Source organism: Novipirellula aureliae (assembly GCF_007860185.1).
Lineage (GTDB): Bacteria > Planctomycetota > Planctomycetia > Pirellulales > Pirellulaceae > Novipirellula_A > Novipirellula_A aureliae.
On record NZ_SJPY01000001.1, the window covers coordinates 346030 to 461372 of the forward strand.

Annotated in this window: 77 protein-coding genes and 2 pseudogenes; 52 read left to right on the forward strand and 27 right to left on the reverse strand. The window is 52.9% G+C overall.

What is annotated here, in order from left to right; translation table 11 throughout:
- Positions 1-565: 565 nt before the first annotated feature.
- Positions 566-3835, reverse strand: a complete 3270-nt coding sequence (mfd, locus tag Q31b_RS01415) for a transcription-repair coupling factor (RefSeq protein WP_231617324.1) — start codon at positions 3833-3835, stop codon at positions 566-568.
- Positions 3836-4047: 212 nt separating this feature from the next.
- Between mfd and Q31b_RS01420 the strand changes: the two genes are divergently transcribed.
- Positions 4048-5088: a Gfo/Idh/MocA family protein gene (locus Q31b_RS01420; protein ID WP_146597891.1), complete on the forward strand. Its 1041-nt coding sequence runs from the start codon at positions 4048-4050 to the stop codon at positions 5086-5088.
- An 82-nt stretch (positions 5089-5170) separates the two neighbouring features.
- Here the strand turns inward: Q31b_RS01420 and Q31b_RS01425 are convergent, their stop codons facing one another.
- The 3 genes from Q31b_RS01425 to Q31b_RS01435 all read right to left on the reverse strand — a co-directional run bounded on the left by Q31b_RS01425 (position 5171) and on the right by Q31b_RS01435 (position 8532).
- Positions 5171-6118: a SelL-related redox protein gene (locus Q31b_RS01425; RefSeq protein ID WP_146597892.1), complete on the reverse strand. Its 948-nt coding sequence runs from the start codon at positions 6116-6118 to the stop codon at positions 5171-5173.
- Positions 6119-6187: 69 nt separating this feature from the next.
- Positions 6188-7579 (reverse strand): hypothetical protein, encoded by a 1392-nt coding sequence (locus Q31b_RS01430; RefSeq protein WP_197170747.1) that lies wholly within the window; start codon positions 7577-7579, stop codon positions 6188-6190.
- A 35-nt stretch (positions 7580-7614) separates the two neighbouring features.
- Complete coding sequence (locus Q31b_RS01435) at positions 7615-8532, reverse strand: LysR family transcriptional regulator (protein WP_146597893.1); 918 nt, start codon at positions 8530-8532, stop codon at positions 7615-7617.
- Between the two features lie 137 nt (positions 8533-8669).
- On the opposite strand from Q31b_RS01435, the gene Q31b_RS01440 reads away from it, so the two are divergent.
- The 4 genes from Q31b_RS01440 to otnC are packed head-to-tail and all read left to right on the forward strand — an operon-like array spanning position 8670 to position 13664.
- Complete coding sequence (locus tag Q31b_RS01440) at positions 8670-9986, forward strand: MFS transporter (RefSeq protein WP_146597894.1); 1317 nt, start codon at positions 8670-8672, stop codon at positions 9984-9986.
- Positions 9986-11806 (forward strand): cyclase family protein, encoded by a 1821-nt coding sequence (locus Q31b_RS28780; RefSeq protein WP_231617219.1) that lies wholly within the window; start codon positions 9986-9988, stop codon positions 11804-11806. Before Q31b_RS01440 ends, Q31b_RS28780 begins: the two co-directional genes overlap by 1 nt.
- Positions 11803-13053, forward strand: a complete 1251-nt coding sequence (gene otnK, locus Q31b_RS01455) for a 3-oxo-tetronate kinase (RefSeq protein WP_146597895.1) — start codon at positions 11803-11805, stop codon at positions 13051-13053. Before Q31b_RS28780 ends, otnK begins: the two co-directional genes overlap by 4 nt.
- Positions 13050-13664, forward strand: coding sequence for a 3-oxo-tetronate 4-phosphate decarboxylase (gene otnC / locus Q31b_RS01460; protein ID WP_146597896.1), 615 nt, complete (start codon positions 13050-13052; stop codon positions 13662-13664). Before otnK ends, otnC begins: the two co-directional genes overlap by 4 nt.
- A 152-nt stretch (positions 13665-13816) precedes the next feature.
- Here the strand turns inward: otnC and modA are convergent, their stop codons facing one another.
- A complete protein-coding gene (gene modA, locus Q31b_RS01465) occupies positions 13817-14593 on the reverse strand; it encodes a molybdate ABC transporter substrate-binding protein (protein WP_197170749.1) in 777 nt (258 codons plus the stop codon).
- 308 nt (positions 14594-14901) lie between these two features.
- Here modA and Q31b_RS01470 point away from each other — a divergent pair, with 308 nt between their 5' ends.
- The 14 genes from Q31b_RS01470 (at position 14902) to Q31b_RS01535 (ending at position 34454) form a co-directional block, all read left to right on the forward strand.
- The gene (locus tag Q31b_RS01470) at positions 14902-16515 is read left to right on the forward strand and encodes a sigma-54-dependent Fis family transcriptional regulator (RefSeq protein ID WP_146597898.1); all 1614 of its coding nucleotides are present in this window, start codon (positions 14902-14904) and stop codon (positions 16513-16515) included.
- Positions 16516-16998: 483 nt separating this feature from the next.
- Positions 16999-17832 (forward strand): nitrogenase iron protein, encoded by an 834-nt coding sequence (gene nifH / locus Q31b_RS01475; protein ID WP_146597899.1) that lies wholly within the window; start codon positions 16999-17001, stop codon positions 17830-17832.
- A gap of 253 nt (positions 17833-18085) precedes the next feature.
- Positions 18086-19738, forward strand: a complete 1653-nt coding sequence (locus Q31b_RS01480) for a nitrogenase component I subunit alpha (protein WP_197170751.1) — start codon at positions 18086-18088, stop codon at positions 19736-19738.
- Between the two features lie 160 nt (positions 19739-19898).
- Positions 19899-21290 carry a nitrogenase component 1 gene (locus Q31b_RS01485; RefSeq protein ID WP_146597900.1) on the forward strand — a complete coding sequence of 464 codons (1392 nt, stop codon included), beginning with the start codon at positions 19899-19901 and terminating at the stop codon, positions 21288-21290.
- Between the two features lie 37 nt (positions 21291-21327).
- Entirely contained in the window at positions 21328-22722 is a 1395-nt protein-coding gene (gene nifE, locus Q31b_RS01490; protein ID WP_146598696.1) for a nitrogenase iron-molybdenum cofactor biosynthesis protein NifE, read from the forward strand.
- The gene (locus Q31b_RS01495; protein WP_146597901.1) at positions 22719-24086 is read left to right on the forward strand and encodes a nitrogenase component 1; all 1368 of its coding nucleotides are present in this window, start codon (positions 22719-22721) and stop codon (positions 24084-24086) included. Before nifE ends, Q31b_RS01495 begins: the two co-directional genes overlap by 4 nt.
- Before the next feature lie 18 nt (positions 24087-24104).
- Positions 24105-25403 (forward strand): radical SAM protein, encoded by a 1299-nt coding sequence (locus Q31b_RS01500; RefSeq protein WP_146597902.1) that lies wholly within the window; start codon positions 24105-24107, stop codon positions 25401-25403.
- 86 nt (positions 25404-25489) lie between these two features.
- Entirely contained in the window at positions 25490-25792 is a 303-nt protein-coding gene (locus Q31b_RS01505; RefSeq protein ID WP_146597903.1) for a (2Fe-2S) ferredoxin domain-containing protein, read from the forward strand.
- An 81-nt stretch (positions 25793-25873) separates the two neighbouring features.
- Complete coding sequence (locus tag Q31b_RS01510) at positions 25874-26989, forward strand: homocitrate synthase/isopropylmalate synthase family protein (RefSeq protein WP_146597904.1); 1116 nt, start codon at positions 25874-25876, stop codon at positions 26987-26989.
- Between the two features lie 238 nt (positions 26990-27227).
- Positions 27228-28901, forward strand: a complete 1674-nt coding sequence (locus Q31b_RS01515; protein ID WP_146597905.1) for a glutamate synthase-related protein — start codon at positions 27228-27230, stop codon at positions 28899-28901.
- A gap of 401 nt (positions 28902-29302) precedes the next feature.
- Complete coding sequence (locus tag Q31b_RS01520; RefSeq protein WP_146597906.1) at positions 29303-29605, forward strand: putative quinol monooxygenase; 303 nt, start codon at positions 29303-29305, stop codon at positions 29603-29605.
- A gap of 4 nt (positions 29606-29609) precedes the next feature.
- Positions 29610-30719, forward strand: coding sequence for an isocitrate/isopropylmalate dehydrogenase family protein (locus tag Q31b_RS01525; RefSeq protein WP_146597907.1), 1110 nt, complete (start codon positions 29610-29612; stop codon positions 30717-30719).
- A gap of 27 nt (positions 30720-30746) precedes the next feature.
- Positions 30747-33596 (forward strand): Kelch repeat-containing protein, encoded by a 2850-nt coding sequence (locus tag Q31b_RS01530; RefSeq protein WP_231617220.1) that lies wholly within the window; start codon positions 30747-30749, stop codon positions 33594-33596.
- Positions 33597-33626: 30 nt separating this feature from the next.
- Positions 33627-34454: an MBL fold metallo-hydrolase gene (locus Q31b_RS01535; protein ID WP_146597908.1), complete on the forward strand. Its 828-nt coding sequence runs from the start codon at positions 33627-33629 to the stop codon at positions 34452-34454.
- Between the two features lie 119 nt (positions 34455-34573).
- Here Q31b_RS01535 and Q31b_RS01540 read toward each other — a convergent pair whose 3' ends face one another.
- Entirely contained in the window at positions 34574-35578 is a 1005-nt protein-coding gene (locus Q31b_RS01540; protein WP_315860375.1) for an acyl-CoA desaturase, read from the reverse strand.
- A 204-nt stretch (positions 35579-35782) separates the two neighbouring features.
- Positions 35783-35980, reverse strand: coding sequence for a small basic protein (locus Q31b_RS01545; RefSeq protein WP_231617221.1), 198 nt, complete (start codon positions 35978-35980; stop codon positions 35783-35785).
- Between the two features lie 381 nt (positions 35981-36361).
- On the opposite strand from Q31b_RS01545, the gene Q31b_RS01550 reads away from it, so the two are divergent.
- Positions 36362-37471 carry a calcium/sodium antiporter gene (locus Q31b_RS01550; RefSeq protein ID WP_146597911.1) on the forward strand — a complete coding sequence of 370 codons (1110 nt, stop codon included), beginning with the start codon at positions 36362-36364 and terminating at the stop codon, positions 37469-37471.
- A 14-nt stretch (positions 37472-37485) separates the two neighbouring features.
- Here the strand turns inward: Q31b_RS01550 and Q31b_RS01555 are convergent, their stop codons facing one another.
- Together Q31b_RS01555 and Q31b_RS01560 are read right to left on the reverse strand one after the other, a co-directional pair.
- Positions 37486-37992, reverse strand: coding sequence for a hypothetical protein (locus Q31b_RS01555; RefSeq protein ID WP_146597912.1), 507 nt, complete (start codon positions 37990-37992; stop codon positions 37486-37488).
- Between the two features lie 3 nt (positions 37993-37995).
- Positions 37996-38331, reverse strand: a complete 336-nt coding sequence (locus Q31b_RS01560; RefSeq protein ID WP_146597913.1) for a rod-binding protein — start codon at positions 38329-38331, stop codon at positions 37996-37998.
- Between Q31b_RS01560 and Q31b_RS01565 the strand changes: the two genes are divergently transcribed.
- The gene (locus tag Q31b_RS01565) at positions 38320-38715 is read left to right on the forward strand and encodes a hypothetical protein (RefSeq protein WP_146597914.1); all 396 of its coding nucleotides are present in this window, start codon (positions 38320-38322) and stop codon (positions 38713-38715) included. The genes Q31b_RS01560 and Q31b_RS01565 overlap by 12 nt on opposite strands.
- A 7-nt stretch (positions 38716-38722) precedes the next feature.
- Here Q31b_RS01565 and Q31b_RS01570 read toward each other — a convergent pair whose 3' ends face one another.
- The 5 genes from Q31b_RS01570 to Q31b_RS01590 form a co-directional block, all read right to left on the reverse strand.
- Positions 38723-39838 (reverse strand): flagellar basal body P-ring protein FlgI, encoded by a 1116-nt coding sequence (locus Q31b_RS01570; protein ID WP_146597915.1) that lies wholly within the window; start codon positions 39836-39838, stop codon positions 38723-38725.
- Positions 39839-39910: 72 nt separating this feature from the next.
- Positions 39911-40690 carry a flagellar basal body L-ring protein FlgH gene (locus Q31b_RS01575; protein ID WP_231617222.1) on the reverse strand — a complete coding sequence of 260 codons (780 nt, stop codon included), beginning with the start codon at positions 40688-40690 and terminating at the stop codon, positions 39911-39913.
- A 59-nt stretch (positions 40691-40749) separates the two neighbouring features.
- The gene (flgA, locus tag Q31b_RS01580) at positions 40750-41949 is read right to left on the reverse strand and encodes a flagellar basal body P-ring formation chaperone FlgA (RefSeq protein WP_146597917.1); all 1200 of its coding nucleotides are present in this window, start codon (positions 41947-41949) and stop codon (positions 40750-40752) included.
- 4 nt (positions 41950-41953) lie between these two features.
- Positions 41954-42760, reverse strand: coding sequence for a flagellar basal-body rod protein FlgG (gene flgG, locus Q31b_RS01585; RefSeq protein ID WP_146597918.1), 807 nt, complete (start codon positions 42758-42760; stop codon positions 41954-41956).
- Positions 42761-42797: 37 nt separating this feature from the next.
- Entirely contained in the window at positions 42798-43550 is a 753-nt protein-coding gene (locus Q31b_RS01590) for a flagellar hook-basal body protein (protein ID WP_146597919.1), read from the reverse strand.
- Between the two features lie 99 nt (positions 43551-43649).
- Here Q31b_RS01590 and Q31b_RS01595 point away from each other — a divergent pair, with 99 nt between their 5' ends.
- Positions 43650-44294 carry an esterase/lipase family protein gene (locus Q31b_RS01595; RefSeq protein WP_146597920.1) on the forward strand — a complete coding sequence of 215 codons (645 nt, stop codon included), beginning with the start codon at positions 43650-43652 and terminating at the stop codon, positions 44292-44294.
- Between the two features lie 69 nt (positions 44295-44363).
- Positions 44364-44576: a hypothetical protein gene (locus Q31b_RS01600; RefSeq protein WP_197170753.1), complete on the forward strand. Its 213-nt coding sequence runs from the start codon at positions 44364-44366 to the stop codon at positions 44574-44576.
- Here Q31b_RS01600 and Q31b_RS01605 read toward each other — a convergent pair.
- The 5 genes and pseudogenes from Q31b_RS01605 to Q31b_RS01620 form a co-directional block, all read right to left on the reverse strand.
- Complete coding sequence (locus Q31b_RS01605; protein WP_146597921.1) at positions 44573-45319, reverse strand: alpha/beta hydrolase; 747 nt, start codon at positions 45317-45319, stop codon at positions 44573-44575. The two genes, Q31b_RS01600 and Q31b_RS01605, sit on opposite strands and share 4 nt — an antisense overlap.
- A gap of 164 nt (positions 45320-45483) precedes the next feature.
- Positions 45484-45534, reverse strand: a pseudogene (locus Q31b_RS29525) (hypothetical protein); the annotation flags it as partial.
- A gap of 50 nt (positions 45535-45584) precedes the next feature.
- A pseudogene (locus Q31b_RS29530) lies at positions 45585-45794 on the reverse strand (helix-turn-helix domain-containing protein); the annotation flags it as partial.
- A gap of 541 nt (positions 45795-46335) precedes the next feature.
- Positions 46336-47826 carry a rhamnulokinase gene (locus Q31b_RS01615; RefSeq protein WP_146597922.1) on the reverse strand — a complete coding sequence of 497 codons (1491 nt, stop codon included), beginning with the start codon at positions 47824-47826 and terminating at the stop codon, positions 46336-46338.
- Positions 47827-48241: 415 nt separating this feature from the next.
- A complete protein-coding gene (locus tag Q31b_RS01620; protein WP_146597923.1) occupies positions 48242-54091 on the reverse strand; it encodes a hypothetical protein in 5850 nt (1949 codons plus the stop codon).
- 222 nt (positions 54092-54313) lie between these two features.
- Between Q31b_RS01620 and Q31b_RS01625 the strand changes: the two genes are divergently transcribed.
- Positions 54314-55177, forward strand: a complete 864-nt coding sequence (locus Q31b_RS01625) for a methyltransferase domain-containing protein (protein ID WP_146597924.1) — start codon at positions 54314-54316, stop codon at positions 55175-55177.
- A 62-nt stretch (positions 55178-55239) separates the two neighbouring features.
- On the opposite strand, the gene cbiE is transcribed toward Q31b_RS01625, so the two are convergent.
- Both cbiE and Q31b_RS01635 read right to left on the reverse strand, forming a co-directional pair.
- Positions 55240-56667: a precorrin-6y C5,15-methyltransferase (decarboxylating) subunit CbiE gene (cbiE, locus tag Q31b_RS01630; protein WP_231617224.1), complete on the reverse strand. Its 1428-nt coding sequence runs from the start codon at positions 56665-56667 to the stop codon at positions 55240-55242.
- 84 nt (positions 56668-56751) lie between these two features.
- Positions 56752-57627 (reverse strand): rhomboid family protein, encoded by an 876-nt coding sequence (locus Q31b_RS01635; protein WP_146597925.1) that lies wholly within the window; start codon positions 57625-57627, stop codon positions 56752-56754.
- Positions 57628-57804: 177 nt separating this feature from the next.
- On the opposite strand from Q31b_RS01635, the gene Q31b_RS01640 reads away from it, so the two are divergent.
- From Q31b_RS01640 to Q31b_RS01650, 3 genes are all read left to right on the forward strand, one after another.
- Positions 57805-59988 carry a M3 family metallopeptidase gene (locus Q31b_RS01640; protein WP_390622296.1) on the forward strand — a complete coding sequence of 728 codons (2184 nt, stop codon included), beginning with the start codon at positions 57805-57807 and terminating at the stop codon, positions 59986-59988.
- Between the two features lie 124 nt (positions 59989-60112).
- On the forward strand, positions 60113-63247 hold the full coding sequence (locus Q31b_RS28785) for an amidohydrolase family protein (RefSeq protein ID WP_146597926.1): 3135 nt from the start codon (positions 60113-60115) through the stop codon (positions 63245-63247).
- Positions 63244-64563, forward strand: a complete 1320-nt coding sequence (locus tag Q31b_RS01650; protein ID WP_146597927.1) for an amidohydrolase family protein — start codon at positions 63244-63246, stop codon at positions 64561-64563. Before Q31b_RS28785 ends, Q31b_RS01650 begins: the two co-directional genes overlap by 4 nt.
- A 147-nt stretch (positions 64564-64710) precedes the next feature.
- On the opposite strand, the gene Q31b_RS01655 is transcribed toward Q31b_RS01650, so the two are convergent.
- On the reverse strand, positions 64711-69429 hold the full coding sequence (locus Q31b_RS01655; protein ID WP_197170755.1) for a hypothetical protein: 4719 nt from the start codon (positions 69427-69429) through the stop codon (positions 64711-64713).
- A gap of 260 nt (positions 69430-69689) precedes the next feature.
- Between Q31b_RS01655 and tssK the strand changes: the two genes are divergently transcribed.
- From tssK to tssH, 14 genes are all read left to right on the forward strand, one after another.
- Positions 69690-71141 carry a type VI secretion system baseplate subunit TssK gene (gene tssK / locus Q31b_RS01660; RefSeq protein WP_146597929.1) on the forward strand — a complete coding sequence of 484 codons (1452 nt, stop codon included), beginning with the start codon at positions 69690-69692 and terminating at the stop codon, positions 71139-71141.
- A 53-nt stretch (positions 71142-71194) separates the two neighbouring features.
- A complete protein-coding gene (locus Q31b_RS01665; RefSeq protein WP_146597930.1) occupies positions 71195-71833 on the forward strand; it encodes a DotU family type IV/VI secretion system protein in 639 nt (212 codons plus the stop codon).
- Between the two features lie 9 nt (positions 71834-71842).
- The gene (locus Q31b_RS27780) at positions 71843-73702 is read left to right on the forward strand and encodes a type VI secretion protein IcmF/TssM N-terminal domain-containing protein (protein WP_197170756.1); all 1860 of its coding nucleotides are present in this window, start codon (positions 71843-71845) and stop codon (positions 73700-73702) included.
- Between the two features lie 3 nt (positions 73703-73705).
- A complete protein-coding gene (locus Q31b_RS01675) occupies positions 73706-74137 on the forward strand; it encodes a hypothetical protein (RefSeq protein WP_146597932.1) in 432 nt (143 codons plus the stop codon).
- Entirely contained in the window at positions 74134-74862 is a 729-nt protein-coding gene (locus Q31b_RS01680; protein WP_197170757.1) for a sigma-70 family RNA polymerase sigma factor, read from the forward strand. Before Q31b_RS01675 ends, Q31b_RS01680 begins: the two co-directional genes overlap by 4 nt.
- A gap of 182 nt (positions 74863-75044) precedes the next feature.
- Complete coding sequence (gene tssA, locus Q31b_RS01685; protein WP_146597934.1) at positions 75045-76217, forward strand: type VI secretion system protein TssA; 1173 nt, start codon at positions 75045-75047, stop codon at positions 76215-76217.
- Positions 76218-76343: 126 nt separating this feature from the next.
- Entirely contained in the window at positions 76344-76856 is a 513-nt protein-coding gene (gene tssB, locus Q31b_RS01690) for a type VI secretion system contractile sheath small subunit (protein ID WP_146597935.1), read from the forward strand.
- A 62-nt stretch (positions 76857-76918) separates the two neighbouring features.
- Entirely contained in the window at positions 76919-78418 is a 1500-nt protein-coding gene (gene tssC / locus Q31b_RS01695; RefSeq protein WP_146597936.1) for a type VI secretion system contractile sheath large subunit, read from the forward strand.
- 407 nt (positions 78419-78825) lie between these two features.
- A complete protein-coding gene (gene tssC / locus Q31b_RS01700) occupies positions 78826-80448 on the forward strand; it encodes a type VI secretion system contractile sheath large subunit (protein ID WP_197170758.1) in 1623 nt (540 codons plus the stop codon).
- Between the two features lie 69 nt (positions 80449-80517).
- Entirely contained in the window at positions 80518-81339 is an 822-nt protein-coding gene (locus Q31b_RS01705; RefSeq protein ID WP_197170759.1) for a type VI secretion system accessory protein TagJ, read from the forward strand.
- Positions 81340-81342: 3 nt separating this feature from the next.
- Positions 81343-81837, forward strand: a complete 495-nt coding sequence (gene tssE, locus Q31b_RS01710) for a type VI secretion system baseplate subunit TssE (protein WP_146597939.1) — start codon at positions 81343-81345, stop codon at positions 81835-81837.
- A complete protein-coding gene (tssF, locus tag Q31b_RS01715; RefSeq protein ID WP_146597940.1) occupies positions 81834-83684 on the forward strand; it encodes a type VI secretion system baseplate subunit TssF in 1851 nt (616 codons plus the stop codon). The genes tssE and tssF overlap by 4 nt, the downstream gene beginning before the upstream one ends.
- A complete protein-coding gene (gene tssG, locus Q31b_RS01720) occupies positions 83648-84856 on the forward strand; it encodes a type VI secretion system baseplate subunit TssG (RefSeq protein ID WP_146597941.1) in 1209 nt (402 codons plus the stop codon). The genes tssF and tssG overlap by 37 nt, the downstream gene beginning before the upstream one ends.
- A 14-nt stretch (positions 84857-84870) precedes the next feature.
- Positions 84871-87669 (forward strand): type VI secretion system ATPase TssH, encoded by a 2799-nt coding sequence (gene tssH, locus Q31b_RS01725; protein WP_146597942.1) that lies wholly within the window; start codon positions 84871-84873, stop codon positions 87667-87669.
- 4 nt (positions 87670-87673) lie between these two features.
- Here the strand turns inward: tssH and metX are convergent, their stop codons facing one another.
- Together metX and Q31b_RS01735 are read right to left on the reverse strand one after the other, a co-directional pair.
- Complete coding sequence (gene metX, locus Q31b_RS01730; RefSeq protein ID WP_146597943.1) at positions 87674-89449, reverse strand: homoserine O-acetyltransferase MetX; 1776 nt, start codon at positions 89447-89449, stop codon at positions 87674-87676.
- Positions 89450-89493: 44 nt separating this feature from the next.
- Positions 89494-90795 carry an O-acetylhomoserine aminocarboxypropyltransferase/cysteine synthase family protein gene (locus tag Q31b_RS01735; RefSeq protein WP_146597944.1) on the reverse strand — a complete coding sequence of 434 codons (1302 nt, stop codon included), beginning with the start codon at positions 90793-90795 and terminating at the stop codon, positions 89494-89496.
- A 577-nt stretch (positions 90796-91372) separates the two neighbouring features.
- On the opposite strand from Q31b_RS01735, the gene Q31b_RS01740 reads away from it, so the two are divergent.
- The 5 genes from Q31b_RS01740 to hemA all read left to right on the forward strand — a co-directional run bounded on the left by Q31b_RS01740 (position 91373) and on the right by hemA (position 97743).
- On the forward strand, positions 91373-91762 hold the full coding sequence (locus Q31b_RS01740; RefSeq protein ID WP_197170760.1) for an SseB family protein: 390 nt from the start codon (positions 91373-91375) through the stop codon (positions 91760-91762).
- 339 nt (positions 91763-92101) lie between these two features.
- Positions 92102-93085, forward strand: a complete 984-nt coding sequence (locus tag Q31b_RS01745; protein ID WP_146597946.1) for a GDSL-type esterase/lipase family protein — start codon at positions 92102-92104, stop codon at positions 93083-93085.
- A gap of 101 nt (positions 93086-93186) precedes the next feature.
- The gene (gene pheT, locus Q31b_RS01750) at positions 93187-95214 is read left to right on the forward strand and encodes a phenylalanine--tRNA ligase subunit beta (RefSeq protein WP_146597947.1); all 2028 of its coding nucleotides are present in this window, start codon (positions 93187-93189) and stop codon (positions 95212-95214) included.
- A 343-nt stretch (positions 95215-95557) separates the two neighbouring features.
- The gene (locus Q31b_RS01755; protein WP_146597948.1) at positions 95558-96463 is read left to right on the forward strand and encodes a cytochrome c biogenesis protein CcsA; all 906 of its coding nucleotides are present in this window, start codon (positions 95558-95560) and stop codon (positions 96461-96463) included.
- Positions 96460-97743 carry a glutamyl-tRNA reductase gene (hemA, locus tag Q31b_RS01760; protein ID WP_146597949.1) on the forward strand — a complete coding sequence of 428 codons (1284 nt, stop codon included), beginning with the start codon at positions 96460-96462 and terminating at the stop codon, positions 97741-97743. The genes Q31b_RS01755 and hemA overlap by 4 nt, the downstream gene beginning before the upstream one ends.
- Before the next feature lie 116 nt (positions 97744-97859).
- Here hemA and scpB read toward each other — a convergent pair whose 3' ends face one another.
- The gene (gene scpB, locus Q31b_RS27785; protein WP_231617225.1) at positions 97860-99203 is read right to left on the reverse strand and encodes an SMC-Scp complex subunit ScpB; all 1344 of its coding nucleotides are present in this window, start codon (positions 99201-99203) and stop codon (positions 97860-97862) included.
- A gap of 4 nt (positions 99204-99207) precedes the next feature.
- Between scpB and Q31b_RS01775 the strand changes: the two genes are divergently transcribed.
- The 6 genes from Q31b_RS01775 (at position 99208) to Q31b_RS01800 (ending at position 109069) form a co-directional block, all read left to right on the forward strand.
- A complete protein-coding gene (locus Q31b_RS01775; protein ID WP_146597950.1) occupies positions 99208-99912 on the forward strand; it encodes a hypothetical protein in 705 nt (234 codons plus the stop codon).
- A gap of 5 nt (positions 99913-99917) precedes the next feature.
- Positions 99918-101090, forward strand: a complete 1173-nt coding sequence (locus Q31b_RS01780; RefSeq protein ID WP_146597951.1) for a cysteine desulfurase family protein — start codon at positions 99918-99920, stop codon at positions 101088-101090.
- A gap of 138 nt (positions 101091-101228) precedes the next feature.
- Positions 101229-102368, forward strand: coding sequence for a DnaA/Hda family protein (locus tag Q31b_RS01785; RefSeq protein ID WP_146597952.1), 1140 nt, complete (start codon positions 101229-101231; stop codon positions 102366-102368).
- 430 nt (positions 102369-102798) lie between these two features.
- Positions 102799-103917 (forward strand): DNA polymerase III subunit beta, encoded by a 1119-nt coding sequence (gene dnaN, locus Q31b_RS01790; protein WP_146597953.1) that lies wholly within the window; start codon positions 102799-102801, stop codon positions 103915-103917.
- A 21-nt stretch (positions 103918-103938) separates the two neighbouring features.
- Positions 103939-105108: a M20 family metallopeptidase gene (locus tag Q31b_RS01795; protein WP_146597954.1), complete on the forward strand. Its 1170-nt coding sequence runs from the start codon at positions 103939-103941 to the stop codon at positions 105106-105108.
- Between the two features lie 571 nt (positions 105109-105679).
- Positions 105680-109069 (forward strand): type II secretion system protein GspD, encoded by a 3390-nt coding sequence (locus tag Q31b_RS01800; protein WP_231617226.1) that lies wholly within the window; start codon positions 105680-105682, stop codon positions 109067-109069.
- A 139-nt stretch (positions 109070-109208) separates the two neighbouring features.
- Here the strand turns inward: Q31b_RS01800 and Q31b_RS01805 are convergent, their stop codons facing one another.
- Both Q31b_RS01805 and Q31b_RS01810 read right to left on the reverse strand, forming a co-directional pair.
- Entirely contained in the window at positions 109209-109892 is a 684-nt protein-coding gene (locus tag Q31b_RS01805) for a DUF2293 domain-containing protein (RefSeq protein ID WP_146597955.1), read from the reverse strand.
- Positions 109893-109970: 78 nt separating this feature from the next.
- The gene (locus Q31b_RS01810; protein ID WP_231617227.1) at positions 109971-115067 is read right to left on the reverse strand and encodes a protein kinase domain-containing protein; all 5097 of its coding nucleotides are present in this window, start codon (positions 115065-115067) and stop codon (positions 109971-109973) included.
- Positions 115068-115343 lie beyond the last annotated feature (276 nt).

A 115343-nucleotide genomic window follows, 5' to 3' on the forward strand; every position in this document is an offset into this window, starting at 1 on the left:
CCCGGCCGAGCCCATACACCAAGAAGATGCATCCCATCACGCCCATCAGCATTGAAGATGCTTAACGGAAAACTCGAAATCCAGTCGATTCCTAAAAAATGAATTTCAAATCGCGGTGCAACCCAACCGCTTGTTCCCTTGCGATTTGTTCTTTTCCCAACCCATTTGTAGGCGTTCTTTAGCGAAGATTAGCGGTCCCCTTTCGAACCAACTCTCTCTGACCTTCGACGTGATACTTGTTGATTTCAGGAGAGTTGGTAGTGGCTATGTCCTTACGATCATCAAGAACGCGTAAGCGAACATGGAAACGATGACGCCGAGTGCAGCCCCGTATTTCGCAAATTCATGCAATGGGGATGGTTGCATGGAGAGGCATATTCGCAAAACGGGTAGGGCGAGTCTTTCCGTTGGTCGGCGATTTAAAAAAGCATTTCGTTTGCTTGTCTCGAATGTCGTGGACTTAAATGTTGGAGTCCAGGCTTTGGCCGATTCATGCCTCTCGAAACTCCCTCCACTCTCGGCGAATCCTGGTCATCCATACCTCGTGGAAAATCAGCCGGATTTTCTACCCCAAATGCAGTGCCGCTCGGGCCAATTGCAGCCAACTGGTTCCGGCTGTATCAACGTTCATATCGTAATCCTTGGTCGGAATGTACGCCTTCCGATTGTCGACGATCCGGATCGGGATCGTCGTGTGACGCACCAATTGATTGATGCGGTGGCGATCGGTGTAATGCAACACAATGAATCGGGCATCACTGGTGATCGCAGCAATCTGCCAGGCTGCCGCATCCAGTCTCAGCTCGGCAAACTCGAGAATCCGTTTGGCGGGGGCCGGCAACTTACCGAAGCGGTCCTTCAGTTCCATACGTACTGCTTTGATCTCGCTCGCTTCATTGATCTTGGCAATGCGGCGGTACAAGTCGATTTTGTGTCGTAAATCGGGAACATAGTCGTCTGGCAAATACGCTTCGACCGGCAAGTCGATATCGACATCGGCCGACAATTTCGGTGGCAATTTCTGCAGCTGTCTGACAGCGTCTTCGAGAAGTTGACAATACATTTCGTATCCGACGGCTGCGATATGACCGCTTTGTTGGCTGCCGAGCAAATTCCCCGCACCGCGGATTTCCAAGTCTCGCATTGAAATCGCAAAACCAGCCCCCATGTGGCTGAACTCTTCGATTGCCCGGAGCCGCTTCGACGCCTCGGGCGACAAATGCTTGTGCTGAGCAACCATCATGTAGCAATACGCTTGATGCTTGTAGCGACCAACACGCCCACGGAGTTGGTGTAAATCACTGAGCCCATATCGATCCGCATCGTCGATAAAGATCGTGTTGGCATTGGGGATGTCCAAGCCACTTTCGATGATCGTGGTCGCCAGTAACAAGTCGAACTTATGCTCGATAAAGTCAACCATCACCTGCTCCAATTCCCCTTCGCCCATCTGGCCATGCCCGATGCCAATGCGAACCTCGGGAACGATACGACGAATCTTGTCGGCGATGGTGTGCATATCACCGATTCGATTATGGACAAAATAGATTTGCCCGCCGCGATTCAACTCACGCACGATGGCGCTACGAATCGTTTGGTCATCCCAGCGAGTGACGTTGGTCTCCACTGCCATGCGTTCCGACGGCGGTGTTTCCAAGTTGCTGATGTCACGAACGCCGACCAACGCCATGTGAAGCGTCCGGGGAATCGGGGTCGCTGACAGCGTCATCACATCGACGGTACTGTGCAGCGTTTTCAGTCGTTCTTTGACGGCGACCCCAAACCGCTGTTCCTCGTCGACAACGACCAACCCCAGATTTGAAAACTTCACATCGTGACTAGCCAAACGATGGGTCCCAACGACGATGTCAACTTTGCCGCGGCCGATATCCTTGACGGTTTGCCGCTGCTGGGCCGCGGAGCAGAAGCGGCTTAGTTTGGCAATTTCAACAGGAAACTCGGCCATTCGGGTGCAAAAACTATGGTAGTGCTGTTCGGCCAGGACCGTGGTGGGCACGAGCACGGCGACTTGATGGCCACTCGTAACGGCCTTGAAAGCGGCACGCATCGCGACCTCGGTCTTGCCAAAACCGACATCACCGCAGATCAGTCGATCCATCGGTTTGGGCAATTCCATATCGATCTTGCTGGCCTCGATCGCCGTTAGTTGATCGGGCGTTTCGAGATAGGGAAAACTGGCGTCGAATTGCCGCTGCCAAGCATTGTCCGGATCGAATGCGATGCCTTGCCGGGATGTCCGTTCCGCCTGCATCTCGAGTAACTCCGACGCCATATCGGTAACAGCCGACTCGGCTGCTTTGCGTTGTTTCGCCCACGATTGACCACCGATCTTTGCCAATCGCGGCGTTGTTTTTGTGCCACCAACGTAGCGTTGAATCAAGCCGATTCGGGACGCGGGGACATAGATCTTTGTTCCTCCGTCGAACTCGATCGTCAAGTGTTCTAAATGCTGGCCGTTTTTTTCAATGCTTTGCAGCCCACGGTAGAGTCCGATGCCATGCGACAGGTGGACGACAAGGTCGCCAGCTTCAAGTTGCAGAAAACTGTCAATTGGTTTCCCGCGTGCCCGCGTGCGTCCACGACGAACGGGACTGCGATGAAACAGTTCTGCGCCCGTTAACACCAAGACCTTGGAAGAGCTCAGTCGGAAGCCACCGCTTAATTCTGCGACCGTTAAATGTAGCCGGCCTTGGCGAGCCGCTTTGGTGTCACGAAGTAGTTCTGACAACCGTTCACTGTCCGCCGCGGTATCGCCAACCAAAATGATTTGGTGGTTGTCGGCGACGGTATCGATTCGCGTGCAAGTCTCATCGAGATGAACGGCAAAGTTGTCGGCGGTGACCGCTTCGATTCGGATAACTTTGCGGCCAGTCGATTCGCTTAGCGAACTGGCGTGGACGATTGGGAAGGCGGAAAACGACTCGCCTAGCTCACGGTAGTTCATGAACCGCGGATCATCACCGCTGCGCCGATGGATCGCCGCGGCGGACGCTTCACAGTCTTGAGGATCGACGAAGACGACCAGCGTGTCGGCAGGCAAGTATTCACAGAGACTTCCGAACGCTTCGGTTTGGTTGCCAACGATGGCTTCGGCATCTTCACCGCCAATCGCCGTCAACTCGACTTCCGAGACCGATTCGACACTGCGTTGGCTCGCGAGATCGAAACGTCGAATCGATTCGATCTCATCACCAAACCATTCGATTCTCAGGGGGTTGGCTTGATCGGCGGAATAGATGTCCAAAATACCACCGCGCGAAGCAAACTCGCCCGGAAATTGGACGGCCGTCGTCGCGGCGAAACCCGCTTCGGCTAACCAACGGCGAATCGATTCAGGTTCGATCTGCTCGCCGACTTGAAAGATGCGAGTCGCTTGGTCGAGCCGGTTACGTGACGGCACTCGCTGCATCGCTCCGCCCACGAAGGCGGTGACCAAGAGTGGCCCATTGTCTAATCCACCATCGCCGATCTCGTTTGAGAGAGCATTCTCGCTACGAAGCTTGCGAGCTTCCAAACGCTGCAGTACTTGAAGTCGCTCGGCAAACTCGGCGTCACGGTGATGGTGACGTCCCGAGGAGGATCCCCCCGAAGAAAGCGGCAAGGAGATCGAGTTTTGCAGTCCGAACTCGATCGCGTCACCCGCGACGATATCCGCGTCGGCGGCCTGTGGGACAATCACCAGCAAATTTGAAACGTGCCGAGCAAGCGTTGCAGCAAGCAGTCCGCGCAGCGGTCCCCAAACATTATCGAATACCAACGGTTTGGTACGTTTCGTCCTTTTTTTCGTGAGATGCGGACTTATTTGCGCAGAAATCCCGCAGGTCTCGTCAAGTAAACGAGCCAGATCAGCGAGTCCGCCAGCGGCGGTACGAGTGGTCGTGACAGCATCAGCCAAAACGTTACCGATAACGTGGTCGGGGGTTGTCAAGTTAGAACACTTCCCAAAGGCATCTAAAAAAAGTATCGTAAAGAGTCAAACTTGGATACACCGGTTTGACAAATACGCAATGAGCGGAGAAAGAGAAAATGGCGATTGGAATTGGCGTGGTTGGTTGCGGAATGATTGCTGGATTTCACGCAAAGGCGATCGCCGACGCGAACGGGGCCGAATTGATCGGCGGTGTCGATCGTAGTCCTGATTTGGCAAAGAACTTTGCTGAAAAGAACGGGTGCAAAGCCTACAATACCCTGGCCGAGATGCTGGCCGATCCAGCGATTGATGCGGTTTCAATCTGCACCCCCAGCGGCGTTCATATGGACCCGGCCGTTGAGGCGGCACAAGCGGGTAAGCATGTCTTCGTCGAAAAACCGCTGGAAATCACCACCGAACGCTGCGACAAGATTATCCAGGCCTGCGAAAAATCGGACGTACGGCTAGCGGTCACCTTTCAAAGCCGTTTCCACAAATCGAGTCAAATCGTCAAAAAAGCGGTCGATGAAGGGCGCTTCGGAACGATCACCATGGGTGACGCCTACGTGAAATGGTTCCGCACCCAAGAGTATTATGACAGCGGGGCTTGGCGTGGCACTTGGGCTCTCGATGGCGGCGGGGCGCTGATGAACCAAGCGGTCCATAGCGTCGATCTTTTGCTATGGTTGATGGGCGATGTCAAGGAAATCAGCGCGATGACAACGACCGCGACGCACGAGCGAATCGAGGTTGAGGATATCGCCGTCGCAACGCTGCGGTTCGCCAACGGTGCGCTCGGGGTGATTGAAGCGACGACAACCGCTTTTCCAGGGACGCTCAAACGGATTGAAATCAGCGGTAGTCTCGGGACCGCGATCATCGAAGAAGAAGATATCAAAATGTGGCAATTCGCTCACGAGCACGAAAACGATCAACACATCCGAGACACAATGATCGGTAAAACGGAGACCGGTGGTGGTGCGGCGGATCCGTCGGCCATCGGGCACCACGGTCACACAATGTTGTTCGAAGAGTTTGTCGCCGCGATCGATGAAAAACGCGCTCCCGCAATCGATGGCCATGAGGGCCGACGCAGTATCGAAGTGATCGAAGCGATCTACCAGAGTGCAAAAAGCGGGCAAGTGATTGAACTTTAGTCGCCTGTCATGGATAAGAACCAGCGTTGTGTCGTGGATTTTGTTAGAGATCCACATGTGCCAGGATCTTTAACAAGATCCACTACCTGACCAATTCACAGTAATCGGGTCGCTCGGCAGCGGTTTGGTGCCGGAATGATTTGACGATCTTGTCTCCAAAAATCACGAACGCTCCAGGCATCTGGAAGCCATCACCACCGAGTTTGCCCACCCCATGACGGTTGACAATCGCAACCCAAAAACCTCGCCACCAGACCGAGGGCCCCAACAATTCTCGCACCGCGCCGCGGCGTAAGTGATAACTGCGATAGAGCTTGCGAGTCGGGTCACTGATGCGGTCGACATCACCAAGCGAGTAGCTGGTGAAATACTTATGCGTTTCTGCGTTTTCGGCGCCCATGTGGACGAGCACGATATTGGCAGATTGCTCAATCTTGTCTCGACGAACCTCAATGTCGGCCAACGCTTCGCGGCAAAACGTACACCCGCTGTGACGCAAAAATACCAATAGCGCTGGTCGGTCACGATTCAGTTCGCTTAGCGTCTTGCCATGCTGAGATAAAAACGCTTGGTTGGCTTCGGCAATCGTCATCGGCACGCTATCCTCCATCGGTGCACTGTCGTTACGCATTGCGGCCAGCAAGATGCCAGCAAATGGAATGATCCAGATCAAATCGTTGCTCAAGCTGAGCCACAACCATTCGCCCGGCAACCGGCCTGGGGTGGACGGATCGATCATCAGCACGTTCCAAAGCATCCCAATCGGGCCAAAAAGCTTGCCCAAAAAACCAACCAAAACGATGGGCCAATGCCTTAGTGGGTCGAACGCCGCAATCCCATAGCCGATTCCGTAAACACCAACGATCATCCCAACGCATTGCCAAATGCCTGGATACAAAGGTGTGGCGATGCCAGTTAATTCGAACAGCTGATCGGGAAACAATACCACCCAACCGCCCCAACACAAATTGTAGCTCGCTGCGGCAATCAGCACCCATTTCATCCAAGGTCGGTAGGATTCGGTTTGCATGGATGTGAAGCTCGATTAGGAAGTGTCTGGCCGAAGGCTTTCGTCCCTAGCCCGGATGAATCATCCGGGCTAGCGCATTCCGAACGCACCGTTATAAAGGCTTCGCTTGCTTGTTTTGGGAACAGCAATCGGCGATGGATTGATGTCGAACGGGATCATAGCTGCATGGTTTGCTGCAATCCCTTTTTGGCCCATCGGTCGAGCGTAACGCTCATTGAACGCACGATATTTTTCAATCGTTTGGCGCACATCGCGGGCGTATTCGAAACGCTTGTCGGGCAGTTCGCGTCCTAGCACGTCGAAACTACCTACGGTCACCAACGATCGCGTGCGATCATGAAATTGGTACGCTTCGACTCCGTCGCTTCGTAGTTTTTTCACCATTTTGTCTGCGTCGGCAGCGAACTTGTCCAAGCGTTTCCCGCTGGGCTCAAATTCTTTCTCTTTGTGACCATCGACAATCGTTCCCAAACCTTCAAAGGTAGCAACGACAACCGTGTATTTTCCTGGACAGGTCAACAAGTTGTATTCCTTGCCTTCATTCAGCTGACGAACAAATGAATCCACCTGAGGTGCATTGAAGTACTCTTCCGGCAGCATTGGGTTTCGCGTCACGAACGCATTAGCCATCGGTCCGAGCGTTTTGTCACGGCGAATGGACAATAGTTTGCGGCTCATCGCTTTCACACTGGTCACCGGATTGATACCACTGGTCTCCTTTGCTATTTCTTCTTTGTCTTGAAAGACCGGCAATTTTGCCGTTTTTAGAATTTGCAAATCATGATCAATACTCTCATTCTCGACACGATCGTATTCACCGACGAGTACCGCGTAGGCCTCGTACTGATAAGGGTTCGCATACCGTTGGTGGCGTGATCGGCGGTCCGTGTCGACCGTACCCGTAAAATCGAATTTTTCGCGGTAAATAAATGCGGGTAATCCCAGTTCACTGCGAATTTCTAAGGCCAATCGATGGGCGCGATCCCGAGCTCCCTCACCCACACAAGTCGAAGCCAAGATCAACCACGGCCCATCTTCTAGCGTCAGTTCGTAATCCGCGTCTACGTCCGCTTCAACACTCGGTGTCGACCGGAACATACGAAGCAGATCGGGTGGTCCCGCATCCACGGAGTCGCTGAAGCACGCTCCGCAAACCGCAACAGCGAGTAAGGAGGAGAAAACAAATTTTGGTAACCACGAAGGGTGACGTGACGTTGAGAGCATTTGTCTTTTCCAGTCTAGGAAAGAAGGATCTTCTTGTAAGAAGTCACTGATTAACAAAAATGACCTCGTGGTGAAAAGAGCGGTAACCAGGGATTTTTTCTGAAAAGGGCACACCAAAACGCTAGCGAGTTCAATTGAGGTCGTATCGGCTTGAATGCTGTATAGGCAGGGAGTCACAACTTGGTAGCCACCCGTCGTCTTCTCCGCCGAGACAAGCTCGACGGAAGGAAGTTTCATGCGACGACATCGGCGATAGCCTGGACTCCAACGGCTCAACCGCGAATCAGGTCCACGAGCGTTTGTAGGGCATTGGTTAATTGGCGTCCTTTGCGGAAAGCAGCGACCACGTTGACTTGACCCAATTGGTGCGCCAGTGAGCGGGTTTTGACCGCTCGAGTTAAATGCCCCGCCGCATGGCTGGCGATGATGCCGACCCCTAGACCCGCTCGGACGCAAGCGATCGTGATCGCACTGTTGTCGGTCTCCGCTACGATTCGCAGAGGATAGCTGAGCCCCAAACGAAAATGTGCCTGCTCGAACTGCTGACGCCCGATCGTTTGTGAGCTACCCACAATCAACGGCTCGCCTTGAAGGTCTTCAAGCGTCAACTGGGAATGACGAATCAAGCGGTGACGCGGCGGCAAAGCAGCCAAGTACTCAAGCGGGTACAAGGATTGATAATCGATCCCCTCCGCAATCAAATTCTTTGGGGGTTCAATTAGCAATGCCAAATCAGCGTGCCCGTCGAGTATGAGTCGCTGGGCCGTCGCATTGTCGGCGGTTCGTAAACGCATGGTCGCATTTGGGTACTCCTTCTGGAATCGAGCTAGGGGCGTACCGAGCTCTTCCATCATCATCCGCGATCCGGTTACCAAGCGGATGTGTGTCGCGGATTGGTCGGCTTGTTCTGCTAAACGGTCAAAGGTTGATGCGACATTGGCCAACAACGGGCGCAGCATTTCGTAAAGTGCGTCACCGCTAAGGGTGGAAACGATACTGCGACCCGAACGCGCAAACAATTTGGTTTGATAAATTTTCTCGAGCGTTTTTACCTGTTCCCAAATGGTCGGCGTGGCCAAACCAAGTTCCTCTGCGGCACCTGCATAGCTACCATGCTCATAGACACGACAAAACGTACTAATTTGCTGGATTGTCAACGAATCGGCTCGAAGGTGATTCAGCTCTGGCATCGTTCATTAGGTAGTTTCGAATGAAAGAACGATATTATACAATGGAACCGCTGACTTGTCGCTGTTACATTCTAGCCTGGATGATTTATTAGTCACGGTTGCAACAATGCACTTCCTTCCTTTGCAAGGCCTACCGGATGCGAATTCCCGCGCGAGCGATTTTGGTTGCGGCAACGTTCATGTTGTCCGTATTGCTGTACGTTGATCGCGTCTGCATCTCGGCAGCCAAACAGGACGTGACACGTGATTTGTCGCTCAGCGATCAACAGATGGGCTGGGTCTTTGCCGCCTTCTCGCTCGGCTATGCGTTGTTCCAAACCCCCGCCGGTTCCCTTGCGGATCGCTTTGGTCCACGGCGTGTTTTGGCAAGCATTGTGGCCATTTGGTCTGTCTTTACAGGACTGACGGCGGCAGCCGGTTCCTTGGCGTCAATGCTCGTCATCCGATTTTTATTCGGCGCGGGCGAGGCAGGTGCGTTTCCAGGCATGGCACGGGCGATGTACTCGTGGATTCCCATGCAGGAACGGGGACTGGTCCAGGGGATCAATTTCTCCGGATCAAGGATTGGTGCTGCCGTAACGTTGCCGCTCGTCGCCGGTTTGATTGCCCAATTTGGTTGGCGTCCAACGTTTGTAATCTTGATGATTGTCGGGTTCATTTGGTCCGTTGCTTGGTTGCTTTACTTTCGCGATGACCCCGCGGACGCAAAATGGCTTAGTGAGAGGGAGAGTGAATACATTTTGGCCAATCGGCAAAGCGACTCGCCAGTAACGAATCCGGCATCGGACCCGGCATCGAATCCGGCATCGGATTCATTGACGACGCCAGCGACCGATGCCGAGTCTTTGCTGAAAACGATCCTTCGCTCGGGCAATGTTCGTGCTTTGTGTTTGCAGTACTTCGCTTCTAACTTTATTTTCTTCTTCGGTTTGACGTGGTTTTTCCCACAATTGATGACGCGTTATGGATTGACTGGGATGCAGGCCAGTTTGTTTACCGCGGTGCCGATGATGTTTGGCGCGTTTGGCAATTGGGCGGCCGGTTGGTGGGTCGATCGTTTGTACTCTCAAGACAAATGGCGTTTGTCACGTCGATTGCCTGCAGCAACCGGCTTTGCGTTGGCGGGAATCGGGATCGTCGGCAGCGCCTATGCATCCACGCCACTATCGTCGTCGATGTGGTTTAGTTTGTGCATCTTTGGTGCCGACATGACGCTGTCCCCCTCCTGGAGCACGTGCGTGGATATTGGGAAATCGCGGGCGGGTGTGGTCTCGGGGATGATGAATATGGCCGGAAACGTTGGCGCCTTCGTCACGTCGCTTGCGTTTCCTTATCTGCTGGAGTGGACCGGTTCTCCACTTCCCTTTTTCTACATCGCGGCAGTATTAAACTTGCTCGCGATTGGCATGTGGTTTCGTATCGATCCGACCGTGCCGCTACAGGAGTCTGCTTGATGAATGCTTCGCTTGAATCACCTTCGCCGTCAATCGAAAACCAGCGAGAACCAGCGAACCGGCGCGGGTTGTTGATCGGGGCAGGCTACTTTAGCGATTTCCATTTGGATGCTTGGCAACGGTGTAAACGGGCGAACATCGTGGCGGTTTGCGATCTGGATGCAACCAAGGCAAACGCCGCTGCGAAAAAATACGGCATCGAGCGATCCGTGACCGACATCGCCGAAGCTCTCGCTTTGCCCGACATCGATTTCATTGATGTTGCGACGGGACCGACAAACCGATTCGAATTGATTCAGCAAGTCGTGCCACGCCGATTACCAATCATTTGCCAGAAACCTTTGGCAAACGACTTTGCCGAGGCAACCAAGATTTTGGATCGGGTGCGATCGGCCGATGCCCCATTCATGGTTCACGAAAACTTTCGTTTCCAGCCTTGGTATCGTGAAATCAAGCGATTGCTCGCTAAAGGGGTAATCGGTCACCGAGTACACACGATGACGATGCGAACACGGATGGGAGACGGTTGGGGGCCAGACGCCTATCTAGGTCGTCAACCTTATTTCCGTACGATGCCGCGATTGCTGATCCACGAAACGGGTGTGCATTTTATCGACACCTTTCGATTTTTGGCTGGCGAAGTGACCGAGTGTTCCGCAACAACCCGCCGCATCAATGACGTCATTGTCGGCGAGGATGCTTGCGTGTTGACGCTGCAAATGGAAAAGGGAGTGACGGCGATCTGGGATGCAAATCGCTACAACGAATTCAGTGGTAGCGATGCCGGTCACGATCCGAGATACACGTTTGGTCAGTTCCAAGTCGAGGCCGATGGAGGCACGATTTCGTTGGCAACCGATGGAACGATCACGATTGATCCACTCGGAAAGCCAGCGTACCAACACGCCTACACGCCTTCGCGGCATGGCTTTGCAGGCGATTGTGTGCTGGCATGCCAAGAGCATTTCTTAGACGTTCTCGATAACCGAGTCGCCTGCGAAACCTCGGCGGATGAATACCAAAAAACGCTGTTAGTGGTCGAAGCGGCCTACGAATCGGCACAACGTCATCGACCCGTTGTTAGCCGTTTTGGCATTAGCCATAGCGCCGATGATCTTGATGTGAAAACCGGAGCTAACGCCCAAACGACTCAGGAAAGCGGTGCTGCTCGGCTTGGCCGCGTGATTGACCTCACTCGCCCATTGACGAGCACCGTGCCTGGCGTTCAGGTGGAACCGTGCAAAACGATCGAGAAGGACGGTTGGAATGCGACGACGCTGTCCCTCTATTCGCACTGCGGCACGCACATCGATGCACCACGGCATTTTCTACCAAACGGTAAAACGCTCGATGCCCTCGATTTGTCGGTCTGCTCGGGTGCGGCCCGGTTGGTGAATCTGGCTGATACCCCCCCGCGCCACTTGATCTCCGTTGCCGATGTCATCGACTCGATCGGCGACGTTTTCCCAGACGATCGTTTGATTTTTCGAACGGATTGGCATCGTCGTTTCGGCACCTCTGCCTACCGTGACGAGCTACCACGAATCTCGATCGAGTTGGCACATTGGCTTGTTGAGAAACAAGTGGCGCTGATCGGAGTCGAGCCACCTTCCGTTGCGGATGTCAACAACAAGGTCGAATTGACCGACGTGCATCAAACACTGTTTCGTGGTGGAGTCACGATCGTAGAAGGCTTGGTCAATTTAGATCAACTACCACCATCCGAGTTTCAATTCATCGCGGTTCCTCTGAACATCGTTGGCGGTGATGGGTGTCCCGTACGCGCGATCGCAATCGTGAACGACGAGGTATCGGGATGACGTCGCAGAGACTCGGATGTATTGCAGACGATTACACCGGAGCGACCGATTTATGTTCGATGCTAGTTCGTAGCGGGCGTCGAGTGGTTCAGTGCTTCGGGGTTCCCGAATTGGCTAGCGGCCAGAACCTGAGTGATGCGGATGCCGTTGTGGTGGCGCTGAAGTCACGGTCGATTCCCGCGCCGGAAGCGGTTGACGAATCGTTGTCGGCACTACGGTTTCTTCAATCATGGGGTGGGGATCGATTTTTCTTCAAGTACTGCTCGACCTTTGATTCAACCAAGCAAGGCAATATCGGACCCGTTGCTGACGCATTGGGCACCGCACTTGACGTGGACCGGTTGATGTTCTGTCCGGCCTTTCCTGAGAATGGACGCACCGTTCACTGCGGTCATTTGTTTGTCGACGGCGTGCCACTCAGCGAAAGCGGGATGCGTAACCATCCGCTCAACCCGATGACTGACAGTAACCTCGTGCGAGTCTTGCAGGCTCAGACATCTCATTCGGTCGGTTGGCTCTCGACTCACGGCAAATCTGCCAATCCGAATGCATCGCGGATCATTGTTGATGCGATCACGGATGATGATCTGCGTGCCGTTGCTGATATCGCCAGCTCGGAGCGGTTGTTAACGGGTGGTTCTGCAATCGCTCGCTACTGGGCCGACGCCGCCCAAATCCGCTGCTCTGGCGGACCGACGGAGACACGATCGACGGATCACGACAAGGGTCCCTGCGTAATACTGGCGGGCAGTTGTTCCGATGCGACTCGCACACAGGTCGCCGAGTTTGAGCAAACGCATCCGGTTTTGCACCTCAACGTTGCCGATACCGCCAACATCGAATCAATCGCTGGCATGGCACTGAAATGGTGTTCAAATCATTGGAATCGCCAAGGCGATCAGCCGCCCGTGGTTTTGATCAGTTCGGCTGAGAATTCGCAAGCGGTCGATGCGGCTCGCCAGCAGTGGGGCGAGCGAGAGGCGGCCGAGAGAACCGAAGCGATTTTCGCATTGATCTCCGTTGGCCTCCGAGAGCAAGGGATCACGCGTCTCATCGTCGCTGGCGGTGAAACCTCTGGAACGGTCGTCGCTGCGCTGAAGATTCCCGCTGTACGGATTGGACGCGAGATCGCACCCGGCGTGCCATGGGTAACCTCGATCGGCGAGCCTACCATTTCGTTGGCTTTAAAATCTGGCAATTTTGGTGGCAAGAGTTTCTTCTTCGATGCACTGGAGACATCCCCATGAGTGAAACTGAACTTCGCGAACGGATGGCCGAACATGGCCGATCGCTATATGAGCGTGGCTTGACGGCCGGCAGTTCCGGCAACATCAGCGTCCGATTGCCCGATGGCATCTTGGTAACGCCAACCAATTGCTGTTTGGGTAGACTCGATCCCGATGAAATCTCGAGGTTGGACTCGGTCGGAAATCTGCTCTCGGGCAAACGACCCTCGAAAGAGTCGTTTTTGCATTTGGCGTATTACAACGCGCGTTCAAAGGAACAAGCCGTCGTCCATTTGCATTCGACATGGTCGGTTGCTGTCAGTTGTTTGGCAGACATCGATCCTGAGAACGTCATCCCTCCAATCACGGCTTACTTTGTAATGCGAGTGGGAAAACTACCACTCGTTCCATTCTTTCCACCTGGTGATGAGCAATTGGCTGAAGCCGTCGCATCGGTAGCCAAGTCATCGCGAGGTGCGTTGTTGGCTAACCACGGCCCCGTCATTGGGGCAACCGACTTGGATCAAGCCGTGTATGCAATCGAAGAACTAGAGGAAACAGCCAAGTTGTTCTTAATGCTTCGCGGTTTACCGACTCGATACCTTACCGACGAACAGGCTGGGAAACTGTAGAGTCTCTTGATTCTCACTCAGGCCGCCCAACGGATGGATCGAACCGATTACGAATCGGCGTCAACATCATCAACGCGTAAGAATCCGTTATTGATTGTCAAGACTCGCCCAGCAATCTGTGCGACGAGGACTTGATTGACCCTTGCCGTTTCCTATTTCGCCGAAACAAACCCGTACGCCTCGAATACTTTCGTGGCATCGTCCGATTCTAGATACTCGTAAAACTCTCTCGCCGATGGATTCATAGCCACACGTTTTAGCAGTAGCAAAGGATAGACGATGGCTTCGTGCGATTGAGGATCAAATTCGTAAACCACTTCGACGTCGGTAGCACCTATTACGTCGCTTGCATAGACAATCCCTGCTTCCGCTTCGCCTCGCTGCACATAAGTCAGTGTCACTCGTGCATCGCTGCCGCGTGCGAATTTGTTTTCGTGTGTTAGCTGTTCGTACATCCCAAGCTTTAGCAAAGCCTGTTCCGCGTACATTCCGACGGGCACATTTTCCCCGGCGATTGCAACTCGGTGAATGTTGTTCGCCATCAAATCGCTCGGTTGTTTGACGTTTGCTGGGTTTCCTTTGCGCACTATCAACACGATACGATTGGTCAGTAGATTGGTGCTCTCTTCGACAGGCTCGGATTGAACAATTGCATCGGCCCATTGCTGATTCGCTGAAACAAAAACATCCACCGGAGCCCCCGTGACAATTTGGCGAGCAAGATTATTGGACGGCCCGCTACTAATGACGACGCCGACTCCCGTTCGCAGTTCAAATTGGTACGCGATCTGTTTGATCGCCTCGTTCGTACTTGCGGCCACTAGCACCATGATCTCGTTGCCTTCGGACCGGTTCGTTTCCGCTAGGTCACACCCAAGAGCGAGTAGACAGAAAATCGCAACCATCGCACCCGCAAAACATCGTTTCACTGCTGTCATCGAATCAGATGCTCATCGCTAGGTTGTGTCAGAATGGGACGTCAGAATGGGACGGTGGCAACATGTCTATTTCACCGCTTCAAAGCAAATCAAGTGCCGACATCAGCCTCTCGGCACACGACTTGCCACGACAATGAGAGCCTACGCTTTATGAGTGATTTGTATCGCGGGTCAAGTAGATCTAGGCAACTGCGAATTCACTGCCGTCGATGCGATTTTGCTCGGTTTTGTTGGGTTTCTCAATTCGACGCGAATGACCGTCCGCGACACTCTGTCAATATTCCTCAGAAACTCTTGCTATGGAAGTGCTTACAAATTGCGCAGGTGAAGATTGTCCGATGCACGATGATTTGGCAAGTGCCGTATCATGCGCGGAACTTCGCTATCGACGCGAAGCCGAACGCAAAGCCTTGCTCCAAATCGCTCGTTTGCTCTCCGAGCGACCGGGACAAAACCAAACCCTTTTGGAAATCGTCGCTTGTATCGAAGAACATTTAGGGATGATACATGTCACGGTGATGATGGTTTCCGTCGATGGGCTGCGTCTCGAACTCGAAGCCACCAAGGAGCCAAGCACGAGAAACCACACAAAATTGGCGTATGAACGAGGTGAGGGCGTCATCGGCCGAGTCCAGCAATCCGGTCAAGCTGAAATTGTTAGTCCCATTGGGGACGACCCAAATTTTCGCAATCGGATTCACCAACGCACGCCACAACATCTCGACGCACACGCATTCATCTGCGTTCCCATTTCTGTCGAAGGTGAAGCGTTCGGTACGCTATCGGCGGACGTTCTGTCCCGAGATGAAGATGAGTTGCGAGGCGCAGCAGAGACACTCGGCATCGTCGCTAGCATGATCGCATACGATGTCAACGGCCGGCGAACCCGTCGGCTCGAGCGTGAAATGTTGGAACTGCAAAATCTAGAGCTGCGAGATTCCCTGGGTGAGCGGTTTCGCCCGGGCAACATGATTGGCAGCTCGAGTCCGATGCGACAGCTCTACACCCAAATTCAACAGGTTTCGTCAAGCGACACAACGGTATTAATTCGCGGCGAATCGGGAACGGGGAAAGAATTGGTTGCGACCGCGATTCACTGCACCAGCAGCCGAGCAAAGAAACCAATCATCAAAGTGAACTGCGCGGCGCTCAACGAAAACCTGCTTGAAAGTGAACTATTCGGACACGAAAAGGGATCCTTCACGGGAGCTGTCCAGAAGCGAAATGGTCGCATCGAAGAGGCCGAAGGCGGGACATTGTTCCTCGATGAGGTGGGTGAATTTTCGCCGATCATCCAAGTAAAGCTATTGCGAGTATTACAGGAACGCCAATATGAACGCGTGGGTAGTAGTGTCACGCGCGACGCCAACGTCAGGATTGTCGCGGCAACCAATCGGGACTTAGAGGAAGCGGTCCGCGCCGGACGGTTTCGCCAAGATTTGTACTATCGAATCAATGTTTTCCCCATTCATTTGCCGCCACTTCGCAAGCGTCCTGACGATATCCTGCTATTGGCCAATCACTTCGTCGCCAAATTTTCCAAGCAAATGGGTCGACCGATCAAACGAATCAGTACACCCGCGATCAATACTTTGATGATGTACCATTGGCCCGGCAATGTTCGCGAACTTGAAAACTGCATCGAACACGCCGTGCTACTAGCGCGAGAAGGAGTGATTCACAGTCACAATTTTCCACCCACGATCCGAATGCCGGACGATAAGACCACCAGCACAGCGGTATGTTTTTCGTTAAGCACGCGAGTCCGTGCGCTCGAACGCGACATGATCAGTGATGCCCTAAAGCGATCGGAGGGCAACATGGCCGCCGCGGCTCGAGAGCTAGGGATCAGCTCAAGAATGATTCGGTACAAGGTGCAAAATTTGGGGATCGATTGGAACTCAGAGGCATAACGTTGCGGCAAATCCTCCGCTCGATTGCTTAAGTGGCTTCAAAAACAATTTCTAGCAACCAAGCAACAATATTGTCGCTTCTCTGCTTTCGGCCGACAATTATGTCACTTTGCTTTGGTGGGCTGGTCTTGGGAGCCGTGTCTTCCGCAAACAAGATCAATCGCAAGTTTCTAGCCCTTAGCGTTTTCACACCACGCAGCAAGGCTACATTCCTGTCGCTTTCTCTCTCTGCTTGCCATCGTAGCATACGGAGCTGACGCCGAGAAAAGCCAAGAATTCCCAACTTCATTGGCATGGCACTGGCGCTCGACGTTTCCTTGAAAAAACACGTCTCTGATGCAATGACTTGCGTTTGCGTAACGATCGATTGGCGTATCCCCAAACACTTTTGGTACGACCTTCGCTTGACCAACACGATCATGCTCTGCAAGACGCGTTGCTCTTGCGACGCGAAATTTCCAGATACAAAAAGGGAACAAGACGATGCGTAAGATCGCAATTTATGGCAAAGGTGGAATCGGCAAATCAACGACGACTCAAAACACGGTCGCCGCTCTGGCTGAAATGGGAAAGAAGGTAATGGTCGTCGGGTGTGATCCAAAAGCGGACTCCACCCGACTACTACTTCACGGGCTATCTCAAAAGAGCGTCCTCGATACGCTTCGCGAAGAAGGCGAGGACGTTGAACTCGAAGACATCCGCCGTGAAGGTTTCGGAAAATGCTTGTGCGTCGAATCCGGTGGCCCAGAACCGGGTGTTGGTTGTGCCGGTCGTGGCATCATCACTTCGATCAATATGCTTGAACAACTTGGTGCGTACGAAGAAAGCGAAAACCTCGACTACTCGTTCTACGACGTCCTTGGCGACGTGGTTTGTGGTGGATTTGCGATGCCGATTCGTGAAGGCAAGGCGCAAGAAATCTACATCGTTTGCTCAGGGGAAATGATGGCAATGTACGCGGCTAACAACATCTGCAAAGGGATTATGAAGTTTGCGGAGTCGGGTGGCGTGCGTCTCGGTGGTTTGATTTGCAACAGCCGAAATGTTGACAACGAGAGGGAAATGATCGAAGAGTTCGCCAAGAAGCTCGGCACACAAATGATCCATTTTGTTCCTCGCGACAACGATGTCCAACGAGCGGAAATCCGCAAGATGACGGTGATCGATTGGAATTCGACTTGCCCCCAAGCGGACGAGTACCGAGCGCTCGCGGCCAATATTGATGCGAACAAGATGTTCGTCGTTCCAAAGCCATTGCAAGTCGAACAACTCGAAGAGTTGCTTATGGAATTCGGATTGTTAGAAGGCGTTGCCTAGCAAGGCAGTCTCACTCTCGTTAGCCGTTTAGGCGTTAGTCCCGGTTCTCACGACCAACAAACCAGAACCGTGGCTAGCGGGCTGTCGATTTAATCGTTTAACGATTAGCCGAAGGCGTCAGCTTTTTCATAAGCGGTCGCCTATGGCTTGGCGTTAAACAATCAGTCGAGTCAAACCGATTAAATCGACAGCCCGCTAGCGCCAAAACGGCTAACAAGACATTCATCACTTCAAACTCTAGGGAGCGACCATCGTGTCCAGCAAACCGATCCATACACCTGACCTTAGCACGCCGAGCGAACCGTTTGCGGTGGAAGCTCTGACGGCCGACCAAATCAAAGGCGAACTGACGCGGCAATACCCAGCCAAAGTCAAACGCAAACGCGACAAGCAAATCGTCTTGAACGAGAAAACGAAGAACCAAGATGGTAGTCTGACGCTGCCTGTCATCAACGCCAACACGCGAACGTCGCCCGGCATCATCACCCAGCGTGGGTGTACCTACGCCGGGTGCAAGGGTGTCATCATGGGGCCGACCCGTGACATCATCAATATCACGCACGGCCCGATCGGCTGTGGTTTCTACTCGTGGTTGACTCGACGGAATCAAACCAAGCCACCGACCGAAGAGCACGACAACTACATCCCGTATTCGTTCTCAACCGACATGCAGGATGAAAACATCATCTTCGGTGGCGAAAAGAAACTGAAGGCGGCGATTCAAGAAGCCTATGACATGTTTCACCCTAAAGCGATTGCTGTCTTCGCAACCTGTCCGGTCGGACTGATTGGTGACGACGTCCACCAGGCTTGCCGCGAAATGAAGCGAGAATTGGTGGATTGCAATGTCTTCGCCTTTTCATGTGAAGGTTACAAAGGGGTCAGCCAATCCGCGGGCCATCACATCGCCAACAACGGCGTTTTTCAACACATGGTTGGCAACCAAACCAAAGAGCCAAAGGGCAAGTTCAAAATCAACCTGTTGGGCGAGTACAACATTGGCGGCGACGCCTTCGTTCTCGAAGAGATGTTTGAAAAGTGTGGCATCACGCTCTTGTCTACCTTCAGCGGCAACTCGACGGTCGAACAATTCGAAAGATCGCACTGGGCCGAACTTAATTGTGTGATGTGTCACCGCTCGATTAACTATGTCGCGGATATGATCGAGAAGAAGTACGGAGCACCCTGGATCAAGGTAAACTTCATCGGGGCGAAAGCCACGGCGAAGAGTCTGCGCAAGATCGCTGAGTTCTTTAATGATGCTGATTTGACGGAGCGAGTCGAGAACTTTATCACCGCTGAGTACCCGGCTGTACTCAAAGCCCAAGCGGAGGTTCTGCCGCGAACCGAAGGCAAACGAGCGATGTTGTTTGTCGGCGGTAGTCGAGCCCATTCCTATCAAGAATTGTTTAAGGAAATCGGCATGAAGACGATTGCCGCGGGATACGAGTTCGCTCACCGCGACGACTACGAAGGCCGCAAGGTCTTGCCAGACATCAAGGTCGATGCGGATAGTCGTAACATCGAGGAGTTGACGGTCGAACGAGACGAAAAACTGTACCGTGAACCAAAGACCAACGCGGATCTGGAGTCACTCCAGAAACGAGATTTCTTCGAGAATTACCAAGGGATGATGGCCGACATGGGCGAGAAAGCGATGATCATCGACGACGTCAGCCACCACGAAGCGGAGAAGTTGATCGAGATGTGCCAGCCCGACATTTTCTGTGCTGGCATCAAAGAGAAGTACGCCGTTCAAAAACTCGGCGTGCCGTGCAAACAACTTCACAGCTACGACTACGGCGGACCCTATGCCGGGTTCCAAGGTGCAGTGCGGTTCTACCAGGACATTGATCGCATGGTGAACAGCAAGGTGAAGGACATGATCAAGGCTCCATGGGAGTGAACGCACCGAGTGTAGTGGATCTTGTTAAAGATCCTTTCACCGCACCGAGTGTCGTGGATCTTGTTAAAGATCCTTTCACGCGGAGGATCTTTAACAAGATCCACTACCGCCTTGCCGTAGATCGAGACTTTCAAATCATAAAACATAGGAACAAACAAAAATGGCACTTTTACGACATACCACTGACGACGTCGTCGAACGTCAAGCTCTTACGGTCAACCCTGCAAAAACTTGCCAACCGATCGGAGCGATGTATGCAGCTCTTGGCATCAACCGTTGTTTGCCCCACAGTCACGGCTCACAAGGCTGTTGCTCGTACCACCGCAGTACGCTAAGCCGTCACTACAAAGAACCGGCAATGGCGGCAACCAGTTCGTTCACCGAAGGCTCATCGGTCTTCGGAGGTCAAGCGAACTTGTTGCAAGCCCTCAACACTATCTTTTCGGTCTACGACCCCGATGTGGTTGCGGTCCATACGACTTGCTTGTCCGAAACAATCGGCGACGACATCCCGCAAATCGCCGACGCCGCAGTGGCCAAAGGATTCGTTCCCGAAGGCAAATGTGTGATCCACTGCAACACGCCAAGCTACGTGGGATCGCATACCACGGGGTTTGCCAACATGACCAAGGCGATGGTCGATTACTTTTCCACTTCGACCAGCGAAGACAAGATCGCTGATCAAATCAACATCATTCCTGGTTGGGTCGAACCAGCGGACATGGGCGAAATCAAACGACTCGTCAAGATGATGAGCCTCAAGGGGATAACGTTTCCCGATACGTCCGGTGTTCTCGATGCACCGCTGACTGCCGAATACAACATGTATCCCAAAGGCGGAGCGACGATTGAGCAACTCGAAGCGACCGGGGATTCTGCGGGCACGATCGCACTCGGTCCGATCTGTTCTGGCCCCGCCGCCGAAGCACTTCAAAACAAATGCCAGGTGCCTCAGAACACGTTGCCGTTACCGATCGGTCTGCGTGCAACCGACATGTTTATCCAAACGCTCCGCAAATACAACGGCGGCAACGTGCCAGCGGAAATCACGGCCGAACGTGGTCGGCTGGTCGATTTGGTTTCAGATATGTCGCAGTACTTTTACGGCAAAACGGTTGCTCTTTGGGGCGATCCGGATCAACTGGTTTCTTTGACCCAATTCCTTGTTGATCTGGACATGCGACCCAAGTACATCATTACGGGGACACCCGGCAAAGCGTTCTTACGTCGGATCGGTGAAGTGTTGGGCGACGGTGTTAAAGACGTGATTGTCAAACAGGGGGCACAAGCCGACATGCTCTACATTCATCAACTGATCAAGCGAGAGAGGGTTGATTTGTTGATTGGCAACACTTACGGCAAGTACATCAGCCGCGATGAGGACATCCCGTTGATTCGCCACGGATTCCCAATCCTCGATCGTATTGGGCATCAGTATTTCCCCACGGCGGGATACCGCGGCGCGATGCGATTGTGTGAAAAGATTCTCGATGCATTTCTCGATCGTCAAGACCGCGACGCACCCGAAGAGAGTTTTGAGCTGACGATGTAGCTTGTGATGAATAAAATTGCGGATGCAAGATAAAACCATGACCACCACCGACATCCTTGAAGGCCGTAAGGCGCATATCCACGAAAAGGGTGCTGTTCCATTCAACATCGCCTGCGAAAAGCAGAGCGTTGCCGGATCGGTCAGCCAACGTGCCTGCGTCTTCTGTGGATCACGAGTCGTATTGTACCCGATTGCCGATGCGTTGCATGTCATCCACGGTCCGATCGGATGTGCAGCGTACACTTGGGACATTCGAGGTGCATGGTCGAGCGGCCCGCAATTGCATCGAATGAGTTTCTCAACCGACTTGCAGGAGAAGGATGTCATCTATGGCGGTGAGAAGAAGCTGTATCAAGCTCTCGTCGAACTGATCGAACATTATCGCCCCAAAGCTGCGTTCATTTACAGTACTTGTATCGTCGGTTTGATCGGTGATGACGTCGAAGCCATTTGTCGCCGTATCTCAGCGGAAACCGGCGTCGAAACGATCCCTGTTCATTCCGAAGGATTCAAAGGATCGAAAAAGGACGGCTATTCGGCGGCCTGCAACGCATTGAATCAACTCGTCGGAACAGGCGACACGAATGGCATAAGTCCTCTGTCGATCAACATTCTTGGCGACTTCAACATCGCCGGTGAAACCTGGGTCATTAAAGATTATTACGAAAGAATGGGCGTGGAGGTGGTCGCAACGATAACCGGCGACGGGCGAGTCGATGACATCCGCCGCTGCCACGGTGCGGCATTGAACGTTGTGCAGTGTTCTGGATCGATGACTCAGCTTGCAACAATGATGAAAGAGAAATACGGCATTCCCATCATTCGGGCTTCCTACTTCGGCATCGAAGACATGAGCAAGGCGTTGTACGACGTCGCCGAATATTTGAATGACAAAACGGTCATGAGAAACACACAGAACTTGGTCCGTGATGAAGTCTCGAAACTCGTTCCTCAGCTTCGCAAATACAAGAAAGACTTGAAAGGAAAACGGGCCGCCGTTTACACAGGAGGAGCGTTCAAGGCTTTGTCGATGATCCGCTCCCTTCGCACTCTGGGCATGAAGACGGTGATCGCCGGGTCACAGACCGGAAACCAACAAGACTACGCACGCCTGCAAGAACTCAGCGATGAAGGGACGATCATCCTGGACGACACCAACCCGCTTGAGTTGGCAAAGTTCCTCGAAGAAAAGAAGGCGGACTTGCTGATCGGTGGCGTAAAGGAACGTCCAATCGCTTACAAACTCGGGCTCGGATTTTGTGACCACAACCACGAACGCAAAATCGGTCTGGCTGGTTTCGAGGGGATGTTGAACTTTGCCAAGGAGGTTCACGGAACCGTGACCAGTCCGGTTTGGAAATTAGCGGCACTCCACCGCAAAGATGTGTGGTCGGCTACAAGCCGCCAACACAGGCAAGGAGACGAATCATGATCGCGGCACTTCCGGTTTCTGAGCACTTCACAGCGACTCGTAACGCTTGCAAACTTTGCACACCACTCGGGGCTTGCTTAGCGTTCAGCGGAATCGAAGGAGCGATGCCGTTCCTACACGGTTCGCAAGGTTGTTCGACGTACATTCGCCGCTACATGATTAGCCACTTTCGCGAACCGATGGACATCGCGTCGTCGAACTTCGGCGAGCACACCGCGATCTTCGGCGGTGGCAAGAACATCCGATTGGGGTTAGCGAATGTGATTGAAGGCTACCACCCGACGATGATCGGCATTGCGACAACATGCCTATCCGAAACAATCGGTGACGACGTCAAAATGTTTCTGCATGAGTTCCGCAAGGATCACCAAGGCGAGGCACTTCCGCATTTGGTGCACGTCGCGACACCCAGCTACACAGGAACTCATGCGACGGGTTATCACGACGCCATCCGCGCGATCGTGGACGTGCTCGCTCAGCCTGGGCCTACGATCAAAGGTGTCGTGAACCTGATTCCTGGGATGCTTTCGCCAGCCGATTTGCGCTGGTTGAAAGACGTCGTTACCGATTTCGGACTCCAGCCTATTTTGCTGCCCGACTATTCGGATCGACTTGATGGCGGAACGTGGTCTGAATACAAGAAGTTGCCGCCTGGCGGAACAACAATCCAACAAGCCGCGCGGATGGGACAAGCCGAAGCAACGTTGGAGTTTGGGTTTACGACCAACGAGGCAACCAGTGCCGGAACGCTGCTTGAGAAAAAATTCGGGGTTCCTTGTTCTCACATGGGCGTTCCGATGGGCGTCGCTCTGTCGGATGCCTTGTTCGACAAACTATCGCAAATTAGCGGTCGCCCGGTTCCGGTGAAATACCAGGGCCGTCGTGGGCGGTTGATTGATTCGTTCATCGACGCACACAAGTATGTGATCAACAAACGAGTGGTCGTGTTCGGGGAAGAGGACTTGGTCGTCGGCATGACCGCGATGATGGCCGAGGTGGGACTCAAACCCGTGCTTTGCTCATCAGGCGGCAAGAGCAAGAAACTGGGCGAATCGATTCGCGCGGTTGCACCGGAGATTGCGGACGATTGCGAGATTCACGAAGGGGTCGATTTTGAAGAGATCGCAGAACATGCGAAACAGCTCGAACCTGATTTGCTGGTCGGCAACAGCAAAGGATACAAGCTGGCTCGCGAGTTGAACGTGCCACTGATGCGAGTCGGTTTTCCGATCCATGATCGCATCGGCGGGGCGCGAGTGTTGCACGTCGGTTACGACGGAGCACAAACTCGCTTCGATTCGATCGCCAACGGTTTGCTGGAAATGCGTCAGCACGATTCGGACGTTGGATTTACCTATTTTTAACTCGGAGAATAAATCGACATGACCATTGACACCTCATTGCACCCTTGCTTTAGCCCGAGTGCGAAGCACAAGTTCGGACGGGTTCATTTGCCTGTCGCTCCGAAGTGCAATATTAGTTGCAACTTTTGCAATCGCAAGTTCGACTGTGCCAACGAAAGTCGCCCGGGCGTCACCAGCACAGTGCTCTCTCCTGCTCAATCGGTTGCCTATTTGAATAAAGTCAAAGCATTAGTCGAATGTCCGATTACTGTCGTCGGCATCGCTGGACCAGGCGACCCGTTCGCCAACCCGGATGAGACGATGGAGACGCTGCGGTTGGCTCGTGAATCGGACCCGAACATCATCCTGTGCATCGCCTCGAACGGTTTGAACTTGGAACCTTATGTCGAGGAATTAGCGGAACTAAAAACAAGTCATGTGACCGTTACCGTCAATGCAGTTGACCCGAAGATTGGTGCAAAAATCTATCGTTGGATTCGTCCTCAGCCAAACCGAGTCTATCGGGGCGAGGACGGTGCGAAGTATCTGCTCGATTGCCAACGTGCATCGATCACTGCCCTGAAACGATGCGGAATCACGGTAAAAATTAACACGATCGTGATGCCGGGGGTGAACGATCATCACATTACCGAGATCACCAAAGCGATGGCCGAGCTTGGGGTGGATGTTCAGAACTGTATGGCACTCGTGCCCGTCCAAGGAACGCCGTTTGAGGATTTGGATGCACCGGATCCGAAGTTGATGATGGAAATTCGCAAAGACATTCGCCAAGTGCTACCGCAAATGTCGCATTGTGCTAGGTGTCGAGCCGACGCGGTGGGACTTCTCGGGGAAGCGAATTCGGATTTGATTCAAGAAGCGTTAATCGAAGCGGCCACCCGTCCGCTAAATCCAACCGACGAGCGGCCTTGTGTTGCCGTCGCTTCACTCGAAGGGATGTTGGTAAACCAGCATCTTGGGGAGTCTGAACAATTATGGATATTCGAGCGAACGGACGATGGCGAGTTCGAGATGACCGAGACACGACCGACGCCGCTTCCAGGAAGTGGATCACGACGTTGGTCTGAACTTGCCGAACGATTGAGCGATTGCCGCGCGGTGCTTGCGGCACACGCGGGTCCATCGCCCAAGACAGCACTCGCGAAAGCAGGTATCCGGGTGATGGTTGCCGAGGGACTAATCGACGAGGCACTTGAATGGGTCTACGCAGGCCAAAAACCTCGAATGCCACTGCGAGTCAAGGAACCGGGGGCGGGCTGTGACAGCGACGGCGTCGGTTGCGGACCCTGCAGCGGGCCAGGGACGGGGTGCGGCTAAAAGGGTTGGTGTGCAGACTTTGGCCGCCGTCTGCACGTGTGTTTGAAAGGCGGCTGAAGCCTGGACTCCGACTCAAGGAACTAACAATGGAAAAACCACAGTATCACATTCTTGTTTGCAGTAGTGCACGCGCTAGTGGTGAGCTGAAGGGTGTTTGTCACAAGAAAGGCGCATCAGATTTGCCGCAGTATCTCGAGAACGAAATACTTGATCGCGGGATTGATGCATTGGTCTCGACGACCAGTTGTTTCAAGGTGTGCAACAAAGGCCCAGTGCTAACCGTCTATCCCAACGGATGGTGGTATGGCGAAATCGATGAAGAGAAAATCGACGAAATTCTCGATTCACTCGAAGAGGACAAACCGGCCGAAGCTCTGTTAATGGCATGATGCAACATTCTCTGACAGCCTTTATTGGAGTCTAGACGCTAGCCGATTCCAGCACCGTCGGAACGATTGGAAATCCTAAACATGAACAACGAACTTTACCTTATCGACAGCACGCTTCGTGATGGCGAACAACGTGCGGACGTTGCGTTTACTCATGGGCAACGTGAAACCATTGCGTTGATGCTCAACTCGCTCGGCATCGCTGAAATCGAAGTCGGCACGCCCGCGGCGGGCCGCGATGAAATCGAATCGATTCGCCGCATCGTTTCGCTCGGTCTTGATTGCCGATTGACAGGTTGGTGTCGAGCCTTGTCCATGGACCTTGAGGCTGCTGAAAGTGCAAACCTCCGCTCCGTTCATTTCTCATTACCTGTTTCGCGCATCTTGCTTTCGACACTCGGTCGGGATCGGTCGTGGGTCTTTGGGCAACTAAGCCAATTGCTCGCCAATGCGCTGAATCGATTTGATTTTGTATCCGTCGGATTGCAAGACGCATCACGAACCGACACCCGTTTTCTAGTTGACTTGGCATGTAGCGCGGCCATCCATGGTGCCAACCGAGTTCGTATAGCGGACACCGTTGGCGTTTGGGATCCGCTAAGGACTTGGGCCGTCGTCGGCCGAGTTCGCGAAGCGGTTCCCGATATTCTGTTGGGTTTTCATGGTCACAACGACCTTGGGATGGCCACCGCCAATGCCTTGGCTGCCCTGCAAGCCGGTGCGGATTGCGTCGACGTCACGGTCAATGGACTCGGCGAACGTGCAGGCAACGCGGCACTTGAAGAAGTCGCGATGGCATTGAAAGTCATCTTGAAAGAAAACATCGGTTTAAGAACCAAGAAACTCGCTGAGCTGTGTGACTTTGTCGCTAGCGCCAGCGGCATTCCGATCGCGGCTCACAAACCAATTGTCGGCAAGCAAGTCTTTCGACATGAATCGGGAATCCATGTGCGCGCCATGCAGAAGGATCGTCGCAGTTATGAGCCCTTCGCTCCGTCGGAAGTCGGCCAGTCGGATTCGGTAACGGTGTTAGGAAAGCATTCCGGCCGCGCCGCGCTGCACCAAGCGTTTGCCGAATCAGGCATTGAGCTAAACACGTCACAAGCCGACCGATTGCTTGATGCGGTCCGCCAGCGATCGAGTGAGCTAGGTCGCTCGCTAACTCCCATCGAAGTGTTGCGACTGTACGAGACTTGATCCTGATGAGATAACAGGATTGGTTTAGCAAATTTCGATCCTGAGAACGTCATCCCTGACGCGATCGCCTCCGTCAGCAGTGCGGTGATTTGTCGCAAAGTAATGGAAATCATGCGATATCACCACTTCCTTATGTCGATTCGCTTTCGATCTTGGCGAGTTCTTCCTATGCTGAATAGCTAACGTTCAGCACGTCGATGCTGCCCATTCTTTTTCCTTTTGACGAGCGAGTCTTGCGATGGCGGATTGGATTAGATCGAATGACGTTTTAGGGACGACGAACCGAGGCAACCCCTGTGAGTCAGGACTATGCACATTGTGCCGCGCTGACTGCAAAGGTAAATGTGAAACATGGCTTGGGTCCATGGTTGGACGCAAACTGCTTTATCCACGTGACTTTGGCTTGGTCACCGCCGGCAGCGCTAATACAACTCATGTCGGTGTCAATTACAACGGCTTGCGTATCCAAGGTGGTGTTTACGGTGCCAAAGGTTTACCACCGGGATTGACGACATCAGCCGACGATTGTGTCTTCCCAAATGTTTCGGTCGAAACGGAATTTGGAAACAAGGTCAAGACGAAAGCTCGCGTGCCGTTGATGACGGGCGCACTGGGGTCGACGATTATCGCCGCGAAGTACTGGGAATCGTTTGCGACGGGTGCAGCGTTGGTTGGATTCCCTATCGTTGTTGGCGAAAATGTCGTCGGAGTCGATCGCCAAAGCGTGATCAACAATGGCCGAGTCACCAAAGCACCGGAGCTGGATCGACGCATTGATACTTTCCTGCGTTACTACGATGGGTATGGTTCCATCATCGTGCAGCTAAACGTCGAAGACACGCGAAATGGTGTTGCCGAGTATGTTGTCGACAAGTACGGCGACAAGGTCACGATCGAATTGAAGTGGGGCCAGGGTGCGAAGAATATCGGTGGTGAGATTCAAGTCAGTAGCTATGACTATGCAATGTTCTTAAAGGACCGAGGGTATGTGGTTGATCCTGACCCTTCGCTTCCGGACGTCAAAGATGCGTTTGATCGCAATGCAATCCGTGCCTTTGCTCGTCATAGCCGACTGGGTTATACCGACCTCACCAGTGAAGCCGCCGTACGCGAGAACTTCATGCAATCGGTCGACTATTTGCGAAGCCTCGGTTACCAACGAGTAACACTAAAGACTGGATCGTACGGAATGGAAGGCTTAGCGATGGCAATCAAATATGCCAGTGAAGCGGAGCTCGATTTGTTGACGATTGACGGTTCAGGAGGCGGGACCGGAATGAGCCCATGGAACATGATGGAAACGTGGGGAGTGCCATCCGTTCTGCTACACGCCAAAGCAAACCAGTATGGGGAAATGCTCGCGAATGCGGGAAAGAATGTCGTTGACATGGCGTTTGCTGGCGGACTTGCCCGTGAAGATCATATCTTCAAAGCACTGGCCCTCGGTGCACCGTTCACCAAGTTGATTTGCATGGGCCGGGCGTTAATGATTCCCGGCTTCGTAGGCTCCAATGTCGAAGGTGTTCTCAAAGGAGAGGACCGCGAAGCGATTGTGGATGGAGAGTTGGTCCGCCGCGATACCGTTCACGGCACCTGGGACAAGCTGCCCGCAACCGTCCGAGAAATTGGACATTCGGTGGATGAGATTTTCGCTGGCTACCATGAAGTGCAGGATCGGTTGGGTAAGGACGAGATGAAGAACGTTCCGTATGGTGCAATCGCGATCTGGACCCTAGCAGACAAACTTGCTGCGGGCCTTCAACAGCTGATGGCCGGCGCTCGCAAGTTCTCGCTCAACCAGATCGATCGAAGCGACCTCGTATCCGCGAATCGTGAGACGGAGGAAGAAACGGGCATTCCGTTTATCACGGATGTCGATGACGACAAAGCCAGAAAGATCTTGGCGTCGTAGACGACCGGCTACTTCCACGAACGAATCACTCCATCGATGGTTGCCAATCGAATCGATTCGAGTAGGAACGCCAGTTTGCGAAACAATCGTTGCAGCAACTTCGATCAAGGTGGCGTCCGTCGACAATGACAGAGCTGACCATGGAAAAGAGCATGGTAATCAAAGGCAACTTGATGGGTTCATCGTCTAATCCTGGCCGAGAAATATGCCAACGACAATCGAATTTCGATCCGCTGATATTCTAGAAGATACGACGGCGACCACCCGCCAAATCATTCATTAGGCGTTTCCGAATAAAAACACAAAATTATACAATGGAACCGGTCACTTGTTGCTGATATGTTGAAGGCTTGTCCCAACTGATGGACTGACAGAGCCGCTGACAAAATTCAAGGAACAACATGCCTCAGCCTACTTTCGCCGTCTCGGTCACCCTTCGCATCAGGAGCGAGCATATTGATTCATTTCGAAAGCGTGTTTTGCAACAAGCTCGCGACTCGGTCGATCGAGAACCGGGATGCCATCAATTCGATGTTCTGATCGACGAGTCCGAGCCTACTGTCTTCGTACTGTATGAAACCTATACCGATGCGTCAGCGTTCGACGATCATCGATCGACACCTCACTTCAAGGACTTTGATGCTCAGGCTAGCGATTGGATCGAAGCGAAGAACGTTCACTGTTTGACTTTGTTGGAGAAATAAACGGATGAAGACTTATCGAATCGCAGCGTTACCGGGTGACGGAATCGGCCCGGAGTGCATGGCCGCGACGCGGATCGTACTCGATCGCATTCAAGCGGAAACTTCAGGACTTTCGCTTGAGATCACACCTTATCGAGCAGGTGCAGAATTGTACCGCGACGTTGGTGTGACCCTTCCCGACGCGGTGGTGAAGGCTTGCATCGATGCGGATGCGGTATTGTTGTCGGCGATTGGTTTGCCCGATGTTCGTTTTCCGGATGGAACAGAAGTCCAGCCGACGATGATGGTAGGATTGCGTCGGGCGCTTGACGTACACTCCGCCGTTCGGCCGGTGAAGTTGTATCCGGGTGCTCCATGCGTTTTGAAAGAATCTGGCCCAGGCATTGACTTTGTCGTCATCCGCGAAAATTTGGAGGGTTTGTTTGCTTCGTTCGGTGGTGGTGCCAAAGTGGGACGCGAAGTCGCGACCGATACGATGGTGATTACACGATCCGGAACGACTCGCGTCGCCGACTTTGCATTTCGCTTGGCCCAGCGACGCGGTGGACGTCCAAGCGATGGCAAAAAAATGGTCACCTGCGTCGACAAAGCGAACGTGTTTCGCAGCATGGCTTTCTTTCGCGAAGTCTTCATGGATGTGGCCCAGTCGTATCCCGAAATTGCCAAGGATGCGGTGTACGTGGACGCGATGAGTCTCTACATGGTGCAAAATCCTTGGGACTTCGACGTGTTGGTAATGGAAAACCAATTCGGTGATATTCTGTCCGACTTGGGTGCCGGTTTGGTTGGCGGGTTGGGGTTGGGACCATCGGCCGAGATTGGCGAAGAACATGCTCTGTTTCAACCCTCCCATGGCACCGCACCCCAGCTTGCGGGCAAAAACGTCGCCAATCCGATGGCAACGATTTTGTCCGCCGCCATGATGCTCGATTGGCTTGGTGATCGATACGATGATGCCGTTTGCATCGACGCAAGCGTGAGAATCGAAAACGCGGTTGCGAGTGTCTTAAAAGATGGATCTATCCGTACGCCCGATATCGGCGGCACGGCCTCGACGACCGACGTGGCCCATGCGGTTGCCGATGCACTTCAAGCTTCCATCCCTGCCTCCTAGTCTATTCTCCTACCCCTGAGACCTAGCATGATTCGACAACTGTTCTCGACCGTTTTACTGTTGACCGTTTGCTGCCAAGTCGGCCTGACACAACCCCCACGCTCATCCGATGGCGATGGAAGTGTCCGCGTAAGCGGTGAACTGAAAATGTGGCACAAGGTGGTTCTCGATTTGAGCGGCCCGTACGCTCACGAAAAGGACGATGCGCCTAATCCGTTCACCGACATTCGAATGACGGTAACCTTCACCCACGCCGGTGGGAAACAGATCACCGTGCCCGGCTACTTTGCTGCCGATGGAAATGCGGCCAACACGTCCGCCGATGCGGGAACGGTGTGGCGAGCATTATTCGCTCCCGATGAAGCGGGCGAGTGGACATACGAAATCTCGATGGTCCAGGGAGAAGATGCTGCTCTTGACGCCAATGCCCCATCGAAACCGCTTCTTCCCTTCGATGGCAAGCGAGGAAAGTTCCAGATCACTGACTCTGATAAACAAGGCCGCGACCTACGAGCGCACGGACGGTTGGACTATGTCCGCAAACACTACCTGCAATTCGCAGGTTCGAAAAAGTATTTTCTCAAAGTCGGAGCCGACGCACCGGAAACGCTACTCGCGTACGCTGATTTCGATAATACAATCGCTGGCAATGCCAAGAAAGCTCCCTTGAAGACGTGGTCTGCTCACGAGCAGGATTGGAAAGACGGTGACCCGACCTGGCAGAACGGTAAAGGGAAAGGCTTGATCGGAGCGGTCAACTATCTATCGGGAAAAGGTTGCAACGCGTTCTCGTTCTTGACGTACAACGCGGGTGGCGATGGCGACAATGTGTGGCCCTTCGTCAGCCGCAATGACAAGCTGCATTATGATTGCAGTAAACTCGACCAATGGGGGACCGTCTTCGAACATGGAACTCACAAAGGAATGCATTTGCATTTCAAAATGCAAGAGACCGAAATCGATGACAACCGAATCGGTACAGGCGGAAAAACCGGGAACGTACCCGAGTCGCTTGATGGTGGCGCGCTGGGTCGGGAACGAAAACTGTATTGCCGCGAACTGATCGCGCGGTTCGGCCACAACTTGGCTCTGAATTGGAACCTCGGTGAAGAAAATACTCAATCGACCGATGAGCTCCAAGCGATGATTGACTACATCGTTCAAACCGATCCCTACGATCATCCCGTTGTGATCCATACCTTTCCCAATCAACAAGACAAGGTTTACAAACCGTTGTTGGGTGAGCAGTCAAAATTGACAGGCACTTCGCTACAAAACAGCAACCTCGAATCGACTCACGCACAAACGATCAAATGGGTCGACGCCTCTGCCAAAACGGGTAAACCGTGGGTGGTAGCATTCGATGAATCGGGCAGTGCGGCTCATGGCCAATGTCCCGACCTTGGTTATCAAGGCTTCGACGGTCACGATGCGTCCGGAAAAATGATCTACACCCAGGACAAGGTTCGCAAACAAACCTTGTGGGGAACACTGATGGGTGGCGGTGCCGGGTGCGAGTATTACTTCGGTTACAAATTCGACCAAAACGACCTCCTTTGCGAGGATTGGCGAAGCCGTGACCAAAGTTGGGATTATTGCCGAATCGCAATCGGGTTCTTTCACGATCATGAAATCCCGTTTTGGGAAATGAAGAATGCGGACGCGTTGGTCGGCAATCCGGACCATGGAACATCGGTTTACTGCTTCGCCAAACAGGATCAAGTCTATCTGGTTTATTTGCCAAACGGCGGTGAATCGAAGTTGGACTTGAGCGACGCCACGGGCTCGTTCACCGTCGCTTGGTTCAATCCGCGCGATGGTGGCGATTTGCAGGAAGGCAGTCTGACGGCGGTTGATGGCGGCGGCACGGTGTCGCTCGGAATGCCACCCCAAGACGCCGATCAGGATTGGTTGGTCGTTCTGAAGAAGAAAGAACAAAGCCGAATCAGCCAGCGTCCTCTGAATTGGCAAAGAGTATCGACGAGCGGGAAACCCCACGCTCGCCATGAAGCGGGGTTCATCGAATGTGACGGAAAGATGTACCTGCTCGGTGGCAGACGAATCCAACCGGTCGACATCTTTGATCCCAAAACTCAAACGTGGACGCAGGGCAAAACGCCACCCATCGAAGTTCATCACTTCCAGCCTGTCGTATGGAATCACCGCATCTACTTGGCTGGCGCGATGACCGGAAGGTACCCGCGTGAAAAGGCGATCGATCGCATTTTGATCTACGATCCCCGTATCGATGAATGGTCATGGGGACCAGAGATTCCAGCAGATCGTCGACGCGGTGGTTCCGGTGTTGTCCTGGATGGCGATTCCTTGTACATGGCTTGCGGAATTCAAAACGGGCACTGGGATGGATGGGTGACTTGGCTTGATCGGCTTGACTTGAAAACGGGGACTTGGGAGCGGCTCCCGGACGCTCCTCGCGCCCGCGATCACTTTCAATCCGTCCTCATTGACAACAAGATCTACGCTGCCGGTGGACGCAAAACATCGGGCGTCAGTAAACAAATCTTCGATCTCACGATTGCGGAAGTCGACATGTACGATTTAGACGCCGGAACATGGTCGACGCTTCCCGTACAAAGCAATCTGCCGACGCCGCGTGCCGGTTGCTTTGCCTTTCGCATGGGGGATGAGTTGCTTATCGCTGGTGGCGAGTCGATGCAACCGACCGCGCACGATCAAATCGAAGCTTTCGATACCAAAACGGGCTCGTGGAGGGTGATGTCGGTCTTCTCGCAAGGTCGACACGGAACGGGGATCGGGCAGTACGAGGACATGCTCTACACCGCAGCCGGTGCAACAAGTCAAGGTGGTCGATTGGAGCTTGACTCGACCGAAGTACTAATCCTTCCATCAAAGTGAGCAGGGCGACACCTGCCGCAAAACCGCGTGATGGAAAGATCATGGGATAGCGGAAATACCGCGAGTCTCTACAATCCCGATATGGAAGTCATTGCATTACAATCAGGAAGTAACGGAAATTGCATCTACGTCGAAGCGGGTGGAAAGCAACTGCTTTTCGACGCTGGTATCAGCGGCGTTCAAGCCGAAAACCGGCTGGCGGAACATGGGCGTGATATTCGTGACGTCGATGCCCTCATTATCTCGCACGACCACAGTGATCATACACGCTGCATGGGCGTTTATCATCGGAAATTCGGTCTGCCGATTCATGTGACCGACGAAACCATCTCCGCCCTCCAGCGAAAAAATCGAACGGGACGGATCGATGACGTCCAACGATTCAAGTCAGGCAGCACTTTGAACTTTGGTCACGTGCGAGTGGAAACGATCAAGACACCGCATGATGCCGTCGACGGGGTGGCGTTTGTCGTCGACGATGGATCGAATCGCTTAGGGATACTCACCGATTTGGGACACGTTTTTTCGGGTCTCGATTGTCTGCTGTCAACACTCGATGCCGTCATTATCGAGAGCAATTACGATACCGACATGTTGGCCAACGGACCTTATCCCGAATCGCTCAAACGCCGTATTAGCGGTCCAGGCGGACATTTGTCTAACGCCGAATCAGCGAATCTATTGCTGCGATCAGATAATCGAACGCTGCAATGGGTTTGCATGGGCCATCTATCGGAACATAACAACGACCCAGACTTGGTCTATCAAACGCACCGCACCACCCTCGGTACGCAGTTTCCTCTCTTTGTCGCCGACCGCTACGCAGGCAAGACACTCCCGCGACTCAAACCGCGATAGCCAATGGATGGCGCTCGTGACGCTTCTTCATTTTCGCTGTACGATTCGCTGTCTGTCGTATGCTTCGCTGGTTCGTCGTACGCTTCGCTGGTTCGCTGTACGCTTCGCTGGCAAGCGTGTCAGCTTTCCTTCTCAACGTCAGCGACCTGTTCCGTCTTGGGACGGACCACATCGGTGGCCAAACCGACCCATTCGAGAAACTGAATCACTCGCCACGACATGTCAAATTCGTACCAATGATGGCCGTGCGAGGCGGCACGTGGCTGAGCATGATGATTGTTGTGCCATCCTTCGCCGTGACTGATCAGAGCCACCAACCAATTGTTGCGGCTGTTATCACGCGTCTCATAATTGCGATAGCCAAACACGTGCGAGAGAGAATTGACTGCCCATGTACCGTGGAGCACAAACACCGTGCGGACGGCAACCGCCCAGACAAACCAACTATACGAATAGCGAACCGCTTCCGCAGCGATGCCACCGCTGACGGCAAATCCAAATAAGGCTCCCATCAGGCTAATCAAAACGGCATGGGCGACAAAGACAAAGAACCACCCGCCTCGACGTTCGAGTCGCAAATAGAACGGATCACGCAATAAATCACGCACATATCGCTCGTAATGACTGGTTCGATCCAAATCTCGGTGGCGGCAAACGACCCATCCGACATGGCCCCATAGAAAATTTGCTAGCGGCGTGTGGGGATCCGGTTGGTGGTCGCTGTGTTGATGATGCATGCGGTGAATCGCAACCCACCGAGCGGGGCTATCCTGCAAATTACACATGCCTAATATCGCCAAGCCATGCTCGAGCCATTTCGGGCAATGGAAGCCGCGATGAGTCAACAAACGATGGTAGCCTATCGTGATGCCCATCATGCCGAAGACGAAATGGCCAAGTACTGCTAAAATCAGGCCCGACCAAGTAAACAGATAGCCAAACGAAAAGGGTAGAAACGCCAACAAAGCAATGAGATGAACGGTCGACAATACGATCACGTATTGCCAAAGAATCTTTAATGGCTGAGTCGCTTCAGGCAGAGGTAAGCGCTGTGGGTCGACCCCCTCGGTTGGTAGGTTGGTCGATTCGTCCGTTTCAGGCTGCGACAAGGGAGAGTCGGTGATGGACAAGACAGCATCTCGAAAGAGTGGAGTATAAGGTAAGCTTCAGGCTTGCGATGGGAAGATCTGTAAGCTGGAAGCTTACGCCACTTTAGGTATTTTCTGCTAGCGAATAAACCGGAAAGTGGCCAAAATCCCAACAAAAAAGCCGATCCAAGGGTTCGGATCGGCTGTTTCGATGGATGTTGTAAACGAAGAAAACGTAGCCTACTTGGCGTCGTCTTCCTTCTTCACTTTCTTCTTTCGCTTCAGCGAAACCTTCGGCACGCGAGTTTTCGCCATACCGACGATGTTTGCTTCGGGGTCGAAACGGTCGATTTCCTTCAGCCGTGCAATTCGCTCGGCACGGGTCAGCACGTTTCGCGTCTTGATTGCCCCAGCTTGAACTTTGAGGCTGCGATCCATGGTCATATTAAAGCTCGGTCGGTCAAATTCGAGTGATGAACAATTTTCAAGCCCGCTTTTCGGATTGGGGCACTATTTGGAACACGAAAAATAACGAATCGACCCGGGTTTGGCAAGATTGCGTTTCCATTTTCACCCCTCAAAACCAAATATTACGCGTTTTGTTGGTTTTTTGAGGCTTCGCCGTTTGCGTTTCGATGCCGATACGTGACAATCTGGGTGCATTCGATTCCCGTTCGGGCTTGCCCCAACGGGATCACAATATTCTTGCTAGCTATCAGTTGTCGCTCCGGCTCGGGCAAGCCCGGCGGAAGTAGGATCAGTCAGATACACGCTGCTCTGATTCGCGAGCTCAGCCTCTAACTTTGAAGGAAATTTCGTTTGAACGAGTGGTTTTTCGTTATCGGCCAAATCGGTTTAGGCTTGGTATTGTTGGTAGCCGGCGGTGAATTTCTCGTTCGTGGCGCGGTGGCGCTCGCATCGGCACTACACATTTCACCCTTGGTGATCGGATTGACCGTCGTCGCATTTGGCACTAGCGCCCCCGAATTGGGGGTAAGTTTACAGGCCGCATTCGCCGGCAGCGCCGATGTAGCAATTGGCAACGTCGTCGGCAGCAATATCATCAACACACTGTTCGTCCTCGGGGCAGCCGCTCTTGTCACGCCGCTGATCGTTTCGAGTCAACTCATTCGCTTGGATGTCCCGATCATGATCGCGGCCTCCGGTTTACTTTGGTGGATGTCGTCGGACGGCTCGATTTCCCAAATCGAAGGGATCACTCTCTTCACGATTTTGATCGTCTATATTGTCTATTGTATTCGTAAAAGTCGAAGTGAATCGAAGCAGGTTCAAGAGGAGTACATTCGCCAATACGGCGAACCGGAGGTCGCTGCTGAATCGCCCGCCCGGCTTTCGACCTTTCTGAAGAATTTTGGATACTTGCTCGCCGGACTCCTTCTGCTCGGCCTCGGTTCCAATTGGTTGGTCGACGGAGCAACAAAAATCGCAACGTCCCTTGGCATTAGCCAATTGGTGATTGGTTTGACAGTGGTGGCCATCGGTACGTCGCTACCGGAAGTGGTGACGTCGATCGTTGCCAGTTACCGAGGCGAGCGAGACATCGCGGTCGGCAATGTGGTCGGCAGTAACCTGTTCAATATTTTGTGCGTTCTCGGTTTGACGGCGACCGTCTCACCAGCGGGAATTAGCATTGCTGCAACCGCCATCCACTTTGACATCCCGGTGATGTTTGCCGTATCCGTCATCTGCATGCCGATTTTCATGAGTGGCCATTTGATTGACCGAATGGAAGGAGCGTTGTTTTTGATGTACTACGCCGCCTACAACACGTTCATCGTGATGACGGCCAAGAGTCCCTTTGCGGCCAATCAATACACGCGCATTTTGTTCTGGGTTGTCTTACCGCTGACGATCTTGCCAATCGTCGTTTCGATTGTCACCGTTCGGATTCAAAAGAGTAGAACGTAGGCTACCTTACAACCTTAGGCTGCGTCGTTAAACAGTCGTCCGCCACCAGTTTGCTCCGGTTGTTTTTGTCCATACGCATTCGAAGATGCCCGATAAGTCGGCGGCGTGTCCGTTCCCGACAACATGCGAACCACATCGGACGTGTAGGATGCTAAATGGAATTGGCAAACAAATAGCGATAACGCACGCTGATGAGATATCGCAACGGCTTCAGAAACCCGTTTCGCTCGCGATGCCAATGCGTTGTCTCGGTCTCGATGGGGCGCATGAAGCTTCTCAAGTAAAGTCGTGCCATAGGGTGGTGCCTCTGCATCAAGCAACAGAGACTCACGCTCGGCGACCAAGGTTTCGAGCTCTCCGACCGCTTCGATCAATTCGCCGCTTCGAGCCGTCACATCGGAATGGTCCAGCGCCGCCGTCGAGACCGTTGACTTTGATAAGATCCTTTCGATCGAGTCCGCGACTCGTTCGAGTCGGTCAACATAGTCTCTCACTCTTTGATGCCAAATTGGATGTGTCATGAGTTACCCTGCTTTGCGACTGAGCTGGAATAGATCGAACATCGGGTCGGCAATTTCGCTGGCAGACGATTCGGTCAAATCTTCGACGATCAATTGATCAAGCTGTTTTTGAAAAACTTCCTCCGTTCTTCCACCGTGCATGTAAGCCGGCTTACCAACCGTTTTTCGCATCGATGCCAACATACTGCCAAACATCGTTTCACCAACAAACTTGGTGAACGCTTCTTTGGTCTCGTTTTCAGGCTTTGCCGCGACGTTCTCCGACAAGGAACTTGACAACGGACTCTGCTCCCACTTCGACCCCAATGTATCGAACGAAGAAGATGATTGAATATTCATTTTTTTCCTTTAGTAGCAGCGTCTCTCCGAGACGCTCAAAAATCCGGCGTCTCGGAGAGACGCCGCTACGATGCCAATCAATACGGCGGCTCGGAGAGACGCCGCTACGATGCCAATCAACCCGGCGGCTCGGAGAGACGCCGCTACGATGCCAAACAATCCGGCGGCTCGGAGAGACGCCGCTACGATGCCAAACAACCCGGCGGCTCGGAGAGACGCCGCTACGATGCCAATCAATACGGCGGCTCGGAGAGACGCCGCTACGGTGCCAATCAATCCGGCGGCTCGGAGAGACGCCGCTACGATGCCAATCAACCCGGCGGCTCGGAGAGACGCCGCTACGGTGCCAAACAATCCGGCGTCTCGGAGAGACGCCGCTACTGAATGGCGACTATTCGAAGACAACTTCACCAAACAAGTCGCCTTTGCGTTTGAGTGTCTTGATGATCGCAATCAGATCGGATGTTGGAACGTCAAGTGCATTGAGTGCGTCAGCCAAGTTTTTGAGTTTAGCATTGTCGTGTTCGTTCACCTTGTCGTGGACTCCGACGAAGCCTGCCACACCACCTGCTTCAATCCGCAGATTTCGGTGAGTCACCAAGACCGGTGCAACTTCGACGTCTTTGCCAATAACCACAATCCCTTCGCGTTCATTGATAACGACCCGTGATGAATGGCTAGCCAATTGGATCGGTAAGTTAAGTAGCAGTGCAATGAATTTGATCGGATTGTCTCGGTAGATCGAAGGAATTTGGACTCGGACATGCAGTTGATCGATCGCTTGAGCACGACCCCGCGAGGCATCTTGCGTTGATTGGGTTTGAAAACCAGCAGAATCACCAAGCGTTAACGCGGACAAACTATTGATTTCATCCTCAATACGCTGCGTGTTGTCGAAGCTAGCGAAATCTCGGTCGAGCACGAGAGTGATCATTCCATCGTCGTGAAAGGCAGCTGGCACAGACGCTTCCATCTTTCCGCCCCCCTGGATCGTTGCACTCGTCAGGTTTCCATCGTCACTAAGCCGCATCGCGCCTTGCGCGATTGCATACACGGTCGGATTATCGGCTCGCGGACCAAGCAGTGGTGTCATCATCAAGTAGCCGCCTTCGAGACTTTTGGCGTTGATCGCATTGACCGTTACATCAATCAAGTCCCCCGACTGTGCTCCAACCGCGGGAAGCTTGGCAGTGACAAAAACCATGGCAACGTTTTTTGCGTCTCCGATATCCTTGACATCCAATTGCCCCAGCGAGTCAACCGACATGGGTCCACCCATTAATTGCATCATCCGCGACAACGCTCGAGCCGTCGGTGCAGCATCACTGTCACCCGTCCCCTTGAGACCAACGACCAAACCGAGCCCTTGCAGCGAGTTCGTCTCTTGACCTTTTAGTCGGCACATGTCGCCAAGTTTCAGACTAGCCGCGTTGGTCGATTGGAATGCGGCCATCGCAAACGCAACCGTCAAAATGGATTTGGTAATCGACGAGAAATACGTATTCATGAAATTCTTTTTGGGCGGCGAAGCTGCGAAAGGTAGTGGATCGAGTCAAGAACCTTGCAGTACGAACATCAATCAAAATGGTTGGACACGGTCGAACCAACGGCTGAACCATCCGCGTTTGTATCCGTCACGCAGATGCCCTTGATCCTCTTTACGAATCTCGAGATCGATTACGTCGCGGCTCAATACAACATTATCAGGTGCGATGTCCTGCGCTCGGCAGATCCCGGAGAGCGAGGTTTCCCAAAGGTTATCATTGACTCGAATCGTTTTTCGGGCTTCAAGAACCAAGTTTCCATTCGGGCGAATATCGACAATCGTTGCAGCGATATTAAACGACATCGATTCACGTGATTCGACAGACGCCTCGGCACGATATTGGTTATTCGACTCCGCCGCAACGGTCGGGTCGCCTTCCTCCTGTGGGTCTGGGATGACACGGAAATTGTCGAGCCGGATCCAATCGCTCACTAATGCTTCGTACAATGTTTGCTTGCGACTGTCAGCGGCTCCCTCGGCCATCATTCGAGTGATCTCGTCTACACGAATCGCGATGATATCGTTTTTCTGAAATCGACGAAGTGGTGGCGGTGGCTGATAGGTCCAACTCACACCACTTAACATCGCTGCGTTCGAAGCGGCAGGATTGCCCTGGTTATAGGGATTGCCTTGAATCGGCTGTGCACTTGAAGGCTGTGCCAGCGGCGATAGCGATTGACCCTGAGGCAACGGCTGACGCAGCAGTGAACTGTCCTGACCATGGACGCTCGTCGCTATCGCCAGCATTCCCATACCGATCATGACGATCTGTTTTGCGACGCCGTTTCGGATGTTGAGGCTCTTTCGTTTCATTGTTTGCGTTACCGAGTACATTGCGTTACCGAGTACATTGCTTTACCGAGTACGGGGCTTTACCGAGTACGGGGAGATCGAGTGACGATTTCAACCAATCCGCTTTGCACGACACGAGCGATCAAGCGTTTTCGCGGGTCGAGCGTTTCAATTTCAATCAAATCGGATTCCGCCCCATCCCCTTGCGCCTTTGCGTTGGTGGTGACACTGATCGATCCATTGACGACACGAACTTCCAACAAATCACCTCGACGAATCAAGGTCGGTTTTCCAACATCTCCGATCCGGATCGGCTCATCCTTTCTGAGATAGCTTTTCGTTTCCGTTCCAATCAATTCCGATGGATCGGTATAGAACGAATCCTCCCAATTCTCGGGTTCGATGGGTAGGGTCCGCAAATCGGATGCCCCAATTCGGACCCCAGGTCGCAGGTTGTTTGCCGTTGTGACGGCGAGCGGATTTTCTTTTAGCTCCGCGATCATGGTTGCTTCGACCGCAGCGTTGAGGCCTCGCGACTTGACGTACAAAGAGCACTTGCCTTCTTGGATGGGTGAAAGGAAGTGAGCTTGCTCAATGCCTCGGGCAGATTCCAAACTCAACATCGCTGGCTGCTGAGGATCGATAATCAGTTGATATCGCTTGAGAAGGTCACGATCACCTCTCGCGATTGCCTGCTCGATCCAGGCAATGACGCGATTCGCAAATTCCGGCGGCAACGCTGCCTGTGGAACGGCTGTTGCCGCCGTCTCGATGCGTGGGTGGTAGCTGGTTTGCCGAATCGTGGAATGCCCCAGAGCTGGTTCGCCCGTGTCCTGCTGGCTCTCCTCCGCAGACGGCAAGTAGCGGATCGAGGTCGATTCGCCCCCGACCCAAAGGATCGCGTGCGGGGTCGCTTCGGCACGTACAATCAGTTTGGCAAGACGCTCACGATCGATTCGCATCGCCGTCCCGTCGACAGGCAACAATCCAACCGATGCACGACTCAGCCGTGACCATTGAGGCAAATTCGGATCGAGTGGAACGATGATGTCGCCAAGTCGGACGATCGGAGAACTCAAAACGACATCTTGTTTCATCCGAAAGGTCCACGCTGTTTCCGCATCGACCGAAACGGTCCTCGGTGCCGAACGGCGAACGGGTACGAAGGAACCCGATTGAGCGTTTGCAGTAGCCGAGTCGAAAAAGGTGGCAACAACAATCGAGCAGAGGATGATTCGATAGGCGACGTGTTGATAGGCGATGGGGGTGACCGAGGTCATGCGTCTAGAACCTTCTTAGATTTGAGATATTCTGCATCACTTGATCGCCCGCCTGAATCGCTTGACTGTTCAGCTCGAACGCTCTTTGAGTGGTTATCAAATCGATTAGCTCTTGGACCGGTTCGACGTTGGATGCTTCCAGATTTCCTTGGACCAATGTTCCCATCCCTTGATCTCCGGGCGTCCCTTGTTGTTCTTGACCCGATGCATCGGTTTGCAAATACATGTTTTCGCCAACCTTCAACAGACCGTCGGGGTTGATAAATTGTGCCATCTGGATATTGCCCACCGAGCTAAGCTCGGTATTGTTGGGTTGACGCACCATTACTTCACCATTCGAACTGATAACCATGGCGCTAGCGTCTTCCGGGATTGTGATCGGTGGGTCGAGCAAGCGTCCCGTTTGAGCCGATCCGATGACCAATTGTCCGTTGGCGTTGATATCTAAATTGCCAGCTCGCGTGTACATCGTATCTTGGGTCAATGGGTCGATTGTACGCAGATAGCCTTTCCCGCGAATGGCGACGTCAAGTTCACGTCCCGTTTGCTGAAGCGTGCCCTGCCGCTGATCGGTTTGCGTGCTGGTAACTCGGACGCCCAAACCGACTTGAGTTCCCACGGCGGTCGGGTTTTGCTGAGCATCTCGAACGCCGGGATAAACCTCGGTACGGTAGAGCAAATCTTCAAAGTTGGCACGGTCTTTTTTGAAGCCGGTTGTATTGATGTTCGCTAGGTTGTTGGCGATTACATCCAATTTGGTTTCCATCGCCCCCATGCCTGTGGCGGCGGTGTATAGCGATTGAACGCTCATGACGAAACTCCGTTTTCGATCAATAGGTTTGTGTTGCTTACGACTTTAACACTCGGCCAATCAACGATCCCATCACACTGTCCTGGTTTTGGATCATCCGCACGTTCGCCTCGTAGGCACGTGAGGTTTCAATTAGCTCCATCATGGCCATCGTCGGACGGACCGAAGACAGCTCGACCTGACCCGCTACTACCTTTCGCTGGTCACCGGGGACAAGATCAAAGTCGGCGAGTGGCTTGAATAAGTTGCCACCCACGTGCGACAAGTCACCCATACTTTTCGGTTTGGCCAGCATGATCTCGTACTGAATCTCCCCTTGCTGGATCCGACCGCCAGGAGCAACATGGTAGGCTCTCGTAGGATCCATTTGGATCGGTTTTCCGTCGCTGCCGAGAACTTGATCGCCCGTGGGATTGATCATCCGGCCCTTCGAATCGAACAGGAATTCACCCGCTCGGGTCATGAATTGCTCTTCGCCGCGTTGGACGACAAAGAAGGATTCGGTATCGTTGATTGCGAAATCGGTTTCGTTTCCGGTCTTTTTGAGTGGTCCTTGGTCAAATTGAGTCTGCGCATTTTGAATCGTGACACCGCCACCAATATCGTCTGCACCGCCGAGACCCGGCGACACTTCACCCTCTTCGATCATTTCGGCAAAGCGTGCTTGCAAGATGGTTTGCTGAGGTTTATAGCCTGGTGTTTGCGTATTGGCCAAATTATTACTGAGCACTTCGAGTCGATGGCTTTGTGCGTGGGCACCCGAAGCCGATAAATAGACACCGTAGGGCATAGTTCACCAAACCACTCAAAATAAAACGAAACGTGTTGCCGATTAATCCCCTATCCATCCGTTAACAATTGTCTCGGGATGCTCGCAAGTGCAAAAAACATGAACCCCGTAAAGAATCCCACCAAGCAAACCGTTATTCTTGTGCCCGGTTTCTGTGAACCACGCCCGCTATTGTGGCCGCTACGGCTGACGCTGCGGTCACCCGCCGTGGTCAATGGACACTGCACGCGGAAAGTTCGCATCTTTAAAGATCGAATCGTATTTCGTGATTTGGAAAACAGTGCTAGCAAGCTACGACAGCAAATCGAATCCCTGTTAAAGGAACCGAATCACTCGGTTGCGATCGTGACACATAGTTTTGGCGATTGGGTCGCACGCCAAGCGATCAGCCGAGTGCTTCAGGATTTTGAGGGCAGGGACGCACCGGCGATCTCGCTCGCTTCGATCGCTCCGATCATGACCGCCAGTCCGATTGCCAGGGGATTGCATTGGTTGGGAGGGGACGTGATTTCGGAAGTTGCCGTGATGTCCAATGCCTCTCGGGCCTCGACGAACGTGACGTTCGATGTTGCGATCCCACGTCTGATTGTCTGGGCGAATGTGGACGTCTGGATTCGCACAATGGAGCTGGAAGGAAATGCATTGTTGGAAATACAGCACATTTGGGCCAGTCACTTGTCGATTGTCCTACATCCACGTGTCCATCGATCCGTGAAGAAATTCATCAATGGCGTGATTGCATGAAAAAACGGCCACGTGTTTACGTGACCGTTCCATTTCGTCTGAAATGAGGGTGGCAAAGATTCATCCGCATTGCCAGGTGGTGGTCGTCAAATCGGCAATGCTGTCGAAGTGATCCGTGGTACCGAGCAACAAGGTTCGGGATCCAGACTTGATATGCCATCCTACAAGAATGACTTGATGCACGCTTTGACCGGCACAGACGGTTTGCCGCGTTTGAATGCGAAAAGCGAAGTCAAAATCCTCAAAGCGTCGCGGTTCACCAACCAGACACGCACTGACTAAAGCAATGCTTTCATCCGTTCAACCGTGCGCACAATCGACTCGGTGTCGATGGTGTGTGGACCATTGAAGGCATGAAATTCGGTTTCCGCACCCGATTGCTTCAAGAGCTCCGAAAGCTCCATCGCACTGGTGAAAGGTAATATCGGATCGACGGTTCCATGGGCTTGGTAAATATGCGTATTGGCCAACCGGGTGAGTGATTTGGTCCATTCCGATTCACAAATTAAGGTACCGGAGTAAAGCAGCAGCAGGGCTGGTGGATCGATGTCGCCGCGCAAGACGGTATCGAGCGTCAACATTGCTCCTTGAGAAAACCCTCCCAGTACGTAGGGTCTGTTTGCTGCATCGCGTCCCGATGCATCGGCCAATTCCGAGCGAACCAGCTCGATGGTTCTCGTCAACTCGCTGCGTGCTTCGGAAAGACCTTGAGGTTGGTGATCGTGCATTTCACTGAACTTCGAAGTTTGCATCGCTTCAGCCAACTGTGCCATGTTGATCGGCCACCATGCACGAGCGTCGGGCATCCCAAGTTCGATGAGCGAAAGGGGCGCTGCTGGGAAAACGAAGCGAAATGTCCCCGCGTCAGTACCCAATAGCGAAATCCATTCGAACGCCAATCCCGCTAAATCGGTGCCGGGGGCGCCATAGCCATGACAGAGAATGACAGGGATCGACGGCGACTCGCCACCATCGATGACAATACAATCAAGTGAACCGTAAGTGGTTTTGCGTGGTTGAGGCATTCGTTGAGTACGCTTTCTAGTTGATACTTCGTAAACTTGGTTACTTAGGGGGAGTGGATCTGGTTAAAGATCTCGATAATGTTGGATGTTTGACAGCTTCCACGATCGGGATCTAGGCTTGGTAGGCGACTTTGCACCAGGCCTTAAACCTTCGCAGGTGGATATCACTTAAATCGAGACCCACTAAATCGAGACCCACTAAATCGAGACCCACTAAATCGAGACCCACTAAATCGAGACCCACGGAGGTCGCGACACCGACCAGTTTGGCTTGGCCGCGAAGTCGCAGTTTTTTGCTGATCGAATCCTTGTGCCGTTCGACCGTTTTTGGGCTGCGATGCAAGATCGCCGCAGCGCGAGGGACGCTGAGTCCGTGTCCAAGCAAAACGAGCACCTCCAATTCGCGGCGGGTCAATACGTCCAAGGTGCCAAGCCCAATATACTGAGTTGCTACGACTTCGATAGTCGAGTCCACTTCAAGTGGGTCCCAGCTTCTGGAAACCAGATGGGAGACGACAATAATCAACCTGGTGGAATCCCCTCATATGCTGCAACAAAACGCATCCCAATAATACTCGCATACGTCGCCAAGGCCAATCACACCAAGGTTGCGAGGACTGTATTTCTTGAAATCGATTGCCTGGGCAGTGAGGCGAACTTTCCGGATGACGAGGGAGCCGCTGGCGTCAGGACTCCTTTGTCGTCTCGGATAATCGGCGGCTAGCCCGGATGATTCATGGGCTTGCAAATTGTTTTGCTAACGTCTACGCCTTAAAGCGTTTACGTTCATTGCTCGAAAAACAGTCTGCGTATTAGCCGGGCTAGTGTTTTGTCCCGAGGAAGCATTCGGGTGAGAATCTTTCGTGGCTGTGGCTTCCAGCCGCAGTTTACTGGGGCAAGATGCCGCAGCCACGATTCTGCACATGCCTAAACGCGAGCTGTGAAAATGCACGAGTGCGCATGAAGGCATTCTTCAATATGCCAGCGGCGCTACATTCCGAAGCCGGACGGCATGATTACTGACCAAGCTTCGCAAAACGCTCTGCTGGCTCCGTCCAGGCATCGACGTTCTGGGGTGAAAACGTCTTGACTTCGAAACTGTCTCGAATCAGCCGTCGTGCATCGATGATCGAGTCGAGTTTGCCACAGCCCATCATCTGGACGACGACATTCCCCGCCGCCGTCGCTTCGATCGGTCCTGCGACCACTTTGCGGTCGCAGGCGTCCGCGGTCATTTGGCACAGCAGTTCGTTCTGCGAGCCACCACCGACAATATGAATGACCTCGATGCGGTGACCGAGCAACGTTTCAAGATTGTTAAAGGTTTCACGGTAGCGCAGAGCTAGACTTTCGAGTGCTCCGCGATACAGCGACCCTTTTGACTCAGCCGCACCTTGGCCCGTTCGCAATGCAAACGCGTTGATCGCTTCGACCATGTCATGCGGGGCAATAAAGCCAGCGTCATCAGGATCAATTAAGAGCGAAAACGGCTTCGCTGTGCGTGCCAAATTCACCATCTCTTCCCAGGAATCGGCGTCCGATTTGCGTTCAAGCGACTTGCGGATTTGCTGGAAGATCCAAAGACCACTGATATTCTTGAGCAAACGCGTGGTACCTTGAATTCCGCCTTCGTTGGTGAAACAAAATTCCGCGCATTGAGCGTTCACCAACGGATGGCGTAGTTCGCATCCCATCAACGACCAAGTCCCGCTACTGATGTAGCACCAAGACGTATCCTCCGGAGCAAAGTCGTCGGCGGGGACCGCAATCACCGCCGAAGCGGTATCATGGGTCGCGGGGATGATCACGGGCACATCCTTTAAGCCAGTCGTTTTCACGACCGATGGTTGTATATTGCCCAAAACGGTTCCCGGTTGGCTGAGCTCGCCAAACAGAACGGGCGGTAGGTTGAACCGAGAGATCAAGTCCTGAGACCATGTTTTCGTCCGCGGGTCGAGTAACTGCGTCGTCGAGGCATTGGTCGCATCGATACTTCGTTTGCCCGTCAGTAACCAATGATAGAAGTCGCCCATCAGTAGCATGCCGTTGGCGATGTCAAGCGAATGCTCGCCGTTGAGACGGGCGGCAAGAAGTTGATAGAGCGTGTTCAGCTGCATAAACTGCAGCCCCGTCGCCTCAAAAATTTCTTCGCGTGGCACGATTTCGAAAGCGCGTTGCAACATGCCCTCCGTTCGATCGTCGCGATAGCAACGCACCGGCCCGATCACCATGTCTTGATCATCGACCAGAGCGTAGTCGACACCCCAAGTATCGACGCCGACCGATTGCACATTTTCGTAGGTGTCGGACGCTTTTCGCAAACCTTTTTGGATCTCAGCCCACAAGCCATGCGTATTCCACTGCATCGAACCCTGGATATAAACCGGTTCGTTGGCAAACCGATGCACCTCGGCTAACTGCAATTTGCCATTTTCCAAATATCCCGCCATCACTCGGCCACTCGACGCCCCGAGATCAATCGCCAAATGGACCGCTTCTGACTTCATTGCTTTTTCCTCTGTTTAGCTGGCCAAAAATCGCCGAATCGCTGGAATCCGACTGGTTATGAGTGAAATAAGATAGCAGATTTCGCTCTTTCGAGCACTACCACCAAGTCGAAGTATTCCCTGCACTTCATGCGAGCGGGATCAAAGAACCTACCGATCAAAATACACTGCCGCACGACGTATGCGCTCGGTTGATTCTCGCTCTTTCCCAGGCTGGAAGCCTAGGCTACGACGGTACGTATGCGCTCGGTTGATTCTCGCTCTTTCCCAGGCTGGAAGCCTAGGCTACGACGATACGTATGCGCTCGGTTGATTCTCGCTCTTCCCCAGGCTGGAAGCCTAGGCTACGACGATACGTATGCGCTCGGTTGATTCTCGCTCTTTCCCAGGCTGGAAGCCTAGGCTACGACGATCTTCAACCATCCCAATTCGAAAGCGTGTTGGCGTACTGGCGGAGCCTTGGTTTGTTCTTTTCTATCCACATCAATCCCGCCAACAGCATCACACCCGTACTGATCCCAAACGCCCACCACGGCCAAACCGCGTTGATCGAGACTTGAGCATGACGTACCATGCTGGCCGCTCCCAAGAACACAAAACATGCTCCCAGATACAAAAACGGTCGAACTCGAAGGATCACGCCCGCTAACATTCCGATCAGGGCAAGCACGATCAAGACAATCGGACCACTGATACTCGTACCAATCTGCTGCAGCAACATATCTGCTGTGCTGCTGACGTAAATCACTAGCGTCATGCCATATCGAATCGCAGACGCAAACGTTTTGCCGAGTCGATCGCGGTATTGATGAGCAACCACCAACACACAAACCGCTGGCGGTATTAGCCACGCTTGTGGATGTGCCAGGAAACTCCATCCTGGTGTCTGCACCAACATCACCCAGAGTGCTGCGTTACCGAGCACAATCGCAGTGACTCGAGGCATCGAACGCTTCCAAAGCAGTGAGAGTCCAACATAGTAGGCCGCACCGATCGATAGCAGCAAGGCATAGGGGACTTTGCCACCATCGAACATCCACGACCACTCACCTTGCCCAATAAGCCCCCCGCTAAGCCAAAAACCGATCGCTGGGATCAACGGCAAATACAATGCCGTCGGTGCGAGTGTGCTTGATAACACTTCATCGCCTTGCCGCTTCGCCCATTCGGTCGCCCCTACGCTGACGAACGAGATCAGCATCACGATGTAGGGCCAATACGCTCGCAATCCCAAGAAAGCAAGATCTGCTTTGCAAAGAAACAAGTGCAGCCAAGCCATCGCAGCAATCGCCTGGGCCGCGACTATCAATCCTTGACGTTGGCGATCTGATAACAATAGCGTAGGGCCTAGCGAGAATCGTGGGCCGGTCGCAATCGCAATCCAAGCCGTCAATAAACTGAGGAAGACTAGCATCACACCGATACCGATAATCAGTGGTCGTGAAATCTCGTCAATGCCACCGTCCCGGCGAACCACCGCTTCCATCATGAGCATCGCCAAGAGACTGGCGATCGTCGCCGTACCGCTGACGATCGCTCCTACGCGAAGCGCCGGTCGCCAACGTTCGTTGATGGTATCTCCTAGAAATTTTGGCACTGCTAACAAGAGTGTTGCTGTCGAAATCACACCCGCAACAAGCCACTGCATCGAACCGACTAGCCAAGGTAAAAGGTGAGCCGAATCGACGACGCTAGCCCAAAGCCCGATCGTTATCAACGCGACTTGTACGGCAAAATGTCGTAGCCGTCGCTGGGATGTCAACTCAGACAATTCAAAGTAAGCAATCCCAACCATCGCAACACCAACGATCGTCATGCGAATGGTCGCCCTGTCAAGTTCCATAAAGATCATCAGAACGGAAACGGCAATGCTAACCACAGCAACTGCGGCCGTTAAATGTTCACTCGCCCGCGCCAGGGTTGCCATTCGCACAGGACGCGCGACGCGAAGAGTACGCGATGCAACGAACGCACCCTTCCATAACGGTTTCAGTTGGTAGATGATAGCGGCCAGCGTAAAGCCAATTGCCAAGACAGCCACCATGATCCGACGCTCGTCGCTCAGAGAAAAATGCTCGGCAGCTCGAGCAGCCATCGACGCCGCGACCCCAAGAACAATGGCCATGGCGGCTTGCCATACCATCCGGCGATCACCGCGAAGGACCGTCGACGCAGCCGCGACAAAGTAGGCGGACAAACGCACCCACCAGTGTGAATCACTTGCGAGCGGCAGTCGTGTTTGGTTTTGAAACAACACCTGGGAAACCGATTCGCAAACAGCAATCAGTGCCAACAGCAAGAAGACTTCGGAATCGGCAGGAAAACCTCCTTCCCCGGATCCTGCCCAGGATCCCGCAGCCCGTTCCCCGGCAGGAGCCTGGGGACCCGTGCGTTGCACACACAGCCAACGCCAAGCAACAATCCACCCCGACAACCAAAGCACCGCCATAGTCCCTTCCACGTTGCCAGCTCCGAAACGCTGTGAAGCGATCCCTATGATCAGGTAACCACCTGCGAGAAGGGTGAACCAGGGCAACCCACGAGTGAGGCGTCGGTGGCGAGCTACCAATTTTGTATTGTGGCTGTGAATCGCGACCAAGATCCCGACAAGAACGCAAGCGATGAGACCAAGACACTCCATCGCAACTTGACCATTTGATCGTAGCAGAATCGCAATCGACACGGCTGTAAAACAGGTTGCCAGAGAATGAATAAGATGAATCCATGTGCCCCGTTTTTGATACAAAATCAAAGAGGCAATACAGCCGATCAACCAGGTGGCTACGACGAAATGGATCTGCCAAAGAGACGGTAAGAAGCCAATGGTACGGGCCATCCAAGCCATTTGGCCCGCGAATAAACTAAGTCCAATCGGCCACGGCAATCGCACCGCACGCGAAAACAGACTCGATTCCGCTTGCCCTCCATTGCCAATTGGCCATCCGACAAAACAGACCAGACAAACGGCAATCCCTGATAGGATGAAACTTGCCATTCCAAGCACAACCGACAATTCAGGAATGTCCATTACGATCTTGGTGATCGCAGCAATGGCCGAAACCGCACCAGCGAAGAGGATGACCTGTAGCGACCTGTTTTCGGCCAACTGAGAAACAGCGAATTGTGGTCGTCGGCATAAGATTTGATTGGCCACAACCCATACGAACGAGAAAATCACCGCAACTTGAAACCAGACGATTGGATGGGAAAGAGACAACGCGGCGGTGCTAATCAGAGCTGCCGCAGGCGTCAGAAAAGCCGAGACTCCCGATGCGATTGAACCCCGTTCGCTGTTCGGCTTCATGCGTTGTCCGATCCACCACAAAGCTGCCGAAACAACGATCCACCAGGACGCAACGGATAGCGTTGGAAGCCGATCAGCGATCCGGCCGTCGACAAGCGGATTGATCCAGTGCTCGGATAGCAAGACGATGGAGGCAACCATCACCAATGCCAAAGCGGTAGCAAACGGCCACCACGATGCCGATTCCATTTTGTTGAGTGCACCTTTTCTTGAGAATGGCAGGTTGGGAAGCTGAGCGAGACCGGCAGCAAGGGTCGTCGTCAAAATCAATCGGACGGCTGGTTCCGTCGCAAAATTGCCGATGACTTGGATCGAGCACCATACGACGAGCGAACTAAACGAAAAATGACTGACGGCACCCGTCAGCCAAAACAATGGACCGCTGCCCTTTTGTCGGTGATTTCCAATCAAGGCGATACCGACCACGGCGAAGCACAGCAGCGGAAAGATTGCTGAATTGGCCGCTGACAAAAGACTGGTTCCAAAAACATCCGCCAAAAGGTCCACGTAAGAGACCGTGACACCCATTCCCATACTGAGGACGCCGATCAGCATCGCTGCTCCATCCACCATCAACGCGGGCGATGCCGGCGAATGCTGTAACATCACGGCAGAACGTCGATGGAAGACGGCAAATCGACGGATGACGATCCAGATAATCGAGACACTCGCAAACAGTACACCCCAACACCACCAAGCTTGGCCGCTGGTCCATGATGTAGCGGCAAACAGCTCACTGCGATACGCCCCGTATCCAAACACGATCGTACCGGCAACGGAAGCCAACTGTGACAGACGTAGTACCGTTGTCGACGGACCCCATTTGGATGCTGAAAAGATTGTGGACGCCCAATAGACCAACGCGGTCACGCCCGCGAGCGTCCATGTTGCGAAATGCCAATCGGAGGTCGCGGCAAAGCATGCGGCGATAGCGGTCAACATTGCGCTAGCGATCCCCGCATGACTCCAGACCTTTCCGGCGTTCGTGCTTTGCCTTTTCGCTAATAACGTGACCTCCGCCAACAAAAGTACCGTCGCCGATAGACCCAAACCAGCTAGCAGCCATGTTTGCATCTCTGCGATCGGATCGGGTACAAAAAGAACAAGCGGTTTCAAAACCGATGCCCAAAGTATCACGACAGAACCGATCGCTACATAGGAAACGAGCGAACGATTTGCCATTGGAATGGTGGCTAGGAATGCGGTGGCAATCATGCCAACGGCCAATACAGCGGTGACGATACCGCTGGGGATGGTTCCAAGCAAAGGCATCGGAGCAATCGCTAGGCCAGTTGCAATCAACAGTGTCACGGCGGCCCAGGCAAACGATGCATACCTGATCCAGCGAGCGACCCCTTCGGAACGGATCCACTTGCAACTCACAAAGATACTGAGCGCTACCGCGGCCGAAGCCACCATCGCTTCGCCACTCATCAATTTCATCCATAGGGGCAGGTCAGCCCACGGCACTTGTCGCATCCAAACGGGACTAGCCGTCACCACGCCAGTTCCGATCGGGAACGTGGCCGCGGCAATCCACCGCGGCCCTCGAAGCAAGCAGCCAACGACCAATGTGCACGTCGAGAGCACGATGGCCCAAGTCCATGTCCATGGCTCACTTCCGATCGCAGCTGGCAACATGGCAAAGCAAATGGCCAATGCCAGAATCGATACAATTCGGCCGACCATCGCATGGGTCGCTCGCCGCGCTTGATTCGCCAGAACTTCACCACAACCGGCCAATCCGATCAGTGCGGGAATGGTTGCGACAGCGATTGGCAGCAATGTTCCAGGCTGAGCACGGACAAAGAACACTGCGTAGCCGACCGAAGTCGCCATCGAAAAAACGCCCACCGACATCGTCAACAAGCAATTGCGACTTGTTGTCATCCCCATGGATCGCGGCTTTTGGACCCTTTTGTAGACCAACCCCATCATCGCTACCAACACCGAAATGCTTCCAAAGGAAATGCTCCAACCAACATTCGTAGAAAACATTCGCCAAACCGTAGGCAACATCGGAAGCAGCGCGGTTGGTCCGGCGACTGACAACGCCATCGGTCCGGCATAGGGTGTGCCGACCAACGCTTTGGCACCCTTCATTAGCATCAGCAAATAGATCGCGGTTGCTGCAAACAACGTCAGCAGGGTAACAGGATCGTCTAGCCGTACCGACTCGGTCGGTTTGCCGATTGCCGCTAAGCCAGCAAGAACACTCAGTGGAACGAGCAAGGTGGCGATGACCAAAACCGCACGACTCGTGTGCCTCAATTTCCAACGCGACAACGTGTAGAGGCCAGCGGCAAAGATTGCGCCATTTCCAGCCAAAAAGATCAGCGAAGGAACCACTCGATGACTCGTGATGAGCGTATTCCACAAACTGACGACCAAACCAATCGAGCAGATAACGATCAACAAGCCTGCGACCAATTCACCCCAGCGGATATTGTGTGTGGCCAGGAACGAGCGAATGATCTCGGCTTTCGACAAAGTCGAGCCTTGCTTCACTTCCACAACCGCCGCAATGCTGTCTTCGGAAATCACCCTTGGAACAGCAATCGGCTGGGCCATGATCGGCACTTCCGCGACTTCGACCGTTTCCGTCAGCGTTTCATCCTCTGCTTCTTCCGTTGGCCCTGAGGCCTGCATTGGCTTAGTGACTTCCATTGGCTGTGGCATTGCTTCCAAACGCCGCAGCTCTGCCAATTTGTTGCGAATGGTTTCAAACTCTTGTGAGCTGATGAGTCCGCGATACAAAAGATAGTCGATGACGCGGAGGAAAGCATGCTGATCGTCTTGAAAACGATTCTCACTTTGTCTGGATTCCCGACTCAAACCGAGGCCAGCATCATTAGGCCCGAAAATGGCATGCCAAATTGCCGCAATCAATAGCCAACTGGCATGACCCACCAGAGTGATGATTATCCCGGAAACGAGAATCGCAATTATTACGCCGGTCATGATGTCTCGATCGAATATTGTAGCCTAGGCTTCGAGCCTGGGACCACGTCGGATCCGGAAACCTTTGGTGCCAATCTTTACCTCTAAGAGCCCCTTCGCGAGCAAACAATACGCAAAAATGTTTGCTTGTGGGTGATATCAACAACGAAATATTCGGTAGATGCAACACGATCCGAACCGGTCGCCCCTGTTCGTGTGCGATCATGCTTCTAAGATATCACAATGTTTAACCTTCGCTGCACCGTCCGAAATTGTTTTGAACCCTTGAAGCCATCCGACTCCGGTTTGCGTTGTGCGGCGGGTCATTGTTTCGACCGTTCCAAGCAGGGTTACTTCAATTTGCTGCAGCCTCAAGACCGAAAATCGAAGCATCCAGGAGACATCGACGCAGCCGTACTCGCCCGCCATCGCTGGTTGGAACGGGGCTATGCCGATGGTTTGATTCAGCGGCTGCAGTCCTGGATACCTCTGGATCCGGTTTCGGTGTCGACCGAGTCGTCCATCCATCCGCTGACTTTGGATCTCGGTTGTGGCGAAGGCTATTTTGGTCCGGCCCTCTTTTCGGGCGAAGCGGATGGTTATTGCGGGATCGATCTGTCAAAGCGAGCAATCAAATTGGCTGCCCGCCGTTGGCCCGACGCTACCTGGATATTGGCGAACGCCGATCGCACGTTACCAGCGAGGGATGCAAGCGTCCACCGCGTGCTCTCGCTCTTCGGCCGGCGACCGGTTTCAGAAATCGCTCGCGTGCTCGCACCTGGCGGTATTTGCATCGTCGCCGTACCTGGTGAAGACGATCTCGTCGAACTTCGTCAGCACGTCCAACAAGCTGGACACCGACGCCGTCGTTGGGAAACGATCGCCGATGAGTTAGCGGCGGCGGGACTCGAAATGCAACAACAACAGACGTGGCGAACCCAAATCGATCTCGACACCGACGCCATCGCCGACGCGATGGCGATGACATACCGAGCCGTTCGTTTCTCTCAAAACGCACGACTCGAAACGATCACAAACCGCAGCGTGACCTTGTCAGCCGATCTAATCCTGGCGGTTCGAAAAACGGATCGTAGTGGATCTTGTTAAAGATCCGTGCGTCAAAAGTCAACCTCCCCCAAACTCGGTTTGGGCCAGGCAATGAAGGTCCCTTACCTTCGTCCCAAGATCAAAAACGTAGGGTTCAAAGCAGCAAAGCGAACCCGGTCGAGTTGGTATTGCCCGCGGGCGATGTTGATCATCCGCACATCTTGCTGCAGATTGGCTTTCGCTAACACTGCCTGTACCGACACCAAGTTGTCAGGACTTGATACATTCACGACCACGCGACCATTGGACGACAGGCGAGCGATTGCAGCGGAGACGAGATCGGGTACGAACCGACCGCTGCCACCAACAAAGATTGCATCGGCATTTGGCAAGTCCTTGAACGCATCGGGCGCTTGTCCATGGATGGGGACCAAAGAGGGCACGTCAAACATTTTTGCGTTTTCGATCATCAACCCATAATCTTCCGCATCCATCTCGATCGCAAATACCTTCCCTCGGTTGGCGATGGATGCCGCTTCGATCGCCAACGAGCCACTACCAGCTCCGACATCCCAAACGATACTGGTCGGCGTCAAACCGAGCTCTGCGAGTGCAATACAACGAACTTCGCTCGGCGTTAGAAGACCTCGTTTGGGCCGCGATTGCAGAAACAAATCGTCAGGGTTGCCGAACAAGCGACGTTGATCACTGCCACTCGGACGGTCCGACGCACCCTGTTTTCGAACCAAAATCATCACGTTCATTTCACCGAACGATTGGCCACGAATCGATTGCAAATCACCTTGAGTGACCGTTTCGTCGGGCGTCCCCAAGTTCTCGCACACATAGGCTGTGAAGTAATCAATCCGCCTGTCCAATAGTGCTTCCGCAACGACAGACGGCGTGATCGCTTTGGTCGTAAATAGACCCACCAATTCGGAGGTGCGAACGTGATCGACGACTCGATCGAGCGGTTGCGTTGCCAAGTTGGTCAAGTAGGCGTCGTCCCAACTCTCTTTGACCCGCGCAAATGCCAACTGCATCGTGCTGACGTGCGGAATCACCTCGAACTTTTCCTTCCCAAAGGTGTCGGTTAGATAGCGAGCAATGCCGTAAAAGAGCGGATCCCCTCCTGCTAACACGACCGCAGGCGAGTCGCCAACACCCCCTATCGCTTGTTGCAATTGGTCCAAATTGCTACCGACGGCAACATGCCTTGCAGCCGATTTAGGAAGTTTGTCAAGCAAGGATTTCGGACCGATGATGAGCGTCGCAGAATCAATGATTTGCCGCGCTTGTCCCGTAAGACCATCAAGTCCATCGTCGCCAATGCCAACAATTTGAATGCGAGCGGTCATGGATATTCCTAAGTAGCCGCGTCTCTCCGAGACGCGATGGGGGAATTGTCGTAGCCGCGTCTCTCCGAGACGCGAACATGAATTGTAGCGAAAATCGTCAAAACTTTCGTTCTCGTGATCGTCGCCTTTCGCGGGGCGAAAGGCGACGCTGTCTTTGTAGTTGGCGTCTCGGAGAGACGCCGCTACTGGCAACGCTGTCTTTGTACTTGGCGTCTCGGAGAGACGCCGCTACTGGCGACGCTGTCTTGTACTTGGCGTCTCGGAGAGACGCCGCTACTAGCGACGCTGTTCACGTTTTCGGCGACTGTAGCGTTCGAGTGTTTTTCGCTCGGACCTTGTCAAACTGTCTTCGCCCGAGGCGTGAATTTTTGCCAAAATGCGATCCGCTTCTTCCGATTCGGCCCGCAGTTTCCTATCGGGATCATGAACCTTCAACTTCATCCGCCGTGACCGTTGCCGCATTTGATGGGGCAGGTCGGTGAGAACATCGAAGTCGAGTCGCCGAAAACTCCAATTGCCAAAATAGTAGGCCAAGGCAAAACCGGCTCCAGCCAAGTGGACCGTAAACGCGGTGTTGGCTCCCGTTAGAGACATAATCCCTAATGCGCCGGCAAAATCGGCGACCACAAAAAAGGTGGCAAGTACCCAAGCTTTGACAGGCAGTACGAACATCAAATAGACTTCGCTGTTAGGATAGTAGCAAGCGAACAAAATCACCGTCGCAACCACCGCACCGCTGGCTCCGATCACACTTCCTCCGGGAGAGTTCATGAGTAGAAACCCCAACGAACCAATGATTCCGCCCGCCAGAATCGCCAGCAGATAGAATTTCAGAAATTCTTGCTGTCCTAATCGCTGTTCCACGATCCGGCCAAAAAAGAACAAACCGATCATGTTGAACAGAATATGATTGATGTTGAGGGGGTCATGGGTAAAACCATAGGTCAGCCATTTCCACCACAACCATGGTTGATACAGTGTCGAACCGTCGGCGGCCAACCATGAGGTCAATTGGTCCCTAAAAATCATATTAACAACGAACACGACAACATTGATGACGATTAGAGTGATCGTCATGCTTCGTGGATTCTCGATCCGATCCCACGGCGTCCGAGTATCGCGGCGTCCATAATCGCGGTCATGAAGACCCATAAAATTGCTTTCCTGAATTCAAAGTATCGATGTTTCGAGTATCTTAGCATCCTATCTGCCAAGGCGTCGATGACCGCAAACAAGTGACCAATTGTGTATAATCCGATTTCGGAATCTGAACCGACTCGGTTCATTTTACGAAGAAGTACAATCGACCTTTCCACCAAAATGTCTACCATGACGCAAATGCCTACCATGACGCAAATGAAGATGCCACGCTCTCCGTTTTTCGCCCTTTTGAGTCTGCTAATGCTTTCCGCAACGGCATCTGCGGACACCTCCACCACCGAAACACCAACAAACGAAGTGAAAAAGGAAATGAATTCACCGATGTTAGAGCCATGGACGGGACCCTATGGCGGTGTCCCGCCTTGGAACCTTGTCCGCAGCGAAGAGTTTTTGCCTGCCTTTGAGACCGCCATCTCGGCGGCCAGCACCGAGATGGACGAAATCGCCAATCAATCCGAACCGCCTACGTTTGAAAACACAATCGTCGCGATGGAAAAGGCGGGTGAAATGCTCAAACGACTCGAGGCATTGTTCAGCGTCCATAGCTCAAACCTGAACGTCGGGCCCATTCCCGATATCGAGCGAAAAGTCGCTCCTGAATTGTCGAAATATAGTGATAGCATTTACCAGAACTCCGCTTTGTTCCAACGGATCGAAACGATCTATCAAAGTGATGAGATGAAATCGTTTTCGGTCGCCCAAAAACGGCTCGTTGACGATTTGTACAAGACGTTTGTCCGCCAAGGTGCCAAACTGAATCAAAGCGACAAAGCGAAATTGTCGCAAATCAATACCCGCTTGGCTCGCCTATTCACCGATTTTAGCCAAAACGTTTTGGAAGACGAAAAAGGGTTCGTGACTTGGATCGACGACGAGAACGATTTGGCGGGTTTACCGTCGAGCGTCAAAGCGGCGATGAAATCGGCTGCAACCGATCGGGGTAAGCCAGAGCAATGGGCCGTTACCAATACGCGTTCTTCGATGGATCCGGTTTTGACCTATGCCGATAACCGAAATTTACGTGAAACGGTTTGGCGAAACTATTACAATCGAGGCGACAACGGAGACCAACACGATAACAACGCGATCATTAGTGAAATCCTCAGCCTACGAGACGCGCGCGCGAAACTTCTTGGTTATGCCAACCATGCCGAATGGCGACTCGAATCGACGATGGCAAAGACGCCTGCAGCGACCATGGATCTAATGATGAAAGTATGGCCCAAAGCGGTCGCTCGAGTCAAAGAGGAAGTCGCCGACATGCAGGCGATTGCTGATAAGCAAAACGCCGATATCAAAATCGAGCCATGGGACTATCGCTACTATGCGGAAAAGGTCCGCAAAGATAAATACGACCTTGATTTCAATGACGTCAAGCCGTACATGCAGCTCGACAAGTTACGCGAAGCCATGATGTGGGCTGCAGGCAAGTTGTACGGGATGCAGTTCACCGAAGTGAAAGATGTCCCGGTCTTCCATCCAGACGTCCGCGTTTGGCGAGTCGATAACCAGGCGGGCGAACGAATTGGACTTTGGTATCTCGATCCCTACGCTCGCGAAGGAAAACGCAGCGGCGCATGGATGACCGCCTACCGGTTGCAACAAAACATCGACGAACCGATCACTCCGATCGTGTCGAATAACTCAAACTTTATCGAAGGAGCCGAAGGAGAGCCGGTACTGATTTCTTGGGACGATGCCGTGACCCTGTTTCATGAATTTGGTCATGCTCTACACGGGCTCAATTCGAAGGTCACCTATCCATCGCAAGCGGGCACGAGCGTTGCCCGTGATTACGTTGAATTCCCTTCTCAACTCATGGAGCATTGGCTCGATACGCCCGAGGTGCTCAGCAAGTACTGCGTTCATTATGAAACGGGCGAACCGATGCCAGCGGAGCTATTGCAGAAGATCAAGAACGCATCGAAGTTCAATCAGGGTTTCAATACGGTCGAGTATTTGGCCAGTGCGATTGTCGATATGAAATTGCATACGTCCGAGAAAGACCGAATCGATCCCGACCAATTCGAGAAGGAAACGTTGGCGGAAATTGGTATGCCGGCTCAGATTCCGATGCGTCATCGCACGCCTCATTTTTCACATATCTTCAGCAGTGACGCTTACTCGGCTGGCTACTACAGCTACCTGTGGTCGGACGCATTGACGGCGGACGCGGCAGAGGTCTTTGAAGAAGCGGGGTCCTATTACGATCCTGAGATTGCCAAGAGTTTGCATGACAATGTGATGAGTGTCGGTGACACGATCGATCCTGCGGAAGGTTTTCGTCGTTTCCGAGGCCGCGATGTTGACACCCGTGCATTGCTTCGCAAACGAGGCTTCCCCATCGATTGACCAACAGTGACGTGGGCTTCCAGCTTATGCCACTTAATTGGCTGTCTAAGGGGTAAAGACGGACAACTTCCATTTGACTCGCGTCGGCCCTTCCTCAACTCTCTCGACCGCTACGATCTTGCCCATGAAGTCTGACCTGATCTTACTGTTCACCCTCTCGATCTGTTTCTTGCCGGAATGTACGGCGCAGCAGTCGACGATGACTCAGCCTGTGGTCGGGCTGCGCGATGCTGATCCGTCCCCTGTTCTTTTGGAGGGTGCCGAGGTCGTATGCAGGCCCGAATCGACGCCGCAGCCACTGTCGATTCTGATCGCTGGGAACCGAATTGCCCAAGTTGGCAACAACATCGTTCCGCCGCCGGGAACGGAGCGACGCGATATGACCGGGATGCGAATCTACGCGGGTTTCATTGATGCGATGCACGAAGTGGAATTACCCGAAGGATTGCCGACAGAACCCGATCGGTACTGGAACCAAAACATCACGCCCGAACATCGAGCGGTTTGGTTCGATCAAGATCGTGAAACAGAACTTCGCAAACTTCGCAGCCAAGGCATCACGGCTCAATTGTTGGCTCCGAAAAACGGAATCATCAAAGGCACCAGCTGTATTGTATTGACACTTGATAGGAGCCATCCACAACATCTACTGCGCAGTGATGCAGCCGGGCATTTAACGCTTACCGTTCCTCGCGGGCAGCGCCGTGATCGGTATCCAAATTCTCCGATGGGCGCGGTCGCCTTGGTTCGACAAGCATTCTATGATGCGATTTGGTATCGCGACGCTTATCAAGTCTATGCGAATGATCGCCAAGTACCGCGTCCTCAGCCCAACCGTTCGTTGGAACTTCTGTCCCAATGGATCGACTCGGGGACGTTTGTGATCGATGCCGCAAACGAGCGGATGGCAATTCGAGCAAGCGACTTGGCAAAAGAGTTTTCGCTCAACATGATCGTTCGCGGATCAGGTTACGAATATTGTGAATTGTCGCAGATCGCTTCGAGCGGTCATCCAATCCTTTTGCCAGTCGATTTTCCAGACAAACCAGCAACGCGGACACTCGAATCGATTCGCGAAACGCCGCTACGGACTTGGATGCATTGGCACTTCGCACCCGAGAACCCTGGCCGGCTCCATCAGGCGGGTGTCCCGTTCTGCTTAACCAGCGATGGACTCGGCGATCCTTCGACCTTCTTGAAGCAAGTCCGTGTCGCGGTCGAGCGCGGGTTGGATAAAACTGCTGCCCTATCCGCGATGACAACAGTCCCAGCGAACTTACTCGAACTCGACGACGCGGTCGGAAAAATTGAAGCCGGAATGTTCGCTAATTTGGTCGTAACCGACGGCGAACTGTTTGCAAAGGACACAAAGGTGGTGGAAACCTGGGTCGCTGGTGAACGTTTTTCGGTCGAAAAAAACGCGATCCCAAAGCAATCGGATGCTTTGGCGGGAACTTGGTCAATCGTTTTGCCATCCGTTTTGTCGAATACAAAACAAAGCACCGATGCGGAATTGATCATGGAAAAGGCGTCCGGCAAAACGACGGCACAGATACGTTGGGTCAACGCCGAAACCGAGACACAGAAAGTGCTCAAGCTATCCGACATTGTGCGTTCTCGCGCTCGTTTGTCGGCCTCTGCCGAGTTGAGTAAGTTATCCGATTCGTTCGCAGAAGGCGTCTCGAAACTGACGTTGCTGATCGGTTCGAATGAGAAGTCGATTTCGTTCGTTCGTACGACCCTGACCCTTCCCGATGGACGCGAAGTGGATTGCCCCATTCGTCGAAAAGAAACTGCGACAAAAGAGGTTGACGATGCTCCATCGCCGTCGGATTCCACCGATTCTGAACCGACAAATTCGAAGGCAACTCAACCTGTGGAGTTGGTCTACCCGCTCGGTGCGTATGGGTTGTCTGAAATACCTGATCAACCAAACGTGGTTCTGTTCCGAGGGGCAACGGTGTGGACGAGTGGTGAACTTGGCCCGATCCAGAATGGGGACGTTTTGGTCATCGATGGAAGAGTCGCTGACGTTGGTTCGGAGTTGGCGGTTCCAGCAGGTGGGAAAGTCATCAACCTCAAAGGCAAGCATTTAACGCCTGGCTTGATCGATTGTCATTCTCACATTGCCACCGATGGAGGAATCAATGAATCAGGACAAGCGATTACGTCGGAGGTACGGATTGGCGATTTTATTGACAATTCGGATATCGCAATCTATCGCCAATTGGCGGGCGGCGTGACGACATCGAATATCCTTCACGGTTCCGCGAACCCGATCGGCGGGCAAAACCAAGTCCTCAAATTACGCTGGGGTGCATCGATGGATGCAATGAAGTTCGCCAGCGCACCTGCGGGGATCAAATTTGCACTTGGCGAAAATGTCAAACGAAGTTCGGGCCGCTACCCCAATACCCGAATGGGTGTCGAGCAAATCATCCGTGACCAATTCTTGGCGGCCCGAGAGTATGACGCGGAGCAAAAAGCATGGCAATCAGGACGTCGTCAGGGACTACCGCCGAGGCGTAATCTGCAGCTTGAGGCAATCGCAGAGATTCAACGCGGTGAGCGCTGGGTGCATTGCCATAGCTACCGACAAGACGAGATTTTGGCAACGCTCGATGTCCTCGAAGAATTCAACGTGCAAATTGGATCCCTGCAACATATCTCCGAGGGCTACAAGGTTGCCGATCGAATAGCCGAGCATGGAGCGATGGCATCCGCGTTCGCCGATTGGTGGGCATACAAGTTTGAAGTCTATGATGCCATCCCTTACAACGGAGTCATTCTGCACAATGCAGGAGTCATTGTGTCGTACAACAGCGACGATGCGGAGTTGGGACGACACTTGAATGTGGAAGCGGGCAAGGCGATGAAGTACGGCGGCCTATCGGCTGAGCAAGCGTTGGCCTTTGTCACACTCAACCCCGCCAAGCAACTTCGCATCGATGACCGAGTTGGCTCGATCGAAAAAGGCAAAGATGCGGACTTGGTCGTATGGAGCGGTCCACCACTTTCCGCCGCTTCACGATGTGAGCAAACCTGGATTGACGGACGTTGCTACTTCGATTTGACAACAGACAAACAACTTCGTGAGCGTGACCGCTCCACTCGAGCCAAGCTGGTCCAATTGGCACAACGGTCGCCTGAAAAGCCAAACTCCCAACCGAAGAAAGAGAAGGAGATCGAGGAAGCCGACCGCTGGGACCGCGTCGACATTTATTGCCGGGCTTCCGCTGAGAAAGGAGCATCACGATGATTTCGCTACGTACACTGTTCCTTATCAGCTCCGTTTCAACATTTTGTTTCTCAGGCCCGTTGGTCGCTAGCGATCAAGTCCCAGGTGCTCCGCAAACAAAACCGATTCTGATTCGAGGTGCAACGCTGCATCCTGTATCAAGAAAATCGATTGTTCGCGGCTCGATTTTGTTCGATTCTGGCCGGATTGTGGCGATCGGAAAAAAGGTGGACGTTCCAGACGGCGCGGTCGTGATCGAAGCCGAGGGCAAGCACGTTTACCCAGGCTTAATTGAATCGTATACCGACCTTGGGCTGCGGGAAATCAGTGCTGTCGATGCAACCGCAGACCATACCGAATTCGGGTCGAAAAATCCGAACGTTCGGTCGTGGGTCGCAGTGAATCCTGACAGCGAATTGATTCCGGTCGCTCGTGCGGGCGGCGTCTTGTTGGCACATGTCGCCCCCGCCGGTCCATTCGTTCAAGGCCAATCCGCTGTGATGCAACTGGATGGATGGACCGCTAATGATATGAAGCTACTCGCTCCCGCTGGACTTTGTGTCCATTGGTCTTCAATGCATCCATCGGAAAAAGACGAAGCGAAGGCGGCTGAGAAGCAAGACGAAAAATGGCAAGAGTTCGACGCTTGGATCGAACGAGCAAAACGCTACGCCAAACGGGAACCCCATGCGGTTGCCACCGATTTACGTCTGGAGTCGCTGCAACGGGTTATCAATCGCGAGGTGCCATTGATCGTATCAGCGGATCGGCAAGCAGCGATCGAATCGGCGGTCCTGTATGCGATGAAGCAGAATCTGCGACTGATCATCTATGGCGGATTCGATGCCACTTCGTGCTCCAAACTACTCAAACAGCATGACGTCGCTGTGATCATCGCAGGAACCCATCGCTTACCACTGCGGCGTGACGATCCCTACGATGCAGCATACACGTTACCCGAGCGACTTCGCAAAGCAGGCGTCCGGTTTGCCATTGCAGGCGAAGGTCCTGGGTATCCCGACGGAGCGGCGAACGTTCGCAATTTGACTTACCATGCCGCATGTGCAATCGCTTACGGCTTACCGTCTGACGTTGCCCTCCGTTCGATCACCCTTTCGCCAGCCGAAATTCTAGGTGTATCGGACCGTACCGGATCGCTAGAAGTTGGCAAGGACGCAACGATTATCATCACCGATGATCCGTGGTATGAACCACAAACAAACGTTGAGCAAGCCTACATTCAAGGTCGCAAGGTCGACTTAACAAGCAAGCACACGATGTTGTCCGAAAAGTACAAAAAAAAGTACCGCCAAGGGAAAACAGAAGTGGAACAATGAGCAAGCACGCCGATAGGTTCCGATGGCTTACACCAACGGCAGTGATGTGTCGGCCTCCGGCCTGAGGTTGTGCGTAGGGTTTCTTAGCCCGCAGGGCGGCACATGAACGGCCGGGGCCGTCAGGCCTCGGAATGCCGTTTTTCGTACCTAAGGCGATAGGGAGTTCGTTGGTGGGCCGCCGGCTTCGTCCGTTTTGAGTCCAGGCCAACTCATTGTTTTGCTTTGGTTATTGACCGTCCCTTTGAAGCTTAACGTGTAATCGCCAGCGGGTAGATTCGAGAATTCGAAACGAGGGTTCGAACTGCCAACTTCAATCTTGCCATTGGACGGGCGCATGTTCGGCGGCGTCGGTGATAAAGTCAGCGTTCCACGCATTGTATGACCGCTATCGATCATGCCGCGTATGCTTCCCTTCTTAGGTGGTTCGATTGGGTTTGGCTTTTCCGGCATCGATGGATTGCCACTCAATTTCGGTTCTGCCTTGGTCGGTTTCGGCTTTTCGATCACATCGATCCAATCGCTCTTTGGCTCACTTGCCAAACCGGCTTCGTCCCAAACCTGAACCGCGATGCGAAGTCGTCCCACTTCATCCAACTCGAACGTCCGAACGCTCCGCGGAATTTGTGGAATACCGTCCAATCTTGGAAAGACATAGGGTTTGTCGGTCGAATCAGGCTTGCCGTCACCGTCTTTATCAAAATCAACGACGATTTTGCGTATTCCGGAACGGGTGTTATTTCGTTCGGGATCGGCACAAACGATCGTCCATTCCACCGTGTTACCTTTCCCAGCATAGTAAGGACCGAGCGTCCGCGTTCGCAGAGTTCCGACGACGGGTGACGTTGAATCGAGCTTGATCTGCAACGCAGCATTCTTGACTTGATCACCGACTTTTAACGTCGCCTGCAAATCGAGTTGGTCGTCGGCTCGCGATGCTTCGCTCCAAACCGACGTCAAGTCGCGGACGGTGGTCGTCAATACCATCTTCCCGTCATCTTGTAACCTATTGGCAACCGTTTCGATCAAGCGATCGGTCCAATAACGCCACGCATTGCGGTCGCCATCCGACAAGCGGATTTCGGGCGGCGATTCATCCGCATAGAGTAGTGGCGATAAGTCGGCACTTAACCGGGTCGTCAGCGTTTTTCCACGTCCACGAAATACAACCGTTTGATCGGGATGATGGATCGTAAACAACTCGAGTATTTCATCGTCGTCGCTGTTCTTCGGCACTCGATCTCCGTAATCAATTGAAACTTCGGAAAAATCGATCGTATCCCAGCGAGTCGTTTCTCTGGCAACAGCACCTTGCCGATGCGATACCAAACGCCGCATCGCTCGAGGCCAATCATCGACATCCAATCTCAAGACCGTTTCACTGCGGCTTTCCGACACGGGGACTTCGATCTGTCCTCCGCTGGGCATCAAGTGCTTTAGCTCCAAGCTTTGACTTTCGAGCGGGCGGGTCAGACCGGACTCAAATCGATCCCATTGATCGTCTTCGGTCCAAGTCAATCGGACGGGACGCGTTTCGATTTCAGGAATCATATCGTCAAGATGGTCGCCGTCGATTTCTCTCTTCAATTTCGCAGCAACCTGGATCTCCCCTCGATCATATCTCACCTGCTGAGGATCGATATCGACGTAGCTGGATGGCGACCACGGGTTGGGGATCATCCACACGATTTGGTCGCCGCCCGGCAGCGTCTTTCCGCTCTCGTCGATGAGTCGTATCACGACAGCCATTCCGTGCGAAACATTGATTCCGTGGGCTGGTTCTTCACTTTCCGCAACCGCTGCAACGCTCGTTGCGGCAGCATCGGCTGCATCGGCAGGGGCGGCATTTTTCCATGACAGAGGCGTTCGTACTTTTCCAGGAGCTAAGTCCAGTTCAACGGGGCCTTTTAGTTTTTGACGCCCCTCGAGGATCCAATCGAAAACACGTCCGTCGCTATTGAGCAATTGTCCGCGCAATTGGTCCATTCGATTTGCAACCAACTCAGGATAATAGGCTTCAATGCCTTGACTTCGAAATGGATTTTCCAGTTTTAGCATCCAAACACGAGCACGAGCCGAGCGGCCCGAGTCATTGACCAGCGCGGGTTCAAACGTGGTTTTGCGTGACGAGAACGTTCGTAACCAAACGCCGTCGGGCAAACTGTCTTCCCCACTGATAAATTCTCGACTCATGCCAGGCGAGCGAACGGCCAACAGCACACGATCTTTTTTGGGAAGATCGATGCGAACATCGAGCATTGGGATTTGATCCGATGGGTCTGGAGATAAGCCAAGCCCAATCGGTTTGATCGAAATCCGCAGCGGTACACTCGACGTGTCTTGATCGGCATGACGAAGAGCCTTGAGGTTCAACCGCACTTTGGATTTTTCTCGCCGTGGGACGGTCAACTCAATCGTCTGTTCGTCTCGAAGCGTTAAACCATCTTCCCAGCGTGCTTCCATCGCCGAAATATCATCAAGGAAACCACTTCCCGAATCAACATCCATTGAAATTTCGTACTTGGCCTCGCGGTTCGAATCGGGATTGATCTCGACCCACAAATGGCTCTCCAGCGCATCAAGTTGCAGTCGATTTCCAGCTGGACGCAGCGAAGGATCAAGAATACGGGCGGAAGCTTGCCGTCTTCGAGGGATCGCTAGCACTTCATGCAAAATCGGTTTTGCCAAATCCTCGCTACTGACATCACGCGGATCGATCCGCAAGGTCGCGGCGAATTGTTCGGCGAAATGAGCACTCGCATCTTGTAACTTGCTAACCAGCGATACCGGGTCCGTCTGATTAGCGAGCAGCATCGTTTCGATGAGCTGACTATCCGTTTTTTGAATCCGGGCAATTTGTTGTGCTGCATCCGAATTGGCTCGCAGATCCGAAAGAGATACCTTGGCTGCAGGAATATTGAGTAATTCAGCATCCACGGTCTCCATCTCCGCACGACGAATCGCTTCGGTAAGCTCACGCCGCTGCGTCCCGCTCGGCAGCGGACTGCGAAGCCAAGCGTAACCTTTCCTGAGCACATTCCAAACATTTTCTTTGTCGGCCCGGCCAAATTCATCGATCACCTCGGCGACATTGGTTCGAACGACCGTATCCAATCGACGTACCACCGAATGGATTCGATCCGTCTTTTCCCGCATCGACACGACACTGACTTGAAAACCTTGTTGCTTCGCAAGCAACTCCTCGGCCTCGTCGAGAACACGTTCTAACTCGGGTTCGTCTGCCAATAGCACTGATTGACCTAAGATCGCTTGCTGTTGGTAGTCGAGTCGATACCAAAGCCGCAGTCTACCAATCGCGATGGCGTGCTGAAGGGAATCCGCTATCCGCACTTGCTCATCAACCGCCTCTTCGTCTCGTTGTGCAACGGCTTGTCGCCATAACTTAAACAGCCTTTCAACCAATTCATTCGAGACGTCGCCGAGTTGCAATGGTGGATAGTCGGAATCAAAGGCAGCTTCCAATGCCGCAAGGTTGCGTGTGGCCTGCGATGCGATGTCTCGGCGAGATTGTAAAGCGTTGTCGTCAAGACTTTCGATCTCGGCGTGCAATACCTCTTGAACCAATTTTCGATACAGATGCGGTGCGACTGCAATCGGGTGTAGCTTCTGTGCGACCTGAGCCTGTTCAAACCGATCGCGAACATCCCAAAACCGATCGGGCGGTTTGGGGCCATCCACGTTCTTTCCAGGGTTTGGAGTTTGCGGCGAGTTGGCATCGAGCGGTTGCGATTCGTCCGAATTGACTTCCGTGTTGCTGTCCGTGTTGCTGTCCGTGTTGCTGTCCGTGTTGCTGATGGTACCCGACTCGGCTTGATAGCGTACGGTTGAAACGGCGAGATCGTCTGCATCGTCTGCATCGTCAGGTTCGTCGGTTGCTTCGTCGGAGGGCTCGTCGGAAGCTTCGTCCGGGATCGCTTGAGCGATCCAAACTTGTGAGGCAATTTCAACATCATCCACGCGGCCCTTTTCACCGCGAAGCAACATGATTTGTGGCGGACTCGTGTTGCTACGCTGAGCCAACCGTTGGTAGCGGGCTGACAAGTATCGACAAACCTCGTCGAGTCTCACTTCGTAATCTTGATTGAAATCGGCATCACCTCGAATCGCATGAAGCAACGATTGGGTAGACAGAGGCAGTTGTGTTCGGGGGTCCCAGCCTGCGTTTTGCAACGGGCCTCGAGTCGCTAAAACCCAAACACGACTGGAATGTTTCCCACGTAACCCTTCTACCGTCTCTTGCAAAGACTCGAAGATGCGGTCACCAAACTGGTTCAAACGGGGCACCGACGCGAGCGGCTCGATATCGAGTACCACCAACCGCGACGACTCGGAAGCATCCGGACCTTCGTTTGCCAAAATGGTCAGCAATTCGGATAGTGGGAGCAAACCGGTTGCACCGGAGCGGTCGCGATCTGCGGCGCCCAAGTCGCTGCAGGCGATCGAGATTTCGCCATTTGGATCCGAAAGCAGGTAGCCACGCACGATCACCATCACCGTGTCGTCCAAATCGGCGAGTGGTTTCTTAATCTTCGTCGTATCGTTTAAGACGTCGCGAATCGAACTCACCTTGCCCTCGATCTCTTCCGCATTAAAATCGGCCAAGATACGATTTGCGGCGGTCGCGCCAAACATCGGTGGCATAATGACATCGCTGTCGTAAGAGCGAGCATGCAATAGGAACGTATGTAGGGTCCGATCAGGCCGACCACGAAAAATAATATACAGAAAGACACCCGCAAGGATGGTTGCCAACATTGTAAAAATGAACCGAGGCAGCCAGCGGTTCTTTTGTTTCGAACTTTTTTGTCGCCAAGATTTTCGTTGACTGTAGGAAGATAAATCGCTCATGGTCGGGCAAGCTCTTAGGCTCTGCCCGAAAAGGGGTCTGACCCTCTCCGAGCAAACGATAAAACAAGGGAACAGGCTCGCTCTCTAAAGGGTCAGACCCCTTTTCGGAGAGAGCCCAGGAAAACGAGGTCTCTGATGAGCCCGTTCGTTTGGGCCTGTTCATTTTACCTAGTGGGAAGGGAGTGTGAAACCTGCTATGATGGGGGTTCGTTCGGATAAACCTTTTCTTCCCTTTCCGATTTGAGTTGGACGAATACTCTATGCAAAACGAGCAGGTCGCTTGGCTCGAAGGCATGTTCCTTCGGCCACATCACATGCAAACGGCTCAGCGGAGCAATGCTGAATTCGTAGCCAATCAAGTCGCACTTGACCATGGCTACAGTTATGGACTGCGACGGATCAGTTATAGCAAAGAGGCGATCGCCAACGGCCAATTTGAGCTAAGTGAATGCCAAGCACGGTTGCGAGATGGCACGGTCGTTTGGCTGCGCACCGGTCAGGAACCCGATCGAGTCGAGTTGGGCGGTTCATCGGTTCCCAGCAAGGATTTATCGGAGGCGTTTAAGGACGACGAAACGATCGACGTCTATTTGGCCGTTCCTAAACTGCGACTCGGACGCGCCAACACGCTACCTGAACGTGGGGGTGAGCACCGCTATGTATCGAGCGCAACGACGGTTCCCGATGAAAACGGTGGCGGGAACGAACAAGAGATTGAGCAGCGAGCGTTGAATGTCCAAATCCTACTCGGAAAAGATAATCTTGCCGGTTTTGAAACGATGCCGATCGCTCGTATCAAACGCAGCGGAGCGACCGAGGCAGCACCTGAGATTGATGAAGATTACATTCCTCCGGTGCTAGCATGTGAAGCGTGGCCGGAGTTAGGACGTGATTACGTTCGAGCTTGCTACGACATCATCGGGCAAAAAATTGACGTCTTGAGTGCTCAAGTGACCAGTCGTGGGATCATGCAAGGAGCGCTTGAAGCGGGCGATATCAACCGTTTGATGATGTTAATGTCGCTTAACGAAGGTTTCGCATCGCTACGCTCCTTGGCGTTTGCCAGCGGTGTTCATCCGTTGATCGCCTACACCGAATTGTGCCGCATCGTTGGTTCGCTCTCCATTTTTCGTAGCGATCGCAGGCCCGGTGAAATCCCGCTCTACGATCATGATGATCTGGCCCGCATTTTTCGCTGGGTACGCGAAGAGATTCGTGCATTGATCACCGAAGTGCAAGAGTATAAGTACGAGCGTCGCGACTTTATCGGGGCCGGGCGGGGGTTGGAGGTATCGCTCAGCCCGAAATGGCTGTCTCGAAATTGGGAATGGTTTATCGGGATCCAGCACACCCAGATCAACGCCCAGCAAATTCGCGAGCTTCTGCTACCCGGTCGATTGGATTGGAAACTCGGTAGCAGTGAAAAGGTTGATTGGATGTACAAGTATCGTGTCCCGGGTTTGGCGATCGAAGAGACGCCCGCGCCACGTGCCTTGCCGCAAGGGGACAATTGGATCTTTTATGCGGTCAAGCGAAGTGGTCCAATTTGGGACCAATTGCAATCGCAAGATGCACCGACCTTGGCGGCCCGTTTTACCGAAAGTCTGATTGAGAATCTCGATTCGCTTCAAGGCCAAAAGGATCTGCACATCAACGCAGGCGATATTCGCGGCATGATCCGGCTCAGTTTGTTTGCTGTTCCTATTGGCTGATTCATTGATCGTCCGTCCTTCACCTTTTTTCCGATTCCTTTTCCGTTACCGCCATGTCACCCGAGTTTGCTGCTGCTGTCGATCCGATTATCACCTACGTCTTGTCCGTCATGGACGAGGTCGAGGCGGGGCGAACGCCATCACCCGAGGACGTCAGTACGCGTGTTCGTGGTTTGCTCGACCAGTCCGAAAACAAGCTCGGTCAGCGGAGCGATTGGGAGTTGGCAAAGTATGCGTTGATAGGCTGGGTCGATGACCTCTTGATCGAAGCACCGTGGGATGGCCGAGTGTGGTGGGAACAAAATCGTTTGGAGTTTCAATTGTTTCGCTCGGCGGACGCATTTACCGCATTTTATCTGCAAGCCAAAAAGGCGACGGAGTTTCCTAAAAAGGATGCTCTTGAAGTCTTTTACGTTTGTGTCGTCCTCGGATTTCGAGGGCTCTACGGAGATCCTGATGCGACGGCTCATGCCGAGGATTTTGGGCTTCCCAAGACGCTGCAAGAATGGGCTCGCCGGGCATCGATGGCGATTCAGCTCGGCCAGGGACGACCACCGATTCTAGAACAGGGTCGGCCTGGACTTGGAGCGCCACCGCTTGAAGGTAAATACCTTCTTATCGGCAGTGGTGTGTTTTGTTTGCTTCTCATTGCGGTTGCGTTAGCGACCGCCCATAAAGTTTTTTGGAGTTAGGTTAAGTCGATGCAAGCGATCCGAAATTTTGTCGATGCGATTACTTATCCCTTCCGGGTGCTCGCGCGGATTCCCAGTAATGTCATCAGTTCGCCACGAAGGATGCTCGGGCTTTCGCTGCAGATGCGCACGGCGATTCTGCTCTTCATCGGACTGTTGATCGTCGCCACCGTGTGGGTGATCATGCGAGCAATGCTGGATGATCGAATTCAACTAAGCCAATTTTTGTGGCGAGAATTTCCGGTCATCGTTGTCTTGGTCTTAGTCATTCCCATCGTGGTTTGGTATGCCTTGAAACTATGGCTCGAAGGCGAACCCTCACCCTATCCCGAAATTGATCGTGTTTGGGATGCCGCGTTGGCGTCCATGGCCCAACAATCGATCGATCCGTCAGAGACACCATTGTTTATCGTCATGGGCCCATCGAGCGTGACAGCCGCCAATGCGTTTATGGCTTCATCCTGTCTGCAATTTCCCGTCACCGTTCCAGTCGGACCTGCTCCGCTGCATGTCTTTGCGAACCAGCAAGGCATTTATGTTGTGTGCACCGAAAGTTGTTGTCTAGCAGGGCTGTTGGGCAAGGGCTTATCGGCAATCGGTGGACAAACCCCAGCGGCTTCGCCGGCTGCGGCCGCTTATGATCCAACGCGAACCATGCAGGTCAGCACGGACGGTCATGGCGGCGGATTCACGTTACCGCCACCTCCGGCAGGCCCCGCTTCGGGCGCAGTCCCTTCACGGTCATCGCGAGAAACGATGGGAGCGTTTCCTGCCAGCGACTTGGGGCCGTCTTCCGCTGGCTCAGGTGCCTCCCCTAGTAACGCACCCAATCAATCCTTTGGTGAGACACTGACGGGATTGCCAGGCAGTACACCTCCGATGCCACAGGCCTCCGGTTCACTGGCCTCCGGTTCACTGGCCTCCGGTTCACAGGCTTCCGGTTCCCAGGCTTCCGGTTCACTGGCAGCAGGCATGCCGGCGGCGGGTATGCAGGGGACAATGATGGTCGGCGCGGGCGGATTTGGTGCGCCGATCGTCCATCAGCCTAGCAGTAGTGCAACCCCCCGCCTCGACCCTGGCCAATCCGAACAAGCGACGGCAAAGCTAGCATATATCTGTCGCTGTATACGCCGCGTTCGCGATCCTTTGGCACCGATCAACGGAGCGTTGATCGCGACCCCGTTCAAACTTTTGGCTGACGGTTCGCAAGAGGCGGTCAACCAACTGCAAACGGCCTTGAACTCCGATTTGGCAACTCTGCGTGGGGCGACCCGAATGCGATGCAGTGTCACGCATATCGTCGAAGGAATGGAAGAGGAGGCGGGTTTCCGAGAATTGATTCGCCGGGTTGGCACCGACCGTGTTGCGACGCAACGTTTCGGGAAAGGGTTCGGGCTTTGGAATCCTCCCAACAGCGACCAACTCGATGCTCTCGTCCGTCATGCCTGCGGTGCGTTCGAAGATTGGTCCTATTTGCTATTTCGTGAAGACGAGAGTTTGAGTAAGCGTGGCAATCGCCATCTGTATGGATTGCTATGCCGAATTCGAACCAAGTTTCTGCCTCGGTTGACCCACGTCATCCAATCGGCCTACAGCATCGATCACAATGGGGCAACGATTGCAAAACGCGAACCGCTGCTGTTTAGCGGTTGCTACTTTGTCGCCAATGGTGATTCCCCTGATCGGCAAGCGTTTCTGGCAAGCGTGTTTCGCAAGAGCCAAGCCGAGGAAGAAGAGTTGGAATGGGGCAGCGAGGCGGTACGTGAGGAACAGCAAATGCAGACGGGCGTACAAATTCTGCTCGTCATCAACGGTGTCCTCGCCGCAACGATTGCTGCGATGCTCATTTATTATAAAACCCAAAGCTAGCTCATGCACGAACCGAACGAATCCGGCTATTCCTATACCTACGAGGTTTGTCCAGAAAATCGCGACCAGAAGGATTCCGAGGCGAATCGGGAATCCGCAGCACAAGCCAAGGCCTTGTTGAACGAGGTCCTCGGTGAAACGTTGTCTCGGCAGCGGGAAAGTCCCGTCGACCTAATGGAAACACTGAAAGCATGGCGACGCTCACAACAGGACGCTCGTTTCGACAATATTCGATGTGAAGAAATGATTGGCGAAGTGCTCCGACATTGGCTTGGCGCACTAAGCGAAAAGCTTCCTAGCAGTTTGCAACATGACGTTGGGGACGTTTTATGGAATGACCCTACCAGCCAAATGCGATTGAACCGTTTGTGGGCATCTCTTGCGGATGAACCGCATTCAAATGACCCAACCTCTTCAATAGGTACCGTATCGTGACGGGCGAACCAATATCCTCCGAAAAAGCTTCAAGCGACACGGACACGAAAAGGCACGCTGCCGAATTGATTGCTGACGGTCAGGGGTTGGTTCGATCACTCGCATTGAACGTGCATCGAAGTTTGCCCGTCCCGACCGACTTGGATGACTTGATTGCCTATGGCCAATTAGGTCTGGTCGAAGCCGCACAGGCGTATGACCCTGACGCGGGTGCTCGTTTTACAACGTTTGCTTTCTACCGTATTCGCGGTGCGATTTATGACGGCGTTGCCAAGATGACTTGGACAAGTCGAGCAAGGTTTCGACGGTTGCGATTCCAAGCCATGGCCGATGCGGTACTGGAAAACGAGCACGAGGATCCAAACTCCTCCTCGTCAGCGGCGCAAGATGCCAATTGGCTTAGTCGGGTGACCGAACAGTTGGCGGTTGTCTTTTTGGTGACCAGTGAAGAGGATTCGGTCGGCAATTCCTTAACCAATGCGGTCGATCCCTACGATTCGCCTGGCAAGACTGTCGCGAGCCGAGAGATGCAGCAATCCTTGAGAAAGCTCGTCGATCAATTGCCAAGCGACGCCCGCCGCTTGGTCAGCAGCATCTATTTCGAAGGCTTCACGCTAACACAAGCTGCCGAGCGAGCGGGAATCAGTAAGAGTTGGGCCAGCCGATTGCACGCAAAGAGTCTCAACCAACTGGCCAAGAGCTTACGAAAAATGGGAGCTGACTAGAGGACCGGAAGATACCGGAAAATCAGGTCGTAGCGGAAGTCGTCAAGACTTTCGTTTTTTAGCAACGACAAAACGCTTGATGCTTCTCCGCTACCTTCACCATTCAATCGACGTCCCGCGGCATAGGGAACAAACGAGCGCAAACTCCATCGACCTTTCACATTTAATGCGAGAATGACATCATGGCTTCAGAACCAACACTTGACCTTCAGCGGATGATGGCACCGATTTCGGATGACCATCCGTCGGGCAGCTATTTGCGAGATACCGATTATGCTCGGCTTCAACGAGCGAAGGATGCTCGGACGCGAGCGGTTGCACTGGAAAAAAAAGTGCGAGAGTTGGAAATGTACACGGAAGAGGACCTGCAAATGATCCCCGAGGAGGATCGTCATATCGAGTCACCCGATTGGCGTGCCGTTCGCGACATTTGCACTGAAATATTGGCAGAGCACTCCAAGGATTTGTGGGTTGCATCATGGTTGATCGAAGCCAATACTCGCTTGTCTGGATTCGCAGGGCTTCGCGACGGGTTTAGTCTTGTCTCGCAAATCGTTGACCAATACTGGGATGCAATCTATCCGCCCCGCGACGAAGACGAGGGCTATCTAGGAACCGTTTCCCAATTGTCGAGTTTGAACGGCGAAGACGGTCCAGGCGTCTTGCTGGTTCCGATCGAGGCGTTACCCGTCATTCCGGGTGAACCCGATTTCACATTCGCAGCGTATCGATTGGCGACAAAGGGTTCGAGCACGGATATTGGTGAAGCTGATTTTTTTGCAGCCGCTCGGCAAGTCGATCCTGACCGCTTGCGAAACCACGCCGAAGACATTGACCAAGCGATCGAAACCTTTGCCCAAATGACTCGTATACTCGAGGAAAAATGTGGTGAACATGAAGGTTTACCAGTCGCTCCACCGAGTTCACAGATCCGTAGTGTGCTTACCGAATGCCAGCGTGCGTTTCGCCTTATCACTCGCGATTGTCTATCGGATGGCGATAGTCATGGTGACAACGGGGATGGCGACGATGGGCAATATTTAAGTGAGGCCGGGCCTGACGCAACCAATAACGTTTCGGCAACCGTCGCGCAGGGTGGTGGCGTCAACCTCGATCCCTCGCGTGCCCAAGTCGCTAATCGTGAAGATGCGTTTCGTTTGCTGCTTCGCGCGAGCGAGTTCTTTCGAAAAACCGAACCTCATTCGCCGGTCAGCTACATGCTACAACAAGCGGTCCGATTCGGCAGAATGGAATTGCCCGATCTGTTACAAGAGCTGATCACGGATGAAGAAGTTTTAAAGCGTTTTGCAGAAAGAACGGGAGTAGAAATCAAACAAGAACGCGATGAATACTAGGTGTTTTTTACTTAATTCAGTGCACCACCCGGTTTAGTAGTTGCACCGCCCCACCCCCGAGTTTAAAACAGTGAGTGGTGATGACACAACAATCCTATTGCTACCTTCCACCTAGAGGTATTTCACATGGCTGAAAGCCAACAAAAAAAATTGTCCCGCGTCCGTAAGCCTCGTGTCCACATCACCTACGATGTGGAAACCGAAGGTGCTGAGGTCGTCAAAGAATTGCCATTCGTCGTCGGGGTGATGGGAGATTTTTCCGGCGATCCAACGGAGAAGCTCAAGCCCTTGAAGGATCGCAAGTTTATCCAAATTGATCGCGATAACTTCAATGATGTGCTCACACGCATGACGCCTGGATTGAACATGCGTGTCGAAAATACACTTGCCAATGACGGCAGTGAAATGTCGGTCAATTTAGAGTTCAACAAGATTGAAGACTTTGAACCCGCCAACATTGTCGATCAAGTGGAACCATTAAAGAAACTGATGGAAACACGTGACAAGCTGCGTGACTTGGCAACCAAGATCGATCGTAGTGACGATCTCGAAAACGTGCTTGAACAAGTGCTTAGTAACACCGATCAATTGAAACAGCTATCTGGTGAATTAGGTGTAAATGATTCGGACAACGGTTAGTAGACCGTCCATCGTAACCTCTCGTAAAACGTTCAAACCCACTCAATCCACGGAGTCTCATTATGGCTGAAAAAGCCAAGGCCGATGCCGTCGCTGGCACCCAAACCACCGAAAGTGTCGGCGAGAGTTTGCTTGAAAGTGCAATCTCGGCAACCAAACAAACCGAACGGTCACGCGCTGAAGAACTTCTCAAAACGTTGACCGAAGAGGCCCTCAAGGGCACCGTTACGTTTGATAAAGATGTGATGCGTTCGCTCAATGCCGCCATCGCGGGCATCGATGCAAAGCTGAGCAAGCAATTGGCAGCGATCATGCACCAGCCCAAGTTCCAAAAACTTGAAGGGACATGGCGAGGGTTGCATCATTTGGTGATGAATAGCGAAACAAGTGAAACACTCAAGATCCGTGTTTTGAATTGTCCGAAGAAGCAATTGTTCAAAGACATGGATCGCGCCGTCGAGTTTGATCAAAGTCAATTGTTCAAGAAGCTCTACGAGGATGAGTTCGGCACACCGGGTGGTGCACCGTTCGGAGCCTTGATTGGCGATTACGAATTCACCAACCATCCCGAAGACGTCGACTTACTCGCCAAGGTCAGTGGGGTTGCCGCGGCTTCGTTTTGTCCATTCATTTCCGCTGCCGATCCGAATTTGTTCGGCTTCGATGAGTGGACCGAATTGACCAAACCGCGTGATTTGGCACGGATCTTTGATACGGCTGAATACACAAAGTGGAAATCGTTCCGTGAAAGTGAAGACAGTCGTTTTTGTGTGCTGACGATGCCGCGAACCTTAGCTCGTTTGCCGTATGGTGCCAACACCAAAACAATCGACGAGTTCGCTTATGAAGAGGTGCCGGTAGGTCCCAACGGCGAATCGATTCATGTCGAGCATGACGAGTTCTGCTGGATGAACGCTGCGTATGTCATGGGCACCAAGTTGACCGACGCCTTTGCTCAAACCGGCTTTTGCACAGCGATTCGTGGTGTGGAAAATGGTGGCAAGGTCGAAGATTTGCCATCCTATATTTTTAAAGCAGACGATGGCGATATGGACTTGAAGTGTCCTACTGAGATCGCCATTACCGATCGTCGAGAAAAAGAGCTCAGCGATCTCGGTTTCTTGCCGTTATGCCACTTTAAAAACACTGACTACTCGGTCTTCTTTGGTGCTCAAACCGTCCAGAAGCCGAAGTTATACGATCGCCCGGAAGCGACAGCCAACGCTGCGATCAGTGCTCGCTTGCCCTACATCATGGCGACGAGTCGTTTCTCACATTTCTTGAAAGTCATCGCTCGCGACAAGATTGGTTCGTTCATGGAAGCGACCGATTGCGAAGCTTGGTTGGATCGTTGGATTCACAACTATGTCACCAGCGATACAAATCCGCCCGCCGACATTCGTGCTCGTTACCCACTAGCCGAAGCAAGGATTCAAGTGCGAGAAATTCCTGGCCAACCCGGATCCTACAACGCCATCGCTTGGATGCGACCGTGGCTCCAGATGGAAGAGTTGACGACCAGCATGAGAATGGTGGCAAAGATTCCGAAGATGGGCGGTTAGTCAATCGTCTAGTAGCGGCGTCTCGCCGAGACGCCAAACACACGAGTCTAGTAGCGGCGTCTCACCGAGACGCCAAACACACGAGTCTAGTAGCGGCGTCTCACCGAGACGCCAAACGTCACGAGTCTAGTAGCGGCGCCTCTCCGAGACGCCAAACACACGAGTCTAGTAGCGGCGTCTCTCCGAGACGCCAAACACACGAATCTAGTAGCGGCGTCTCACCGAGACGCCAAACACACGAATCTAGTAGCGGCGCCTCTCCGAGACGCCAAACACACGAATCTAGTAGCGGCGTCTCGCCGAGACGCCAAACGTCACGAGTCTAGTAGCGGCGTCTCTCCGAGACGCCAAACGTTACCAATAGTGGAGAGACTCGCCTACTTATTCCACTCAAAAGGTGTCCCGTTTTGGCCCAAGCCGATCCCAGTTTGCAACGATCCGAGACGGCGCAGGCCGAGGCGCCCGAGGCATCGTACCAAGCCGAATCGGCGTCGGCATCGTTGCTTGATTGGGTGTTGGCCGAAAAGGCGGACCAAGCGCATCCTGCGGTCAAAGGGAGTTCGGCATCTTCGCCGCGAACCAAATCGGCAAAAGCATCGTCACTTGATGCTTTTTTGGCAGCCCAAAAAGTGGGCGACGCACTCAAGTATTGGCTGGGATCCGATTGGCAAGAAGACAACCGTTATGACACCGCCGACGCGGTATCCACGCGGCTTTCTGCTGATATTGCCGCGATCGATGCCCTGCTTTGTGAACAGGTCAATGCGATTCTTCACCATCAGAAATTTCAAAAGCTGGAAGCTTCTTGGCGTGGCTTAGCATTCTTGGTTCGGCGTGCCGACATCGAGAGCGATCCGATGATCAAGGTTCGTATGCTGTCGGTCAAATGGTCGGAATTGGAAAAAGATTTTGATCGAGCCGTCGAATTTGATCAAAGTCAAACCTTTAAAAAAATCTATGAGGAAGAGTTTGGTATTGCGGGTGGTGAACCGTTCGGGTTGCTGATTGGAGACTACCACGTTCAACATCGATTGTCGGCATCCCATCGGCATGACGACATCGCCGTTCTCCATGGGTTAGCAGGTGTTGCAGCGAGTGCGTTTTGTCCTTTCCTTTGTGCTGCCACTCCTGATCTTCTCGACCTAGAAGATTTTTCAGACCTTCAAGTGACCCGTGATCACGCCAAACGAATGGCGATGCCCGATTACCTGAAATGGAACGCCCTTCGCCAATCTGAGGATTCTCGTTTTCTGGGCGTTTTGTTACCTCGGATATTGATGCGTGGTCCTTACGAGGATGATGGTTCGCGTGTGGATCGTTTCATCTTTGCCGAAGACGTTCAGAATCCCGACGGCAGCGGTTATCTGTGGGGGCATCCGGGCTATGCCTATGCAGCCGTCGCGATGCGTTCATTTGCAACCAGCGGCTGGTTGGCCGACATTCGAGGGCTTCGTCAAGACGAAGAGGGTGGCGGGTTGGTGAGTGAATTGCCATCCTTGAGCTTCCCGACCGATTCGATTGGCGTGATCCCCAGACCGGTGACCGAAATCGCGGTCACCGATGCCCTTGAACGGGAACTCAGCGAGATCGGTTTGCTGCCGCTTTGTGATTGCAAAGACACACCGATGGCAGTGTTCGCCAGTGGTCAATCGCTGCAAAAGGCAAAGGTTTACGACGACGACAATGCCACAGCGAATGCGAAAATCAGCGCCATGTTGCCATACATCCTGACCGTTTCTCGCTTTGCCCACTACATCAAAATAATCGCACGGAACAAGCTAGGGACCTACGCAACGGCCGAGGATTTAGAGCGGGTGCTTCACGATTGGGTGATGGATTACGTAACCCCTGATCGCGAAGCATCGACGGATGTGAAAAGCCGAAAACCGCTGCGGGAAGCCAATATTTCGGTGAAGCCCGATCCTGGTCGTCCCGGTTCGTTTCGCTGCATCATGCGTTTCGCCCCTCATTACGAACTTGATGATATGGTCGGAAGCGTCCGGCTTAGCACGATCATTGGCGGCAGTTAAGATCCTACCCGCAAAGGGATGCTCCTTTGCGGATGGGCGGTAAAAAACACTTCAAACGAAAGAGATTCAATGTCCGAAACTCCCCAAACACTGTTCCAAGCCGGAAAGCTAGACGAAGCGCTCGCGCAGTCACTTGCCTTGGTGAAGAAGAATCCGGCCAACAGCGGTTTGCGATTCCAGCTGGCTGAAATCTCGTGCATTGCCGGTGATTTGGAACGCGCCGAACGGCAGATGGAAACGGTTAGCAACCAAGATCCCAATGCGGCACTCGGTGCGGCACTGTTTCGACAACTCGTCCGAGCGGAAATGGCTCGCCGCGAATGCTTTTTCGAAGGTCGTGTTCCCGAGTTCATTGGTGAACCGAACCCGGTCATCAAACGACACCTGCTCGCACTCGCCGCAATCCGCGAAGGCGACTTAGGCGAAGCGGCGGCATTGATTCAAGATCAAACCGACGTCGATACCACGGTTGCAAGAGCCGCTACGACATGGGATGTGAATGGAGAAGCGGTCGGGGAGTTGCGTGATCTCGACGATTTGCTCGCTCCGATCTTAGAAGTTCACACTTCGACGGGAAAGTACTTTTGGATCGCCTGGGATCAAATTCTATCGATGGAGGTCCATCCGCCCAAGCGCTCGGCAGATTTGCTTTGGCGGCAAGCATCCTTGTCGATCGAATCGGGGCCGGATGGTGAAGTCTATCTACCGGCGATCTATCTTGATCCAAGTCAGCCCGTTGCTGAAGACGAAAGTTTACGTCTCGGGCGCAGTACCGATTGGGTGGAAACACACGAGTCCATCGTGCGTGGGCGAGGACAAAAAATGCTGCTCGCGGGCAATCAAGATTTGACTTTCATGCAACTCGAATCGATCGAGCGTCAGGAGTCCTAATCGATGTCGCGAATCCCCACCGATTCAAGATTGATCCCCAGCATTCTCGATCGCTTGATCGACTTGGAACCCGATCGAAAGACCGAGATGCCAGCCAACCGCACGCAGGTGCTTCAGCAGATGAAGGCAAGTGTCGGCCGGGATCTGCAAAGCCTGCTGAACACTCGATGTCGTGCAACGGGATGGCCCAAAGGTCTTGAACAATTATCCAAATCGCTGATGGCCTATGGTATTCCCGATTGTGTTGGAATCAATACTGGGTCGCGTGAACAACAAGAAGTACTAAGACGAATGATTCAACGAGCCATTGAGGCGTTCGAACCAAGATTGATGAACATTCAAGTCCAACTAGCCGATTCAAATAACTCTGCGGATCGAACGCTGCGATTTCGAATCGATGCAATGCTGAGAGTCGACCCGACACCTGAACCGGTGGCCTACGATAGCCGCTTGGATGCGACGATGGGGGATTTTTTGGTCAAGGGAGTCCGACGATGACCGACCGCTTGCTACCCTATTACAACCAGGAACTTGAGTTCCTGCGGCGGTTTGGTTCTCAGTTTGCCGCCGAGCATCCAAAGATTGCGGGCCGATTGCGATTCGGTGACGATCTTTCCGAAGACCCGCACGTGTCTCGTATCATCGAATCGTTCGCATTGTTGGCAGCACGAACGAGACTCAAAATCGATGATGATTTTCCTGAAATCACGCATGCACTTTTGAGCGTGCTCTATCCGCATTACCTGGCACCGATCCCCTCGACCGCGATCGCCGAGTTCTCGCTCGATCGTCGGCAAGCCGACTTGGTTGCCGGATATCGAATTGAGGCGGATGAACGAGTCGAGAGTGAATCAACCAAAGACGGTGTCTGCCAATTCCGCACCGCTTATCCAGTCGAGTTGTTTCCATTAAAAGTTGAATCGGCTTCCTATCGCGGCCAACCGTTTTCATGCCCACCATCCGACAGTCTGGCCAAAAGCGAATCGTGTCTGCATCTGCACCTGAAGAGTTTTCGCTCGAGTGTGCCTGTGGAGACAATGGATATTCATCAGCTACGTTTTTTCATTCGTGGTTTGTCGCGATCGGCGATGGACTTGTACGAACTGATTCACGGCTGCGCTGTCGAGGTATTGCTCGCTCGCTCGCCCGAGGACCAAAATCCTATTCGCCTAGGCAGCAAGTCGATCAAGCCGGTAGGGTTTGCTCAGGATCAGGGCTTGATCCCGACGCAGCCGCGGACGTTCAATGGCTATCGGCTTTTAACGGAATACTTCGCGGCTCCCGAGAAGTTCATGTTTTTTGACGTTGATGGCATCGACCCGAAGCAATTGAGTGGCTTCGGCGAACACCTGCACGTGTATGTTCTGATGAAACGTCACCTAGGAGACATCGAGCCGTTTGTTGCGGCGGATTCGATCCGCTTGGGATGCACCCCCCTTGTCAACCTATTCGAACATCGATGTGAACCGATACGGTTAACACACGGTGTCCCGGAGTATCGGATTGTACCTGACGCGCGGCAACCGCGTGCGTTTGAAGTTCATACGATCACTCGGGTGACATCGATTGACAGCGATAAAAAAGAAGTCGTCTTTCATCCGTTTTATTCGATTCGTCATGCAGCCGAACGAGACAAGCGTCGAGGCTTTTATCATCAGCACCGGCGGCCTGCGGAATTGAGCGGCGGGGAGACGGACCGGGCGACGGATATGTATTTGTCAATCGTCGACCTCGATTTTCAGCCGTCAATTTCGGCCGGGACCGTGCTCGACGTGCAAACGCTTTGCACCAGTCGAAACCTGCCCGAGCGATTGGAATTCGGCGGTGGACGACCTCGTTTACAACTCGTTCGCGGTGGCCCGATCGAAGCCCCACGCTGTGTCACCCAACCTCGCTCGACCGTCCGTCCGCCACTTGGCAAAGCGACCTATTGGCGTTTGATCAGCCATTTGTCCCTCGGGCATGTTTCGCTGTTCGACAAACGAGAGGGCGCATCGGCGATGCGAGAAATTCTTAGTCTTTATGACTTTATCCAAGGCAGCGATATTCGCCAACGAATCGATTCGCTTCGCTCGTTGACTTGCGAGCATGGTGTCGCGCGCTGTGACCGCGGGGGTGGTGGCGTGGGCGGAGCGACTTTTTGCCGTGGTCTCGATTTGGATGTTTTGATCGATGAAGACCGATTGAGCAGCGGTGGTGCCTACCTGTTTGGTGCCGTGCTTGAACAATTCCTTGCCCTCTATGCCTCCATTAACTCGTTCACACGAGTCAATCTGCGTAGTACCCTTCGTGAAGAATCGATTGCGAAATGGCCAGCCCGATCCGGAAGAAAAACGCTTCTGTAATCGACCGGCTTATCAAACAGCCGCATCGATTCAGTTTCTTTCAAGCAGTTCGTTTACTGCTAGCGTCCGATGGTGCGCGGTCACTTGGTGCGAAGGGAAACGAAATTGGGACCATCAAAAATGCCTCCGATGAAGCAATCCGCTTCCGCTCCCTGCCCGCTTTGAAATTCCCTTCGTCCGAAATCACCAATGTCAAGCCTTGTCGCGCTCTCGTGCTCGATCATGAGCAAGTCAAAGAGCGTGACACAACCAGCGAAGAAGCGAAGATCGAAGAGGAAGCGATTGATCAATTGCGAACGCCGAAGCCCGGTGCACCCATCGAGATGGAGATTGCATTTTGGGGATTGATCGGTCCCGTTGGTGCACTACCAAATCACTACACTCAAATTGTGATTGACCGAGTTCGACACAAAGACGTTGCTCTTCGAGATTTTTTGGATTTGTTCTCGCATCGTCAACTGTCGCTCTTTTACCGAGCTTGGGAAAAAACATTTGTATCGGTCGGTGTTGAACGAGGATTGCGCTCAGAAGATCCTCATGCTGATAAACTTCGCGAAGTCCTGTTATCGATTGTCGGACGCGGAACCGAGCACGTTCGTGACCAACTCGAAATCCTCGACGATGTCTCGATCTACTATGGCGGCCAATTCGCTGATTGCCCATGCGCAGAATCCCTCGAGCAAATCATCGCCGATTTCCTCGGTTTGCCGACACGGGTTCTATCGCTTTACGGTCAATGGTTGTTGTTACCGCCGAGTGAGCAATCCCGGCTTGGTACGTTGGGCGGACATAGCCAGCTCGGTATTGACACCGTACTGGGCGAAAAAACTTGGGATGCCTCATCGAAATTTCGCGTACGCATTGGCTTGGTTCGCTATCGTGAGTTTTTACGTTTAATGCCAACGGGCGACCAATTGGTACCCATCTGTCAGTTGATCCGCAGCTATGTGGGCTGCGAGTTTTCATTTGATTGCCAAGTTGTCTTGATGGCCAGCGAAATTCCACGTTGTCAACTTGGCGGTATCGATGAGTCGGCGGACAGCGATATCGGTGCCAATTTAGGCTGGAACACTTGGCTTTGCAGCCAAACGCCAACTCGCGACAGCGACGATGCCGTATTCCATCATGATGGATCACCAACCTCATTCTCAAACTCCTTTTCTCGAACTTGAAAGAAGACACAACGATGCCCCAAGTGAATTTGAAAGAACTCGTAGGAAAACTAAACGACACCTGCCGCACCGCACTCGAAGCGGCCGCGGGACTCTGTCTATCGAGAACCAACTACAACATCGAAATTGAACATTGGCTACTGAAATTACTGGAAAACGATCGTTCTGATTTGACGATTTGTGTGAAAGCATCGGGTGCGGACGTTGGGAAGATGACCACCGATCTGAACCGAGCGATCGACCGGTTTAAAACGGGCAATGGTCGGCCGCCGGCACTTTCACCCAACGTTGTCGACCTGATTCGGGATGCCTGGCTTTTTGGATCGATCGATCAAGGCGTCGGTAAGGTTCGTAGTGGTCATTTGTTGATATCGCTGTTGGCGTCGTCAACCCTTCGCGGCAGTGCTCACGATGCATCGAGTCAGTTCGAGAAGATCAATGCCGATGCGATTTCCCGTGATTTCGCCGCTTTGTTGGTCGATTCCGAAGAAGACCATGTACCGATTACATCCGGTGCTACCTCCTCTTCCGCCAGCGGGCAACCGGTTGGCAAACAGGGTCTAACGAAGACTCCAGCGCTCGATCAATTCACAATCGATCTGACCCAGCGAGCTGCTGCGGGAGAGATCGATCCCGTGTTAGGCCGTGACCACGAGATTCGTCAAATCATTGATGTCTTGACTCGGCGACGTCAAAACAATCCCATTTTGACCGGGGAAGCCGGTGTCGGTAAAACGGCAGTCGTCGAAGGATTTGCCCTTCGCATCGCAGCGGGTGATGTCCCTCCGTCGATCCGCAACGTTTCGGTTCGATCACTCGATTTGGGGCTGTTGCAAGCAGGAGCGGGGATGAAAGGCGAGTTTGAAAATCGGCTCAAAGGAGTGATCGACGAAGTAAAAGGATCTCCGACACCGATTATCTTGTTCATCGACGAGGCCCACACGATGATCGGAGCTGGTGGGCAAGCGGGTCAAGGCGACGCAGCCAACCTACTAAAACCTGCACTCGCTCGTGGCGAACTGCGCACGATCGCGGCTACGACTTGGGCGGAATACAAAAAGTACTTTGAAAAAGATGCTGCACTCGCCCGTCGATTCCAAGTTGTCAAAGTTGAGGAACCCGACGAAGGACCTGCGGTCGAGATGATGCGTGGTTTGGTCAGCACTCTCGAAGCTCACCACAACGTACGCATCTTGAACGAAGCCGTTGTCGATGCGGTCAAGTTGTCCAAACGCTACATCTCCGGTCGGCAATTACCGGATAAATCGGTCAGCCTACTCGATACGACCTGTGCGCGCGTCGGACTCAGCCAAACGGCAACGCCTGCCGCGATTGAAAACGCCAACCGCCGGATCGACCAATTCAAGGTTTCGATGGAAATCCTGAAGCGGGAACAGGATACCGGTGCCGATCATAGCGACGTGATCGCCGAAAGTGAGGCAGGATTGCTCGAAGCAGAAGCATCGCTGGAAACGCTGACGGCCCAGTGGGAACAAGAACGAGATCTCGTCAAACGAATCCGCAACCTCCGCCACCAAATCGCAGGGGAACCAATCGAAGAGGATCCGGAAACCGAAGACGGCGACAAACAGGAGGCGGAAGCGAGCGAGGGGTCCTCCGAGCAGCCGAGCGAACCAGCGACAACCGAAAAAGCCCCAACCGAAGAAGCGCCAACCGAAGAAGCGCCAACCGAAGAAGCGACGGAAGAACAGAAAGCCGAATGGAAAAAAGAGCTAGCGGAAGCCGAGCAGAACCTGCGTGAAATTCAAGGCGAGAATCCGCTTATGTTTCCTTGCGTCGATGCCTCCGCGATCGCTCAAACGGTCGCTGCATGGACCGGTATTCCCGTTGGCCGCATGGTCAGTAACGAGATTCAGACCGTTTTGAATCTACAAGCATTGATGGAAGAATCGATCGTCGGTCAATCGCATGCACTCGATCGTATTGCTCAGAGTATTCGAACCAGTCGTGCGCAACTTCGCGATCCACGCACTCCGATCGGCGTGTTCTTACTGGCCGGAACCAGCGGCGTAGGCAAGACAGAAACAGCGATCACGCTCGCGAACTTGCTTTATGGTGGCGAGCAAAATATGACCACCATCAACATGAGCGAGTTCAAAGAAGAACACAAAGTGGCACTGCTGATGGGTTCGCCTCCCGGCTACGTCGGCTATGGCGAAGGAGGCGTCCTGACCGAAGCGATTCGGCGAAAACCGTATTCGGTTGTCCTGCTTGATGAAATGGAAAAGGCACATCCCGGCGTTCAAGATGTGTTCTACCAAGTCTTTGACAAAGGAAATATGAAAGACGGCGAAGGCCGCGACATCGACTTCAAGAATACGGTTATCATCATGACCACCAACGCGGGCACCGATTTAATCAAGAGCATTTGTAGCGACCCCGACACGATCCCTGATCCAGACGGGTTTATCGAAGCGGTCTTCCCTGAACTATTGAAAACGTTCAAACCCGCATTCCTCGGGCGCTTAAGTATCATCCCGTACTATCCACTCAATGATGAAGTCATGACCAGCATCATTCGGCTGAAATTGGCCAAGGTCGCGCAACGAGTGCGTGAGAGTTACGGTGCGATCTTCACCTATAGTGAGGCGGTCGTCCAAGCGATACTGGCGCGTTGTACCGAAGTCGATACCGGAGCTAGAAATGTCGATCACATTTTGAATCGTACGTTGCTGCCGGAGTTATCGGCTCAGGTTTTAGCCAACCTAGCGGATGGAAAAACGATCTCCGAAATCGCCATCGACTCCAAAGACGAGCATTTCACCTACGAGGTCAAGACCGAAGCTGCCTAACCGTTTACTCCGCACGACTAAGCACCAAAATGGCGGTATCAGCGTTTAAGTTGGGATCGTCGGTTTCGGCGATCACACGCCGTGTTCCCGTTTCGACATAGATGCTTTGGTGAATCGTGATATGGCGAGTCTCACAAAAATCGAGCACATCGGCGATACTGGGGAACCGGCGGTTGGGGGTGTTGTACCAATCGAAATCGAACACGCCCGGTGCTCGCGGCGACCGTCCGCGAACGACGAAGTCTTCTCTTAGCTCCTTGTACGCGAAGTTGGCAAAGCTAACGATCGCTTGTTTGCCGACTCGTAACATTTCATTGAACAACGATTCAACGTTCTCGACCGCTTGCAACGTAGCACTTAGAACCACCACATCAAATTGTTTGTCGATAAAAGCTGACAATCCTTGATTCAAGTCATAATCGATGACATCCAAACCGTGAGCCGCGGCAGCCAAAATCTTTTCCTGAGCCACTTCTACCCCGACGAGCCGTTCGGAGCCTCGTTGGGCGAGGGCTCGCAGCAGTCGCCCACTGCCGCAACCGAGATCGAGTACCGATGCGGTGGTCGGAATCAAATCTAAAATCGATTCTTCCGCCGTATTGATCGTCGGCTCGACTCGATCGATCGGACCAAGCTTCGCTTGGATCAATGGTCCATATTGATCGATGTAAGTATCGATCAAGAACGAATCGTGGCCACCATCAGCGGTGATCTCGGCATAGGTGACCTTGCGGTCGAGTGCGGTCAATGCGTTGACAATGTCTCGCGATTGCTTCGGTGTGAACAACCAATCGCTACTGAAGCTAACGACGAGAAACTCGCACTCGGAAGCATCGAATGTTTCCATCAACGCAAGTCGATGCGCCCCGAGATCGAAAAGGTCCATCGCCATCGACAAGGTGATATAGCTATTTGCGTCAAAGCGGGTTGTGAACTTTTCGCCTTGATGTGCCAAGTAAGAGCCGACGCTAAATCGCTGTTCGAAACTGGATGCGATTTCACGCGGATCGTGGCGATCGGGGTCAAACTTCTGTTCCATCGCTTCGCTGGACAAGTAGGTTACATGTCCTAGCATCCGAGCGATCGCCAATCCGGTGTCTGGACGTTTTGGTTTGTCGTAATACTGGCCGTCATAGAAACAGGGATCGGTTTGAATCGCATTGCGGCCGATCACGTCGAATGCCAGCGATTGAGCCGTTAAGCGAGGGGAGGATGCAATCGCGATACAGCATTCGGCTGCCTCAGGATAGCGACTGACCCACGTCAATGCTTGATGCCCCCCGAGGGAACCACCCACGATCGCTCGCCATTTTTCGATCCCTAAATGACTCGACAACATTCGCTGTAGAGCAACCATGTCCCCAATTGTGATGCGAGGAAAATCGGCCCCATAAGGCCGAACATCACTGGGCCCATTGTCACTGGGTCGAACATCACTGGGACCGGTCGTTCCGCGGCACCCGCCGAGGACGTTGGGACAAACGACAAAAAAACGATCCGTATCGATATACTTGCCTGGACCGATAAGGCGGTCCCACCATCCTGGGGAATCGTCCGCAGTATGGCGAGCCGCATGCGAATCGCCTGAAATTGCATGACACACCAACACCGCATTGGAAGCTTCTTCGTTGAGCGTTCCCCAGGTTTCATAGGCACAGCGCACGCGCGGAATCTCGCCACCAAGTTCAAGCTGGAGAGGTTCGTCAAAGACAACGGACTGGGCATACCGAAGCGTGCCCGACGTCCGTAGATCATCAGTACTGGAAAAGGTATCGGACATTCGGTTATTCGGTTCTTCTTCGCTTTACGCTTTTATTCTTCGCTTCACGCTTGGGCCAACGCTTGCTTGAGATCGTCGAGAATGTCTTCGACATCTTCGAGACCAACCGAAACGCGAACGTACTCCGGTAATACACCCGCCTGTAGTTGCTCTTCGGCTGACAATTGTTGATGCGTCGTGCTGGCGGGATGAATGACCAATGTTTTAGCGTCTCCGATATTGGCCAGATGCGAGCAAAGCTTGCAAGCATTGATAAACTTCTTGCCCGCTTCGATGCCACCCTTGATCCCGAATCCCATGATGGCACCTTGGCCATTGGTAAGATACTTCGCGGCGTTCTTGTGATTTTTGTGAGATTTTAACCCTGGGTAGTTCACCCAGCTAACCTTCTCGTGGCTTTCAAGAAACTCCGCAACCTTCAACGCATTCTCACAGTGGCGTGGCATCCGCAGATGCAAGGTTTCGAGTCCTTGCAAGAACAGGAACGCGGCAAACGGACTCATCGCGGCACCCGTATCGCGAAGCCAATGAGTCCGTATATGAACGTTGTAAGCGATGTTACCCATGCCCCGCAGATGTTCTTCGAACACAGCCCCGTGATAAGAGGGCGACGGACCACAGAACTCAGGCCACTTCTCCGGTTGGTCAGCCCATTTGAAGTTGCCGCTGTCAACAATCGCGCCGCCGATATGAACACCATGTCCACCGATGAATTTGGTCGTGCTGTAAATCACAATATCGACACCATGATCGATCGGACGCAGCAACATCGGTGTCATCACGGTGTTGTCGCACAACACCGGAAGTGCACCGTGGGGAGCCGAGTGAGCTGCGTCGGTGATCGCTTTGAAATCAGGGACGTCATTCTTCGGGTTGCCAACGCTTTCGATGTAGACAAGCCGAGTGTTTTCGTCGACAAGACCATGAATTTGTTCAGGATGATCGGGGTCGAAAAAGCGAACTTCGACCCCTAGATTCTTAAACGTTTGTGTGAACAGTGTCCAAGTTCCGCCATACAGCGAGGTGCTGCTGACAATATTCTGGCCACTGTGAGCGATCGTTAGAATCGCCGCGGTAATGGCTGCCTGACCCGAAGCAAAACAAAGGCCCGTTACACCGCCGTCCAAAGCAGCCAGTCGCTTTTCAAGCACATCGACGGTCGGATTCATCAACCGGCTGTAGATATTGCCAAACTCGGTCAACCCAAAAAGAGCGGCCGCGTGATCGGTATCGTTGAACGTATAACTGGTCGTCGCATAAATCGGCACAGCGCGACTATTGGTCGTTGGATCGGGTACTTGGCCAGCATGAAGGGCGAGCGTGGCAGGACGATATTGCTCGGACATTGGCGTTCTTCTCGAATAATGTGGTGATTTAGGCGATAGGAGATGCGGTTTTTCCTGAAAAATTGAACCAGTAGCCGTGTCTCTCCGAGACACGCCGGTTTCGCGTCTCGGAGAGACGCGACTACTAGAAGCCGGTTTTGCGTCTCGGTGAGACGCGGCGACTAGAAGCTGGTTTTGCGTCTCGGAGAGACGCGACTACTAGAAGCCGGTTTCGCGTCTCGGAGAGACGCGGCGACTAGAAGCCGGTTTTGCGTCTCGGTGAGGCGCGGCGACTAGAAGCCGGTTTGGCGTCTCGGTGAGGCGCGGCGACTGGAAGCCGGTTTTGCGTCTCGGTGAGACGCGGCGACTGGAAGCCGGTTTCGCGTCTCGGTGAGACGCGGCTACTAGGAGCTGTTTTCGCGTCTCGGTGAGACGCGGCGACTCGTGGGAGAACCGTAGTTTAGTCAGTACTCGGTGGAAGGAGTAGTCCTGTAGGCTACACCGTTGGTTTTGGTACACTAGAAGACGAGCCCGCAAAACGGCGGGTGCCATGCGGCCACCAAATGGCTGGCTTCCTTTTTTTTTCGAGAACGCGTCCATGACCTCTGAATCTACTAACCAAGCATTGGATGCCGCGATCGCCGATCGCAATGCATCGAGAATCCGGTCTTTACTCTTGGAACTTCAATTCGTCCTGATCAACATTGAAGACGATGAAGAGGACGAAGAAAGCATGGGAGCGTTGACGGCGGAAATCAACGAAGAAGAGGTCCTTGTCGCATTCACCTCCGAAGAAAATGCGGGAATCTTTGTTGAAGAGATGAGTGACCTATTCACCGAACTCGACGAAGTCCAAGGTTTCGTCGTCGATGGCGAAACCCTGCTCGACTACCTTCCCGAGGACTTCGGACTGCTACTCGATCCTGAAACCGAAGACGCCTTAACCATCGACGCCGCCTTGGTCGGCGAAATTCTTGAGCAAGAGTGATCCGTTTTGGTTCTCAATGGAAACGAAAGTTGAACTGAATTCATGGCATGAGCTCTTTGAAAGAAGGGGACTTGGCATCGGCGAACACTTCGGCCTGACGAGCCTTGACTCTCGCAACTTTTATGATGTCCTCGCGGAACAACCGCATGAACACCTTCGGTTTCGGCTTCGATGGTACGACGCACGCTTGGCCGGATCACACCTCCAGCTGGCAACAGGCGTACCGACATCTGGCAAGCTCACGACTGGCAATCGGGTCGCCAAGTGGGAAGCTGATCCCAAGGACCAAGGGCACTCACTTCGGCAGTGAAGGGTACTGCTAGGCTTAGGAGATTGAAAATGCATCTCAAATCGCAGTCCATCCCTACAAAGACTTCACTTTTTGGCGTGCTTAGGACACTTACCGTTGTCGCATCTGTGGTCGGTTCGTTATTAAGTTTTCCGAGCATGTTGCCTTGGATGATCGCGTTTTGGCTCGCTTGGTACACAATATTGGCAATGCGTGATCGTCCTGCTTGGTTGCCGCTTGCCGCCTGTTTAACGATCTTGATTGTCAAATTGGTTCCACACACCCCAGCCATACTGGCGTTTGGTTGCTTGCTTGTGGCTATCGTCGTCGTACGTTTTCGGAAACGAGATCAACCGGTTGAGCTGAAACGGTTTGCTTGGAAGTCGGTTGGTGTCTTGTGGTTGCTTTGGGGTTTGCTGTTTTGGGAATGGCAAACGGTCGTTCATTGTAGTCGCTCACTGTCACTCGAACTGGATCGACCCGTGGTCTGTATCGGTGACAGTTTGACCGATGGGTTGTTACCTGACGGTGGCTATCCCGATCCGCTGGCGAACATGGTTCGGGTTCCCGTTGTAAATCTTGGTTTTTCCGGCATTGCGACAACGCAAGCTGTCGGACAAATGGACCGAGTGGTCGGTCACAATCCGCAGGTTGTTGTGATCGAGTTGGGAGGCCATGATTTTCTAAAAGGGTACAGCCGAAGGCGTACGAAAGAGAATTTGGTCTCGATGATCGAGAAAGCTCGTGAACATGGCGCGGAGGTGATTCTAATGGAAATCCCTCGCGGATTTATTTTCGATCCATTCGCCAGTTTAGAGCGTGAAATCGCGTACGAGTACGATGTCGAATTGATCGCGGACACCTGGCTTCGCCAAATCGTGGTGATGAGTCCGATCGCACCACCAGGAATGTGGATGCCAAATTCACAGCTTAGTGATGATGGCATTCACAGTAATCCGCGAGGCAGCGAAACGATCGCAAAGCGAGTCGCCCGAGCGCTACGAACCATGTATGGCGATGAGATCATGAAGTAGGCGGGGTCACTACTCGACAGCCTAGGAGGCTATCCTACATAATTGCGGGCTTCGAATGCGAAATTCACCATATTTGTCCCCCTCAGAACGTTGTTTTTACGATGCTTGTCTCCTGGAAATGGCTCTCTCGCTACATCGATCTACCGATGAAACACGAAGATTTGGCCTCGCGACTTAGTTTGTCGGGGCTCAATCACGAGGGGACGACTACCGTCAATTCAGACATCGTCATCGATCTAGAAGTCACCAGCAATCGTGGCGATTGCCTCGGACATCTCGGTGTGGCTCGTGAAATTAGCGTACTGTACGATTTGCCACTCAAGACGCCGAAAATCGATTTAAGGGAGTCGTCGACGTCGATCGAGTCGTTATTGAGTGTCGAAAACGCGTTTGTGGAGGGTTGCCCCCGTTACACCGCTCGCGTGATTCAAGGCATTCAAGTAGGAAAAAGTCCCGATTGGATGGCCGAATCTTTGTCGTCGGTGGGCATCGGTGTGGTCAACAATGTGGTCGATGCGACCAACTACGTGATGATGGAATGTGGCCAACCGCTGCACGCGTTTGATTATTCGAAATTGGCCGAAAACAAAATCGTCATCCGTCAGGCCGATCCGGGTGAAACGATCGAAGCGATTGACCATCGAACCTACGCACTCGACCCGTCGATGTGCGTGATCGCGGACGCTCGCCAAGCCAACGCGGTTGCGGGTGTGATGGGTGGTGCGGTATCGGAAGTCGATGACGCGACAACGGACCTGGTGATTGAAGCTGCGATCTTTACTCCACTATCGGTTCGCCGGACGGCTCGTAAATTGAAATTACATAGCCCATCGTCTTACCGTTTCGAACGTCGCGTCGATCCGGTGGGTGTCGATTGGGCGAGCCGCCGAGTATGCCAATTGATCCTCGAATCCGCGGGTGGTCAACTAGCCAATGGCTCCATCGATACCGCTGCAAAATTTGTCCCCAATGAGCCAGTCGTCTTGCGACTGAGCCAGCTTGAGCGGATTTTGGGCATTCGTATTGATCGAGAGGAGGTCGAACGGATCTTGGTTGCTCTCGGTTGTGAATCGATCGCTAGCAGCGACTCCTATCGCCCACCTTCGTGGCGACATGATCTCAGTCGCGAAGCCGACTTGATAGAAGAGGTTGCGCGGATTCACGGTTACGAAAAGATCCCCGAAGATGCTCCCATCCCCGTCGCTCCGAGCAGCAAGCGAGATTTCGATGTGGCGATGGAGCGAGTTCGGAGCGTGATGATCTCAGCCGGTATCTCGGAAACGATGACCCCCAGCGTCGTCACCGACTCTCTCGATGCATCGGTCAGTCCTTGGACCGAGCGGGCGTCGCTGAGGACCGAAACACCGATGCTAAAAGGGGCTCGCTGTCTACGCCGAACGCTCATCCCCAGCCTACTCGAAGGGCGTGCGAACAATTGGGCATTGGCCAGTTTCGATGCGGAGTTGTTTGAGATCGCTCATATCTACCTACCAGGTGAAAAACAGCCTGGCGACAAACTGGAAGCCTTGCCGGACGAGCAGTATTCGTTGGCCGTTGTCTCGGGTCGTGAGTACTTGGAGATGAAAGGTCTGATCGAAACGTTGTGCGAGCGAATGGGGATTGCCGAAACGGTTTCCGTCAAACCGGTCGATCGATTGGGGATGACCAAAGGAGCAACCGTACAAGTTCATTGTGGCGGGCACGAAATCGGCTACTTGGGAGTGGTCGATCCGAAAGTTCTCAAGACCTGGAAGCTCACTGGACAAGTTGTTGCCGCCGAACTGTCGTTGGTCGCCTTGTTGGCAGCGGCGAAGTTGGTTCCCCAGCAGCAAAGCGTGAGCGTCTTCCCATCGGTCCAACGCGACTTGAATTTCGTACTGGCCGAATCGGTACGCTGGAGCGAACTGGACCGAGTCGTTCGCTCGGCGGTAGGCAGTGAATTGGCGGCCGTCGATTACCGCGAAACGTATCGCGATCCGAAGAAGGACGGGGCGGACCGCAAGCGAATTTTGTTATCGGTCGAATTGCAACGCCACGATGGGACGCTTAGCGGCGAAGAGGCGGATGCGTTGATCGAGCGGGTGATCCAGGCGTGTGACAAGGAATTATCGGCGAAGTTGTTGTCGTAAGGGCGGCAGCTGTTGATCCTCCTCCTCGTCTAACCGGTGCGGTGACACCCTATTTGAAAGTGTGTAAGATAGGTGTAAAAGCGTTTCCGTTCGATGTGTCGGCCTGCGAGGCTGTGATTTTTTCGTACCGAACTATTTTTTCAAACCGAGCTATTTTTTCAAACCGAGCCAATTTTTCAAACCGAGCCAATTTTTCAAACCGAGCGAAATCGCCGCTTCCACCGCAGCGATCGTCGCCAAGCCTATGGGCCTTCGGGTGTCGTCTTGACCTCCGCCGAACCGCTTGGCGAGTTTCGCTGCAAATCATCACTCCCTGACTTCCCTCCTTTTTTCATCCAAACCCATGCTGCCCATTCTCAGCAAGATTAGCGTGACTTGTTTTTTGACAAGTTACCTAGTCGTGCTCCTCCTCGAATTGCTGCGATTTTTGGGAAAGGTTCCCGGTCGCGGGCTATTGGTCATCGTGATGATGAGTCTGGGACTTTTCACCCACATCTCTTACTTCGTCTTGCGGATTACGGCTCGAAGCGGGACGGGAGATGTTGGCTTATTGGCCAGCTGGTATGACTGGTCGTTATTGTTGGCATTCGGTTTGGCCTTCAGTTTTCTGATTCTCTACCTACAGCGACCTGATACGATCATCGGCTTGTTCTTTCTGCCGTTGGTATTGGCGACGATCGGGCTTTCGATGGCCGTACGACCGCTGACGCCGTTCACACGCAGCGAGGCCGCTGAAGTATGGCGAAGCATTCATGGGTTGGCGATGGCGATTGGTGCTGGCGGGGTCCTGATCGGCTTCTTGACCGGGGTGATGTATCTGGCTCAGTCGTCGAGACTCAAAAAGAAACGCGCTGGATCATCGCTGAGACTACCGACTTTGGAAACCCTGACTCGATTGAATCGACAATGTTTGCTTGTCAGTACCACGGCGGTAGCGGTTGGCGTCGTCGCGGGAGCGGTCATGAACCTAAATCGCTGGGGCAACGTCGGTTGGACCAGCGGCGGGGTCTTGTTCGGGTTGATGTTACTGGTGTGGCTCATCATCGCCACCTCGGTCGAACATTTTTACCGGCCTGCTAACCATGGCCGCAAAGCGTTTTACCTGACGCTAGCGAGCCTCGGGTTCTTGATCTTAGCTTTCTTCGGGGTGCTGGCTTCATCGCATGGACAAACGGAAACTGCGCCGGGTGAAATCAATAGCATGGAAGTCGGAAAAGCGTTGTTTGAGGGTGCAGGTAACATCCTATGAAGCTACAAATGATCGGCTGTAGCCACCATGATGCTGCGGTAGAGTTTCGCGAACGCATCTCCTTTTCAGGCGATCATCTTGTCAAAGCGTTGACCGATTTTCGTGACCGATTTCCTGCGTCGGAAGTCGTGCTGCTGAGCACATGCAACCGGGTGGAATTCTACGCGTCGTCCCGCGACGATGCCGACAACTTAACCCGCGATACGGTCGCCGAATTTTTAGCCAATCAACATCGAATCTCAACGGACGAGGTCGTCGAGCGGATGATCTACCGCAGCGGTCCCGAAGCGATTGAGCATCTCTTTAGCGTTGCAGCCAGTTTGGATAGCATGGTCGTTGGCGAAGCTCAGATTTTGTCGCAGGTCAAACAGGCATACAATTTAGCCTGTCTCAACGGATCGGCCGGCCCGCTGACCCATGCCGTTTTCCAAGCTGCCAATCGGACGGCGAAACGGGTTCAACAAGAAACGTCGATCCATCGTCGCCGCGTCAGTGTCCCCAGTGTCGCGGTGGGCGAAGTCGTGCCGGAAGTCTTCGATTCGCTAGCCGACAAGCATGTCCTGATTTGCGGCGCGGGTGAGATGAGCGAAGAAACGTTGCCTTACCTAAAACAAGCGGGTGCGACTAAAATCACGATCATCAATCGCAACCTCGAGCGAGCGAAAGCATTAGCCAATCGCTTCGATGTGCAGGCGGATCCATGGCAATCGCTGCACGATTATTTAATCGAAGCGGATTTGTTGATTGGGACCACCAGCGCACCGGAGCCAATCTTGACGGCATCCGATTTCCAAGCGATTCAAAACAAACGCAAGGGCCGGATTTTATTGGTTTTGGATTTGGCGGTGCCGCGTGACTTCGACCCAAAGCTGGGGGATTTTTCGGACGTCTATTTGTACCAGATCGACGATCTACAAATTGCCTGCGACCGCAACCGCCGCGAGCGAGAAAAGGAACACCCTAAGGCGAAACAGATTATCGCGGAAGAAACATCTCGTCTGATCGCATCGCTAAACCATCGCTCGACGGGCCCGATTATCGAACGGCTTCGTACGAATGCCGAGGAGATCAAACAAAGCGAATTGGACCGTTTGCGGAACAAATTGATGCAACTCAACGTCGATCCGTCCGTGTTTTCTGAGGTCGAAAAATCATTTGGACGATTGACCAATAAACTCCTGCACCCACCACTAGCGTCGGTCCGTGACGACATCGCCGGCGGACATCAACGAGGGTTACTCGAAGCACTCCGCCATCTGTTCAAATTGGGTGATGAATAAAGGCGCGGTCCGCTAAAACGAGGATAGCGGTAGTGGATCTTTGTTGAAGATCCTCATACGTCGGGATCTTGAACAAGATCCACTACGCGATCAAAACCGCGACCAAAACCGATTGCCTACGTCCAATCTTCGTCATCGTCAGCGGCATCGTCGTCATCTTCCCAGTCGTCATCCTCTTCGTCGTCGTCTTCCCAATCATCGTCGTCGTCGACCTCTTCCCATTCGTCGGATGGCTCGTCTTCGTCGATGTCATCTTCATCCTCGAGATCGTCATCCTCGAGATCTTCGTCGTCGAGATCGTCATCATCGTCGTCGTCAAGATCGTCATCGTCGTCATCCCAGTCATCATCATCGTCGACGAAATCATCTTCGTCGTCGTCGTCGTTGTCTCCATATATTTCGTCCTCTTCGTCCTCGATGATCGATTGAGGATTACATTGTTCCGAATCTAATTCGGTGGCATTCGCCAAAACCGGATCGACGCTAGTCAATAAATCTGATTCGGCTTCGGAGAGAACCGATGCGACAGCGGTGCTCACGACTGACTCCTTCGTTGATGAAAAACTATCGGTAGGGGGGGACTCTTGAGGTTTATCTGACTCTTCTAAATCTTCTTGTAAAGTTTGCCACTCGATGGTTGGCAAGTTATCTGTATTGGGCAAACCGAAAACGTGCAAGAAGTGTTTGGTAGTACCGTACAAATACGGTCGGCCTAATTCTTCGCTTCGTCCTGCAATTCGAACTAAATCTTTCTCCATTAATTGGCGGAGCAGGTCTCCACAAGCGACGCCTCGTATTGCTTCAATCTCTGCTCGCGAAACATTTTGCCGGTATGCGACAACCGCTAGCGTTTCCATCATCGGCGTTGACAACCTTACCGCTAAAGGCAAATGTCCCAATCGGGTCAACCATGGTGCTAAAGCGGGACGCGTCATCATACGATATCCGCCTGCAATCAATTCTACGCGAAGCGCTCGTCCGTAACTTTCGTATGTCGTGTTAAGCTGGCGGACAAGTGTACGAGCCTCCGTCGCATCCGCCAAGTGAGCCATTTGCGATAGTTTTCGCAGCGATAATGGCGACTTCGCCAAGAACAATACCGCTTCGACTCGCTTCCGTTTTTCGAGTGGATCCTCTTCGCTATTTTGCTCTTTCGTTAGGTTTTCGGCATCCAAAGCGGTTGCCGAATCGAATTCCGATGCTACCGCGGGTGCCGACCGCAATCGTAACCCATAAGGCCGGTTCGTATTTGGTAAATTGATCCCGCCTAGCCTTCGACCGGACACTTGGTTTTTGGTCTGGTTTCTGGGAAAACGAGCTTGTAAATCTTGTCGTCCCCATGCCGCTGAGAAACCGTTATAAACCATCTCGCCCTTTGATGACTCCTTTGTTGTGTACAATCGGTAATCGTTTTGTTCGATTCGATTCTTCAGCTTTTCCGCAACTTCTACCAATTTCATTGTTTTGTCCACACCATCAGCCCCCATTCGTTCTACGAAAAAGCAAAAAGGTTCCCTTCGCCGCTGGGTGATTGTGCTCAGTGCTGTGCTCGTTTCGCTGTTCGTGTTCTTGTTCGTCCGCATTCAAGGGGCCGTGACCGGTAGCGAATTCTCGCCCGATTCCTTCTCCGTTCGCGAATTCCGATTTTACGAACTACCGATTTTTCACCTACAAATCACGCCGATTGACCGATCGACCGTCACTCCGTCCACCGCTATCTATCTACGGCAAACCGCCCTTATCAACTCACCGACGAAGACACCGGACCTCTGGCATTTGGTCTCGATGACGCGAGGTTTTACTGGAAAAACGCCTGCCGATGCGGAGCTATTGGTTGACCAACTGAACATCAAAATAGCTGGCGGCGCGTATTGGCGGCTGTGGAGTGTCGACCAGCCCGCAAAAGCCAAAGTGTTTTGGCCAATCATTCAAAAGCTGGCAAAGCGAGAAATGTACATTATGATGCCAAAATTGTTTGAAATCGCCCAGTCGGAACGGTCGGTCGATGAGATGACCGAGCGGCTCGATCAATCATTACGCTCGCAATACGAGGGTTTGATTCGAGACATGCGGGCAGCCGATCAAAACGAACTGGCGGACCAATTTTTCAAAGAAATGCTCGAGGACTTTCCGAACGATTTTCCGAACGATTCTCCGATAGAACCTTGACTCGAATGATCTATCTTGACAACAACGCAACCACTGCACTCGACCCGGTCGTGGCCGACGTTATTTCCGAAACGCTTCGTCTTGGCCCAGCCAACCCGTCAAGCCAACATGCGCTCGGTCGCGCGGCACAGCTTTGCATCGATGAGTCGATGGAAACGATCGAATCTTGTTTGGAAACAAAGCTTGACCAACCTGGGGGCCCCCGGTTTCTGTTCACCAGCGGCGGCACGGAGTCGAACAATTTGGCGATTCGTGGCATCGGTGATGCCAATTCCGCTATCATTTTGAGCCGAATTGAGCATCCCAGCGTGATGGAGGTAGCACAACATTTGGCTGCTGCGGGCCGCGAAGTTCGCTACTTGGACGTTGATTCAAACGGCGTTGCGAAAGTCGACGAGCTCGAAGGGCTGATCGAATCCTGTACCACCAAATGTGGTCTGGTGTCGCTGATGACCGCGAACAACGAGACTGGCGTTCTACAGCCGATAGAGCAAGCTGCGACCATTTGCCGTTCTTTCGATGTGCCGCTGCATGTCGATGCGACCCAATCGATCGGGAAGGTTCCGGTGTCGCTTGAAAAAATCGGAGCTTCTGCGGTCACCATCACGGCTCACAAATTTCACGGACCAACGGGTATTGGCGGATTGTGGTTGGAGGGAGGCGTAGCGCTACGGCCGTTGTTGTTCGGCGGCGGTCAACAACTCCAAACGCGACCCGGAACCGAGCCGGTCGCGATGATTGTAGGCATGGCCGCGGCGTTAAAATTGGCGATCGATCAACGGGAAAAAAACGCCTTGCATATGACCAAACTCCGTAATCAGCTCGAAAACTCGCTCATCGATACGATCGATGATCTGGTCATTCATGGCCGTGAGGTCGCCCGGTTGCCTTCGACGAGCTGTATTTCTTTTCCGGGTGCGGATCGGCAATCGATGTTGATGTCACTCGATTTTGCCGGAGTTGCCTGCAGCAGCGGATCGGCGTGCAGTAGCGGCAGCAGTCCGCCAAGCCATGTGTTGACGGCGATGGGCATGCCGACAAGGCTTCTGCAATCCGCATTACGGTTTGGAACCAGCAAGTTTTCCACCTCGGATGATATATCTGACGCCTCTGATCTTATCTCTAATTGCTGCAATCGTTTACGTTCAAAAAACAATGTGGAAAACTCTTCCTTTTAGGGCTTGTTTTTTTTTTCTAGTTGGTAAAATTCTGGTTAGAATCGTCACGTTTTGGAAATAGCGTCATCTTCCTGCTTGCGATCGAGTTGCACGCAAGCTGGATGCTTACGCCACCTATACGTTTGCTGACCCAATCCTTTGTCTTCGATTGCACTTACAACCGAGCCTGATTCAGGTCGCCACGACGCCGATAGCGAAGTGGTCGCGTTCCCTTTGGAGCGGCCTCGGTTAAAGGTACGTCGTCGCAGTGCAGCTGCGTCGGCCAGTCCGATGATCTTGCCCTATTTTTTGGCGGGTCCTGAAAACCGGTTGGCCGCATTCATCGGTCGCCAAGAAGCATCGTTGTTCGAGTTCGGCAACCCGCTGTTGTTTATTGGCCCAACCGGATGCGGGAAAACCGCTTTGGCTTTGCACGTTGCGATTCGTTATGCGAACCAGCTAGGCTATACCGAATCCAACTCGGTCGTACACCTGCCAGCGATCGATTTTGCTCGCCAGTATGCCGATGCCGTGGCCGCCGATGTGCTGCCATCGCTTCGCGAGCAGATCGAATCGGCTCCTGTGTTGGTGATTGACGATTTGCAAACGATGACAACCAAGTCATCAGCCCAAGACGAATTGTCGCTCCGCATCGACGCCCGCGTGGAATCTCGTCGACCTACGATTTTGACATGCCGCCGATTACCGACCGAGGTTCGGGGATTGCGTCCGTCGCTGGTTAGCCGCTCGATTCCTGGTTTGACGATTCCCTTAAGTTGTCCAGTATCGCCGACTCGTTCCTTTGTCTTTCGCGAATTAGCGATGCAAATGAATCTCGACTTGGATGCATCGATGTTTGGTATGCTCGATGAGGGAATCGACAAAAACTCTGCGGTGCGGAACATGTATGCCGTCATCAAGCGGATCGATTTATGGTGCCGCATGAAGGACCAAAAACCGACTTGTGAGGCTGTTGCTGAGGCGATTCAAGCGGTTTCACCGAGCCAAGATCTTTCCTTGGCCAAAATCACTAACACCGTTGCACGTCATTTTCGCTTGAAAGCCCGCGACCTACGGAGCGGTTCTCGCAAGCAGCATCTGGTCCGGGCCCGATCGTTAGCGATGTTGTTGGCTCGGCGAATGACGGCTCTTAGCATGAACGACATCGGCGAATACTTTGGCGGTCGCGATCATACGACCGTTTTGCATTCGATCCGTAAGACCGAAACGCTACTCCAAGACGATGCCGATCTGCGCCAAGCCGCCGATGAGTTAGGCGAAAAGCTCGTTTCGTCTTGATTATTTGCCGCCTCTCGGTGGTGGAAAACTCGTTCGTAACCTGATACTTCTTCGTTGGCCATTCCGTTCGGCTTTCTCACCTGCCTAAACCCACTGTTGATGCGTGTCAGAGACTGACAACATAGCGAACACGTTTCACACCGTCGGTCAACACGTTTTCCACCTCTCCTCTCACTCCTCAACTCGTTACCCATCATTCACTTACAGCGATCGATATCAAGTTAGTAACCATTCTCGTGCTCGGATTACGAATACGACGGTATTTAAATACTTAATCTTCTTAGAGATCCACCTACAAAAGAAACTTCTCGACATTTGGCTCTTACCACTACGAAATCAGCGTTCAACTTAGTACAACATGTGCATGAAAAGTTAGTCCCAATTTGTAATGGTTCCCAGCCGATCGTTTTGCCACTTATCCTAGTTCGCCATGAAAATTACCTGCCAACGCGAATCGCTCGCCTCAGCCTTTGCTCTGGCCGCTAGCATCGCTCCGACGAGGTCGCCGAAAGAGATTTTGCAAAATGTGAAAGTCACGGCAACCAACGGTAAGATCACGCTAACGGCAACCGATTTGGATGTTGGCATTCGATTGGAAGTCGAGGAGGGCGTCGAGGTCGAAACCGAAGGCACGGCCCTGCTACCGGTCCAGCGGATGATGTCAATTTTGAGGGAAAGCAATGATGAAACGCTGACGATCGAAACCGATGATTCAGGCATCCGAGTCAAGGGTTCCCGTAGCAAGTTCCGGTTGCCGGGAAGCAATCCCGACGAATTCCCCAGCGTGGCGGAATTTCATGAAGACAAGTACCACATCCTACCAACGCGATTGTTCCGCGAAATGGTGAAGCGGACGGTCTTTGCCACCGATTCGGAAAGTAGCCGCTACGCTCTCGGCGGTGTGCTTCTCGAAATGGAAGGCAATACGATCATTGCTGTCGGTACCGATGGTCGCCGATTGGCCAAGATGGAAGGGACCGGCGAACCACAAGGGGATCACCAAACGACCGGGATGAGCACGATCGTGCCGACGCGAGCGATTCAGTTGATGGAACGGGCACTCAGTGACAAAGAAGACACCGTCGATGTAGCAGCCCGAGCGAATGACTTGCTGCTAAGGACCAACCGAGCGGTTATCTATTCACGATTGGTCGAAGGTCGTTATCCGGTTTGGCGGCAAGTCTTTCCGAAGCGAGAGAAAGCGGTACAGATAGACATCACCGTTGGCCCCTTATTCGCCGCGCTGCGGCAAGCGGCGATTGTTACCGATCACGAAAGTCGAGGCATCGATTTCACGTTCGGTGATGGAACGTTGAAGCTAGAAGCGAGTACGTCGGAGATCGGTGAATCCCAGGTCGAGTTGCCGATCGCGTATGACGGAGAGCCGATTACGCTGACGATGGACAATCGTTATCTAGCCGATTTCTGTAAAGTGCTCGACAGCGAATCGTCGTTTGTTATGGAAGTGGAGTCGTCATCATCGCCCGCACTGCTTAGCACCGATGATGGTTATAGCTACGTCATCATGCCAATGGCTCGCGACCGCTAAGCCAGTCAGTTAAAGCCAAACATGTCAATGATCGGATACAAAGCGGCGGAAATCCTCAAACCGCTGATCGCCTATCCATCGGTTAGTTCGACCAGCAACGCAGCGATTTCGGACCATCTAGCGTCGCTGCTTCAAAGCCTTCGTTTTGACGTAGAGTTAACCACTTACGTTGATAACCGAGGGGTCCAGAAAGTCAACGTCGTGGCTCATCGAGCAGCCGAAAGACAGCTCGGTCCGATGGAGGAGCCGCAAGCAGGCGGCATCGTCTACTGTTGCCATACCGACGTTGTGCCCGCGCAGCGGTGGACTGGCCCCGGCGGGGATCCCTTTGTCGCGGTGATCGAAGAGGGCCGGCTATACGGTCGCGGATCGTGTGATATGAAAGGGTCGATTGCCGCATTTCTGGCAGCGGTCCAACAAGTTTCGCAAACCAAACAGACACGCCCGCTATGGATTATCGCCACCGCCGATGAGGAAACGGGTTTTGGAGGAGCCAAACACGTCGTTGCGGAATCGGAGATGTATCGGCAAATCGTAGCAGGACAACCGTTAGCGATTATTGGTGAACCGACGCTGCTGAACGTCGTCCACGCTCACAAAGGGATCGTTGGGTTTCGAATCCGCAGCCACGGGCGGGCGGCACATAGTAGTCGGGGCGATGGCGTCAATGCAAATGTAGCAATGATTCCAATGCTGAATAAAATCGCTGAGTTGCACAGAAGAACGTTGGAAGACAAACGTTACCATGATGAACGGTTCGATCCGCCAACATTGTCATGGAATTTCGGCTTTACCGATCACGATACCGCCCTCAACGTCACGGCTGCCTTAAGCGAAGCATGGGTCAGTTTCCGCATGATGCCCGAAATCGATGGTGAGGATTTGATAGCAGAGGCAAGACAGTTTGCTGAGGTATTGAATTTGGAGTTTCATCGGGTCGATGGAGGTCCACCGCTGTGGATGCCAGCGGATAGCAAAAGCGTAAGATCGATGTGTGAATTGGCAGCTACCGAGCCGATTACCGAGTGCTATTCGACAGACGGTGGGCAATTTACGCAGTTAGACCAGCGATTGGTGATCGGTCCAGGAGACATTGCTCAAGCCCACACGAGCGATGAATCGATAGCATTAGACCAGCTGGATCGGGGTACGGAATTCTATCGGCAAGCGATTGAGCGTTGGTGCGTTTAGGGGATGAAAGTCAGGCAGCGGTGGGCGGCAGGTCGATGCGCAGGCCAAAAAACTCGGCATTGGTATTTTTTTGAGGACATCGGCGTTGACAGGGATCTCAAAAAGTGGCTATTCCCAGTTCAACCCCGGCGACTCGTCGAAGATTTATCGCAGGAAGTGATAGAATTCGAAGAGTTTTCGGTGTACGTGCCTTGAAGGACTGTGGATTGATCCACAGCCGGTTCGCTGAAGATTGGTCTGTTTCGGCCACGAGCGTCTTTGTTTGATGAAGCCGCTTTTGTCCCAAACAGGTTAATGTTCGCTAGCGACCGTTATCATTGAAGTCTCACCGCGAAGAAGGAGAGTCGCGTTGAACCGCCTCTTAAACGCAACCGCCCCGTGTGCAGAATTTGCGACTCGTGCTACCCGATTTCCATTGGTGACTCGTTGCACCTTTGTGACTTTGGTCGCTTTGACGACAAGCGTGTCTGCTCAAATCCCACTCCCCCCCGGCTCGAATCAATCGGGCTCGACCCAATCGGGCTCGACCCAATCAGGCTCGATCAGGCCAGGCACCAGCCCAGGTTATGCCATGCCGGCACAACCAGGTACGGCGGCAGGCTCGGTATCACCAGAGCAACTGATGGACCAAGTCCGTTCGGCGATGAACCGCAAGGACTATGCTCGTTCGGTCGAGTTGTTTCGGCACGCAGCCGCTTTGGCAGTCCAATCGCCCCAGTCGGCACCGCACATTGAACGACTGCGAGGCGAGATGATCGCAGCGGGTCTTGACCGAGGATTGTTGGCTTTGCCGCCGAGCCGTCCACTGGGAACACTGCTTCAGGGCAATCCACCCTCATTAGGAAATCAAACCGCAACCAGTTCGGGCATCGAGCGAATGCCAGAGATCGCCGGTGCGAAGCCGATCGGTTGGGGAAACAACTCGCCGTCAACCAACGATCCGAAACGAGAAGCGCTCCGCTTGATAGCAATCGGTCGTGCGGCTCTCGACCGAGGTGATACTTCGATGGCATTGAACTTTGCGAGGCAAGCTCAGGCATTGAACGTGCCCGAGCGGGAATTCGCAGCCGGTGAGCCTCGCGTCTGGCAATTACTGCTCGACGCAGAATCCGCCGCACGACGTAGTGGCATCCGTTTAGCCAGTGCGACCGATTCCACAGGAGCGGTCCAGCAAGCAGGCGGTATGGTGGATGAGAATGGATCAGCGGTAGCACAAACCGTCTACAATCCAGGAGATGGCAACACGATTGAGCAAGTTCAAAATCAACAATATGCTCCGCTACCAAGTGGCACCGTCGCTGCCGATATTCCGTCATCGGCGATGGTGGACTACCAAGAAGGCTTGAAGGCGTTAAGCAGCGGAAATCAACAACTTGCACGTGAAAAGTTCTTGAGTGCTTGGAAGTACGAATCAACGCTCGATTTGGAGACACGTCGACAATTGAAAGACAAGTTGACGTTGTTGCAACCGAACCGATTGGGTTCCGCAGGCATGTCATCGGCAGCACAAGCTGACCTAACACCGATCGACAAGGCAGCATTAGAGAACCAAGAAAATACGCGGCGAATGTACCGCGAAGTAACGGCAGAATTGGCGAAGGCCAGTGGCATGAAGGAATCCGCTCCACTCGATGCACTCGATGAACTCGAAAAACTTCGTCGTCGTGTTGAAGAGGCGAACTTGGATGAAGCAGCGAAGCGATCGCTATCGACAATGGTGACAAAAGCACTCAAGGATCAAAATCAGTACGTCGAAGCGAATCGAGCACAGATCAACCTCGACTTGCAAAACGAAGCGGTAAAAACCCGCTTGGCGACGGATGCACAGCGTGAAGCACGTATTGATGATGAAATCGCTGCACTTGTAGAAACGTTCAATCAGTATATCGAAGAGCGTCGATTCAATGAAGCAGAAGTTGTCGCCAAACAGGTTTCAGAATTGAAGCCAGGATCACCGATCGCGGTCACCATGTTTCACAATGCTCGGATGCAAGTTCGGGGTTTGATGGATCAAGAGATTCGCGATGGCCAAGAAGAGGGATTCATGCAACAGATGTTTGGTGTCGCACGAGCTTCCATCCCAGGAAACCCTGATATGGAATATGAGATGCCGGATGCCCAAACGTGGCGAGATCTATCAGGACGCCGATTGGCGGGCCGAGATACCGACAGCCAACTGACTCAACGTGAGCAGGAGATTAAGCGGCTGTTGCAAACCGACGTCAACGTTCGATACAAGAATCGACCACTACAAGAAGTGATGGATGATTTGTCCGCGGTAACAGGTATCCCAATTGTACTCGACAACCGAGCAATGTCGGCGGTACGAGTGACGTCCGATACGCCCGTAACATTGAACTTGCAAAATAGTATCGCACTCAAGAATGCGTTGAAACTAATGCTCGATCAATTGGAGTTGACCTACTTGATCGCGGATGACGTATTGAACATCACCAGCATCGAAGCGACTCGCAGCAAAGTCTTTCCAAAGACCTACCGAGTGACCGACTTGGTCACACCGATCCCTAACTTCATGACTAGCTATGAAGACGGTTTGGCCGGTGCACTTCGAGCAGCCTATCAAATGACCAATCCCCAATCCGATGTTCGGATCATGCCGGTATCAGCGACCGATATGGGCCGCAATATGGCTAACAGTATGTCACCGAATCGAACCAACCCCGACGTGCTTGGACAGTATGCTCCGATGGGTATGGGCGGCGGCAGTGGTTTTGGACTCGGCGGTGGCGGAGCAATGTCACCGATGGGTAGCGGTCAAGGTGGTAATTCATTCGCGGACTTCAATTCTTTGATGGAATTGATCCAAACAACGGTTGACCCCACAATGTGGGAAGAGATGGGCGGAACGAGCACGATGGCTCCCTACCCACAAAACTTGAGCTTGGTTATCAGTACGACCAGTGAAACTCACGACAAAATCGAAGCGCTGCTGGCGACCCTTCGCCGGTTGCAGAACTTGCAAATCACCATCGAGGTTCGTTTCATCACGTTGTCCGATACGTTCTTTGAACAGATCGGCGTCGACTTTGACATTCAGTTTGATGATGATGTAACCGAACTGCCAAGCGACGATCATGGACCATCGGTTCAAATTGGTTTCGATGGTGTTAGTGGACTGCCGACGGCTGACTTGGATATTCAATTCCAGAACAATAGTTTTGGAGCAACGCCACCATTCAGTGCTCCTGACCCTGGTGCGATTTCAACGGTCGGGTTTGCAATCTTGAGTGATATCGAAGCCTTCTTCTTCTTGCAGGCGGCTCAGGGTGACAACCGGAACAACGTCATGCAAGCACCGAAGGTGACTCTGTTCGACGGACAATTTGCGTCGATCTCGGATATCACACAAAGACCGTTTGTGACCAGTATCACGCCCGTGGTCGGCGACTTTGCCGTCGCACAGCAACCGGTGATCGTGGTTCTCAACGAAGGAACTCAGCTCAACGTGCAAGGAATCGTCAGCGATGACAAACGCTTTGTTAGATTGACCTTGGTGCCGTTCTTTAGCCAGATCGGAAACGTGGAAACGTTCACCTACGAAGGTACGACCACCAGTCGTAGTAGTAGTCGGAATCCCAATGGTGATACCAACGGTGACGGTGTTGTGGACGAAGAAGACTCAGCCGATGAAGAGAACAGTGTTACAACTCGAACCGGTACGACGGTACAATTGCCAACCTTGGCGAGTACGTCGGTTAGTACAACGGTTAGCGTACCAGACGGTGGTACGATCCTGTTAGGCGGGATCAAGCGATTGTCCGAAGGTCGGGCGGAACGAGGTTTACCGTTCCTCAGCAAGATCCCGTATGTCAGTCGCTTGTTCCGAAACGTTGCAACGGGCCGTGATGCTCGAAGTTTGATGTTGATGGTAACACCACGAATCATCATCCAAGAAGAAGAGGAAGTAGCCCAAACCGGTTTCGATTCGACTCGAAGCTAAGTAGCCGCTAGAGTAGCCGCGTCTCTCCGAGACGCGAAGTATCCTAACCTCGCCCAACGAAAGTTGGGCGAGGTTTTTTCATGAGGAATGGTTCCCGCTTTCGGCTCGGAGAGCTGAGCGACATTGTGGAGAGAAGCCGTTACGAACCATCCATAAATCTCTTTAGCGGGCATTGCTCACTGGTTGGCTCACCCAGTCGGTAGCGTCTTAGCAGTTCTTTGGATCGTTTTGCCAACATGCGGCGAACTTCTCGACGCTTTCCCTTTTCGCGGGGAATTTTCATTGAATCGTACGCGGTCGTTTGATGCCGCATCCAAGCAATCACGGCGGACTCAGCTCGTTGCTCAACGGTAATTCGCTTAGTCCTTGCCACGGTACCGCTGCCGACGGGAGTGGCATGATCGGTAATCGCTTTGGCCATCTTCGCCGCCGTCTCCTGATAGCGGGAATCAAAGTCGAGATAACTCAAAACGGAATCGTAGAACTCATCGACATAAGCCGCTTGTGCTCGATCACGACGCTGTTTATCCGCTTCTCGTCGTTTTGCATAAGCGTCGGTCGATCTTTCCGCATCGAGTTCGCCGCGAATTCGATCGATTGTATCGGCGGGTGCCCAAATGCCTTTGGAAAACGTTCGTCGACCCTTCTTTTGCTGGACCAGCCAAAACTCGCCCAACGCTTTCACTCGGCGCGTCAAGGCGGCATCGCCCGGTTCCAACAACACCCAAGTTGGGGGTGGACGAAGAACTTTACCATCGGCATCGCAAACCGTATTGGGGCTCGGTCCAGGCAAAAAAGTGGGGGGTGGGTTCGCAGGTGGCATGTGTCGGTAGGAATGGTGGAAGAGGTTTCTAAACCGTCGGTTAAGGATTTTGAAACAGGCCAGAAGCCTATTCAACACTTACAGATAGATTTGCTTGACATAACGAATGTCATCTTCATCGACTCGGCTAAGTTCACGACTTCGTTCGAGCAATTCAATCTGTTGGCCTAGCTTATCAGAGTCGATCTCGCTTTTCGAGCTTCTAACAATTTGCATCACCTCTGATTTTCGTCCTTGAACAGCAAAAAAGAGTGGATGAAATTGGTTCAGTACAACGAGACGCATTTGATGTAAAAATTGGGTGTCTAGACCAACGTCTTGCGTAGCGTCAAAAACTTGCAAGTATTGATTGACACGACTACCGAGAGACTCTTGGGATAAAGACTTGGCATTTGCCGAAAGGAACGCGATATAGGCTTTTGCTCGAGGGATACTTTCCACTTTTTGCTTTACATTTGATTCAAGATCTTGAAGGCATTTCCAAGCCTTATCACGATCAACGATAGGATCTCCGCCATACCGCTGAGCGAACCCGGCTTTGCGAACGTAAAGCGAAATATTCGCGATCAATAGGGCAGCTTCTTCAGGGTTTTGACGTACTTCATCAAAACGCACGGTGGAAACGTTTGATGCTTGATCGACTAAATCGGAATAGTACTTGGTTTGCTGGCTCTCCGATGCCGAGACAGCTAGACCAGCGAGAAGTTGGCATCGAAGTTCTAAGTTTTTCCAATAGCTAAGACCTTCGGGATCACGAAGATCTTCATCCAGAAGTTGGATAGCCAACGAACGATTACCGATCTCGGCATCATCACTGTTCAACATCGAGGCATACTCGATGACAATTTCGTTGCGAGTTTGATCGCTGATTGAATCAGAATGATCCATTAGTATTTCGTAAGCCCTTTTAAGGTCGACCGCAGCGCCTCGAACATCGCCGTTCTCCTTCCGATACTTGGCTCTCCAACCCAACCATTCCACTTGCACATCGGGTGCCGCATCGTCTTGAAATTCGAGGAAGGTTTCGTTGTAGTCGTCGAGTGAGTCTTTGGGTCCACCATGTTGATAATATCGGTACTTGCAACGGGCTAGGTAGAAACTTGCTTTCATCGGATCGATCACTCCGGTTCTAGCAACCGCATTTGTGAATGCATCCACCGCTTGTTCGTAATACCGCATTTGTTCTTTCTCAGGCAGATTGCAGTAGAAAGCCAAATCTTCGCAGGCGTTACCGAGCGACAGGTAGGCGGCATTGCCGTTCTCAACATCAACGATTTCCTTTTCAAGCATCTCACAAGCGTTGATGGCACTCGATCGAGCTACCAAGAGGGTTTCCTTACGAGTATCGGTTGGCCCAAGAAATGCCGCGCTGATTAAAATATTCGCGTGTCGCCAATAGGCGTCGTAAAGCAATTCTCGGTAATCGTTTCGAGCCTCCAATTTTTCAATCGCGGTAGATAATTCATCCGCGGCGTTCTTCAATTCGGAATTGCTCGACAAGGTTCCCGATCGCAAATTCGCACGGTGATAATGCAAAAACGCCAACTGAATAGCAATCTCAGGACTGTCGGGCCATGTTTGGGTCGCCTTCGAAAGGTAAGCTTCCAGCAGGTCCAATGTTTCATGATCGTAGACCTTCCTTGATGACTCGTGCAGCTCACGAGCGAATTCAGCAGCAAGCAACCAATACTTCGTCCGTTCATCGGGAGACTTGCCGAGATCACTAGCGGCAATCGCCGCACACATTTCAAGACATCTCAGTTTTTCTTTGAAAGGATATTCCGGATCCTCATCTTTGAAGTACACGTTGGCATTGAGTGCGTGCAAACAGAATTTTTGGAGAACTTCTTTGTTGACGATGCTTGGAATGTCCCAGTCCGATCGATCCGATTTGCTACGCATAATCAGTCGCTGAACCTGTTTCATTAGCGGAGTCAAAATCTGGCTAACCAAATCACGATCGTAAGAATTGGAACCAGCAATGCCAACGTCCAAAGCGGCAACGCCCGACCGCAACAACAGCGAGACACTTTGCCCGCGGGTCGATGTCGATGCCGCCTCGTTGAGATCCAGAGCGTACTCAAAAGCCGCACGGTAGAGTTGGGCATCACTCGAGACCGCTTTTCCGGTGGCAATGGAGCTCTCTAGCCGATCTTTAAAGGGCACCAATTGGGCCTTAATCGATGCATCATTCAAACTCTTATTCTGTACCGAAAACTCAGCAATGTTCTTCAACAGTTTTTGAAGTCTCAGCTCAGCCCTGATGGTTCCAGAGTCGCTATTGTCACCTTCAAGCCACCACTGGGCTGGTTCGATATACTCAGCCCCCGCGAAACCACTGACAAAGCGGCGTTTGATAACGTCATCATCGGCAACCCCCGACGATTTGGTTGCGTAGGAGAGTAACGTTGACGCGATCCAAATACATCGGGTGGACCCCAGCTGTTCGCGAACGATGGCTGACGGATCACCTTCGCTAATGGATTTCCACGCGTTTGCTGCTTGTCGTGCATCATCATCCTGTTCCCCTAACAATCCCTTCAAGTAGTTTTGGTAGTGGTTGCTGACTAGCGACTCGTAGGGATGGAGGTCCGCTTGAAAGGATCTTTTTATGGAAGCAATTTCTGATCGGCTCAACGATCGATCTTGTAGCGTCGCATCCTCCAATTTGATGGCGGACTTGAAGAAGGCGTTGATGTTCAGCGGTTCAGAGGCATCCTGTTCCAAAACGCGGAAAAGGTCAGGATGGCGGAACGACTTAGGTCCATTAGCAACCGATGCCAGCAGCAGTAGTGTATCAAGTGCCGGTGGTCGTTTGGCTCGTGACGCATCGACAAGTAACTGGCTGGCCTGACAAAATACGATCGCTTCCTCGATACTCGCTGGAATCGGTTTCCGCAATCGCTGACCGATCATTTCGTCAAGCAAAGCTTCCATCGGTTGTTTGAAAAAATCATCATTGGAGCGATCCAATTTTTGAGACAATTCGGAAAAGAAGCGATCAGCATCATCGGGACGATTCAAATTTTGAATCATTAGGTCAAAGATGGCCAACTTATTTCGAGTCGCTTCATCAAACTCATCTTGCTTTGGAAACTTGTTGTAAGCAGTTTCCAGTTCTTTCCAGTTCTTTTGTGACGCCAGTGTTTTCAAATTGCTGAGTTCGGCATCGCTATAAATGTTGGGCCATGTTTTGCCGATCACCAAGCGTTTTTCGTTATCGGTGTCATAAGCGGTGGTCAAATCGGGAAAAAATTTCTCAGACATCTGTTTCCACCGATTCAGACACCATGCCGGTAGTGAATCCTTATCGGATTGATTGATAGCTTCTTGTGCGGATGCAATATCGTTTAAAGCCGGATCCTCCGTGTAGTGTCCTGGCTTGGCGTTGGGTACAAAATGCGTAAGCGCCAAAGCGGTCGCCGCGGTCGCGAACTGTTTTTCATCAGCGAACGTATCCGGCTGGTCGCGAAGCGACGAGCGAATTTGGTCCGCGATCGGTTCGTCGACCGCTAAGTTCTCTAAGACGGCAAATTGAAGCTTCGCAGCCAAGAGCTTTGTTTTGAAGCTCAAGCCCTTTTCGGTGGCTCGATCGATGATTCGCTCCGGCCCGTCCTGGTAGGTCGCTTCGAGTCGCTGCAGATCGTCTTGGATGTATTGGTTCTTGTCACCTAAGCCGCCGAAAGCGACTTGATCCAAGATGCCATTCAACCAGTCATCGCAGGCGTTCGACGCAAGCGTTTCAATCGATTGTTTTAGTTCAGGGTCGGAGAGCGTACTTGGCAGAGCACTTTGTGATTCCTCAATGACTTTGCGCAGCGGATCGAGATGGAGAATGAATTTGTCGGATTCGTTGCTCGCTTGAAAACCCTTGAATTGCTCGAACGCATATTTTGCTTTTTCAAATCGGTCCTTGGCAATTTGGCCACCATCAAAACCGAAGAACGAATCGTAGGATCGACGATCCAAAGTTCGCCATGCCCACAAACCACCGCCTGTCGATGCAGCCAACAAGATCGTTGCGACCAACAACTTCAGTGGAGTGATTCCACCCCGGCGGTCGACCCCGTTGGCGATTGCCAAAGCGTCGATAAAGTCGGTACAGGAAGGGAATCTTTTCATCGGATCCACCTCCATCGCCCGTCGCAACACTTTTCGTTCGGGACTCGCTAATTGGTTCAATTCCAACTTGCCGGTACATTTCGCAAGCGCGATGTTCGCCTCGGTCGTCATGTCAAAGGGCAATAGACCCGTACGAAGTTCGAAGTAGGTAATGGCTAACGAATACTGATCGACCGATCGACTATAGGTACGACCTTGCAACACCTCGGGTGCAGCATACGCGGGCGAAGCAAACGCTTGCCGCGTCGTGCGCATATCACCTTCGAACTTATGAGCGAGCCCAAAGTCACACACCTGTGCTTCGCCGCCGACGAGCAAGATGTTTTGAGGTTTGATGTCACAGTGGTAAATGCTGTGTTCTTGATTGAGCAAATCGATCGCTCGAGCCGATGCGCGCAGATACCGAATCGTTTCCGCAGCATCGAGTCCATACGAAATATCGTTCGTTCCTACCGGTATGCCCGCTTCCACGCGAACTTGTTGTAAGCGGTCGTAAAGGGTGCAGTCGCCGAGCCCCATCACGACAATCAATTCTTCCGCCTTGGGTTGATCGCCTCCAAAAGGTGTGACGGTTTCCTTTGCTTCGGGTGGACGAAATTCACCTTGTGAACCAATTGCCATCGTCCCACTTGGCGGTTGTTGGGAAGGTGGTGACGGTGATGGTTGAGCGGGAGGATGAGTCGCGGGTGTTCGTTGGGCAGGTGATGGAAAAAAGAGACTGCTGTCGGGATTGATCGCTTCGGTCTCCCCTTCGGCCAACAATCGACCTTCGGAATCCTTGGTCCAAAAACCGTGAACCGGGCAAAGGTTGGGTTGCCGGACATTACGAAGGGTTCGCAGAGCGCTGAGTTCTTTGCGACCGCCCACTTTTTCGAGCGGTACGATTTTCAGGGCGACATGGGTCCCTCCTGCAGCTCGAGCAATCCATACCGAACCAGCCATACCGCTGCCAAGGGGGCGAACAAGAGTGTAGCCGGGAACGATCTCCTGGCCAGTTTGATATTGGTTTCTCTGCCCATGAAGCATTTGGGCGTTCTCCTGCGAATAGGACACTCGTGTGGAGGGTACCAGTCTTGGATTGACACCCCACGTTAATGATCTAGTGTACCGCATTGGAGGGGGCGTCAAGTGACCAAGTGATTGTGAATCACCTAGGCTCCATCCGGCGCGCCCATGACCCGCAGGATCGAAAAAATAAAATGAATTCTTTTGACTCGCTTGAGTTGCCGCCTTTCATCCATTTTATTTCGATGTCCTGCGCTTAGAAGCCGTCAATTTCAACGCTGCGGGTGAGTGTGCGATCGGGAATCCAGAATCATGACTGAGCCG

Excerpts from the sequence above, each read along its gene's own strand:
- Q31b_RS01420 (WP_146597891.1), top strand. The coding sequence starts at position 4,048 with ATGGCGATTGGAATTGGCGTGGTTGGTTGCGGAATGATTGCTGGATTT.
- Q31b_RS01425 (WP_146597892.1), bottom strand. The coding sequence starts at position 6,118 with ATGCAAACCGAATCCTACCGACCTTGGATGAAATGGGTGCTGATTGCC.
- Q31b_RS01430 (WP_197170747.1), bottom strand. The coding sequence starts at position 7,579 with ATGAAACTTCCTTCCGTCGAGCTTGTCTCGGCGGAGAAGACGACGGGT.
- Q31b_RS01435 (WP_146597893.1), bottom strand. The coding sequence starts at position 8,532 with ATGCCAGAGCTGAATCACCTTCGAGCCGATTCGTTGACAATCCAGCAA.
- Q31b_RS01440 (WP_146597894.1), top strand. The coding sequence starts at position 8,670 with ATGCGAATTCCCGCGCGAGCGATTTTGGTTGCGGCAACGTTCATGTTG.
- Q31b_RS28780 (WP_231617219.1), top strand. The coding sequence starts at position 9,986 with ATGAATGCTTCGCTTGAATCACCTTCGCCGTCAATCGAAAACCAGCGA.
- otnK (WP_146597895.1), top strand. The coding sequence starts at position 11,803 with ATGACGTCGCAGAGACTCGGATGTATTGCAGACGATTACACCGGAGCG.
- otnC (WP_146597896.1), top strand. The coding sequence starts at position 13,050 with ATGAGTGAAACTGAACTTCGCGAACGGATGGCCGAACATGGCCGATCG.
- Q31b_RS01470 (WP_146597898.1), top strand. The coding sequence starts at position 14,902 with ATGGAAGTGCTTACAAATTGCGCAGGTGAAGATTGTCCGATGCACGAT.
- nifH (WP_146597899.1), top strand. The coding sequence starts at position 16,999 with ATGCGTAAGATCGCAATTTATGGCAAAGGTGGAATCGGCAAATCAACG.
- Q31b_RS01485 (WP_146597900.1), top strand. The coding sequence starts at position 19,899 with ATGGCACTTTTACGACATACCACTGACGACGTCGTCGAACGTCAAGCT.
- nifE (WP_146598696.1), top strand. The coding sequence starts at position 21,328 with ATGACCACCACCGACATCCTTGAAGGCCGTAAGGCGCATATCCACGAA.
- Q31b_RS01495 (WP_146597901.1), top strand. The coding sequence starts at position 22,719 with ATGATCGCGGCACTTCCGGTTTCTGAGCACTTCACAGCGACTCGTAAC.
- Q31b_RS01500 (WP_146597902.1), top strand. The coding sequence starts at position 24,105 with ATGACCATTGACACCTCATTGCACCCTTGCTTTAGCCCGAGTGCGAAG.
- Q31b_RS01505 (WP_146597903.1), top strand. The coding sequence starts at position 25,490 with ATGGAAAAACCACAGTATCACATTCTTGTTTGCAGTAGTGCACGCGCT.
- Q31b_RS01510 (WP_146597904.1), top strand. The coding sequence starts at position 25,874 with ATGAACAACGAACTTTACCTTATCGACAGCACGCTTCGTGATGGCGAA.
- Q31b_RS01515 (WP_146597905.1), top strand. The coding sequence starts at position 27,228 with ATGGCGGATTGGATTAGATCGAATGACGTTTTAGGGACGACGAACCGA.
- Q31b_RS01520 (WP_146597906.1), top strand. The coding sequence starts at position 29,303 with ATGCCTCAGCCTACTTTCGCCGTCTCGGTCACCCTTCGCATCAGGAGC.
- Q31b_RS01525 (WP_146597907.1), top strand. The coding sequence starts at position 29,610 with ATGAAGACTTATCGAATCGCAGCGTTACCGGGTGACGGAATCGGCCCG.
- Q31b_RS01530 (WP_231617220.1), top strand. The coding sequence starts at position 30,747 with ATGATTCGACAACTGTTCTCGACCGTTTTACTGTTGACCGTTTGCTGC.
- Q31b_RS01535 (WP_146597908.1), top strand. The coding sequence starts at position 33,627 with ATGGAAAGATCATGGGATAGCGGAAATACCGCGAGTCTCTACAATCCC.
- Q31b_RS01545 (WP_231617221.1), bottom strand. The coding sequence starts at position 35,980 with ATGGATCGCAGCCTCAAAGTTCAAGCTGGGGCAATCAAGACGCGAAAC.
- Q31b_RS01555 (WP_146597912.1), bottom strand. The coding sequence starts at position 37,992 with ATGACACATCCAATTTGGCATCAAAGAGTGAGAGACTATGTTGACCGA.
- Q31b_RS01560 (WP_146597913.1), bottom strand. The coding sequence starts at position 38,331 with ATGAATATTCAATCATCTTCTTCGTTCGATACATTGGGGTCGAAGTGG.
- Q31b_RS01570 (WP_146597915.1), bottom strand. The coding sequence starts at position 39,838 with ATGAATACGTATTTCTCGTCGATTACCAAATCCATTTTGACGGTTGCG.
- Q31b_RS01575 (WP_231617222.1), bottom strand. The coding sequence starts at position 40,690 with ATGAAACGAAAGAGCCTCAACATCCGAAACGGCGTCGCAAAACAGATC.
- flgA (WP_146597917.1), bottom strand. The coding sequence starts at position 41,949 with ATGACCTCGGTCACCCCCATCGCCTATCAACACGTCGCCTATCGAATC.
- flgG (WP_146597918.1), bottom strand. The coding sequence starts at position 42,760 with ATGAGCGTTCAATCGCTATACACCGCCGCCACAGGCATGGGGGCGATG.
- Q31b_RS01590 (WP_146597919.1), bottom strand. The coding sequence starts at position 43,550 with ATGCCCTACGGTGTCTATTTATCGGCTTCGGGTGCCCACGCACAAAGC.
- Q31b_RS01595 (WP_146597920.1), top strand. The coding sequence starts at position 43,650 with ATGAACCCCGTAAAGAATCCCACCAAGCAAACCGTTATTCTTGTGCCC.
- Q31b_RS01605 (WP_146597921.1), bottom strand. The coding sequence starts at position 45,319 with ATGCCTCAACCACGCAAAACCACTTACGGTTCACTTGATTGTATTGTC.
- Q31b_RS01615 (WP_146597922.1), bottom strand. The coding sequence starts at position 47,826 with ATGAAGTCAGAAGCGGTCCATTTGGCGATTGATCTCGGGGCGTCGAGT.
- Q31b_RS01620 (WP_146597923.1), bottom strand. The coding sequence starts at position 54,091 with ATGACCGGCGTAATAATTGCGATTCTCGTTTCCGGGATAATCATCACT.
- Q31b_RS01625 (WP_146597924.1), top strand. The coding sequence starts at position 54,314 with ATGTTTAACCTTCGCTGCACCGTCCGAAATTGTTTTGAACCCTTGAAG.
- Q31b_RS01635 (WP_146597925.1), bottom strand. The coding sequence starts at position 57,627 with ATGGGTCTTCATGACCGCGATTATGGACGCCGCGATACTCGGACGCCG.
- Q31b_RS01640 (WP_390622296.1), top strand. The coding sequence starts at position 57,805 with ATGACGCAAATGCCTACCATGACGCAAATGAAGATGCCACGCTCTCCG.
- Q31b_RS28785 (WP_146597926.1), top strand. The coding sequence starts at position 60,113 with ATGAAGTCTGACCTGATCTTACTGTTCACCCTCTCGATCTGTTTCTTG.
- Q31b_RS01650 (WP_146597927.1), top strand. The coding sequence starts at position 63,244 with ATGATTTCGCTACGTACACTGTTCCTTATCAGCTCCGTTTCAACATTT.
- Q31b_RS01655 (WP_197170755.1), bottom strand. The coding sequence starts at position 69,429 with ATGAGCGATTTATCTTCCTACAGTCAACGAAAATCTTGGCGACAAAAA.
- tssK (WP_146597929.1), top strand. The coding sequence starts at position 69,690 with ATGCAAAACGAGCAGGTCGCTTGGCTCGAAGGCATGTTCCTTCGGCCA.
- Q31b_RS01665 (WP_146597930.1), top strand. The coding sequence starts at position 71,195 with ATGTCACCCGAGTTTGCTGCTGCTGTCGATCCGATTATCACCTACGTC.
- Q31b_RS27780 (WP_197170756.1), top strand. The coding sequence starts at position 71,843 with ATGCAAGCGATCCGAAATTTTGTCGATGCGATTACTTATCCCTTCCGG.
- Q31b_RS01675 (WP_146597932.1), top strand. The coding sequence starts at position 73,706 with ATGCACGAACCGAACGAATCCGGCTATTCCTATACCTACGAGGTTTGT.
- tssA (WP_146597934.1), top strand. The coding sequence starts at position 75,045 with ATGGCTTCAGAACCAACACTTGACCTTCAGCGGATGATGGCACCGATT.
- tssB (WP_146597935.1), top strand. The coding sequence starts at position 76,344 with ATGGCTGAAAGCCAACAAAAAAAATTGTCCCGCGTCCGTAAGCCTCGT.
- tssC (WP_146597936.1), top strand. The coding sequence starts at position 76,919 with ATGGCTGAAAAAGCCAAGGCCGATGCCGTCGCTGGCACCCAAACCACC.
- Q31b_RS01705 (WP_197170759.1), top strand. The coding sequence starts at position 80,518 with ATGTCCGAAACTCCCCAAACACTGTTCCAAGCCGGAAAGCTAGACGAA.
- tssE (WP_146597939.1), top strand. The coding sequence starts at position 81,343 with ATGTCGCGAATCCCCACCGATTCAAGATTGATCCCCAGCATTCTCGAT.
- tssF (WP_146597940.1), top strand. The coding sequence starts at position 81,834 with ATGACCGACCGCTTGCTACCCTATTACAACCAGGAACTTGAGTTCCTG.
- tssG (WP_146597941.1), top strand. The coding sequence starts at position 83,648 with ATGGCCAGCCCGATCCGGAAGAAAAACGCTTCTGTAATCGACCGGCTT.
- tssH (WP_146597942.1), top strand. The coding sequence starts at position 84,871 with ATGCCCCAAGTGAATTTGAAAGAACTCGTAGGAAAACTAAACGACACC.
- metX (WP_146597943.1), bottom strand. The coding sequence starts at position 89,449 with ATGTCCGATACCTTTTCCAGTACTGATGATCTACGGACGTCGGGCACG.
- Q31b_RS01735 (WP_146597944.1), bottom strand. The coding sequence starts at position 90,795 with ATGTCCGAGCAATATCGTCCTGCCACGCTCGCCCTTCATGCTGGCCAA.
- Q31b_RS01740 (WP_197170760.1), top strand. The coding sequence starts at position 91,373 with ATGACCTCTGAATCTACTAACCAAGCATTGGATGCCGCGATCGCCGAT.
- Q31b_RS01745 (WP_146597946.1), top strand. The coding sequence starts at position 92,102 with ATGCATCTCAAATCGCAGTCCATCCCTACAAAGACTTCACTTTTTGGC.
- pheT (WP_146597947.1), top strand. The coding sequence starts at position 93,187 with ATGCTTGTCTCCTGGAAATGGCTCTCTCGCTACATCGATCTACCGATG.
- Q31b_RS01755 (WP_146597948.1), top strand. The coding sequence starts at position 95,558 with ATGCTGCCCATTCTCAGCAAGATTAGCGTGACTTGTTTTTTGACAAGT.
- hemA (WP_146597949.1), top strand. The coding sequence starts at position 96,460 with ATGAAGCTACAAATGATCGGCTGTAGCCACCATGATGCTGCGGTAGAG.
- scpB (WP_231617225.1), bottom strand. The coding sequence starts at position 99,203 with ATGAAATTGGTAGAAGTTGCGGAAAAGCTGAAGAATCGAATCGAACAA.
- Q31b_RS01780 (WP_146597951.1), top strand. The coding sequence starts at position 99,918 with ATGATCTATCTTGACAACAACGCAACCACTGCACTCGACCCGGTCGTG.
- dnaN (WP_146597953.1), top strand. The coding sequence starts at position 102,799 with ATGAAAATTACCTGCCAACGCGAATCGCTCGCCTCAGCCTTTGCTCTG.
- Q31b_RS01795 (WP_146597954.1), top strand. The coding sequence starts at position 103,939 with ATGTCAATGATCGGATACAAAGCGGCGGAAATCCTCAAACCGCTGATC.
- Q31b_RS01800 (WP_231617226.1), top strand. The coding sequence starts at position 105,680 with ATGCCGGCACAACCAGGTACGGCGGCAGGCTCGGTATCACCAGAGCAA.
- Q31b_RS01805 (WP_146597955.1), bottom strand. The coding sequence starts at position 109,892 with ATGCCACCTGCGAACCCACCCCCCACTTTTTTGCCTGGACCGAGCCCC.